The organism is Mycobacterium sp. (assembly GCF_965277065.1).
Classification (GTDB): Bacteria; Actinomycetota; Actinomycetes; order Mycobacteriales; family Mycobacteriaceae; genus Mycobacterium.
The window spans coordinates 56280-170670 of record NZ_CBDIBT010000014.1; the positions used below are offsets into that span (position 1 = coordinate 56280).

Annotated in this window: 107 protein-coding genes and 2 pseudogenes (2 of these 109 only partly in view); 62 read left to right on the top strand and 47 right to left on the bottom strand. The window is 63.6% G+C overall.

Going from position 1 to position 114391, the window contains the following annotated elements:
- From ACQY5A_RS03015 to ACQY5A_RS03035, 5 genes are all read right to left on the bottom strand, one after another.
- Positions 1–734, bottom strand: partial view of an alpha/beta fold hydrolase gene (locus ACQY5A_RS03015; protein ID WP_428338897.1) — the 5' portion only. 37 nt of this gene lie to the left of the window's left edge; the window shows 734 of its 771 coding nt (coding positions 1–734); it begins with the start codon at positions 732–734; its stop codon lies off the left edge, out of view.
- On the bottom strand, positions 731–886 hold the full coding sequence (locus ACQY5A_RS03020; RefSeq protein ID WP_428338898.1) for a hypothetical protein: 156 nt from the start codon (positions 884–886) through the stop codon (positions 731–733). Before ACQY5A_RS03020 ends, ACQY5A_RS03015 begins: the two co-directional genes overlap by 4 nt.
- Before the next feature lie 101 nt (positions 887–987).
- Positions 988–2571, bottom strand: a complete 1584-nt coding sequence (locus ACQY5A_RS03025) for a class I adenylate-forming enzyme family protein (RefSeq protein WP_428338899.1) — start codon at positions 2569–2571, stop codon at positions 988–990.
- A 10-nt stretch (positions 2572–2581) separates the two neighbouring features.
- The gene (locus ACQY5A_RS03030; RefSeq protein ID WP_428338900.1) at positions 2582–3061 is read right to left on the bottom strand and encodes a 2,4'-dihydroxyacetophenone dioxygenase family protein; all 480 of its coding nucleotides are present in this window, start codon (positions 3059–3061) and stop codon (positions 2582–2584) included.
- An 85-nt stretch (positions 3062–3146) separates the two neighbouring features.
- Positions 3147–4430: a CaiB/BaiF CoA transferase family protein gene (locus ACQY5A_RS03035; protein ID WP_428338901.1), complete on the bottom strand. Its 1284-nt coding sequence runs from the start codon at positions 4428–4430 to the stop codon at positions 3147–3149.
- Between the two features lie 56 nt (positions 4431–4486).
- On the opposite strand from ACQY5A_RS03035, the gene ACQY5A_RS03040 reads away from it, so the two are divergent.
- Positions 4487–5668 carry a hypothetical protein gene (locus tag ACQY5A_RS03040; protein ID WP_428338902.1) on the top strand — a complete coding sequence of 394 codons (1182 nt, stop codon included), beginning with the start codon at positions 4487–4489 and terminating at the stop codon, positions 5666–5668.
- A 24-nt stretch (positions 5669–5692) separates the two neighbouring features.
- Here the strand turns inward: ACQY5A_RS03040 and ACQY5A_RS03045 are convergent, their stop codons facing one another.
- Positions 5693–6832, bottom strand: a complete 1140-nt coding sequence (locus ACQY5A_RS03045; protein WP_428338903.1) for an acyl-CoA dehydrogenase family protein — start codon at positions 6830–6832, stop codon at positions 5693–5695.
- Positions 6833–6975: 143 nt separating this feature from the next.
- Here ACQY5A_RS03045 and ACQY5A_RS03050 point away from each other — a divergent pair, with 143 nt between their 5' ends.
- Genes ACQY5A_RS03050 through ACQY5A_RS03060 form a run of 3 tightly spaced genes read left to right on the top strand, consistent with a single transcriptional unit; the run spans position 6976 to position 10608 of the window.
- The gene (locus ACQY5A_RS03050; protein WP_428338904.1) at positions 6976–7812 is read left to right on the top strand and encodes a mycofactocin-coupled SDR family oxidoreductase; all 837 of its coding nucleotides are present in this window, start codon (positions 6976–6978) and stop codon (positions 7810–7812) included.
- A gap of 9 nt (positions 7813–7821) precedes the next feature.
- The gene (locus ACQY5A_RS03055; protein WP_428338905.1) at positions 7822–9282 is read left to right on the top strand and encodes an aldehyde dehydrogenase family protein; all 1461 of its coding nucleotides are present in this window, start codon (positions 7822–7824) and stop codon (positions 9280–9282) included.
- A 12-nt stretch (positions 9283–9294) separates the two neighbouring features.
- Complete coding sequence (locus ACQY5A_RS03060; protein ID WP_428338906.1) at positions 9295–10608, top strand: cytochrome P450; 1314 nt, start codon at positions 9295–9297, stop codon at positions 10606–10608.
- Positions 10609–10894: 286 nt separating this feature from the next.
- Here the strand turns inward: ACQY5A_RS03060 and ACQY5A_RS03065 are convergent, their stop codons facing one another.
- The 5 genes and pseudogenes from ACQY5A_RS03065 to ACQY5A_RS03085 form a co-directional block, all read right to left on the bottom strand.
- Positions 10895–11539 carry a TetR/AcrR family transcriptional regulator gene (locus tag ACQY5A_RS03065; RefSeq protein WP_428338907.1) on the bottom strand — a complete coding sequence of 215 codons (645 nt, stop codon included), beginning with the start codon at positions 11537–11539 and terminating at the stop codon, positions 10895–10897.
- Positions 11540–11554: 15 nt separating this feature from the next.
- A complete protein-coding gene (locus tag ACQY5A_RS03070; protein WP_428339124.1) occupies positions 11555–11878 on the bottom strand; it encodes a hypothetical protein in 324 nt (107 codons plus the stop codon).
- 35 nt (positions 11879–11913) lie between these two features.
- Positions 11914–12303, bottom strand: a pseudogene (locus ACQY5A_RS03075) (spirocyclase AveC family protein); the annotation flags it as partial.
- 43 nt (positions 12304–12346) lie between these two features.
- Positions 12347–13468: an amidohydrolase family protein gene (locus ACQY5A_RS03080; RefSeq protein WP_428338908.1), complete on the bottom strand. Its 1122-nt coding sequence runs from the start codon at positions 13466–13468 to the stop codon at positions 12347–12349.
- 10 nt (positions 13469–13478) lie between these two features.
- Positions 13479–13751: a hypothetical protein gene (locus tag ACQY5A_RS03085; RefSeq protein ID WP_428338909.1), complete on the bottom strand. Its 273-nt coding sequence runs from the start codon at positions 13749–13751 to the stop codon at positions 13479–13481.
- A 108-nt stretch (positions 13752–13859) separates the two neighbouring features.
- Here ACQY5A_RS03085 and ACQY5A_RS03090 point away from each other — a divergent pair, with 108 nt between their 5' ends.
- The 6 genes from ACQY5A_RS03090 to ACQY5A_RS03115 all read left to right on the top strand — a co-directional run bounded on the left by ACQY5A_RS03090 (position 13860) and on the right by ACQY5A_RS03115 (position 22348).
- Positions 13860–15044, top strand: coding sequence for an ABC transporter substrate-binding protein (locus tag ACQY5A_RS03090; protein WP_428338910.1), 1185 nt, complete (start codon positions 13860–13862; stop codon positions 15042–15044).
- 16 nt (positions 15045–15060) lie between these two features.
- Positions 15061–17463 (top strand): CaiB/BaiF CoA transferase family protein, encoded by a 2403-nt coding sequence (locus tag ACQY5A_RS03095; protein WP_428338911.1) that lies wholly within the window; start codon positions 15061–15063, stop codon positions 17461–17463.
- Positions 17460–19025 carry a class I adenylate-forming enzyme family protein gene (locus ACQY5A_RS03100; protein WP_428338912.1) on the top strand — a complete coding sequence of 522 codons (1566 nt, stop codon included), beginning with the start codon at positions 17460–17462 and terminating at the stop codon, positions 19023–19025. Before ACQY5A_RS03095 ends, ACQY5A_RS03100 begins: the two co-directional genes overlap by 4 nt.
- On the top strand, positions 19022–20173 hold the full coding sequence (locus ACQY5A_RS03105) for a serine hydrolase domain-containing protein (protein ID WP_428338913.1): 1152 nt from the start codon (positions 19022–19024) through the stop codon (positions 20171–20173). Before ACQY5A_RS03100 ends, ACQY5A_RS03105 begins: the two co-directional genes overlap by 4 nt.
- A gap of 9 nt (positions 20174–20182) precedes the next feature.
- Complete coding sequence (locus tag ACQY5A_RS03110; RefSeq protein WP_428338914.1) at positions 20183–21268, top strand: NAD(P)H-dependent amine dehydrogenase family protein; 1086 nt, start codon at positions 20183–20185, stop codon at positions 21266–21268.
- 171 nt (positions 21269–21439) lie between these two features.
- Positions 21440–22348 carry an SDR family NAD(P)-dependent oxidoreductase gene (locus tag ACQY5A_RS03115; protein ID WP_428338915.1) on the top strand — a complete coding sequence of 303 codons (909 nt, stop codon included), beginning with the start codon at positions 21440–21442 and terminating at the stop codon, positions 22346–22348.
- On the opposite strand, the gene ACQY5A_RS03120 is transcribed toward ACQY5A_RS03115, so the two are convergent.
- Positions 22304–23323 carry a spirocyclase AveC family protein gene (locus ACQY5A_RS03120; RefSeq protein WP_428338916.1) on the bottom strand — a complete coding sequence of 340 codons (1020 nt, stop codon included), beginning with the start codon at positions 23321–23323 and terminating at the stop codon, positions 22304–22306. The genes ACQY5A_RS03115 and ACQY5A_RS03120 overlap by 45 nt on opposite strands.
- Before the next feature lie 578 nt (positions 23324–23901).
- On the opposite strand from ACQY5A_RS03120, the gene ACQY5A_RS03125 reads away from it, so the two are divergent.
- From ACQY5A_RS03125 to ACQY5A_RS03145, 5 genes are all read left to right on the top strand, one after another.
- Complete coding sequence (locus ACQY5A_RS03125) at positions 23902–24351, top strand: SRPBCC family protein (RefSeq protein ID WP_428338917.1); 450 nt, start codon at positions 23902–23904, stop codon at positions 24349–24351.
- Between the two features lie 144 nt (positions 24352–24495).
- Positions 24496–24903, top strand: coding sequence for an OB-fold domain-containing protein (locus ACQY5A_RS03130; RefSeq protein WP_428338918.1), 408 nt, complete (start codon positions 24496–24498; stop codon positions 24901–24903).
- Between the two features lie 11 nt (positions 24904–24914).
- On the top strand, positions 24915–26063 hold the full coding sequence (locus ACQY5A_RS03135) for a thiolase family protein (protein WP_428338919.1): 1149 nt from the start codon (positions 24915–24917) through the stop codon (positions 26061–26063).
- Complete coding sequence (locus ACQY5A_RS03140; RefSeq protein WP_428338920.1) at positions 26060–26875, top strand: PaaI family thioesterase; 816 nt, start codon at positions 26060–26062, stop codon at positions 26873–26875. The genes ACQY5A_RS03135 and ACQY5A_RS03140 overlap by 4 nt, the downstream gene beginning before the upstream one ends.
- Positions 26876–26902: 27 nt before the next feature.
- Positions 26903–28339, top strand: a complete 1437-nt coding sequence (locus tag ACQY5A_RS03145; RefSeq protein ID WP_428338921.1) for a WS/DGAT/MGAT family O-acyltransferase — start codon at positions 26903–26905, stop codon at positions 28337–28339.
- A 7-nt stretch (positions 28340–28346) separates the two neighbouring features.
- On the opposite strand, the gene fadD12 is transcribed toward ACQY5A_RS03145, so the two are convergent.
- Positions 28347–29963, bottom strand: coding sequence for an acyl-CoA ligase FadD12 (fadD12, locus tag ACQY5A_RS03150; protein ID WP_428338922.1), 1617 nt, complete (start codon positions 29961–29963; stop codon positions 28347–28349).
- 23 nt (positions 29964–29986) lie between these two features.
- Positions 29987–30829, bottom strand: a complete 843-nt coding sequence (locus ACQY5A_RS03155) for a lysophospholipid acyltransferase family protein (RefSeq protein ID WP_428338923.1) — start codon at positions 30827–30829, stop codon at positions 29987–29989.
- Positions 30830–31058: 229 nt separating this feature from the next.
- Here ACQY5A_RS03155 and ACQY5A_RS03160 point away from each other — a divergent pair, with 229 nt between their 5' ends.
- The 6 genes from ACQY5A_RS03160 to ACQY5A_RS03185 all read left to right on the top strand — a co-directional run bounded on the left by ACQY5A_RS03160 (position 31059) and on the right by ACQY5A_RS03185 (position 36212).
- Positions 31059–31850 (top strand): hypothetical protein, encoded by a 792-nt coding sequence (locus ACQY5A_RS03160; RefSeq protein WP_428338924.1) that lies wholly within the window; start codon positions 31059–31061, stop codon positions 31848–31850.
- A 10-nt stretch (positions 31851–31860) separates the two neighbouring features.
- A complete protein-coding gene (locus ACQY5A_RS03165) occupies positions 31861–32499 on the top strand; it encodes a cytochrome c oxidase subunit 3 (RefSeq protein WP_428338925.1) in 639 nt (212 codons plus the stop codon).
- 2 nt (positions 32500–32501) lie between these two features.
- Positions 32502–32786, top strand: coding sequence for a cytochrome C oxidase subunit IV family protein (locus ACQY5A_RS03170; protein WP_428338926.1), 285 nt, complete (start codon positions 32502–32504; stop codon positions 32784–32786).
- A gap of 203 nt (positions 32787–32989) precedes the next feature.
- On the top strand, positions 32990–34243 hold the full coding sequence (locus ACQY5A_RS03175; protein WP_428338927.1) for an OB-fold domain-containing protein: 1254 nt from the start codon (positions 32990–32992) through the stop codon (positions 34241–34243).
- On the top strand, positions 34240–35400 hold the full coding sequence (locus ACQY5A_RS03180) for a thiolase C-terminal domain-containing protein (RefSeq protein ID WP_428338928.1): 1161 nt from the start codon (positions 34240–34242) through the stop codon (positions 35398–35400). Before ACQY5A_RS03175 ends, ACQY5A_RS03180 begins: the two co-directional genes overlap by 4 nt.
- A 2-nt stretch (positions 35401–35402) precedes the next feature.
- Positions 35403–36212, top strand: a complete 810-nt coding sequence (locus ACQY5A_RS03185; protein ID WP_428338929.1) for an enoyl-CoA hydratase/isomerase family protein — start codon at positions 35403–35405, stop codon at positions 36210–36212.
- A 4-nt stretch (positions 36213–36216) separates the two neighbouring features.
- On the opposite strand, the gene ACQY5A_RS03190 is transcribed toward ACQY5A_RS03185, so the two are convergent.
- The 9 genes from ACQY5A_RS03190 to ACQY5A_RS03230 all read right to left on the bottom strand — a co-directional run bounded on the left by ACQY5A_RS03190 (position 36217) and on the right by ACQY5A_RS03230 (position 46259).
- On the bottom strand, positions 36217–36957 hold the full coding sequence (locus ACQY5A_RS03190) for a FadR/GntR family transcriptional regulator (RefSeq protein ID WP_428338930.1): 741 nt from the start codon (positions 36955–36957) through the stop codon (positions 36217–36219).
- 116 nt (positions 36958–37073) lie between these two features.
- The gene (locus tag ACQY5A_RS03195; protein ID WP_428338931.1) at positions 37074–38216 is read right to left on the bottom strand and encodes an acyl-CoA dehydrogenase family protein; all 1143 of its coding nucleotides are present in this window, start codon (positions 38214–38216) and stop codon (positions 37074–37076) included.
- 35 nt (positions 38217–38251) lie between these two features.
- On the bottom strand, positions 38252–39265 hold the full coding sequence (locus ACQY5A_RS03200; protein ID WP_428338932.1) for an acyl-CoA dehydrogenase family protein: 1014 nt from the start codon (positions 39263–39265) through the stop codon (positions 38252–38254).
- Positions 39262–40470 carry an acyl-CoA dehydrogenase family protein gene (locus tag ACQY5A_RS03205; protein ID WP_428338933.1) on the bottom strand — a complete coding sequence of 403 codons (1209 nt, stop codon included), beginning with the start codon at positions 40468–40470 and terminating at the stop codon, positions 39262–39264. Before ACQY5A_RS03205 ends, ACQY5A_RS03200 begins: the two co-directional genes overlap by 4 nt.
- Before the next feature lie 87 nt (positions 40471–40557).
- Positions 40558–41466, bottom strand: a complete 909-nt coding sequence (locus ACQY5A_RS03210) for an SDR family NAD(P)-dependent oxidoreductase (RefSeq protein WP_428338934.1) — start codon at positions 41464–41466, stop codon at positions 40558–40560.
- A complete protein-coding gene (locus tag ACQY5A_RS03215) occupies positions 41463–42608 on the bottom strand; it encodes an acetyl-CoA hydrolase/transferase C-terminal domain-containing protein (protein WP_428339112.1) in 1146 nt (381 codons plus the stop codon). Before ACQY5A_RS03215 ends, ACQY5A_RS03210 begins: the two co-directional genes overlap by 4 nt.
- A gap of 53 nt (positions 42609–42661) precedes the next feature.
- Positions 42662–43819, bottom strand: coding sequence for an acyl-CoA dehydrogenase family protein (locus ACQY5A_RS03220; protein WP_428338935.1), 1158 nt, complete (start codon positions 43817–43819; stop codon positions 42662–42664).
- Between the two features lie 11 nt (positions 43820–43830).
- Entirely contained in the window at positions 43831–44967 is a 1137-nt protein-coding gene (locus tag ACQY5A_RS03225) for an acyl-CoA dehydrogenase family protein (protein WP_428338936.1), read from the bottom strand.
- Positions 44968–45065: 98 nt separating this feature from the next.
- Complete coding sequence (locus ACQY5A_RS03230; RefSeq protein WP_428338937.1) at positions 45066–46259, bottom strand: thiolase family protein; 1194 nt, start codon at positions 46257–46259, stop codon at positions 45066–45068.
- A 90-nt stretch (positions 46260–46349) separates the two neighbouring features.
- On the opposite strand from ACQY5A_RS03230, the gene ACQY5A_RS03235 reads away from it, so the two are divergent.
- The 7 genes from ACQY5A_RS03235 to ACQY5A_RS03265 all read left to right on the top strand — a co-directional run bounded on the left by ACQY5A_RS03235 (position 46350) and on the right by ACQY5A_RS03265 (position 52685).
- Entirely contained in the window at positions 46350–46805 is a 456-nt protein-coding gene (locus tag ACQY5A_RS03235; protein ID WP_428338938.1) for a MaoC family dehydratase, read from the top strand.
- Between the two features lie 25 nt (positions 46806–46830).
- Complete coding sequence (locus ACQY5A_RS03240) at positions 46831–47433, top strand: TetR/AcrR family transcriptional regulator (protein ID WP_428338939.1); 603 nt, start codon at positions 46831–46833, stop codon at positions 47431–47433.
- A gap of 48 nt (positions 47434–47481) precedes the next feature.
- A complete protein-coding gene (locus ACQY5A_RS03245) occupies positions 47482–48309 on the top strand; it encodes a CbbQ/NirQ/NorQ/GpvN family protein (RefSeq protein ID WP_428338940.1) in 828 nt (275 codons plus the stop codon).
- A 9-nt stretch (positions 48310–48318) separates the two neighbouring features.
- Entirely contained in the window at positions 48319–50019 is a 1701-nt protein-coding gene (locus ACQY5A_RS03250; RefSeq protein ID WP_428338941.1) for a nitric oxide reductase activation protein NorD, read from the top strand.
- Positions 50016–50726, top strand: coding sequence for an LLM class flavin-dependent oxidoreductase (locus tag ACQY5A_RS03255; protein WP_428338942.1), 711 nt, complete (start codon positions 50016–50018; stop codon positions 50724–50726). The genes ACQY5A_RS03250 and ACQY5A_RS03255 overlap by 4 nt, the downstream gene beginning before the upstream one ends.
- A 23-nt stretch (positions 50727–50749) precedes the next feature.
- Positions 50750–51163: a hypothetical protein gene (locus ACQY5A_RS03260; protein WP_428338943.1), complete on the top strand. Its 414-nt coding sequence runs from the start codon at positions 50750–50752 to the stop codon at positions 51161–51163.
- A gap of 127 nt (positions 51164–51290) precedes the next feature.
- Positions 51291–52685, top strand: a complete 1395-nt coding sequence (locus ACQY5A_RS03265) for an acyl-CoA reductase (RefSeq protein WP_428338944.1) — start codon at positions 51291–51293, stop codon at positions 52683–52685.
- Between the two features lie 105 nt (positions 52686–52790).
- Here ACQY5A_RS03265 and ACQY5A_RS03270 read toward each other — a convergent pair whose 3' ends face one another.
- Positions 52791–54176, bottom strand: a complete 1386-nt coding sequence (locus tag ACQY5A_RS03270) for a hypothetical protein (RefSeq protein ID WP_428338945.1) — start codon at positions 54174–54176, stop codon at positions 52791–52793.
- Between the two features lie 103 nt (positions 54177–54279).
- Here ACQY5A_RS03270 and ACQY5A_RS03275 point away from each other — a divergent pair, with 103 nt between their 5' ends.
- Positions 54280–55131 carry an SDR family NAD(P)-dependent oxidoreductase gene (locus ACQY5A_RS03275; protein ID WP_428338946.1) on the top strand — a complete coding sequence of 284 codons (852 nt, stop codon included), beginning with the start codon at positions 54280–54282 and terminating at the stop codon, positions 55129–55131.
- Positions 55132–55200: 69 nt separating this feature from the next.
- Here the strand turns inward: ACQY5A_RS03275 and ACQY5A_RS03280 are convergent, their stop codons facing one another.
- Together ACQY5A_RS03280 and ACQY5A_RS03285 are read right to left on the bottom strand one after the other, a co-directional pair.
- Complete coding sequence (locus ACQY5A_RS03280; protein ID WP_428338947.1) at positions 55201–56322, bottom strand: hypothetical protein; 1122 nt, start codon at positions 56320–56322, stop codon at positions 55201–55203.
- A 4-nt stretch (positions 56323–56326) separates the two neighbouring features.
- Entirely contained in the window at positions 56327–57427 is a 1101-nt protein-coding gene (locus ACQY5A_RS03285) for an NAD(P)H-dependent amine dehydrogenase family protein (RefSeq protein ID WP_428338948.1), read from the bottom strand.
- A gap of 143 nt (positions 57428–57570) precedes the next feature.
- On the opposite strand from ACQY5A_RS03285, the gene ACQY5A_RS03290 reads away from it, so the two are divergent.
- From ACQY5A_RS03290 to ACQY5A_RS03300, 3 genes are read left to right on the top strand one after another with little or no spacing between them, the layout of a single operon-like run.
- Complete coding sequence (locus ACQY5A_RS03290) at positions 57571–58194, top strand: TetR/AcrR family transcriptional regulator (RefSeq protein ID WP_428338949.1); 624 nt, start codon at positions 57571–57573, stop codon at positions 58192–58194.
- A gap of 18 nt (positions 58195–58212) precedes the next feature.
- A complete protein-coding gene (locus ACQY5A_RS03295; protein ID WP_428338950.1) occupies positions 58213–59418 on the top strand; it encodes an amidohydrolase family protein in 1206 nt (401 codons plus the stop codon).
- Positions 59419–59422: 4 nt separating this feature from the next.
- Positions 59423–59896: a nuclear transport factor 2 family protein gene (locus ACQY5A_RS03300; RefSeq protein WP_428338951.1), complete on the top strand. Its 474-nt coding sequence runs from the start codon at positions 59423–59425 to the stop codon at positions 59894–59896.
- Positions 59897–60096: 200 nt separating this feature from the next.
- On the opposite strand, the gene ACQY5A_RS03305 is transcribed toward ACQY5A_RS03300, so the two are convergent.
- Complete coding sequence (locus tag ACQY5A_RS03305; protein ID WP_428339113.1) at positions 60097–61179, bottom strand: acyl-CoA dehydrogenase family protein; 1083 nt, start codon at positions 61177–61179, stop codon at positions 60097–60099.
- A gap of 37 nt (positions 61180–61216) precedes the next feature.
- Positions 61217–62368, bottom strand: coding sequence for an acyl-CoA dehydrogenase family protein (locus ACQY5A_RS03310; protein ID WP_428338952.1), 1152 nt, complete (start codon positions 62366–62368; stop codon positions 61217–61219).
- A gap of 167 nt (positions 62369–62535) precedes the next feature.
- Between ACQY5A_RS03310 and ACQY5A_RS03315 the strand changes: the two genes are divergently transcribed.
- The 12 genes from ACQY5A_RS03315 (at position 62536) to ACQY5A_RS03370 (ending at position 76205) form a co-directional block, all read left to right on the top strand.
- Positions 62536–63840, top strand: a complete 1305-nt coding sequence (locus tag ACQY5A_RS03315) for a 4Fe-4S dicluster domain-containing protein (protein ID WP_428338953.1) — start codon at positions 62536–62538, stop codon at positions 63838–63840.
- 203 nt (positions 63841–64043) lie between these two features.
- Entirely contained in the window at positions 64044–64514 is a 471-nt protein-coding gene (locus tag ACQY5A_RS03320; protein WP_428338954.1) for a CAP domain-containing protein, read from the top strand.
- A 941-nt stretch (positions 64515–65455) separates the two neighbouring features.
- The gene (locus ACQY5A_RS03325) at positions 65456–66193 is read left to right on the top strand and encodes an MlaE family ABC transporter permease (protein ID WP_428339114.1); all 738 of its coding nucleotides are present in this window, start codon (positions 65456–65458) and stop codon (positions 66191–66193) included.
- 16 nt (positions 66194–66209) lie between these two features.
- Positions 66210–67070: an ABC transporter permease gene (locus tag ACQY5A_RS03330; RefSeq protein ID WP_428338955.1), complete on the top strand. Its 861-nt coding sequence runs from the start codon at positions 66210–66212 to the stop codon at positions 67068–67070.
- 4 nt (positions 67071–67074) lie between these two features.
- Positions 67075–68544 (top strand): MCE family protein, encoded by a 1470-nt coding sequence (locus ACQY5A_RS03335; protein WP_428338956.1) that lies wholly within the window; start codon positions 67075–67077, stop codon positions 68542–68544.
- Between the two features lie 30 nt (positions 68545–68574).
- A complete protein-coding gene (locus ACQY5A_RS03340; protein ID WP_428338957.1) occupies positions 68575–69603 on the top strand; it encodes an MCE family protein in 1029 nt (342 codons plus the stop codon).
- Positions 69600–70910 (top strand): MCE family protein, encoded by a 1311-nt coding sequence (locus ACQY5A_RS03345; protein ID WP_428338958.1) that lies wholly within the window; start codon positions 69600–69602, stop codon positions 70908–70910. The genes ACQY5A_RS03340 and ACQY5A_RS03345 overlap by 4 nt, the downstream gene beginning before the upstream one ends.
- Entirely contained in the window at positions 70907–72325 is a 1419-nt protein-coding gene (locus ACQY5A_RS03350; RefSeq protein WP_428338959.1) for an MCE family protein, read from the top strand. The genes ACQY5A_RS03345 and ACQY5A_RS03350 overlap by 4 nt, the downstream gene beginning before the upstream one ends.
- The gene (locus tag ACQY5A_RS03355) at positions 72322–73461 is read left to right on the top strand and encodes a virulence factor Mce family protein (protein WP_428338960.1); all 1140 of its coding nucleotides are present in this window, start codon (positions 72322–72324) and stop codon (positions 73459–73461) included. The genes ACQY5A_RS03350 and ACQY5A_RS03355 overlap by 4 nt, the downstream gene beginning before the upstream one ends.
- A 1-nt stretch (position 73462) precedes the next feature.
- Positions 73463–74920: an MCE family protein gene (locus tag ACQY5A_RS03360; protein WP_428338961.1), complete on the top strand. Its 1458-nt coding sequence runs from the start codon at positions 73463–73465 to the stop codon at positions 74918–74920.
- A 17-nt stretch (positions 74921–74937) separates the two neighbouring features.
- A complete protein-coding gene (locus tag ACQY5A_RS03365; protein WP_428338962.1) occupies positions 74938–75513 on the top strand; it encodes an Mce protein in 576 nt (191 codons plus the stop codon).
- On the top strand, positions 75441–76205 hold the full coding sequence (locus ACQY5A_RS03370) for a hypothetical protein (protein ID WP_428338963.1): 765 nt from the start codon (positions 75441–75443) through the stop codon (positions 76203–76205). Before ACQY5A_RS03365 ends, ACQY5A_RS03370 begins: the two co-directional genes overlap by 73 nt.
- A gap of 23 nt (positions 76206–76228) precedes the next feature.
- Here ACQY5A_RS03370 and ACQY5A_RS03375 read toward each other — a convergent pair whose 3' ends face one another.
- A complete protein-coding gene (locus ACQY5A_RS03375) occupies positions 76229–76669 on the bottom strand; it encodes a lipoprotein LpqH (RefSeq protein ID WP_428338964.1) in 441 nt (146 codons plus the stop codon).
- A 142-nt stretch (positions 76670–76811) separates the two neighbouring features.
- Here ACQY5A_RS03375 and ACQY5A_RS03380 point away from each other — a divergent pair, with 142 nt between their 5' ends.
- On the top strand, positions 76812–77375 hold the full coding sequence (locus tag ACQY5A_RS03380; RefSeq protein ID WP_428339115.1) for a DUF305 domain-containing protein: 564 nt from the start codon (positions 76812–76814) through the stop codon (positions 77373–77375).
- A 167-nt stretch (positions 77376–77542) separates the two neighbouring features.
- On the opposite strand, the pseudogene ACQY5A_RS03385 reads toward ACQY5A_RS03380, so the two are convergent.
- A pseudogene (locus ACQY5A_RS03385) lies at positions 77543–77680 on the bottom strand (hypothetical protein); the annotation flags it as partial.
- Positions 77681–78009: 329 nt separating this feature from the next.
- Here ACQY5A_RS03385 and ACQY5A_RS03390 point away from each other — a divergent pair.
- Positions 78010–79509, top strand: a complete 1500-nt coding sequence (locus ACQY5A_RS03390) for a class I adenylate-forming enzyme family protein (protein WP_428338965.1) — start codon at positions 78010–78012, stop codon at positions 79507–79509.
- A gap of 330 nt (positions 79510–79839) precedes the next feature.
- Here the strand turns inward: ACQY5A_RS03390 and ACQY5A_RS03395 are convergent, their stop codons facing one another.
- Entirely contained in the window at positions 79840–81267 is a 1428-nt protein-coding gene (locus ACQY5A_RS03395) for a class I adenylate-forming enzyme family protein (protein ID WP_428339116.1), read from the bottom strand.
- 235 nt (positions 81268–81502) lie between these two features.
- Between ACQY5A_RS03395 and ACQY5A_RS03400 the strand changes: the two genes are divergently transcribed.
- Entirely contained in the window at positions 81503–82294 is a 792-nt protein-coding gene (locus tag ACQY5A_RS03400) for an enoyl-CoA hydratase/isomerase family protein (protein WP_428338967.1), read from the top strand.
- A gap of 111 nt (positions 82295–82405) precedes the next feature.
- On the top strand, positions 82406–83221 hold the full coding sequence (locus ACQY5A_RS03405; RefSeq protein ID WP_428338968.1) for an SDR family NAD(P)-dependent oxidoreductase: 816 nt from the start codon (positions 82406–82408) through the stop codon (positions 83219–83221).
- Between the two features lie 167 nt (positions 83222–83388).
- Here the strand turns inward: ACQY5A_RS03405 and fadD4 are convergent, their stop codons facing one another.
- Positions 83389–84957, bottom strand: a complete 1569-nt coding sequence (fadD4, locus tag ACQY5A_RS03410) for a fatty-acid--CoA ligase FadD4 (protein ID WP_428338969.1) — start codon at positions 84955–84957, stop codon at positions 83389–83391.
- A gap of 168 nt (positions 84958–85125) precedes the next feature.
- Here fadD4 and ACQY5A_RS03415 point away from each other — a divergent pair, with 168 nt between their 5' ends.
- Both ACQY5A_RS03415 and ACQY5A_RS03420 read left to right on the top strand, forming a co-directional pair.
- Positions 85126–85509: a DUF732 domain-containing protein gene (locus ACQY5A_RS03415; protein ID WP_428338970.1), complete on the top strand. Its 384-nt coding sequence runs from the start codon at positions 85126–85128 to the stop codon at positions 85507–85509.
- Between the two features lie 271 nt (positions 85510–85780).
- Positions 85781–86011 (top strand): hypothetical protein, encoded by a 231-nt coding sequence (locus tag ACQY5A_RS03420; RefSeq protein ID WP_428338971.1) that lies wholly within the window; start codon positions 85781–85783, stop codon positions 86009–86011.
- Between the two features lie 2076 nt (positions 86012–88087).
- On the opposite strand, the gene ACQY5A_RS03425 is transcribed toward ACQY5A_RS03420, so the two are convergent.
- Both ACQY5A_RS03425 and ACQY5A_RS03430 read right to left on the bottom strand, forming a co-directional pair.
- The gene (locus ACQY5A_RS03425; RefSeq protein WP_428339117.1) at positions 88088–89242 is read right to left on the bottom strand and encodes a nucleotidyltransferase domain-containing protein; all 1155 of its coding nucleotides are present in this window, start codon (positions 89240–89242) and stop codon (positions 88088–88090) included.
- An 11-nt stretch (positions 89243–89253) separates the two neighbouring features.
- Entirely contained in the window at positions 89254–90228 is a 975-nt protein-coding gene (locus tag ACQY5A_RS03430) for a CBASS cGAMP-activated phospholipase (RefSeq protein WP_428338972.1), read from the bottom strand.
- A gap of 156 nt (positions 90229–90384) precedes the next feature.
- Between ACQY5A_RS03430 and ACQY5A_RS03435 the strand changes: the two genes are divergently transcribed.
- Positions 90385–91413, top strand: a complete 1029-nt coding sequence (locus ACQY5A_RS03435; RefSeq protein ID WP_428338973.1) for a helix-turn-helix domain-containing protein — start codon at positions 90385–90387, stop codon at positions 91411–91413.
- 354 nt (positions 91414–91767) lie between these two features.
- On the opposite strand, the gene ACQY5A_RS03440 is transcribed toward ACQY5A_RS03435, so the two are convergent.
- The 9 genes from ACQY5A_RS03440 to ACQY5A_RS03480 form a co-directional block, all read right to left on the bottom strand.
- Entirely contained in the window at positions 91768–92379 is a 612-nt protein-coding gene (locus ACQY5A_RS03440; RefSeq protein WP_428339118.1) for a TetR/AcrR family transcriptional regulator, read from the bottom strand.
- A gap of 81 nt (positions 92380–92460) precedes the next feature.
- Positions 92461–93450, bottom strand: a complete 990-nt coding sequence (locus ACQY5A_RS03445) for a 2-hydroxyacid dehydrogenase (protein ID WP_428338974.1) — start codon at positions 93448–93450, stop codon at positions 92461–92463.
- A complete protein-coding gene (locus ACQY5A_RS03450; RefSeq protein WP_428338975.1) occupies positions 93447–95117 on the bottom strand; it encodes an alpha-keto acid decarboxylase family protein in 1671 nt (556 codons plus the stop codon). The genes ACQY5A_RS03445 and ACQY5A_RS03450 overlap by 4 nt, the downstream gene beginning before the upstream one ends.
- A gap of 339 nt (positions 95118–95456) precedes the next feature.
- On the bottom strand, positions 95457–96116 hold the full coding sequence (locus ACQY5A_RS03455) for a TetR/AcrR family transcriptional regulator (RefSeq protein WP_428338976.1): 660 nt from the start codon (positions 96114–96116) through the stop codon (positions 95457–95459).
- Entirely contained in the window at positions 96113–96475 is a 363-nt protein-coding gene (locus ACQY5A_RS03460) for a non-heme iron oxygenase ferredoxin subunit (RefSeq protein WP_428338977.1), read from the bottom strand. The genes ACQY5A_RS03455 and ACQY5A_RS03460 overlap by 4 nt, the downstream gene beginning before the upstream one ends.
- A gap of 56 nt (positions 96476–96531) precedes the next feature.
- Entirely contained in the window at positions 96532–97284 is a 753-nt protein-coding gene (locus tag ACQY5A_RS03465; RefSeq protein ID WP_428338978.1) for an SDR family NAD(P)-dependent oxidoreductase, read from the bottom strand.
- A gap of 39 nt (positions 97285–97323) precedes the next feature.
- Positions 97324–97824: an aromatic-ring-hydroxylating dioxygenase subunit beta gene (locus tag ACQY5A_RS03470; RefSeq protein WP_428338979.1), complete on the bottom strand. Its 501-nt coding sequence runs from the start codon at positions 97822–97824 to the stop codon at positions 97324–97326.
- Positions 97821–99155: an aromatic ring-hydroxylating oxygenase subunit alpha gene (locus ACQY5A_RS03475; protein WP_428338980.1), complete on the bottom strand. Its 1335-nt coding sequence runs from the start codon at positions 99153–99155 to the stop codon at positions 97821–97823. Before ACQY5A_RS03475 ends, ACQY5A_RS03470 begins: the two co-directional genes overlap by 4 nt.
- Positions 99156–99199: 44 nt before the next feature.
- The gene (locus tag ACQY5A_RS03480) at positions 99200–100165 is read right to left on the bottom strand and encodes a VOC family protein (RefSeq protein ID WP_428338981.1); all 966 of its coding nucleotides are present in this window, start codon (positions 100163–100165) and stop codon (positions 99200–99202) included.
- A gap of 359 nt (positions 100166–100524) precedes the next feature.
- Between ACQY5A_RS03480 and ACQY5A_RS03485 the strand changes: the two genes are divergently transcribed.
- From ACQY5A_RS03485 to ACQY5A_RS03515, 7 genes are all read left to right on the top strand, one after another.
- On the top strand, positions 100525–101310 hold the full coding sequence (locus tag ACQY5A_RS03485; protein ID WP_428338982.1) for an IclR family transcriptional regulator: 786 nt from the start codon (positions 100525–100527) through the stop codon (positions 101308–101310).
- 106 nt (positions 101311–101416) lie between these two features.
- Positions 101417–102607, top strand: a complete 1191-nt coding sequence (locus ACQY5A_RS03490; RefSeq protein WP_428338983.1) for an NAD(P)/FAD-dependent oxidoreductase — start codon at positions 101417–101419, stop codon at positions 102605–102607.
- A complete protein-coding gene (locus tag ACQY5A_RS03495) occupies positions 102604–103371 on the top strand; it encodes a CoA transferase subunit A (protein WP_428338984.1) in 768 nt (255 codons plus the stop codon). Before ACQY5A_RS03490 ends, ACQY5A_RS03495 begins: the two co-directional genes overlap by 4 nt.
- Positions 103368–104009 (top strand): 3-oxoacid CoA-transferase subunit B, encoded by a 642-nt coding sequence (locus tag ACQY5A_RS03500; protein WP_428338985.1) that lies wholly within the window; start codon positions 103368–103370, stop codon positions 104007–104009. Before ACQY5A_RS03495 ends, ACQY5A_RS03500 begins: the two co-directional genes overlap by 4 nt.
- A gap of 211 nt (positions 104010–104220) precedes the next feature.
- On the top strand, positions 104221–105123 hold the full coding sequence (locus ACQY5A_RS03505) for an alpha/beta hydrolase (protein WP_428338986.1): 903 nt from the start codon (positions 104221–104223) through the stop codon (positions 105121–105123).
- 470 nt (positions 105124–105593) lie between these two features.
- Positions 105594–106649, top strand: coding sequence for an alpha/beta fold hydrolase (locus ACQY5A_RS03510; protein ID WP_428338987.1), 1056 nt, complete (start codon positions 105594–105596; stop codon positions 106647–106649).
- Positions 106650–106690: 41 nt separating this feature from the next.
- A complete protein-coding gene (locus tag ACQY5A_RS03515) occupies positions 106691–106957 on the top strand; it encodes a hypothetical protein (RefSeq protein WP_428338988.1) in 267 nt (88 codons plus the stop codon).
- Positions 106958–107029: 72 nt separating this feature from the next.
- Here ACQY5A_RS03515 and ACQY5A_RS03520 read toward each other — a convergent pair whose 3' ends face one another.
- Together ACQY5A_RS03520 and ACQY5A_RS03525 are read right to left on the bottom strand one after the other, a co-directional pair.
- Entirely contained in the window at positions 107030–108556 is a 1527-nt protein-coding gene (locus ACQY5A_RS03520; protein ID WP_428338989.1) for a class I adenylate-forming enzyme family protein, read from the bottom strand.
- Positions 108557–108624: 68 nt separating this feature from the next.
- Positions 108625–109389, bottom strand: coding sequence for an SDR family NAD(P)-dependent oxidoreductase (locus ACQY5A_RS03525; protein ID WP_428338990.1), 765 nt, complete (start codon positions 109387–109389; stop codon positions 108625–108627).
- Between the two features lie 311 nt (positions 109390–109700).
- Between ACQY5A_RS03525 and ACQY5A_RS03530 the strand changes: the two genes are divergently transcribed.
- The 3 genes from ACQY5A_RS03530 (at position 109701) to ACQY5A_RS03540 (ending at position 112871) form a co-directional block, all read left to right on the top strand.
- Positions 109701–110885, top strand: a complete 1185-nt coding sequence (locus ACQY5A_RS03530) for a cytochrome P450 (RefSeq protein ID WP_428338991.1) — start codon at positions 109701–109703, stop codon at positions 110883–110885.
- 81 nt (positions 110886–110966) lie between these two features.
- Entirely contained in the window at positions 110967–111818 is an 852-nt protein-coding gene (locus ACQY5A_RS03535; protein WP_428338992.1) for an SDR family oxidoreductase, read from the top strand.
- Positions 111819–111866: 48 nt separating this feature from the next.
- A complete protein-coding gene (locus tag ACQY5A_RS03540; protein ID WP_428338993.1) occupies positions 111867–112871 on the top strand; it encodes an amidohydrolase family protein in 1005 nt (334 codons plus the stop codon).
- 108 nt (positions 112872–112979) lie between these two features.
- On the opposite strand, the gene ACQY5A_RS03545 is transcribed toward ACQY5A_RS03540, so the two are convergent.
- Together ACQY5A_RS03545 and ACQY5A_RS03550 are read right to left on the bottom strand one after the other, a co-directional pair.
- On the bottom strand, positions 112980–113546 hold the full coding sequence (locus tag ACQY5A_RS03545) for a cytochrome P450 (RefSeq protein ID WP_428338994.1): 567 nt from the start codon (positions 113544–113546) through the stop codon (positions 112980–112982).
- Positions 113483–114019 (bottom strand): hypothetical protein, encoded by a 537-nt coding sequence (locus ACQY5A_RS03550; RefSeq protein ID WP_428338995.1) that lies wholly within the window; start codon positions 114017–114019, stop codon positions 113483–113485. Before ACQY5A_RS03550 ends, ACQY5A_RS03545 begins: the two co-directional genes overlap by 64 nt.
- Positions 114020–114260: 241 nt before the next feature.
- Here ACQY5A_RS03550 and ACQY5A_RS03555 point away from each other — a divergent pair, with 241 nt between their 5' ends.
- On the top strand, positions 114261–114391 hold the start of the coding sequence (locus ACQY5A_RS03555) for a cytochrome P450 (protein ID WP_428338996.1). Its footprint extends 1102 nt past the window's final position; the window shows 131 of its 1233 coding nt (coding positions 1–131); the start codon lies at positions 114261–114263; its stop codon lies off the right edge, out of view.

The following is a 114391-nucleotide window of genomic DNA, read 5'->3' on the forward strand; positions in this document are numbered from 1 at the left end:
GCGAGCCAACGTGGTTCGGAGATCATAACGTCGTGACCACTATCGACGGAGAGCACAGTGCACTCGCCGCCGAGTGCCGCGATGCTCCTGCGCTGTGACCGCGGAGTCATCGCGCGGTCCCGCGTGGTGAGAATCCAGGCCCTCGGAATATCGTCGGGCAGATCGCAGCGGTCGGCGGGCTCCAAGAATATCGACGTGGACTCCGGGCGACACCGAGCCAGGGTGAAGGCCTGTTGCGCCGCAGTCATGCCGTTGCAAAACAGGTAGCGCGCGAACCAGTCCGGCGCCTTCAACGGCTTCCCGCGGCGACCGACCCACACTCCGTACCGGCGAAGTGGCCCCACTAGTGTGTCCACCATTGCGCGACCCTGGTCTGGCACGGTGCACGCAATGAAGATCATTCCGCGCACCCTGGCTCGGCCCAGCTTGGCGGCCATTCTGGGAACGCTGAGTCCGGCTAACGAATGCCCAACGAGGACCACGTCGCGAAGGCCGGCGCCATCGATCTGTGTAAGCGCCGAGTCGACCCATTCTGCGAAGGTTGCCGTCATCAGATCGCCCGGCACACCTTGCCGACCCGGCAAATTCACCGCCAAGACCTCCAGATCCGGTGCAAACCGTCGCAGTTCGGCAACGGTAAGATCCCAACAGTCGCCGGCATGTGCGCCCCCATGCACTAGTACCAACCCGGGCAGGTCATGGTCTGGGTGCCGGTCACGGGTGCGATCGGTCATCGCACCGAGATGTTCTGCAGCGCGGGCATATTGAGTTGTGACTTGGTGTCGAGCGGCCAGCGGTAGCCCTCGAGCTCGTGAGTGTTCTTCACGAGGACCCGGCCGGTGGCCACCCACTCATCCACCACCGCCGCCACCGCGTAAGGCTGCATCGCACAAACCTTTAAGATGCAGCCGGAATTCTGAATTATCAACGGCAATCGCGGCAGCCACGGGACTCGAACGCCAAATGCTTCGCGCCGTGGAAATTTCATCATGGTCCTCCTGCTGTTGTCTGGCCGACCCAGGTACGCAGCTGCTTCTTGTCGACCTTGCCAGTGGCCAGCACCGGCAAGTCATCGACGAAGACGACGCGGCGCGGAACCTTGTACCGGGCCAGCCGCTGACGCGCGAACCCTCGCAGCTCGTCAAGGGTGGGGCGGACTCCCGGCCGTGCGACGATCACTGCGCAGATGGCCTCACCCCAGTGGCGGTCGGCGACACCAACCACGGAACACGCGGCGACACTAGGCATCTGCGCGAGTACATCTTCGATTTCGGGGGAGTAGACGTTTTCGCCGCCGGAGACGATGACGTCCTTCTTGCGGTCGACCAGGAACAGCAGCCCCCGCTCGTCAAGACGGCCGATGTCGCCGGTGTGACACCACCCGTCCCGCAGCGTGGCGATAGTCGCAGCGTCATCATCCCAATAGCCCCGGAACTGCGAGTCGGAGGAGACGACGATCTCTCCAGCGCTACCGTGGGGCACCTCGCGACCATCTTCGTCGACGATGCGCAGGCGCACCCCGGGCATCGGAAATCCGACCGACGCCAGCCGATGGGCCGCATCGCTGTCCATCCCATGCAGCTCTCGGGGCAAACCCGAGATCATGCCTTCGGTCTGCCCGTAGAGATTGACGAAACCGACACCAGGAAAGGCTTTTAGCGCCTGACGCAGCGACGCCATGGCCATCGGCGCGGCCGAATACATCACGCTGTGGACGCTTTTCAGTGCGTCGGAGACGCCGTGCTGGTCGAGCAGGCGCTGCAGCATCGTAGGGGCGAGGTGCAGACTCGTCACGCGCTGTTCGGCGATCAGATGCAGCGCCTGGGCGGGATCGAACGTCGACTGCAGCACCGCCGTGCCACCGCGGGCATGTAGGCCTGCGACGATTGCGATCGCCCCGAAGTGAAACATCGGCATGTTGATCAGGCCCGCGTCGTCAGATCCCGCCCGCAGTTCCGTATTCATGGCGAACGCGACCCGGTGCAGCTCCCGCTGCCCGATAATGCAACATTTCGACGAGCCGGTCGTTCCGCTGGTGAACAGCAAACACGCTATGTCGTCCGGGCGGGCGACAAGCTCACAATCGGCCGAACTGCCCTGAGCGACGAAGTCCTCGAAGGCCGTCATGCCGGCGGGTCGGCCCGGGCCAATCGACACCCAGTCCCAGACGTCCGACACGTCGGATGAGCATCTCGACACCAGCGGGGCGAACTCGTCGTCGCAGAAGACCACCCTCGGGGTGACGCGCTTCAGCGCGTCGCTGACTTCCGATTGCGACCAGCGCACGTTGATGCCCGCCAACGCGACACCGCTGAGGTATGTCGCCGCCAACAGCTCGCCGAATTCGATGCCGTTGCGAGCCATCACCGCGACGCGGTCCTGACGCTTGACCCCGGCGGACGCCAACGCTGACACTAATTGCGTTGCGCGGCTGCGTAGTTGACTGTGCGTGACCGCGCGTGTGTTCGAGCGATAGGCGTAGACGTCGGGGAATCGTTCGGCATTGTCGTTGACAATATCGCCCATGGTGGCCAAGTGGTCGCCACCGCGGCAACGGGCCGAAACGCTCATCGTCGAGGCGTCAGTCGATCCAGATGTTCTCTGGCAGATCGATGCCGTTCGTCGCAAGCAGCATCTGATAGCCGGCGATGGCGGTGTGCGCGTCCTGGTAGTTGAGGGTTTCACCGTTGGGGCCGATGTCCACCTGGCCGCCGTGGACGATGAACAGCGCTTCGGTGTCCTCGTCGACGACCAGGCTGTGTTCGGTTTCCGGCCACTCCATCACGTAGGAACCCGCCGTGGCGAACCAGTCGTACTCGCGGTAATGCCAACGACCCCGGTAGGTGAATGCGTGCACCGGACCGAAGTGCCGATGCTTGGGCACCTGAATTCCGGCCGCCCATCGCAGCATGACGGTGTAGCAGTTCTCGCGCAGTGATGCGCGCAAGATCTTGAACTCCGATCGCCCCCACTCCGACTCGAGCACAACCCATGGCACCGATTCGAGGTCGATCGGCGGACGAACGCCCAGATCGGTAGCGCCCGGCGCAGTCGCGGTCATTATGGAGGCCTCCTTCGCTGTCTTTTCAGACAGATAATTAACTAGTTATACAGTTTATGAGACGGACAGCGAACAGTCCAGGCCGCTATTGGGACGCCGCCGACGACGCGTCGATAACGGCCGGATCCAACCCGATCTCCTCGAGCACTTCGCGCGTATGCTCGCCGGGCGCCGGAGCCGGGCGGCGCAGCCGATAAGGGCTGTCGTCCACGCGCGCTGCGCTGCCCACGTAGCAGAAGTTCCCGGCGATCGGGTGGCGATCTTCGATGAAGAACTGGCGGGCCCGCATCTGCGGGTCGTCGACGACGTCGGTCAGCGACTGATGGGCCGGAGAAATGGGAAGTCCCGCCTCGGCGCCTAGCTGCACCCAATCAGCGAGCGAGCGTTGATGAAATACCTCCTGCAGGTGGCGGCGAAGCTGGGGATCCTCACCCCAGCCGACGTCCTCGGTGGCGTTCTCGTTGCCCTGTTCGACTAGGTCGGGCCGGTCGATGCGCTCGCAGAAAGCCGCCCAGAACCGGTGTTCTATGCAGGCGAACAGAAGTATTTTGCGGTCCTTGGTCTCATAGAACTGGTACCGCGATCCCCAAAGCTCGCCTTCGGCGCGCAGCGCCATGCCGCTACGGTCAGTGATCCTGGCGTCGTTGAGTTGCTGGACAACGGGGAGCCACGCGTTCATCAGCGTTGCATCGCTGGCAGCCACGTCGATGTAGGCACCCTTGCCGGTCCGATTCGCGCGGACCAGCGCCGCGCAGGCGTGCATGGCGGCATGCACGCCGCCCGCAGCGGTGGCTTCGCCACCCATTTCGGGTCCATCGACGCTGACTGGTCGCGGATGCACGAAGCCGTCGTCGGTCATCTGCTGGGGGTGGGCGCCGGCGAGCGAGCCCATCATCATCCCGTGCGGCGGGATGTCGGCATACGGTCCGGCCGCCCCGAAACCGGTGTGCTGGACGTAGACGATGTGCGGGACCCGCGCAGATTGGGCCTGATAGCCGATCCCCAGCCGGTCGCACACACCCGGCCGGTTGCCGTCGACAAAGACGTCGGCGGTGGCCAGCAGTCGCCAGAACACGTCGAGGCCGACGCCGGACTTCAGGTCGACGAATACGCTGCGCTTGTTCTTATTCACTTGCAGGTGGGGCACGCTGCAGCCGGGTGTGATCTGACCGAGAAAGTATCGAAGGTAGTCCCCCTGGGCCGGCGACTCGATCTTGATGACGTCGGCACCCATGTCAGCGAGGTACATCCCCACAGTGTCGCCGTTGAGCAGCACCGCGGACTCGATCACGCGCACGCCCTCGAGCAGGGACGGATGCGCTCGTTCCATCCGTGCACCGCCTTTGGACTCGTCGGGGTTTGAACCCATTGTGACCAACTTGACTTACATGTCAAGTAGAGTTGCACCCGACCGAAGGAGATCCGATGTCTGACGCCAAGGCTGGAAACGCCAGTAATTGGGTGGCCGGGAAGCTGCCCGGGGCCACGGTGCCCAAACCGACCTACAACGGCGCCGAGTCGACGCCGAAGATCCGTGTCGCCCATGTGGGCACGGGGCGGGCCGGCGCCGAGGTGCTCAAGGCGATCCTCGCCTGTCCCGAGCTCGAATTGGTCGCTCTGTGGGCGACGTCGGACCTCGACGTCGGCCGTGATGCTGGCGAACTCATTGGCCTCGACCCCGTCGGTGTGGCCGCGGTGAACTCATTGGAGGCGGCGCTGGCCGCCGGTCCCGACGTGCTGTGTCATTGCGAGCACGGGCTGGGCCGCGAGGAGGAGGTGGTCCACGATTCCTACTTCGCCCTTGAACGCGGCGTGAACGTCATCACCACCTCCCTTTTCCCGATGATTGTCCCGGCAGCCGCGCCCAGGGCGCTACGTCGGCCGCTCAAGGACGCCGCGATCGTCGGGCAGGTCAGCTTCGTGGCGACCGGACTGAATCCCGGTTTTGCCACCGATCTGCTGCCTAGTGCGCTGCTGGCGGTGTCAAACACGGTTGAGCACATCGAGATTCGTGAGATCGGCCACTACGACCGCTATGAGGCCGAATCGGTGATCCGCGGCGTGATGGGTTTCGGTCAACTTCCGGACCAAGCGGCTCCCGTTTTCGATGGGCCATTTGCCGCCTACAGCGGTGACTTGGTCCGTCACGTCGCTGATCGACTCGGTCTCGATGTTGACGAGGTCATCGTCAGCACGGAAGCCGCAACCCACGACACCGACCTGCAAACGTCCGTGGGCACGATGAGAGCCGGGACGGTGGTCGCCCGACGGTTGTCCTGCGAAGGCCGCTCCGGCGGTCGCGCCGTCATCAACACCGACCACGTCACGCGGGTCAGTCGCAACGTCGCGCCGATGTGGCCGCAGTTCGACGGCGCCGGTGAGGTCAGCTATCGGGTCACCGTCGTCGGCGACCCGAGCGTCCGTGCCGAGTTTGCTTTTGGGAAGGAGAGCGATGCGCCCGGCCCCCCGGTGGTCACCGCGCTGCGGATCGTCGACCTCATCCCGGCGCTGGTGGAGGCCGGCCCTGGCGTCGTGTCCGGCTTGGACCTGACACCGCGTCCGCGGCGACGTTCGCTCGCGCCGCAGCCGACGCCGGTCCGGGCGTGACTCGGGCCCGGTCCGGGCTGGAGATCACAAGCCGAGGCTGCGTCCGATGAGGTCCTTCATGACCTCGGTGGTGCCGCCGTAGAGCCGCTGCACGCGAGCGTCCTTCCACAGCAGCGCGATCTCGTACTCGTTGATGTAGCCGTAGCCGCCGTGTAACTGCATGCAACGGTCCATGATCTCCCACTGCACCTCGGTGGCCCACCACTTCGCGGCGGCGGCCTCCTCGCTGGTGAGGTCCCCGTCCACGGCGCCCTGGATGCAGCGGTCCACATACCCGCGGGTGACCTTGAATTTGGTGTCGATCTCGGCCAAGGAGAACCGGTTGGCCTGCATGGTGCCCACCTTTTGACCGAAGATCTCTCGGGTCTTGGCGTAGTCGAGGGTGATCTCGTAGGCGCGCTCGGCGCTGGCGACCGCGTTGACCGCGATCCCCAGGCGCTCCTTGGCCAGGTTGTGCATCAAGTAGTAGAAGCCCCTGCCCTGTTCGCCCAGCAGGTTCTCCGCCGGCACCCGGGCATCGTTGAAGAACAACTCGGCGGTGTCAGATCCGCGGTTGCCGATCTTGTCGAGTTTGTTGCCTTTGGTGAAGCCGGGAGCGTCGGCCTCCACCACGATCAGTGAGAAACCTTTGTGGCCGGCGTCAGGATCGGTGCGGCACACGACGATAACCAAGTCGGCGAGGATGCCGCTGGTGATAAACGTCTTGGATCCGTTGAGCACCCAAGAATCGCCGTCGCGGCGGGCAGTGGTCGCGATGTTCTTCAGATCGGATCCCGCTACCGGTTCGCTCATCCCGATCGCGGTGATGGTCTCTCCGGTCACCAGACCCGGAAGCCAGCGCTTCTTCTGTTCAGCCGTGGCCAGGCTGTTCAGATACGGGGCGGCGACGTCGTTCTGCAGGACCAGGCCCAGCCCGGTCGCCGAGCGTGCTGCTTCTTCGGCCACGACGGCGTTGAATCGCCAGTCGTCGACGCCGGGGCCGCCATACTCCTCGGCTACGTCGAATGCCAGCAGCCCCAATTCGCCGGCGCGTAACCACGCAGAGCGGTCCGCGTGACCTTGCTCCGCCCACTTGCCGCGCTGCGGAATGCACTCCTTCTCAAAGAAATTGCGCGCGGTGCTCCGAAGCGCCTCGTGCTCCTCATCGAAAACCGTCCGTTGCATGGGCCACCTCCAAGAGAGATTAATGTATAACTGTATCCCAACGCAGACCTAAGCCCCCCAATAAACTTGACAGATCAGTCAACTTGTTTTTAGCATCGAGTGACGCTCACCACAGCGACGACAAATCCGAGTAAGGATGCGCAATGGGAAAGCTGGACGGCAAGGTTGCCTTCATCACGGGCGCGGCTCGAGGACAAGGCAGGTCACACGCGGTTCGGCTGGCCGAAGAAGGTGCCGACATCATCGCGGTGGACATCTGCCACGACATTCCGACGTTGCCGTACTCGCTGGCAACGCCGGAAGACCTCGACGAGACGGCCAAGCTGGTGCTCGACACCGGGCGGCGGATAGTGACCCGACAGGCCGATGTGCGTGACATCGCCGCGCTGCGTTGGGCTTTCGAGGAGGGCGTGGCTGAACTCGGACGGATCGACATCGTGATCGCCAACGCCGGGGTGATGTTCTTCGGAGACTTCGATCCTTATGGAGACCTCGAAGCCGACGACGCGGCCTGGGAGATCGCCACACGCGTGATGCTCGACGGTGTCCGCAACACCATCAAGGTGAGCCGCAAGGCGCTCGTCGACGCCGGAAACGGCGGTTCGATCGTGCTGATCAGCTCGACCGGCGGCCTGAAAGGCAGCTCCGACGGCACCGGCGGGGGAGACGGCTACATCGCCGCCAAACACGGCATCATCGGGCTGATGCGCACCTACGCGAACCTGCTCGGGCCCGCCGGGGTCCGGGTCAACACCATCCACCCGACCGGTGTGATGACCCCGATGATCATGAACGAGACATTCGGGACCTGGGTCGCAGCCCACCCGGAGATCGCGGACAGAATGCAAAACCTGCTCCCCGTGCCCGCGCTGGAGCCAATCGACGTCAGCAATGCCATCGCATGGCTGGTCTCCGACGAGGGGCGCTACGTCACCGGCGTGACTCTGCCCGTCGACGCTGGCTTCACCGCGAGAATCTGAGGAGTCCAGATGCCTGTACAAGCGCCCGATCTCGACATTCTGCCGAAGACCAGCCTGCTGATCGGCGACGAGCGCTTGGCCGACAGCAGTGGCGGCCAGTTCCAGCATTTCTACGCCGCAACCGGGACGCCGACGATGCCGGTGGCACTGGCCGGCGCCGCCGAGATCGATCAGGCCGTGCAGGCGGCTCGACAAGCGTTTCCCGGGTGGCGTGCGCTGCCGGTGGACCAGCGTCGAGAGGCACTGCTGCGGTATGCGCAGTTGCTGCGAGAACATGCGGACGAGCTCACCCGCATCTCGATGGTCGACAACTCGTTGCCGTATCTCATGGCATCGCCGTTGGCGCCGTTGGCCGCCGATGCATTCGCCTACAACGCCGGTTGGGCCGACAAAATTGGCGGCGACGTCATCCCCACCTGGAACGGACCCTCATTCGACTACACCCTTGAAGAGCCCTACGGTGTCGTCGGCATCATCATCCCGTGGAATGGTCCGGTCTTCGCGCTCGGCATGACTCTCGGCCCGGCGCTCGCAGCGGGCAACTGCGCGGTGCTCAAACCGCCGGAGCTGGCGCCGTTTGCAGCGATGCGATTGGGCGAGCTGTTCTTGGAGGCTGGATTTCCGCCGGGCGTCGTCAACGTCGTGACGGCAGGTCCGGCGGGTGGTGAAGCACTGGTCCGCCATCCCGGGGTCGACAAGGTCCACTTCACTGGCAGTGGCACGACCGCCCAGAAGGTGCTGACGGCCGCGCAGGAGACGCTCAAACCGGTCGCGCTGGAACTCGGGGGCAAATCAGCAAATCTCATCTTCGCCGACGCCGATCTGTCCTCAGCCGCACTGCAAGGCGTGCTCGGTATGCAGGGCAGTGGCCAGGGCTGCATCAACGGTACCCGCGTCCTGGTTGAACGGCCGGTCTATGAAGAGGTGCTGCAGTTGATGGCGGGGATTTTGCAGACGCTGGAAGTCGGCGACCCGTCCGTGCCGTCGACATTTTTCGGCCCGGTGATCAGCGACGCCGCAGCGAGCCGGATCATGGGGGTCATCGACGCCGCCAAGAATCACGGCACTCGGCTAGTGGCCGGCGGCGAGCGGCTCGGTGGCGACCTGGCCAACGGATACTTCATTTCCCCGACCGTCTTCGCCGACGTGGACAATTCCGTATCCATCGCGCGCGACGAGATTTTTGGTCCGGTCGTCGCTGTCTTGCCGTTCGACGACGAAGACGAAGCGGTCCACATCGCCAACGACAACCCGTTCGGACTGGCCGGTTACATCCAAACGAATGACCTCAAGCGCGCGCACCGAGTCGCCAGTGCACTCGAGGTCGGCAACATCTGGGTCAACGGGTTCCTGGGCATCCCCACCTCGGTCCCGTTCGGCGGCGTCAAGCAAAGCGGTTGGGGCCGGCTTGGCGGTCGCGACGGCATTCGTGAATTCACCCGTCCGAAAAACGTGCACATATCGCTGTGAGGGGAGTGGCAGATGACTGAACAGGATTACGTCAAGGCGCCTGAAAAGGCGGTGATAGACTTCGACCACCACTCAGAGGCGTTCGCCGACGGTTGGCGAGAGATTACCGCGGATCTGCGCAAGCGGTGCCCGGTAGCCTGGACTGAGTCCAACGAGGGATATTGGGCCGTCACCGGGTACGAGGAAGTCCGCGCGGCAGCCCTCGACGACGCGACCTTCTCCTCCGATAACGACCTGAACAGCGAGCGGGGTGGCGGCAAAGGCGTGGCGCTTCCGCAGTCACCCTTCCGCCAGATTCCGATCGAAGTCGACCCGCCGATGTTCAATGCCTACCGGTCGCTGTTGAATCCGAAGTTCTCGCCAGCGGCCGCGGAAGCATGGCGGCCGTTTCTGCAACAGGTCACCAACGCGCTAATCGACGAGGTTTGCGAGACGGGCGAGCTCGACGTCGTCGACAACATTGCCAGCCCGGTGCCGGCGATGGTGACGATGCGCCTGCTCGGCTTACCGCTCCAGAATTGGGAGCGAGTGGCGACCCCCTTTCACCAGATTTCGCAGGCGGCGTGCGGATCGGACTTGTACAACGTCGCTGTCGAAGGGTTGCTGAAAGTACTGACCGAGCTGGGGGAGGAACTCGCCAAGCGGCGCGACCACCCGCGGGAAGACCTGTTGACCTTCTTGGCCACCGCCACCATCGAGCCCGAGGGTGAGAAGGCCCGATCGCTCACCGACGAGGAGTGCATCCAGATCTGCTTCCTGCAGCTCATTGGCGGCGTTGATACCACCACCGGGCTGCTCTCGCAGACGTTCGGATGGCTATCCGACCATCCCGAGGAGATCGAGCCGCTGCTGAACGACGCCGCCTACCTCAAGACTGCCACCGAAGAGTTCTTGCGCTGGGTCTCGCCCGCGCCGGCGCTCGCCCGCACCGTCACCACCGAGACACACCTGGGCGATCAGACCCTGCGCCCCGGCGACCGGGTGCTGCTGTGTTGGGCGTCGGCCAACCAGGACGAAACCGCGTTCGACGGTCCCGAAGAGTTGAAGCTGGACCGCTGGCCCAACCGGCATCAGGCGTTCGGTCTGGGCGTACACCGCTGCCTGGGATCCAACATTGCACGGGTCGTATTCCAGGAGGTACTCACTATTACGCTGCGCCGCCTGCCGAACTTCAAGGTTGACCTCTCCCGGGCGCAGCGCTATCCATCGCTTGGTCAGGTGAATGGCTATAACATTTTGCCGGCGACGTTTACGCCCACCTCGCGTTTGGGCAGCAACCTGCCTAAAGAGGGTCCGCCGCCGTCCCTGAAGAAGCGGCGGACATAGCCTCAACGCGCGTCAGTTTCCACCTCGCAGAGCTGTTCGAATCGTGGTCGATGCGAAGCCATGAGGTTGGCGGTAGTCCGCTGCTAATACGTATAAGCCATTTACTTTTACGGCCAAGAAGCGCCTGCCCTCCATCGGAGTGCCGGGCCTGATCGCGGTCGCCGTAGCCACGGGCGCTTTGCTAGACCTGGCCTACGAGGTCATCATGATTCGATGAGCCCGGGTGAAGTCACGCAGCCCAACCCGGGCAGCACCGGTTAATCCACGTGGAGCCGGACGTGAACGACTAACCCTGGGTACTGCCCCACACTAGCTGGGCCAGGCTGCGCGCGACCGCGTCCTCGTCGAGCTCGAGTCCGGCGACGCGCCACTGATACCAGAACCGTTCGAACATCGACAGCACGGCGAGGCCCTGCACGACCGGGTCGATCCCGCGCTGCCCGGGTTCGGCCCGTACGTGTGAGAGACCGTCGCCAAGGGCTTTGGCGCCCACGAGTTCGGTGTCTAATACCCATTGCCGCAGCTCGGGATCCGATTCCGCAGCCTGGTACGCGGTGTGTATGAAGGCTCCGTAGGTATCCAGGAACGCCAAATGCTTGCGCACCCACTCGGTGACCTCATCTAGCGACGCGCCGACGGGAAGCTCCTCGAATTGGCGGGCAACCTCGAGACCTTCGGGCTCAATGTTCTCGCCGAGTGAGCGCAGCACGTCCTGCTTGGAGGCGAAGTAAGTCCAGAACGAGGCGCGGGACACCCCTGCCGACGAGGTGATGTCCTCGATGGAGGTGGCGTGATAGCCGCGGTCGAGGAACAACCGGCGAGCATTCTCCAGGATCGCCTGCACAGTCCGGCGCGCCCGCGGGCCAAGTTCCACGGCGGGACTGCGTCGGGACGGCGCCGGGAGGTCGGCCCACCATTGGCTGGCTGGCATACAGCAATCCTAATGTCAGGGGTTGTACGCGCTGGGTGGCAGGAACAATGTCCGTCCCAGGATCAGGATGGCCGGCTGGAAGAAGAACAGCAACACATTCATCGTCAGCACCCAGCACAGTAGCCGCAGCGACTCGCGCCGCACGCCCACGGCGACCTTTGGTGCGCCGATCCACACCTCGTTGGGGTAGAACCCGCGGTCGTTGCGGCGGTCGATGAGTAACGCCAGACAGACCGCGAACCCGACGAACGGGATGGCCGGCCATACCAACGACAGCGCTCCGCGCGGGCTGATCCAGGCCGGCCCGACAGGTTCGGCGTAGGAATACCAGCCCAGCATGGTCTGTGTTTTTCCACGCCGATGTCGAAGGCGTAGAACAGCATTGCCGACGCGACAACGACGACGAATGTGCCGTTGATCGTCGGCAGTCGCCGTTTGATGGCGGGGATCAGCTTCGTCAGGACCACCGACGCGCCACCGAAGAACACGCCGTAGCCGAACACCACGGCAATAGGCTTCCACCGGGTCTGGTACCAGGTCGACGTCCAGTGCCCGAACGGTGGAAAGTTTCGGTTGTACACCAGGTATGCACCCCAGTCGGCGGGCCACTCGATCCAGAACATGCTGGTGCCGGCCAGAAACAGCAGCGACATCAGCGAAAATCGTCGTGTCCGGGCGGTGTGCACCCCCACGGCTGCGAGCGCGATCAGCCAAATGACCAAATAGACGGTGGTGAAGATCCACCCGGCGACGGGCGGTCCCATGTTCGGCGGGTAGAGCGGATCCGCCGTCCAGGACGCGCCCACGTCAACTGACCGGGAAGCGGAACAGCTTCTCGGCGTTCTGATGAGTGATCTTGGCGACGTGGTCGTCGGGCATCTCGCCGAAGATCTTGGAGGCAGCCGACTGACTGGCGGGCCAGGTGGTCTCCGAGTGCGGGTAGTCGCATTCCCAGAGGATGTTGTCGACGCCGATGATCTTGCGTGCCTCCTCGATCAGGCCGAACGTCTCGTTGACCGCGCACACGTAGAATTGGCGATGGAACACGTCCGACGGCCGCTCGTCGTTGAACGGTGCCCAGAAGCGGTGCTTTTCCCAGACGAAGTCGCAACGTTCCAGCAGATAGGGCACGTAGCCGATGCCGCCTTCGGTGATTGCGAACTTCACGTTCGGATACTTGGCCGGGATCTTGGAGAAGATCAGGTCGGCGATGGTCTCGATGCCCACCTGGCCGGGGGACGCGCAGATGGCCACGGAAAAGTGTGAGTCCGGGGTCGGGACCGGGATGCGCCCGCTCGAGCCCAGGTGCATGCAGCAGACCACCCCGGTCTCTTCGATGGCCTCGAAGACCGGCCGCCAATGGTCTTGGTGCAGCGACGGCAGGTCGAGATACACGGTGTTCTCCGGGAACGACAGTGCCCGCGCGCCCTTGGCGGCGCACCGACGGATCTCCTTCGCCGCGGCGACGGGGTCCCACAGTTTGGTGATGACGGTGGGCACATAGATGTCCGGCGCCGCGGCGCACCACTCGTCGATGACGAAGTCGTTGTAGGCCTCGACACACAACGACGCCAGCTCCTTATCCTTGAACTGGTGCAGGACGCGGCCCCCGAAGCCCGGCAGTGAGGGGAACAGCACGCTCCCGACGATGCCGTCGGCGCGCAGGTCGTCGGCGCGGGCCGCCGGGTCGTAGCAGCCCGGGATCAGGTCGTCGTACCGCACCGGTTCGGTGCCCCACTCGGTGGGATCCTTCCCGGCCACGGCGTTGAGGCCCATGGTGGCCGAGCGCTGGTCCTCATACACCCAGAACTGCCGGCCCTGGGACTCGATGACGCGAGGGCAGTCTTCCTGATATTTCTCCGGGAGCCGCTTGGTCCAGACGTCTCGCGGTTCAACGATGTGGTCATCGACGCTGAAGAGTTTGTACATTGCGTGCCTCCTAGCTCGGCGGGGTGGGGGTTCGGTCACTGGAGGTTGCAGGGCGTTGAGAACGCAATCTGTCTGCGACGCGTCCCATGGCCTCGAGACGGTTGGTCATGGCCGTCAATTGGGACTCAGTCTCGTCATCGGGGTCAGCCGACTGCTTTTCGGTGAGCTTCGCGATCTGGTCCTTGAGGGTTACCGATTCGTCGTACAGACGCGCAGCTGCTTCTTGCCACGTGATCAGATCCATCTCTTCCGAGAGTGGATCGTGAGCCGGACGTTCCTCCATGCCTATAACCATGCCATACTTGACACCTCAGTCAAGTCTTTCGTAGAGTCGGGCTCGTTGATCTGGTAGCGCGGGTCAGGTCGCCTGAATCGATGGAGGTCAGACCTTATGGCGGAGTACCCGCAGGGCATCTCCCGCACACTGGGCGACGCGGTTTCCGGCGAGCGAGAACCGCACCGTGTGGCGATCATTCAGGACTGGGGAATCGGCGTCGAGCCGCTCTACGATCAGTACGACGCCACCCAGCTCGCGTTTGAGGACGCTCTGGAAAGCGGCCTGCTGGACCGTCCTGTCGAGCTGAAAGTCGTTGAAATAGAAGGCCTTCCGTTTCGGCGGGCCTCGACGATTCTGAATGCTGTCGAAGAGGTGGTACGCGACTTCGACCCGATCGCGATCATCGGCCCGCACACCTCGGAGAACGCGCCCGTGGTCAAGCCATGGGCCGAGAGCATAAAAATTCCGTTCATCGCGATGTCGGGTGCGATGGACATGGGCGGCCCATGGACCTTCCTGACGCCGAACGGCACGTTCAGCGACGAGGGCATCATCATGGTCGACCACGCGGTCGACATCCATGGTGCGACGAAACTCGGCCTCATCCGCGAAGACAACGCACTCGGCGACGAGTACGCCGCGTGGATCAAACAGCGGATTAAGAAGCGCGACGCGAGCCTCGTCGCCGACGTCGCGCTTGGCTCGTTCTTTGCCGACGATGAAGGGCGCCGAGCCGTTGAGCAGATGCGGGAGGCCGGTGCACAGGCTTACCTCTACGTCGGGTTCGGGGCAACCGCGGCGGCGGTGCTGACCGCCTCGCAAGAACTTTTCGCCGACGGCTACGACGCGGCCAGAATCACCATGTCTATTTTCATGGGTACCATCCCCGGCCTGGCCAAGATGGACGGCACTCAATACGGCGGACTGCTCAACAATTACGAGGGGTGGATCGGCGTAGACCAGTACGACGAACGTAACGAGCAGTTCATGGCCATGCTTGACCGGTTCGAAAAGCGGTTCGACGGGCGCCGTCCAATGCACTGCTACACCGCCCAGGGCTACGACATGGCCAACGTGGTGGCGCATGGACTCGCGAATGCCAGGCCGTGCTCTCGCGACGGGCTGCGGCGCGGATTAGAGATGGTGCGACGTGTGCCCGCGACAGCCGGGGGGCCGGGCAACATGCTCTCGTTCGGGCCTTACGACCACCGCGGGTACAAAGGCGACTACATAACGTTGCGCCAGATTAGGGGCGGCAAAAATGTACTCGCCCCCACCGAACCCACCAACTCGCTCTGACACGGTTCTGCTGAACATGACCGAGACAGCACAGACACCACTTGACGGCATCGTCGTCGCGGACCTGTCGTCAGGTATCGCGGGCGGCTACTGCACCCGACTGTTGCGCGACGGCGGCGCCACGGTGATCAAGCTCGAGTCGCCCGCAGGCGATCCGTTGCGCAAATGGTCGGCTTCGGGTCGCAAGCTGGGTGGCGACGACGGCGCGTTGTTCAAGTTTCTAGCGGGCGGCAAGCGCAGCGTTCTTGCGGACCCCGGCGGCGCGGCGGCGGTGCTGGCCAGCGCCGACATCATCGTGTGGTCGCCCGGGTCGGAATTGGCCGACGACGCTGCGCTTTCGCCATCGGCGCTACGGAAGCTGGCGCCGCACGCCGTCGTCGTGGCGCTGACCCCGTTTGGGTTGGACGGGCCCTGGGCAGACAAACCTTCCACCGAGTTCACCTTGCAGGCTTGGTCGGGCGGCATGTGGCACCGAGGTGATCCCGCCCGCGCGCCGGTGGCCGCCGGTGGGCGCACAGGCGACTGGCTGATTGGCATGATCGGCGCGGTCTCGGCGCTGTCGGCGCGCTGGCGCGCGCTGCACACCGGCCGCGGCGAACTCGTCGACGTCTCTGAGCTTGAGTCGCTGATCCTGACGCACAGCGTGTATCCGGTGACCTACGCGAGCATCACCGGCATGCCAGTATTCCCCTCGCGATTCAAGAGCTTCCCCGGCATCGAGCAGGCCAGTGACGGGCTCGTCGGCTTCATGGTCGTCACCGGTCAGCAGTGGCTAGATTTCTGCGTGATGGTCGACAAGGCCGAATGGCTCGAAGATGAGTCGCTGATCTCGCTGGTGACGCGCCTGAATCGGCGGGATGAACTGGGCAAGGACGTCGACGCCTGGATGGGCCAGCACACCGTTGACGAGATCATCGAGCTCGCCACCGCGTTCCGCATTCCGGTGGCCCCGGTCGGCGACGGACGCACGGTTACCGAGTTCGAGCATTTCCGCGACGGCGGATACCTCGCTGAACACCCTGGTCGCGGCTTTCTTCAACCGACCCCGCCCTACCGCCTGCACGACACGCCGGCCGGGCCGGCGAGCGCGGCTGTGGCGCCGGCGCTGGGGGAGCACACCGACACCGAGCTGCCTGTCCGTGTTGCGCCCGCCGCCAGGGGCGACACCGAGCCGCGGCTGCCGTTCGAGGGCTTGCGGGTCGCTGACTTCACTGCATTCTGGGCTGGGCCCATCGTGGGCCATCTGCTGGCCATCCTAGGTGCCGATGTCATTCACGTGGAATCGGTGCAGCGCATCGACGGCATGCGTTACCGCGCTGCACGCCCATTCGACCAGCCGCATTGGTGGGAGACAGGGCCCGGCTATCAGGGCGGCAATACCAACAAGCGTGGCCTCACCCTGGACATGAACTCCGAGACCGGCCGCGAACTGGCGCTGGATCTGGTCAAGCAGTGCGATGTGGTGATCGAGAACTACACGCCCAGGGTGACCGAGTCATGGGGACTCACCTACGGCAAGCTCAAAGAGGTCAAACCCGACGTCATCATGGTCCGGATGCCCGGATTCGGTCTGGACGGCCCGTGGCGGGACCGCTCTGCGTATGCCCAAACCATGGAAGCGGTGTCCGGGCTGGCCTGGCTGGCCGGCTACGCCGACGAGGAGCCGCAGTTCCTCAACGGCCCTGGAGATCCGGTCGCCGGATCACACGCGACCATCGCCCTGCTGCTCGCGCTGGAACACCAGCGGCGCACCGGGCAGGGGATGCTGATTGAGGCACCGATGATCGGCGCTGCGCTGTGCATCGCCGCCGAGCAGGTGATCGAGTACACGGCTTACGGCAACCTCCTCACCCGCGACGGCAACCGTGGTCCCACCGCAGCCCCGCAGAACCTCTACCTGTGCGCCGACACCGACGCAGATGGCGAGCACGATCAGTGGGTTGCCGTCGCCGTTGAAACCGACCAACAGTGGCGCGGCCTCGCCGCGGCGCTGGACCGGGACGACTGGTTACGGGACGCCGCTCTAGCCCACGCCGCGGGCCGTCGCGTCGCGCAGGACGTGCTGGACGCGGCGATCAGCGCCTGGACCGCGACCAGGCAAAGCGCCGAGGTGGTATCGACGTTGTGGGCGGTCGGAGTGCCGGTCGGCGTCGTCATTCCCGCCGAACGGCAGGTCGACAACGAGCAGCTGCAAGCGCGTGGGTTTTTCGAAGAGGTCGACCATCCCATCCTCGGCACCGTCACGCACTGCGGCTACCCCGCGCGCTTCTCGGCCGGCCCCGGCCGCGTCAACCGTTCGCACGCCCCGCTGCTGGGCCAGCACAACCACGACATCCTGCGCGAGCTGTGCGGCCGCAGCGATGAGCAGATCGCCGAGTACGAGCGACTCGGCGTGATCGGCACCGAGGTACAAATGTGAATGCTGCCCCGCCGGCATACTGGCCGGCGGACACCAGCGTCCCGCTGTGTGACGACACCGTCGGCACGGTGCTGCGCCACAACGCGGTACAAGCGCCGGATCGTGCCGCGGTGATCGAATGGCTGGCCGCGGACGGCCGGTACCGGTTTATGTCCTACTCCGAGCTGGCCCGGGCCGCCGGCGCGGGCGCCGCCATTCTGCTGGCTGTCGCCGAACCCGGCGAACGCGTCGCGGTCTGGTCGCCCAACAGCACCGAGTGGGTGGTCGTGGAGTACGCGGCCGCACTTGCCGGGCTTGTGTTGGTTCCACTGAATCCCTCGCTCACCGACGCCGAGGTGTGCGACCTGCTGTCGCGGTCGGGCTGCGTCGCAATCCTTTCCGTCGCCGAGTTCCGCGGTCAGCGCCTGCTCGACCGGGCCGCCGCGCTAGCGATTCCGCAGCTGCGGCGGATCTTCGATCTGGCCGCCTGGCGCGCCGGCGATATTCCCGCGCGCGGCCTGCCGCACGTATCGCCAGAAGCCGCCTTCCTCGTCCAGTACACCTCTGGAACCACCGGCGCGCCGAAGGGCGCTGTACTGAGTCACCGGGTCGCGATGAACGTCGGCACGCTATCGGTTCCGCTGCTCGGCCTCCCGGAGGGCGCCATCTGGTGTCATCCCCTTCCGCTGCATCATGTCGGCGGGTCGGTCTGTGTGCTTCTCACCGTGCTGGCCCAGACAGGCACCATCGTGCTGATGCCGGGCTTCGAGGCCGCTGCGGTTCTCGACGCGTTGGTCGCGACGCGCGCGACCGCGGTCGGCGTGGTCCCCACGGTGCTGCTCGCACTGCTGGAACACGCCGACGCGGCCGACACTGACCTATCGGCGTTGCAGCTGATGACGATCGGCGGTGCCGCGGTGGCTCCTTCGCTGATCCGGCGGGCCGAGCGGACATTTGGTGCCCGCGTCGTCAACACCTACGGACAGTCCGAGGCACCGTGGATCGCGCAGACCCGGCTCGACGATCCCGACGAGGTCAAGGCGCTGACCATCGGCCGGGCCGGCCTGCATCGCGAAGTGCGCATCGTCGCGTCCGGCACCGCCGAGACCGTCGGATGCGGCGTCGTCGGAGAGCTCGCCGTTAGATCGCCCGTGATGATGACCGGGTATCTCGACGACCCTGAGCAGACGGCTGCCGCCTTCGACGGCGACGGATTTCTGCACACCGGTGACCTGTGTTCCATGGCCGATGGCGTGATCAGCTTCCATGGCCGATGCCGCGAGGTCATCATCAGGGGCGGCGAGAACGTGTACCCGACCGAAGTCGAGAAGGTGCTGGTGTCGCACCCCGCGGTCGGCGACGCGGCAGTACTCGGGGTCCCTGACGAGCGCTGGGGCGAGCAGGTCGCGGCGGCCGTCCGGTTCCGCGACCAAGACCCGCCCAACTGGGGCGAGCTGGAGGCGTGGGCGCGGGAATCGTTGGCGGGCTACAAGGTGCCAAGGGTGTGGCGGGCGGTGGAAGAGTTTCCGACTACCGCCTCGGGCAAGGTGCAGAAATACATTCTGCGCGAGGCGTTCCGATGATCGACGCGATGTCCCGCGATCTCGTCGACCCGGCGACCGTGGGCGTCAATGCGGCCCGGCTCGACGCACTTATCCGCCGCGTGCGCACCGAGGTCGATATCGGCCGGCTGCCGTCGGCCCAACTGGCGCTGGCGCGCCGCGGACGTCTGGTCGCGTTCGAGACCGTCGGCGACGCCGGTGTGAGCGTCGCCGAACCTCGTTATCTGCTGCAATCGGCTGGGCGGCCCTATGTCGCCAGCGCGGCCTGGAAGCTGATCGGCGACGGCCGGCTCGACGTCTCCGAGCCGGTCGCTGACATCATCGACGAGTTCGCCACCCACGGTAAGGATTCGATCACCGTCGAGCACGTGATGACTCACACAGCGGGAATTCCGTTCGCCCCGTTGGGCTATCCGAAGATGGCCGACCGCGGCCGTAGGCTAGAAGCCTTCGCCAAATGGCGCCTCGACGAGCCGCCCGGACAGACCTTCCAGTTCCACCTGACGTCGGCGGGCTGGGTGATCGCCGAGATCGTCGAACGCCGCAGCGGGATGCCGCTGCCGGAGTTTCTGCGCCGCGAGATCGCCGAGCCGCTGGGCCTAGGTGCCGCGTTGGGTGTGTCGCGCGACGATCAGAAGGCCGGCGTCGCGCCCATGCGGTGCACCGACGGGGACGGTAGCGACGTCGACCCATGGGGACCGTGGTACCTGAACAATCCCGACATCGTGGCCGCGGGCGAGCCGTCGCACGCGGTGGTGGCATCGGCCGCCGATATCGGATTGCACTACCAGGCGCTGCTCGCGGCCTTGGCGGGCGACGACCGGCTGTGGTCGCCCGAGGTCATCGCGGACGCCGTGCGGGCCCGGGTGACCGCGGTGCCCGTCGGCGAACAGATCTACGGGGGCTCGCAGCTGCGCACCAGCATGGGCCTCTTCGTCACTGTTCGCGGGCCCGACGCAGGCAGCTGGATGCCGCCCAACGCCTCGCCCGAGGCATTCGGGAATGGCGGTGCGGCCTACCAGCTGGCATTCGCCGACCCGGCCACCGGTCTTTCGTTCGCATTGCTGTCCAACGGATATCCGCAGTCAGGCTACGACTACACCCCCGGTGGCGTCGCGCTCTTGCGGGACGTGGGAAACCTGGCCGCCGGCTGTTCGCTACCCGACTAAGGAATTACGATGGTGCTCAAAGTCATTCAGGTCGCGACCGGCCAGGTGGGTCGCTACGCGCTGCGCTCGATCATCGAACATCCCGACCTCGAGCTGGTCGGCCTGCTGGTGCACAGCCCCGGCAAGGCCGGACGGGATGCGGGGGAATTGTGCGGCCTGCCCGATGTCGGGGTGCGGGCCACTACCGACCTGGATCAGGTCCTCGCGCTGGAGGCCGACTGCGTCGCGCACTACGAGTGGTGGGACGGCGGCAATCGGCTGCCCGACATCGTCAACCAGGTGGAGAAGTTCTTGCGTTCGGGCAAGAACGTGGTGTCCGCGTCGCTGCTGCCCTTCGTCTGCCCCCGAACCACGACGGTGGATCCGCAATTCGGGCAGCGGCTGCAGGCCGCGTGCCGGGCGGGCGGGGTGTCGTTGCTGAACACCGGCATCAACCCGGGCTGGGCGGCTGACATTTTGCCGTTGGTGGTGACCGGGCTGGGTCAGCGTATCGATCACGTACGCCTGACGGAGATCATGGACTTCTCCACCTACGACCACCCCGAAGAGCTGCTCGGCGGGTTCGGCTTCGGCGAGCCGGTCGAGATGATTCCGCCGTTTTACACGCGGGGCAGTAGGACGATGGCATGGCGTGAAGCGACGCTGGAGTCACTGGCAGAGTCGCTGGGCGTGACGCTGGACGACGTTCAGGTCGAGGTGCAGCGCGCGCCAGCGGTAGCCGCGATCGAGTACCCGTTCGGCAAGATCGAGGCGGGCGCCGCGGCCGCGGCGTTTTTGAAGATCCACGGCATCGTCGGCGGCAAGGTTGTGCTTTCGGTCGAGCAGGTCACCCGGATGCATCCGCACGTAGCGCCCGACTGGCCCCAACCGCTCGGCGTGGGCGGCTACCGGGTGCTCGTCGAGGGCGACCCGAGGTTGGAGCTGTATCTGACCATGAACGACGCCGCCAAGCCGGCTGACCCGCAGGCCGGGCCGCTGTTCTGCACGGCCACACCGACGGTGAACTCGATCCCCGCAATTTGCGCGGCCGTTCCCGGCGTGTACTCCGGCCCCGAGCTAGGCCTGCTGACGGGCAAGGGTCTGATCCGGATCTGATTCTCGGACGCCGCCTCGCGATTGGTGATCCAAGCGGAAACCACGCCGCCGATCGGTAACTTGTTGCGGTTCTCTCGGGGTGTCGATCGGTCGGCTGGACATCCGGTAGTGAAATCACAACGAGTCGTGCGGTTAGGAAATTCCGCTATCTTGACGATAAAGTCAAGTCTTATGAACGATACGGAGCCGCTAGAGGGGAAGGCGGCTCTGGTCACCGGCTCGACGTCGGGGATCGGGCGCGCCATCGCGCAGATGTTCGCCGCGCGAGGGGCATCGGTCGTGGTTACCGGACGCGATGCCGAGCGTGGCGCCGATGTCGTGGCGACCATCCGCTCCGCCGGCGGAATCGGTCACTTCGTCGCCGCCGACCTGCGCAATGAGGACGAGGTCTGCCGCCTCGTCGAAGCGGCAGCGCAGCAGTTGGGCCATCTCGACGTCCTGGTGAATAACGCGGCGCCGACGGGCACCGGTGCCGACGACTACGTCACCGAGCTGCGCACTGAGGATCTCGAGCTGGCGATTCGTATCGGGCTGTACGCACCGCTGTGGTGCGCGAAATACGCAGTGCCGCACATGCTTCGGGCGGGGCGTGGCTCGATCGTCAGCATCTCGTCCACCGCGGCCATCCGGGGATTTCACCGACGGCCGGCTTATTCCGCGGCCAAGGCCGGCCTCGACGCACTCACTCGGGTGCTAGCCGTCGACTATGGACGGCGCGGAATCCGGGCAAACTCGATAACCGTTGGCTGGGTTCGCAGCAGCGCCATCGTCAAGCAAGCTCTGAGCGATCCCGCGATCGGGGCGGCGGTGCACCGCCTTTTGCTCACACCACAGATCGGCGAGGTCGATGACATCGCCAATGTGGCGTTGTTCCTCGCGTCCGACGCTTCGCGTTATGTCAATGGTTCTTGTATTGCCGCCGAAGGGGGCACCACTTCCTGGCTGGACTTCGGGGGGGACACGCTGGAAGCGTCGGTGGACGGTCTTACCGAACGGCGCGCCGCGCGCATCGGCGAACAAGGTGCGCGCAGTCGGTCAGCGCCGGTGCCGCGTGGCGTCGCGTTCGAAGCCGGTCCATGAGCCGACCATGAACGGGCCGGGCTCCCCGTGGTCGCGGTAGAAACCCTGCGGGTCAAAGACTTTGGTTTCTGGGTACGGCCACGGTTGCGCAGGTGTGTCTTGAACACCGGCGACTCTCGCCAATCCGAATCCAATCAAGTAGGTCAGAAATAGCGGGCCCATGACTGACATGGTGACGAGGTAGGTGCCGAGATTCGGTGTCCGCCTGCACGCGCGCAGCTTGGCCGCGGTCCGCTCCGGAAAGGTCAGGCCGGTGTCGTCGCGGTGCATCATCGACGCCGCCATGAAGATCGACAACGCCATGAAGCCGGAGTTCATCACGATGGGGTACTGCCAGCGCTGACCGGCCCACAGTGAGATCGGGGCGATCACCTGGGTGTAGGCGATCAGGCCGGTGCGGACCAGGAAGGTTTCGATCATCAGGTCCCACAGGAAGCACGACGGGTACGCCACAATCGCCAGCGAGACCATCGGGTGGCGGACGACCCAGGACTGTGAATTGACGCTCGCCCGGCCGACGACTTTCTTGTAGAGCCAGAGCAGTGCCCATGCAGGCACCAGCCAGTAGTAGATGTAGCCCAGCCAGCTCACGATCGGCTCGACGGTCGGCGCCAGCCGCACCCACGGCCACGTCTCGGGCAGGTGCAGCAGCCGCGGGTTGTACGACGCGTAGGGCGACCAGTTCATGACCGGGTCGAGCAGTGACAACGTCAGCGCGGCAGCCAGCATCGTCAGGATCGGTGCCCAGCGGCCCCGCCGAAAGGTCAGCATCGTCCCGACGGCGATCAGCGCCACAAACGAAATCAGCGACATGATTTCGAAGTACTGCGGCCAGTACTGAAAACCGAGCATTGCTGGGTGCGGTCGCGGCACGCCCTGCTCGGAGTAGGAGCCGGCAGGATCCGGATTGGCGATCGATGCTCCGGCCCCACGGTGGCAGAACGCCGCGAAGATCGCCGTGACAATGACCGCCATGACGACGAACCCGACGGCCGACCGCCTCGATCGGCGCGCCAGGTCTTCACGTGGGTCGCCAGCGCGGGTTGACAATTCCTCCGGCTCTCCTGCGGAATCAAGCGTCTGCGCTGACATTTCGATCCTCCTGGATTTCACTGCAGTGCTGATGTCGACAGCGACGACGAGACACTGGCTAGCCGCTGTGGCGGGCGCCAGGATGGTTGGAGTTCGTCTTCCGGGCCCCTGTGGCCCCCGTGGTCGCCGGGGCTGATGACGTGGTCGGCTCCGCAAGGCCGCAGCCCATTGCGCGGATGGCGCACATGAACGTTGATAACAGCATGCGGTGGCGTCCACAGTCCATAGCGTGCATGCTTCGGCGGGGCGCCGGGCTGCCCCGCCGAAGTAGGCGATGTCCCCGGCGCCCGCGGCCCGCACTCGAGTGTGTCCGGAGCTGTCCGCGTCGCGTCGTCGACGTCGATCAGCGGTTTGGGTGTCACAACCCCAATCGGTGACCAGGCCCACCGGTACGGCTTCCGCGTCAACGCTGGTCTCGTCAAATTGCGGCGTGGACCTGAGCCCCGCAGTACATTCGTGCTGTGGCGATTCAAGCGTCACGCGAGATTGTCATCGAGGCCCCTGTGGGCGTGGTGATGAATGCGCTTGCCAACATTTCCGATGTTCCCAAGTGGTCGCCGGTGCACAAGAGAGCAGAAGTGCTCGACACGTACGAGGACGGCCGACCCCACCACGTCAAGGTCGCCATCCAAGTGTTCAAAGTCCCTGATGAGGAGATTCTTGAATTCCATTGGGGGCCAGACTGGTTGGTGTGGGACGCCGAAGCGACGGCACTGCAGACATTCCAACACGTCGAGTACAACTTGAAGCGGGTTGGTTTGGACGCCACTCGGGTGCGCTTCGAAGTCACCGTCGAACCGGCTAATCCGATTTCTGTACTGACGTCTCGGCGTGGGATAACGGCGGTGCTGCAAGCAGCAACCGAGGGCCTCCGCAGTGCGATCAGGGGCGAAAAGCCACCTTTCGGCTGAGCATGTGCCGCCTGCTGGTGTCCACATCCTCCGAGCGCGCAGGCATGAACGGCGCCGGATCGTCTCCGGCGGCAGCGCTTGTGGACGGCGGTCACGGAGGTCATTATATAGCTAAATGAATATCTATTTGATACCATCGTGACCATGCCGAATCAAGTTCCCGTCGCCGACGGCCTGTTTACCTGGCCGTCGGATGAGCCACGATTGATTGCCTCGGAGCGCGACGGGGCGCTGTCCTTCCCGGCGCGCGCCGGCGAAACCGAACACCTGTTGGCGACGCGGGGGACGTTGTGGGCGTTCACCACTCAGCAATTCCGGCCGCCGTCGCCGCCATACGATGGCAACGACACCGCTGGGACTTTCGTTGCGTTTTCGCTGGGCTACGTCGAGTTGCCGGGCGAGCTACTGATCCAGGCGCGATTCACCGAGCCCGACCCGGCCAAGTTGACCGTGGGTCAGGACATGGAACTGCGAATCGTGCCTTATACGACCCGCGCGGACGGCACCGAGGTGCTGACATACGCGTTCACTCCCGTTGAGACCGAGCATTAAGGACTGACAGCATGGCAAATGAGGTCGCGATCATCGGGGTCGGTCTGCACCCGTTCGGGCGGCACGGCGACAAGCTTTGCCTCGAGATGGGCGCTGACGCGTCGAAGGATGCGCTGGCCGACGCGAGTGTCCAGTGGTCCGACGTGCAGACCGCATTCATCGGCAGCTACGAGGTGTCCAACCCGGACGCCATCGTCAGCTGGTTGGGTCTGACCGGGATCCCGGTCCGCGGGGTCTTCAACGGCTGCGCGACCGGCGGCACGTCGCTGCAAATGGCTGCCGCGGCGATCCGCAATGGCGAGGCCGACATCGCGATGGCGATCGGCATGGACAAGCATCCGCGCGGTGCATTCGCGGCCGACCCGTCGGTGGTCGGGCTGCCGGCGTGGTACGGCCAGACCGGGATGTTCCTGACCACCCACTTCTTCGGAACAAAGATCAACCGCTACATGGGCCTGCACGGCATCACTCTCAAGACGCTGGCCAAGGTGGCGGCTAAGAACCTTTACAACGGGTCGATCACTCCGCACGCGTGGCGGCGCAAGGCCCTGGCGGTCGAGGAGATCCTCGACGATGCGGTGGTCAACTACCCGCTGACCCGCACCATGTACTGCAATCCAGACGAAGGTGCCGCGGCCTTGGTGCTCTGCCGCGGCGATCTGGCCCGCAACTACACTGACGCGCCGGTGTTCGTGCGGGCGGCCGAACTGCGTAGCCGGCGCCTTGGCGCCTTCGAGTTGCAGAGCCCGTCGCTACCGTTGGACACTGCGCCCAGCCCGAGCGTCGAGGCATCCGTTGTCGCCTACGAGACGGCGGGTATCGGACCCGAGGACGTGCACGTCGCCCAACTGCAGGACACTGACGCCGGATCGGAGGTGATCCACATGGCCGAGAACGGTTTTTGCGCCGACGGCGAGCAGGAGAAGTGGATCGCCGAGGGCATGACCGAGATCGGCGGCAGACTTCCGGTCAACACCGACGGCGGGCTGATCGCCAACGGCGAACCGATCGGCGCGTCCGGGCTGCGACAGATCCGCGAGATCGTGCTTCAGCTGCAGGGCCGCGCCGGCGATCGCCAGGTCGACGGGAACCCCCGCGTCGGCTACACCCACCTGTATGGCGCCCCGGGCGCCTCAGCCGTCACGATCCTGTCGCGATGAGTACTAGTGGCCAGGTCGACAAGACCCCGCACGGGATCTGGGCCGCCACCCTCGAACAACTCGTCACCTACTCCTATCTCGGGTGCCACTCGGTGCTGGGAGAAGGCTATAACGCGGTCGGGGAGATGGTGCTGCGCAGCGACATGCGCCATGGTGGCGGTCTGACCGGCGCGCCAGCGGCCATCGCGATGCTCGACGCTGCCGGAAACGCGATCGACCGGCACTGGCAGCTGGCGCTTACGCACATCGACGTACACCTCGGACGGCCCGCGTCCGACGTGCGTCGGCTGGGCATTATCGGTTCGATGACCCACTCGGCGCGAAGCCAGAAATTCACCGAATGCATGTTCACCGACGCCGACAATCCGGACTCGGTGGTCGGGCTCGGGACGGCTGACTGGACGGTGATGTCGGACACGCTGCCCGGTTTCGTGTATGTCGATCCCGGGCCGGGCGTCGAGGATACCGGCGATCTGCCGCCGCTGAGCAGTGCCTACGGCGCGGTGCCGCGAGACGGGGGCGGCTTCGTCATACCGGAAATGACTCTCGCCCTTGGGTATAAGGCCCTTCATCACGGCCCGATCCTGGTGAACCTGGAGGCTGCCGCCCTGCAGGTCGCCGGACCCAACTGCCGTGTCGAGACATTTAGCGCGCGAATCGTCAAGGGCGGCAAGCAGGGTCCGTTCACGGCGACCGCGACCGTGCTGAGCGACGTCGACGACGTGATAATGGTCCGAGCGGACCTCGCCGACGACGGCGCCGGACACCTGGTCGCCACCGCGGTCGAACGATTGCGTCGATTCTCGGGCTGAACGTCCGCCGGCTGGAAAGAACGGTCAATGAAGCGGATCGGTGGGATCGATGCCCTGCTCCTATACAGCGAGACGCCGAATGTGCATGCCCATACCCTCAAGGTCTCGGTGTTCGACATCGGCAGTGTCGCAGGAGATTTCGGGTATGACAGCGTTCGTCGCGCATTGCGGCGACGGCTGCACCTGCTCGAACCGCTGCGCTATCGACTCATCGACATTCCGCTGAACATGCATCACGCCATGTGGCTGGAGGACTGCGAGGTCGAGCTGGACTACCATGTGCGACGGGCCGCGATCGCCTCACCGGGAGGGCGCCGCGAGCTCGACGACCTGATCGGCGAGATCGCCAGCACGCCATTGGATCGCAGCCGGCCGCTCTGGGAGTTCCACGTCGTCGAGGGCATGGCAGACCATCGTGTCGCGGTCGTGTGCAAGGTCCACCACGCCTTGGCCGACGGTGTCGCCGCCGGCAACATGATGGCGGTTGCCATCGACTGGGATACTTCGCTGGCCGACGAGCAGGACGGCTACGCGCCGTCGGCGCCGCTGTCGAAGCCCATCCTGGTACAAAAGGCACTCGCCGACCACCTGCGTCAGGTGCGCCAGCTGCCCCGACTGCTCAAGCACACCGCCGACGGCGTCTCCCAGGTGAAACGAAGGTCACGGGAGCGCGACGTTCATCCGCACCTGGCGCGTAGTTTCCGGCTGCCAGCGACATTCCTCAACCACCGACTGTCTCCCGCGCGCACTTTTGCGAGCGCGACGCTGGCGCTGGCCGACGTCAAGGAAACCAGCAAGCAGCTGGGCGTCACGATCAACGACCTGATCCTGGCCATGTCGTCCGGTGCTTTGCGTGAGTTGTTGTTGCACTACGACGGGCATGCCGACGACCCTCTGATCGCCATGGTTCCGGCCAGCCTGGACACCTCGCCGCACCGGGTCGCCGGCAACGAGCTGGGCGGCATGTTGGTGTCGCTGCCGGTGCAGTTGGGCGACGCCCTCGAGAGGGTCCGGCTGACGCATCTGTCGACCGCGATCGCCAAGGAGAACTTCCACCTGCTGGGTCCGGCGCTGTTCAGCCGGTGGGCGGCGTATTTCCCGCCGGTGGTGTCGCCTATCGCGTTCCGGTGGCTGTCGCGCCGCGACGCCCACAACAAGCTGTTGAACGTGACAATCTCCAACGTTCCCGGGCCGCGCACCCGCGGCCACGTGGGCGGTGTTTCGATGAGCGAGATCTACTCGGTCGGTCCGTTGCAAGCGGGCTCGGGATTGAACATCACCGTGTGGAGCTATGTCGACCAGCTGAACATCTCGGTCATCTCCGACGACCGCACGTTCGAGGACACCCACGAGGTAACGGATGCCATGCTGCGCGCGTTCGTCGACATCCGCGACGCGGCCGGACTTCCCACCGGATTAACGCATGTCGAGACCGCGATGGCGCCCACTGGCAGGGTTGTCTAGTACCAGCTCACTCCGTCGCGTCGAGGGCGAGTTCGTTCAGTTTTCTTCGCACGATCTTGCCGGTGGCTGTGCGGGGGAGTTCAGGCACCACGTGGATGGCCCGCGGCACCTTGTAGTTAGCCAGGTGGTTGCGGACGTGTTGTTTGAGCGCGTCGGCGTCGGCGCTCAGCCCCGGCTTGGCCACCACGAACGCGACCAGACGCTGGCCGAACCGGCTGTCGTCGACGCCGATCACGGCGGCTTCCGCCACATCAGGGTGCGTCATCAGGCTCTTCTCGACTTCGATGGGGTAAATGTTCTCTCCGCCGGACACGATCATGTCGTCGTCTCGGCCGACGACGTAGAGCCGGCCCGCGTCATCGAAGCGGCCGAGGTCGCCGGAGGCCATGAACCCCTCGTGGAAGTGCTTGGTCTGCCCACTGGTGTAGCCGCCGAACTGGGTGGAATTGCGCACGTAGATCTGGCCGACTTCGCCCGGCGGCACCGCGTGATGAGCGTGATCGAGGATGCGGAGTTCGGTGCCGACTGCAGGGCGCCCGGCGGTATCGGGCGCGGCGCGCAGATCGGCGGGCGTGGCGGTGGCGATCAGCCCGGCCTCGGTGGCGTTGTAGTTGTTGTAGATAACGTCGCCGAAGCGGTCCATAAAGGCGATGACCACGTCGGATCGCATCCGCGAGCCTGATGCCGACGCGAAGCGCAGCGAGCGCGCACTGTAGCGGTTGAGCAAGGCGGTCGGCAGGTCCATGATGCGGTCGAACATCACCGGCACCACCGACAGGCCGGTGGCGTGGTGCTGGTCGACCAGCGCCAGGGTGGCTTCGGGGTCGAAGTGGCGTCGCGTCACCACGGTGCAGGCCATCAGGCTGGACACCATCAGCTGCATGAAACCCCAGGCGTGGAACATGGGAGCGGCGATGACGGTAGCTTCTTCGGCCCGCCAGGGCACGCGGCCCAGGATGGAGATCAATTGAGTCGGGCCGCCGCCGGATTGCTTGGCGCCTTTGGGGGTGCCGGTTGTGCCGGAGGTGAGCAGGATGATCTTGCTCAGCCGTGCCGGAGCCGGCGGCCGTGCTCCGTGGTGTCTGGTCAACAGCGCTTCAGTGGTGGGCTGCCCGGCGGCGGGCCCGTCAAGCCAGGCCAGGATGCGGCGAGCGGGGTCGAGGGCGGCTGCGCCGGCGACGACCGAGGCCGCGAACTCCTGGTCGTAGACGACCGTGTCCACGCTCTCGCGTTCGATCACCTCGGCGAGCGCGGGACCGGCAAACGAGGTGTTGAGCAACACCACGTCCGCCCCGATCACGCATGCCGCCGCAATGGCGTCAACGAAGCCGCGGTGGTTGCGGCACAGCACACCGACCGTGCTCGGCGGGGTGCCCGGCAGCTGCAGCAGCCCCGCCGCGAGCGCCTGGGCGCGCTCGTCTAGCTGCTTCCACGTCAGCGCTCCGATCTCATCAACCAGGCCGGTTCGTTCCGGACACCGGATCGCCGCCAAGCTGATCCCGATCGTCGGGGACATGCCCTGACTTCGGAAGGCTGCCACGAAGCGCGCGTACTTGTCCGGCCGCAACGGCGCCAGAAACCGCGATCTGGTCAACACCGCCAACAGATCGCGGACGTTCGTCATGCGTTGATGCGCTTTCGTGAGCATCAGCCCAGCACCGGGAACCGGCGGTGGGCTGCCATGTCATCGAGTGCGGTCTGCATGACTCGGCGCACGTGGATGTCAACCTCGGCCGGGTCGGGGTCGGCCCCGAATTCTGCGGTGATGTCGATGGGTTCGAGCACTCGTGTGGTGATCTTGCTCGGCAGCGGCAGGTTGATCGGTAACAGCACGCTTGCACCGAACGGCACACCGACGGTGATCGGCAATATGTCGAAGCGCGCCTTGCTTAAACCGAGCCGACGCGCCAACCCGCTTCCGCGTGTCAAAAACAGTTGGGTCTCCTGGCCGCCGATCGACACCACTGGAACGATCGGCACGCCGGCCTCCAACGCGGTCCGCACGTAACCGGTGCGGCGTTTGAAATCGACGGTGTTGGCGTGCGCGGACGACCGGTAGGCATCGTAGCTGCCACCGGGAAACACCTGGACAACCCCGCCCGAGCGCAGCGCGTCCGCCGCGTTGTCTCGCGTGGCGGGCAGCAGTCCGATGCGCCGCAAGTAGTCGGCCTGCGGACCCTGGAACAACACATCGTGCCCGAGGGAGAACAACGGCCTGTCGTAGCCGAATTTCTCGTAGAAACCGATCGCGAAAATGGGGATGTCCATGGCCAGCACGCCTCCGGAGTGGTTACCCACCACCAGCGCCGCGCCGAGAGGAAAAGTACTGAATCCGCTGATCTCGGAACGGAACCACCGCTTGATCACTGGGCGGATGAACCCCATCGCGCGTTCGGTCGACGCCGGGTCCCATTTCTCCGTGTCTGTGGGGATACTCCTGCTAGGCGTTTCTGGTGCGACGGTGAGTCGTCGGTGTCTGCTACGCGTCATCTCAAACTGTCCTCACCCGCTTGGCATCATTCTAAAATAAGATAACTATATACCTTATTCAAGGCGCCGACGTCCATCCGAGCTTCGTGGTGAATGGAGGTCGGCCCCGAATCTTCGGGTGCAGGCCCCATTGACTCTGCGCTACATAATGGTTAGTGTGTAGCGAACATGCGAGGCAAAGCTAGCACGTGCTCGCAGTCGTCTGCCGATGAGCGCCAAAGGAGTCGCTATGAACGACGCGAAGAGCCTGCTGGACCGGCGTCTGGAGATCCTGGGCACGTGGTCGGGCTTGGTGTACATGGTCTTTTGCGGCGGCGGATTCGTGGTGGCCCGATATATTCCGCCGCGATCGCCGTCCATGGACCCGCGAGCGCTGGCGACGTTCGTCCACGACCACAAGTACCAAGTTCTGATCGGCATGCTGATGGTGCTGGTCTTCGGATACACCCTGCTGACGACGTGGTCGCTCACCTTTGCCTACCAGGTCCGCAAATACGCCAACGACTCGCCGCTGGCCTTCTACCTGATGGTGATCGTGGGGATCAACGGTGGCGTGCTCGGCATGCTGTGCGGCCTCATCGGATCGGCGATGGCCTACCGGGTGGACTCGCTGGACCCCGCCACGGTGCAGCTCATGTGGGACTTCGTCTACTGGCTCTTCCTGCTGCCCTGGCCACTCTTCGTGATCTGGCCGCTGATCGCGGGTTTCGCGATTCTCAGCAAGAGCAACGACGAGCGGTATTTCCCACGCTGGGCGGGCTACTTCAGCTTCTGGTGTGGTGCACTGGAGATCTTCTCCGCGTTGAGCGTCTTCTACTACAGCGGACCGTTCAGCTATAACGGCGCGATTGCGTTCTGGGTTCCGGGCGTCTCGTTCTTCCTCTGGGTGGGCGTGATCGCCGTTGTGCAGATCAGGTCGTGGTCGCTAGTGAGAGATGAGCGTGACGGCACGACGTCGCCGACACTCCTGTCCGACGACGAAGACCTTGTTGTTCAGGTGCCAGACGCGAGCAAGGTCTAGAGGCGGAACGATGACGCTTGACAACGACGTCGCGACGGTGCGGGACGCGAAAGAAGCCGCTGTGAGCGCCCGGCTGCGAAAGGTGCCCGGCGAGTCGGGGATCTGGGTGTTTCTGATGGGCGACATGCTTGTGTTCGCCGCGATGTTCTTCATTTACGGTCTCACCCGCGCGGAAAACCGCAACATGTTCGACACCTCGCAGCGGATGATCAACCCCGTCTACGGACTTGTCTATACGCTTCTGCTGCTCGCCAGTTCTTGGGCCGTGGTCATGGCGGTGACAGCCGCGCGGAAGGGTCTGATCGACCTGGCATCGCGGCTGGTGGTCTGGGGCTTCGCCGGCGGAGCGGCGTTCGTCGCAATCAAGTTCGTCGAGTACGGCGGCAAACTTGCCGCCGGCATCACGCCGGAGACCAATCAGTTTTTCACGCTGTACTTCGTACTCACCTTCGTGCACTTGCTGCACGCGTCGCTCGGCTTGGGCGTTCTGATGTATGTCCGCAGCCAAGTGAAGGCGCTCGGGTCGAATGCATTCGACGATGCCGACCGCCGAGACCGCTTCCGGATGATCGAGGTCGGCGGGGTGTATTGGCACATGGTCGACCTGCTGTGGATCATGCTCTTCGCGTTGTTCTACCTGAGGGGTTAGTAATGAGGGAACTGGTCAGGCAACGGGCGAGCGCCGTCTTCGCGGCGATGGTCTTGGTGACGTGTTTCTCCTTCTGGTTGACCGTCGGTCACGGCGCCTCGGCATTTCACGAGGCAGCCAAGGCCGTCTGGGCGACGGTGATCGTCCTCGCCTGCATCAAAATGAGGTGGATCATGCTGGACTTCATGGAATTACGGACGGCCCCGCTGAAGCTGAGGTTGTTGTTCGAATTCTGGACGGTTTGCGTCGGCGCGGCATTGATCATCACCAACGTTGTCGTCGGCTGACCTCGGGCGGATAGCAGCGCGCCGCACTGCCGCGTGCCGATCGGCGTGGTGGCACGGGCTTGCCCGCGGAGTAAGAGTGAGCCGAGTATGCGTGCCCTAATCCTAACAGTGTCGGTTGCGTCGAATGCGATAACTATATACCTTATTCAAGGAAGGGCACACGCTGCGGGCGACGCAGCGGACACGCGAGCAAGGTAGGCACAGTGACTACTGAGGTAACCCATATCCGCTCCATAGGCACGTATCTGCCGCCGTGGTGCACGGGCAGTCGCCGGGTCAAGGGGCCCGACGAGGACGCCGTGACGATGGCTGTCGCTGCTGGCCGCGCCGCCGACCCGCGGGCGACCGCGCGGCGAGTTGTCGTCGTATCGAGAGATTTTCCGCTCATCGAGGGTGGCAACGGCGCGGTGTTGCTGGCCGGGCTGTCGTTGCCTGCAGACCTCCCGGTCGCCGAAGTTCTCGGCGGCCCACCCGCCGCGCTGGACCAGATCTTGTCCGCGCGGGAGGGCACCTTGGTGGTGACCGCCGACGACAACGCCGGGGCGGTCGGCGCGGGCGCGGTGCTGGTGGGCGCTGATGGCGCCGAGCTTTCGCCGGTCGCCCGGCAAACTCGCAGCCTCCCGGTGGTCGCCCGCGGCCAGGACGGGGCACGGCGCTCCTACGGCGACCCCAGGCTGCAGCGAGAGGTGGGCATCAAGGCGACCGTTGCCCGGCTGAACCTGACCGGCACGCCGACGATGGCCGTGGTCGCTGGCAGTAAAGCTGCTCAGCTCGGCGTCGACGTCGACGCGGGTGCGGCGGTCGAGGACCCGTCAGGGTCAGCCTCCGGCCTGATCGCCGCCCTGGCCTCCGCCATTGAGAAAGGCACCGAGGGCGTGGTGCTTGCCCTGGAGCAATCCAGCGCTACCGCCGCGCGGCTGGTGCTCGGGCTAGAGCAGCCGGCCGTCACCCGCGACGAAGCCGAAGCCCGAGAGCTGCCCAACACCACGATCGTCGAGGGCGTCGGGATCCCGATCTCGCTGGCGGCCTACGCTCGGGCGTTCGAACCCAAGCTGCGATGGGAGGCCAAGGTCTACGACGAAAGCCTCGACATGGAAGCGGGCCCGGTTTTCCCGCCGCGCACCCGCGTCGAGACCGCCGGCAAGCTCGCCACCGACTACTGTTTCGAACCGCTGCCGCGCACCGGCACGGTCCATACCTTGACGACCATCCGCATTCTGGTGCCCGATCTGCCAAGCCCATATTCGCTGGCCATCGTGCAGCTCGACGACAGCCCGGTGCGGGTGTTGCTCAAGATCACCGGGGTCCCGGCCGGAGAACTGGCGATCGGCGATGCCGGCTCGGTGGTGCTGCGCAAGATCGCCGATCGCGCGGGCATTCCCGACTATGGCTACGAATTCTGGCCCGGCCGAACGGTTCCCGGAACGACAACGACATCACGAGGAGCACAGGCATGAGAAGAGTAGCCATCGTGGGCGCGGGAATGACCGCGTTCGGAGAGCATTTCGGACTCGGGCTCAAAGACCTTCTGCCGATGGCGTATTCGGAGGCCGTGGCCCATGTCGACAAAGGCATCACCAAGTCCGAGATCCAGGCGGCCTGGATCGGTGCGCAGTCATGCACCGACGGTTTTCCGTCCGGCATCCTCGCTGACGCACTCGACCTCACCGAGATACCAGTCAGCCGGGTCGAAAATGCCTGTGCCACAGGTAATGACGCTATCCGGATAGGAACCATGGCCGTCGCTTCCGGCTTGCACGACGTGGTTCTCATCGTCGGTGCCGAGAAGATCCGCGATACGTCGTCCAATGCGACGTTCTGGGAGTGGGGCGCGATGACGCGCGACAGTGCCTGGGACTACCCGCTGGGACTGGTCGCTCCGGCCAACTTCGCGTTGCACATCAGTCGCTATCTGTACGAATCACCGGCCACCAAGGAGCACATGGCGATGGTCGCCGTGAAGAACCACTTCCATGCGGTGAAGAACCCGAAGGCGCAGCTGCGCTATGAGATCACCGTCGAGCAGGCGCTGGCCGCGCCGATGGTGGTGGACCCGTTCGGGCTCTACGACTGCACACCGCAAAGCGACGGCGCCGCTGCGGTGATCCTGGCGTCCGAGGACGTCGTCGACCGCTACACAGACCGGCCGGTGTGGGTGCGCGGCGTGGGGCTCGGGATGGATCGGGTGATGCATCAACACAAGACCGACATGACCACCTTTCCTCCCACCGTGCGAGCGGCCAAGGCAGCGATGGCGATGGCCGGTGTCACCCCGCGCGACATCGACGTCGCCGAAGTCCATGACTGCTTCACCGGTGTGGAGCTGATCAGCTACGAGGACCTCGGTTTCGCAAGCCGGTTCGAGGCCTACAAGCTGGTGGAGGCCCACGAGCACTACGTCGGCGGATCCATCCCCATCAACCCCAGCGGCGGGTTGAAGGCCAAGGGCCACCCACCGGGCGCCACCGGCGTTGCACAGTGCTACGAGCTGTTTAATCAGCTGCGGGGCGAGGCGGAAAACCAGGTCGAGGGTGCGCGAATCGGTTTGGCGCACAACATCGGCGGACCGACCGCGGTGTCCGCGGTGAGTATCCTGTCCAACGAGAAGGGATGAGCATGACCACGTCGGAAATCGCGACCCTGCCGGGCTATGAGGAATTCGCGCCCTCGTTGCTGGTTGAAAAGATTGGCAGCGTCCATGTCGTGAGCATCAACCGTCCTGACGCGTACAACGCGGTCACCGAAGAGGTGCATCACGCGTTCGCGACCATCTGGCGCAGGCTGACCGACGACCAGGATGTCCGCGCGGTGGTGATCACCGGTGTCGGCAAAGCGTTCTCGGCCGGCGGCGACATGGTGATGTTCGGCCGATTGATTGAGGATCCGGTGGCACGCCAGGGCCAGATCACCGAGGCGCGCACGGTGTTCCTCGAAATCATCAACTTCTCAAAGCCGTTGGTGTCGGCGGTCAACGGCCCCGCGGTCGGGTTGGGCTGCTCAATCGCCCTGCTGAGCGACTTCGTCATCATGGCCAAAAGCAGCTACCTGTCCGATCCGCACGTGGCCGTCGGTCTGGTGGCCGGTGATGGCGGCGCGGCCATGCTGCCGCTGCTGATCGGGTTGATGAAGGCCAAGGAGTACGTCCTCCTCGGCGAGCGGATGAGCGCTGCGGACGCCAAGAACCTCAACCTCGTCACGAAGGTGGTAGCCGATGGCGAGGCGCTCAACGAAGCGCTGACAGTCGGCGAGCGCCTCGCTGCGTTGCCTGCGCAGGCGTTGCGCGCCACCAAGATCGCGATGAACATGCACCTATCGCGCGCCGCGCTGGGTGTTCTCGAATACGCCCTCGCTGAGGAATACACGTCGTTTTCCACCGTCGAGTTTCAGGAGCGGGTGGCCGCGTTCCGGGCCCGCTCGAAGAAGTAGGCGGCTACTCCAAGAGGTCGACGACCGTCGACAGCTCCGCGCCAGCGAGCACGTATTCTTCAGCGCGCTGCAGGTGCTTGGTCCACAGCGCCATGACTTCAGCGGTTTTGTGGTTCTTGATCAGATCAACAACCTGCTGATGGGTTGCCGTGGAACGGCGACGGGCCGATTCGGCTCGCGGACCCTCAATGGGCTGCACCGACTTATTCGCTTTCGCGATGATGAAGTAAAGCATGTCGCTGATCACGTGCAGCGTCTTATTACCCGACAGCTCGGCGATAGTCGCGTGGAAGTCGGTTTGGCGATCCGTGAGCTCGTCGCTGGATCGCGCCTCCTCGGCGCGTGCCAGCGCTGCTTCCAATTTAGCGATCGCCGCGGCGTCCGGCTTGACCGCGACTTGTGCAAGCATGTGCGTCTCCAGCGCGGTGCGGGCGTCGTAGACGTCCTTGAGCGTCACCCCTTCGTACTCGAGGATGAGCCCGGCGTAGCGAGCCAGGGTTTCGCGGGTCGGCCTGGTCACTCGCGCGCCGCCGCGAACTCCGCGCTGGACCTCGATCAGCGACTCGGACTCCAGCACCCGGAACGCCTCGCGCAGAGTCGGCCGGGATACACCGAATCGCTCTATCAACTCGGATTCGGGCGGCAAGATGGTGCCGAAGGGAATTTCTCCGCGGATGCACATTCTTCGGATCACGGTGGCCACGCGATCGGCCATCTTGGGCTCGCGAAGACTGTTGACCTCCATATGTCCCTCCAGATCCAGCCTGCTGGCGAACAGAGGCGAATGAACTAACTGTTTAAAGGTTAATACGTAGACGACGTCATCGCACGCCGTAATGCGACGTGCCAACCCGCGTTCCGTTAGAAGCCCATGGATCGGCCCATGAGGTCCTTCATGATCTCAGTGGTGCCTGCATACAGCCGCTGCACCCGGGAGTCGCGCCATAGTCGGGCGACTTCGTACTCGTTGATGTAGCCGTAGCCGCCATGCATCTGCAGACAGCGGTCGATGATCTCCCACTGCACCTCGGAAGTCCACCACTTCAACCCGGCGGCGTCGGCGTCGCTGAGAGCGCCGTCGTTGAGCGCGAGCACGCACTGGTCGAGGTAGGTCTGCGCCGCGTCGAGCTTGGTCTGCATTTCAGCCAGAAAATGCCGATTCACCTGGAACTTACCGATCGGTTGGCCGAATGCGGTGCGCTCGGACGCATACGCCTTCGTCAGGTCCAACGCGCGGCGCGCCGCCGGGAGGGCGTAGCAGGCCACCCCCACCCGCTCGCTTGGCAAATGTGACACCAGATGATAGAACCCGCGGTTGAGTTCACCGACCAGGTTTTCCTTCGGGACCCGCACGTCTTCATAAAAGAGTTCGGCCGTATCGGCGGAAAACTGGCCGATCTTGTCCAGCTTCCGGCCGCGGGTGAAGCCTTCCATTCCGTCCTCGATCATCAGCAGGCTGACCCCCTTGTGCCGGGCCGACGGGTCGGTCTTGACGGCGGTGAGCACCAGTTTGGACAACAGGCCATTGCTGATAAACGTCTTCTGCCCGTTGACCACCCAGTGATCGCCCTCATCGCGTGCGGTGGTCTTGATGCCGGCCAGGTCGGAGCCCGCCGCGGGCTCGGACATTGCGATCGAACCGATGTATTCGCCGCTGATGAACTTCGGCAGCCAGCGTTCCTTCTGCTCCTCGGTGGTCAGCTCGTTGAGGTAGGGCGTCAGAATGTCGTTCTGCACGCCGAGGCCAAGCCCGACCGAGCCGCTCAAGAACATCTCTTCGGAGATGATCTGGTTAAACCGGAAGTCCCGAACGCCGAGACCACCGTATTTCTCGTCGAATTCCCACCCGATTAGCCCGTGCTCGCCGGCGGCCCGCCAGGCCTCCCGGCTGACCTTGCCGTCGCGTTCCCACTTTTCGACGTTGGGGACGCATTCGCGTTCGAAAAACGCCCGGGCCGTCGCGCGGAAGTCGTCCTGTACCTCGTCGAAAATGTTGCGGCGCATCGGGTTCCTCGATGTGTGTCGGTGGGGCGCGAACCTCAGTCCCAGGACAGGATCCCGGGCAGGGCGCGGCCCGGCGCGTAAGTGTCGAACAGACGGTCGGCCAACAGCGCCTCGAGCTGTGTATAGCTGCCGCACAGCGCATCGAGCTGAAAGCCGCGCCGAACGTAGCGATGCAACGGATGCTCGGCGGTCAGCCCGATCGCGCCGCACGCCTGCAGGGTGGCGTCGCTCACCCCGCGGTGGGCCCGCCCGGCCGCGACCTTCGCCGTGACCGCGGATAGCCGTCCGCCATAAAGCCAGGACTGTTGGAGCACCGCGCGAGCTGCTTCGACACCAGCGGCGGCGTCGGCCAGCGCGTGCCGCGGCGCTTGGAACGAGCCGATAGCGGAGCCGAACTGTTGGCGCACGCTGACATGCTCGATCGTTATCCGCATCGCTTCGTCAGCCAACGCGATCAGTTCGGTCGCAAGTGCGCGGTGCGCCACGCCCAGTGCGCGAGCCCATTCAGTGGACGCGTCGATCAGCGGGCTCTCCAGCGGCCCACGGACCTGGGTCCAGTGCACCGACGAATCGAAGGTGTCCAGCCGCTGGCCGGTGAGGCCGTCGTGGTCGGCCAAGCCAATGGAGACTGTGCCCATCGGGCCGCGGACCGGCACCACCAACCGGCCGCTCGCACCGCGCGCGAGCGGCCCCAGCACCAGGCCTGTCACCTGGTGCTGCCCAGACGCCGGCGTCGGGCCGTCGGCGCTGATGGGCAGCACCACGCCATCGACGGGGCCGTCAAGCAGGGCTGCGAGTTCGGCCAGCATCACCGTGACGAGGCAGTCGGTGGTGGCCAGCGTGCGCCCCTGCGCGCGAAACAGAAGCTGGCAGGCTTCGATTGGATACTCCGTTTCGATGTCTGCCCAACCCAACTCGGCCAGCTGCGGGCCGATGGCGACATGCTCGCCCGAGTTCGCTGCGTCGTCGAAGAGGCGAAACACCGCCTCCTCGATCATCGGCCAGGATTCGTCGGCGGCCCGGCTGTCGGCGGCTGTCGCAGCTGTCATTTCCGTGCCTCCCGTGGCAATCCGAGGAGATGATCGGCGACGATTCCACGCTGGATCTGGGCCGTGCCGCCCATGATCGTGGCTGCCCGTGAGTACCACCATTCCGCACGGGCGGTATCGAGGTGCTCGCGGCTCGCGGGTCCGATACCAGCGACCATCCATGGCCGCCGCACGTCGAAGATGAGGTCGTTGACCTCTCTTTCGGCCTGCGCGAACAACAGTTTGTCGATGCTGCTGTCTGGGCCCACGCTGTGGCCGGCGGCCAGTTTGCGGACGGTGATCGCGACCCGAGCTTGCGCCGCGATCACGTCGACGTAGACCTTCGCGAATCGCTGCCGGTCCGCAGCTGACGCGCCGTGACGCACCATCTCCTCGCGCAGTTCGCCGAGCATGGTCAGCATCTTGGTCGTCACGGCATAGCCATAGACGCCGCGCTCGAACTGCATGAGATACATCGACACAGCCCACCCGGCGCCGACCTCGCCGACCAGCCGGTCACGGGGCACTCGTACGTCGTCGTAGAAGACCTCGGCGAGTTCACGCCGTCCACTGGCCAGTGCGATGGGGCGCACCGTGATGCCGGGAGTGTCGGCGTCGACCAGGAACATACTCAGCCCGCGGTGGCGACTCTCCAGAATGCCGGTGCGGGCCAGCAGCAGGAACCTGGTCGCGGTCGGTCCGGCGCTAGTCCAGATCTTCTGCCCGCTGACGACGAATCCGTCGGCGTCTTCGACCGCTTTGCAGCGCAGTGACGCCAGATCGCTGCCCGATTCCGGCTCGGAAAAGCACTGTCCCCACCACTCCTTGCCGGTTAGATATCCGGGCAGGAACTGCGCCGCGAGGTCGGGCGCGTACTCGATGATCGCCGGGCCGACCACCTCCAGTGAGGAGTGCTGAGCCGGAGCCGGCAACATCGCGTTGGCCAACTCCTCGTAGTAGACGGCGCGGTGGATCGCGTCTCCGCCGAGCCCGCCCACCTCTCTAGGCCAGCCGTATCGGCTCCAGTCGGCCCGGGCCAACCGGGCAAGTACCTGCGCGTCGTGTGTCATGAGATCTTCGGCACTGGTGAACGCTGCGGTTCGCCAGTCGTCGGCCCAGTCCAGCTCGCGCAGGTAGCGGCGCAGGCCCTGGCGGTACTGCGCCACATCGGCCTGATAGTCATGGGGCGCGTCCGCAGGTGTTGTGGCAGCGACGGAGACCGACACGGATACCTCTTTCCCTGGCGCGTTGTTGCCAGCCATAGTAGCGCTTAATCAGATAAATAGTTAGTTATATACTCAACCATAAGAGCTTCAGGTGGTCGGCAGCGGCCCGATCAGCCCACGCGGCAACGTGTCCCAGAGCCAGCTGACCGCTTGGCCGATCTCGGAGAATTGAAGTGAGTCGCCGTCTTTCGCGTGGTAGTGACTCGGCGCCTCGGTGAAGCCGATGATCCGGCTCAGCTTGTGACCGTCGACGCGCAAAATTTGCCCGGTCAGCCACGACGAATCCGCCGACTGCAACCAAGCAACGACCGGAGAACTACGGGCCGGATCCAGAGCCGGATCAGCAGCCCGCTCACCGCTGAAGAATTCACCGCTGATGCGGGTCACCGCCAGTGGCGAGATCGCATTGACGACAACACCGTAGCGACGTGCCTCCGTCGCAGTGACAACGGTCAGATTGGCGATCGCCGCCTTGGCCGCGCCGTACGCACTCTGACCGACGTTGCCCCACAGGCCGGCTCCGGAGACGGTGTTGACGATGTGCGCGTCAATCGGGTTCCCGGCCTTGAACTGCGCGCGCCAGTACGCACACGCATGGCGGGTGACCGCGAACGTCCCTTTGAGGTGAACGGCGATGACGGCGTCCCAATCCGCCTCGCTGACATTGGCGACCGTGGCGTCACGAACGATGCCGGCGTTGTTCACCACGCCGGTCAGCGCGCCAAAGGTCTGCACCGCGGTGTCTACCATGTCGGCGACGTCGTCCCATGACGACACCGACCCGGTGTGTGCGATCGCCTTGCCGCCGGCTTGCTCGATCTCGGCGACCACGTCAGCAGCTGGGCCGCTCTCACCACCGCTACCGTCTTTGCCCACACCGGGATCGTTGACGATGACAGCGGCGCCCTCGGCGGCCAACGCGAGGCAATGTGCCCGGCCGATTCCCCGGCCGCCCCCGGTCACCAGGACGACCTTGTCGCTTAGCGCTCCGGTCACGAGTGGCCTCCTTCGCCATTGAACAGTTGGGTGATCAGGCGTCTGCGTTGCGACCAGCTGGCCCCGCGCAAGTCGGCGTGGCCGGACTCAGTGACGATCACGTCGACGTCGTAGGCCGGTGTCGACGCCGGCCTGCTGAGCCGCTCCACCAGCGGGCAACGCCCGTCGACGCGAGATTGCATCGCGATGATGGACGCGCCACCAGGACTCATCGCGGCTGCGGCGCAGTAATCGGGATGGCCGCCGATCCCACCGAAGACCTTGTCGCCGACGCCCTCGACATTGACCTGACCATAAGCGTCGACCTCAATGGCGGTGTTGACCGCGAAGAAGGGCTCGTCGCGAGCCAGGCGGGTGAGATCGTGGGTGTAGTCGATCCCGCGCAGAATCGGCCGGCCGGCCGACCAGGCATACAACTCCTCGCTGCCGGACAGGTATGTGGCGCTTGGCTCGCCGATCAGCAGGCCCCGCGCATCGAGGTCAACCACGGAGTCGGTCAGCAGCCCGGTCTCCAGCCGTAGTGGCACCTTGGCCCGCCGCAGCACTGCCGCGCCGAGCTGGCCGACTCCGGTTTGGATGCGCGCACCTTCGGGGATGAACCCCAGCACCCGGTCGGCAACTTCATCGTGCTCGGGCAGCGGCGGCCGGTCGGGCAAGCTGACCGGACCGTCGTCGCAGTAGCCGGCGATATGAAGCTGCTCTGAATTCACCGGCGGCTCGGCGCTGGCGGACGCGGCGACGGTGTCCACGACCGCCAGCACACCGACTCCGCTGTCGATCAGCGCACGCTGCCAGGACACTTCGCTGCCGAAGTGCAGCCGGCCCTCGCTTTCCACCAGGCGGGTGATCAACACATCGGGCCGCAGCGTGCCTGCCAGAAGTGCGCCGATACCGGACAGCCTGGTTGGTACGAAACGCGCTGTCGCAGTGCGCAAAACGGCACGCATGCCGCCGTTGGGCATCAGGGCGACCACCTCGCCGAAGGCGTCCGGCTGCAGACCTGCGATCGGGGCCGCGTGCCACCCCAGCACCAGGCGGATCGACCCGACCTCGCCGGCCACTGCCGACAGCACTGCCGCGGCATCGGTCCCATCCGACAGCGCGCGCAACGCGCCCAGTCCATCGCCGAGGGCGACCGTCATGCCGGCACGCAGCACTGACCGCAGTGTCGCCTCGAAGTTTGGCGGGTGGGTGGTCACCGCGGCTCCTTGGGCAGGCCGAGAACCCGCTCTCCCAGGATATTGCGCTGAATCTCGCTGGTGCCGCCGAGAATGGTTTGCGCCCGCCCGACGAGCATGGCGCGCACCACGTCGACCGGCCCTTCGGAGGTGGTGGGGTCCAGACACGCATCGGTGCCGAGCACCTCAGTGGCCATGTCGCCCAGGTCGCGGTCGGTTTCCGAGGTCATCAGCTTGAGCACCGAAAACGCCGGCGAGGCGACATCGCCGTCTTCGATGGCACGCTCCCAGGTGAAGCGCAGCAGCCACATGCGTGCCCACAGTTTGGTCAACGTGCGCGCCAACACCGGGTCGAGCAAGTCGCGGTCGCGCGCCGCCTGGACCATCTGCTCGTGCAGCTGGAACATCGACACCGCCTGTGAGCCCAGCGTCAGCCGCTCGCGCCCGAGCGTCAGCATCGCCACGGCCCAGCCCTGGCCGACCTCGCCGACCACCGCGTCTTCGGGCAGCTCGACGCCGTCGAGGAACACCTCGTTGAATTTGGTTTCGCCGTCGATCTGCTGTAAGGGCCGCACGGTCACACCGGGAGTGGCCATGTCGACGATGAACATCGTCAGGCCGCGATGGGACTCGGTGCCGGTGCGGGCCAGTAGCAGACCGTGGTCGGCATAGCCGGCCGCCGAGCTCCAGACCTTCTGGCCGTCGACGCGCCAACCGGTGTCGATGCGCTGTGCACGTGTCCGCACCCCCGCCAGGTCCGACCCGGCTTCGGGCTCGGAGAACAGCTGGGTCCAGACCTCGTCGCTGCGCCGGATCGGCTCCAGGTAGCGCGCCTTCTGCGTGTTGGTGCCGTAACTGATCAGCACCGGTCCGACCAGGTCGAGGCCGACGATATGAAACTGGCGCGGCACCCCGGCGCGCGCGCACTCCTCGGCGAAGATGGCCTGCCGGGCGACCGAAGCGTCCACGCCACCGTGTTCGACGGGCCAGTTCAGGCAAGCCCAGCCGTGCTCGAGAAGGTAACGGTGCCACGCACGACCTGGCTCCACATCAGCGGCGGCAGGGGTTGGTCCGTAGTTGCGCAATCCTGCCGGTTTCGGGGCGTCGTTGAGGAACTGCCGGATCTGCGCACGCAACGTCGCAATATCGTCAGTGGTGTCCGTCGTCGTCGACACGTCGCGTCCTCTCAGATCAGCTTGGCTTCGGCGGCCAGTCGGTTCCAGTGCAGGCCGGGCCCGCCGAACAGCACCTCGTCGGTGCGGGCTCGTTTCAGGTAAAGATGGGCCGAGTCCTCCCAGGTGAATCCGATCCCGCCGTGGATCTGCACATTGGCCGCTGCGGCGTTGCGCAGCGATTCCGAGCACACGGCTTTCGCCATGGCTGCGCGCCAGCCGATCTCGCCGTCCTCGTCGTCGAGCGACTGCAGGGCTGCCTGCGATGCCGATCGGGACCATTCGAGTTCAACCAGCATGTCGGCACAGCGGTGTTTGATGGCTTGGAAGCTGCCGATCGCCCGGCCGAACTGATGGCGTGTGCACGCGTAGTCGGTGGCAATCTCGAGGACGCGCTCATGGGCTCCGACCTGCTCAGCGGAGAGCACCGCCATCCCGAGCTGGACATTATGAGCGATGACCTCGTCGACCGGGCCGCCATCGCCGAGTCGCAGGGCGGCTGCTCCGCGAAGGTCGACGGTGGCCATCGGTCGGGTTGCGTCCAGCACCCGCTCAGCGGTGATGGTGACGCCGTCGGCAGCCGCGTCGAGTAGAAAGATCGCTGGTCGACCGTCGACCAACGCGACAACCACCAGATCGTCGGCGGCTGCTCCGTTGAGCACGTGGCGGATCGATCCGTCCAGCATGAATCCTTCGCCATCAGTTGACGCGCTGAGGCTGACCGCGTTGCGCTCCCAGATACCGCCGTCTGCGCTCACTGCTGCGGCGGCGGTGCGCTCGCCCTGTGCGAACGACGCGACTTTGTCGGCGACCTCCGGCTGCCCCGCCGAACCGGAGTCCAGTACAAGGCCCGTGGCCAACACCGCCGACGCCAAGAACGGGACGGGCGCCAGCGCTCGCCCGAGCTCATGGGCAACGACACCGAGCGCGGCAGCCCCGTATCCCGCGCCGCCCAGGTCCTCAGGCAGCGCGATCGCGGCGACGCCGACTTGGCCGCACAGCGCTTGCCACAGTTCGGTGTCGAACCCGCGAAACTTGCCGTCGACGCCGAACGCCACCTTGCGGACCCGCTCTTCGGTCGCCAGGCGGTCGCATGCCGCTCGTACGGATGCCGCAAGCTCGCGCGCTTCGTCCCGGGACAGTTTGCTCATGCTGATCTCTCACGTTCTGCTTTCACGCGGATGTCGACGGCATTATCTAAACATTTAACCAATTTTCGGGCCCGCACACCACTCTTCGAATAGCCGATTCAGTCGACCTCGATGACCATAGCGGCGCCCATGCCGCCGCCGGCGCACATCGACAGCACACCGATGCCACCGCCACGGCGTCGAAGCTCGTGAATCGTGGAGGTGAGCATGCGCGCTCCGGTCGCCGCAATCGGGTGTCCAAGGCTGATGCCCGAGCCGTAAACGTTGACGATGTCCTCGTCTAGCTGAAGTTCCCGCGCACAGGCCACCGCCTGGGCGGCGAAAGCCTCGTTGATCTCGAACAACGTGACGTCAGCGAGCTTTCGACCGGCCAAGTCGAGCGCTTTGGGAATTGCGACGATCGGCCCACTACCAGTTTGGGCAGGCGGCACGCCGGCTTGGGCCCATGACAGGATTCGTGCCAACGGGGCGGCCTGAGTCGCTTTCGGCGATAACAGCGCTACCACCGCGGCCGCGTCGTTCATGCCCGAGGAGTTGCCCGCGGTCACCGTGAAGCCCTCGATCTCGGGGTGCAACACCTCAAGCGCTGCCAGGGCCTGCATGGAGGCGCTGCGACGGGGATGTTCGTCGGTGGCAAAGACTTTCGTCGAGCCGTCCGCCTGCGCCACGGAAATCGGAACGATCTCATTCACGAACGATCCCGCGTCAATCGCATCGATTGCCCGTTGATGCGACCGCAGCGCCCAATCGTCCTGCGCCACACGGCTGATGCCGTACTGCACGGCACAGTTGTGCGCGACCGTGATCGACATGTCCAGCGCCGGCGCCAACGCCGTCGGCGGATGAGACAACGAGAACCACGGATCCTCGTAGTGGTCGGCTGCCTTGCCGCTCGTGAATGGCCTTCGTTTGCGCAATGCCGGTGTGGTGGATAGTGATTCGGTGCCGCCCGCCAGGACGGCGCGGCTCATGCCGGCGGCGATCTGGCCAGCGCCGACCGCAATGGCCGACAGGCTCGAGGCGCACTGTCGATTGACCGCTATTCCGGGTATCCCGTCTAGACCGAGGTCGACCGCGACGTAGCGGGCAAGATCGCCACCGCCCTGCCAGACTTCTGCCAACACCAGATCGTCGAAGTCGTCAGCGGCCAGACCGGACCGTTCGATCGCGGCTCGCACCACCGGTTTGGCCAGCTCCGCGGCGGGCACGTTGGCCAGGGTGCCTTTGCGGGCCGTCCCGATGGCAGTACGTGCGGCGGCGACCACCATGGCGGCCGGTTCGCTGTTACGCATCAAAGTCTCCTTCCGTACGCAGTACGTACAATATAGTTATACAGATAACGGTATGGAGTCAGGGTATGCGCGTACGAGGCGGAGGAACAGATGCACGTGATCACATCGATCGACCAAGCGCTGGGTTTGGTCGGTCATGAACTGGGTGTCAGTGAGTGGAAAGACATCGACCAGAACCGGATTGACGCTTTCGCCGAGTGCACCGACGACCATCAATGGATACACGTCGACGTCGAGCGGGCCGAGGCGGAAAGCCAGTACGGCGGCACCATCGCGCACGGCTTTCTTACGCTGTCCCTCATCCCCGCGATGAGTAAGGGCAATTACCGGGTCGACGGTAAGATGGGAATCAACTACGGGCTCAACAGAGTTCGTTTTTTAGCTGCGGTCCGGGCGACCAGTCGAATCCGGGTGCGCTCGGAGTTGCTCGATGCCACCAAGGTCGCCGAGGACACCCTTAACCTCACCGTGCGGCACACGGTTGAGATCGACGGCGACGACAAACCGGCCGCAGTGGCGGACCTGATCTCGCGATACATTTTCTGACCGGGTGATGTGATGTGATGGACGGGTGTCGTCGACCGATTCCGCGACAGACGCCGCACAATCGGCGCTGCAGGCCAGGGAGAAACTGATCATCGCTGCTGGCGAATGCGTCGACCGCGGCGGCATCGACCGCGCCACCGTCGGCGCGATCGCCGAAGCCGCCGGCGTGCACCGGGTGACGTTCTACCGGCATTTCGCCGACAAGGAAGCGATCCTCGTCGAGGTCCTCAAGCGCCGCATGGCGCCGGTTCTCCGACGCGCCGCGCGCAAACTCCGACCGGGCGCTCCCTTCCCTGACGCGCTGATCGACGCGATGGCCGACGCGATCCGCGAGGTGCGCGCAGCCCCGGAACTGATGGCCATCATCGGATTACCCCAAACCGGTGAGCCGCGGCGCTCCCCGGGAACATCCGAACCGTTTCTGCGAAGCGCCGTCGGCGTCGCCGGGCCATACCTTCGTCGGGCGCAAGACGTCGGCTTGGTCCGAGGGGACATCTCCGTCGACGAGCTGATGGACTGGTTGGTGCATATCTGCACTGCCGAACTGCTAATGGAACCCGACCTGTCCGACATGCAGACACGCCGGCGGCTGCAGCTGTTTGTCTTGCCGGCGGTCCGCTCTGCATAGCTAGGGCTACATCCTAGCCAAAATGTAGCATCCGAGTTAACCTGCCATATGACCACTGCACTGCGCACCGGAGCCGCGACCAATATGGAGCCCGTCAACGACGCGCCGCCCTTCTATCTGCCCGCCGGTAATGAAGTCGAGCTGTTCATCGCGGCGCACCAGCAGCGCCTGCCTGTCATGCTCAAAGGACCCACCGGTGTCGGCAAGACGCGGTTTATCGAGGCGATGGCCAGCAAGCTTGGGCGCCAGCTGATCACGGTGGCGTGTCACGAAGACCTGAGCGCCGCGGATCTGGTCGGACGGTTCCTGCTCGAAGGGGACGCCACCGCATGGGTCGACGGGCCGCTGACCAAGGCCGTCCGCGAGGGCGCGATCTGCTACCTCGACGAGGTTGTCGAAGCGCGTCAGGACACCACCGTGGTCTTGCATGCGCTTACCGATCACCGCCGGATGCTGCCGGTGGAGCGACTGAACATCACTCTTCCGGCACCGCCCGAGTTCCAACTGGTGGTGTCCTACAACCCCGGATATCAAAGCCTGCTCAAGGACCTCAAAGATTCCACGCGCCAGCGGATGGTGGGCATTGAGCTGACGTTCCCTTCCCCGGAGGTGGAGCTGCAGGTGCCGATTCACGAATCGGGTCTCGACGCGGATCGCGCGCTAGAACTGGTTCGCCTGGCGGCGGCGATCCGCAGAGTTGAATCGGGCGGCCTCCGCGAGGTCGCGTCGCCGCGCACCCTTATCACGGCCGGCCAGCTCATGGCGTCCGGAGTGGACGCGCGATCGGCGGTCTGGGCCGCGTTGGCAGTCCCGCTGACCGACGATCGCCAGGTCGCCGAAGGATTGCGCGCGATGATCGATAACTACATCGCTTAGCGTGCCGCGGTGGACTCCCAGCCTCGCGCGCTGAGCGCCTACTCGATGGTGGCAAGTGCGATCGCCGGTCGGTCCCTGACCGTGCGCGCCGCAGCGGCGGGATCAGCGGCCTACACCGACGGCGAGTCGGTGTACGTCCCCGAGGACGCCTCGCCGGCGTTGCGCTTCCCGATTATCGCGTTACATGCCAGCCTGCTCGGCGCTGGCAGCGACGCGCCCCGGCTGCTACGTCAGCTCAAGGGCCAAAGTCGCACGGCCAGACGTTATTTGGCGTTGGAAGCGGCTCGCGCGCGCAGGTGTCTGGCGGCGTATGTGCCGGCAACGACCGTGCACCCCGCGGGCGGTGCGGTGGACACCCGCACGCCCGAGGAATCCCTGGCCGTCGCGCGCAGCGCACGCGCAATCGACGAGCTGGAACCCGAGTGGGGTGAGCTGCGACCCAGGGCGCTTCTCAAGCCGGCCCCGGCCCCGGCGCCCGACACCCGGGACACGCTCGCCGCTCAGCTGCGCGAGGGACTCGAGCCGGAGGCCGATGACGACGACGACGAACAGGCCGAGCGGTCCAAGATTCTCGAGCTGTTCTCCGCTCCGATGGGTGGGAGCAGCTGGCTGACCAAGAAGTTTCTGTCGCTCGCCGGGGCGGATCGGAAATCCTCGACCGGATCAGGTTCGCCGACCGATCGGGTGTCCAAGCACCGGCGTGGGCGCGGGTTCCACGAACCAAGGCGACAAGGGATCAGCGTTTCCGGCGTCGCGGCGGCTTTCACCACGGCGAGTCCGCACCACGACGACGACGGCATGAAATATCCCGAATGGGACGTCCATCGGCGCGCATTCCGGGAGAATTGGTGCACGGTGTTCGAGCGCACTCTCCCCGGCAACCGCGGCCAGCTGGCAGCTCCGGATCTGCTGCGCTATCCGCTGGGCCGCACCCACCTCGATCTGCGCCGATCCCGCCGCGAACGTCTGGGTGACGAACTTGATGTCGACGCTCTCATCATGGCGCGAAGCGACGCCCGGACCGGACACACTCCGGATGACCGGATCTACTCCGCCCTACGCCGGCTGGGCCGCGACCTGGGCGTGCTGATCCTGGTGGACATCTCGGGGTCGACGGCCGATGCCGGCCGGGCCGCGGGCACCGTGCTCGAAACACAGATCACCGCAGCCGGTCAACTCGCACATACTCTCGAGGCTCGCGGCGACCGGGTGGCCATCTATGGTTTCAACTCGCGCGGACGCTCACGGGTCTACCTCTACAGGGTCAAGGAGTTTCGTCAGGCCGCGGAGTCGGGTTGGCAGGCGCGGTTGGGACATCTGGAGCCGGGTGGGTTCACCCGGACGGGGGCCGCAGTCCGACACGCCGTGGCGATCCTCACCGAGCAGTCCGGCGCCAAACGAGAGATCCTGCTGGTGCTGTCGGACGGCATCGCCTACGACGAGGGCTATGAGGCCCGCTATGCAACGGCCGACACGCGCAAAGCGCTCGACGACGCGCGGGACTCCGGCGTGGGATGTCTGTGCCTGTCGCTGGGTGGCGAGCAAACCACCGCAGAGCTCGAGTCCGTGTTCGGCACCAGCGCGTTCGCTCACGCCGAGCGGATCGCCGATCTGGGCGCCGAGCTCAAGACACTGTTCAACCACGCGCTGCTGGCCGCCGAACGCGCACACCGGCGCCGTCACCTGAACGGTGGCCGGGAGGCGTCGTGACCGCGCGCGTCCGGGTCGGTTGCTATGTGGACCCGATCACCCCGCTGTGGGCAATGCGGGCCAACATGAGGACGGCGCGGATGCTCGGCGCCGACGACATATGGATCGGCGATCACACCAAATCCCATTTTCCCTCCTCGGCGTGGACGACGGCGCTGTCCCCGATGGCCCGGTTCATCCCGTCGCTCGACGCCTACCTGGACCCGACGGTGGTCATCGGACGCTGCGCCGGTCGCCCCGGTCTGACAATGGGCACCGCGGTCACCGACTCGCTGCGTCGTGCGCCCGCCGACCTGGCGCGGGTCTGGATGTCGCTTCATCACCTGACGCACGGCCACGCCATCATGGGCATCGGCTCGGGTGAGTACGAAAACACCGTGCCGTATGGGCTGACGCTGGAACCGCGGGTCGGACGCCTCGAGGACACGCTGCTGGCGATCCGGGCCGCGTGGGCCGCCGACCGCGCACCGATTTCGCATCATGGCAGGTTCCACGACTGGGATGACGCCACCTTCGCGTTGCCGAGGCTGCGGGGCAGCGCACCGCCGATGTTGGTCGCTGCCCAGGGGCCACGGGCGTGCCGGCTCGCCGGACGCCTGGGCGACGGCTGGATCTTCATCCTCAGCGGGGCTTTCGACGCTTGGAATTCGGCCGCCGACAAGGTTGCGGCCGCGGCGATCGACGCCGGCGGGACCCCGAGACACTAACTCGAAGCATCTTCTTCGCGCCCTTGCTGGCCCGCGATACCCAGGCCTTCAGCGAACTGGCACGCCAGCCAATGGTCCACGCCCATGCGCTCACATTGCCCGGCGCGGCATGGGCGGCGGCGGGCGCGACGCACCCGCTGGGCACCGATTTTGCCGGCTACTCCGCGTTGGACCCGGCTGACCTGGAGTCAGACCGACTGCACGAATACGGCAGCCGCATCACCGCCGAGTTACTCGGGGAGCTGATGCCATTCGGCACCGCCACCGATGTTCTCCAGCGCATCCGCCCCTACGTCGAAGCCGGCGCTAACCACGCCATCATCTACAGCGTGGCCGGTTCGTTGAAGCCATCGCTGGCGGCGGGCGCCGTGGTCGAGCAGCGCCGGCTGATGAGCGGCTTGAAGCGTCTGCAGCGGGGCCGGCTGACCCGACGCTAGCTCGCTTACCCCGACCAGACTGCACGGAGCGCAAACCCCCGAGTCTAGGCATTGCCAGAGCGGAAGCCGCCAAGATATAGTTAAAGAGTTATCTTTTTTTGATATACCACGCTGAGAAGGAAGACCGATGGAGGCGACGAACACAATTGCGCCGGTAGCGATTCCGCACGTCGTGAAAGGCGAGGCGCTGACCAAGTGCACCGTCATTCACACGGCAGGGGATGGCACTACCTTCGCAACCCCGAAACTCGTCCTCGATGATCTGGTGTGGAATCGCTCCCACGGACTACCCGCCGTCGACGTCCCGGTCGCCGAGATCATCGACATCCTGGTGTCGCTTGGCGAAGAACTTCGGAAAGATCCCGACGGTCTGCTCGCCGACGCGCTCGAGGCGCTCGCGGCTACCAGCCCGTACGAACGCCGCATCGTGGAGAATTCCTATGCGGACATTTGGCAGATGTTCAATGGCGATTTGCTGCGAGCGCAGCTCGACAACGAACTCGGTGGCGCTGACGTCGTGGATGGCTGGCGTCCGGCGACGGGGGCCACCGCAGGACTGGGGTCCTACCGTGCTTTCCCCACCCGCATCGTGCACGTGCTCGCTGGCAATGCTCCGGGCGTCGCCGCGATGACGGTGGCGCGTGGCGCGCTGATGAAAGGAGTGCATTTGCTGAAAATGCCGTCGAACGACCTGCTCAGCGCCACGGCAATCCTGCGCGCGCTGCGTGCCGTAGCGCCGGATCACCCGACGACGACGTCGTTTTCGGCTGTCTACTGGCGCGGCGGCGATGCGGAGGTCGAGGGCACGCTTTTTCGACCGCAGTTCTTCGACAAACTTGTCGCTTGGGGCGGAGACTCGGCTATCCGCAACGCCGTCGCCTACCTGGGCCCGGGATTCGAGCTGGTGGCCTTCGATCCCAAAAACTCCATCTCGATGATCGGTCGTGAGGCATTCGACTCCGATCAGACAGTTGCCGAGGTGGCAGCCAAGACGGCTGTCGACAGCACCCCCTACAACCAGGAAGCGTGCACCTCGAGCCGCATCCATTACGTCGAGGGATCGACCGCGGAGCTGGACCGCTACTGCGCGGCGTTGCTGACCGAGCTGCGCAAGGAACGCAGGTTCACCGCGGCGAAGGTCGCCCCGCTGCCCGCCGACACCCGTGAGGAGATCGCGGCGCTACGGGCAATGGAACCGATGTACCGCGTTTTCGGCGACGACGACGGCACTGGCCTGGTCATTCGATCGGAGGATCCAGTCGACTTCCTTCCGTCCTCGAAGACCGTCAACGTCGTGGGGGTGCCGACTCTGGAAGACGCCATCGGCTATGTGAATGTGGCCACTCAGACCGTCAGTGTGTACCCGCCCGCACGCAAAGACGAACTGCGGGACAGGCTGGCGTCCGCCGGGGCGCAGCGGGTCGTCAAGATCGGCGGTTCGACTGCGGTGACTCCCGGGCTCGCGCACGACGGCTTCTTCCCGCTGCACCGATTCGTCCGCTGGGTAAACGACGAGAATTAGTGTCGTCAGCCGCATTTGACATCGATAACGCGGCCGTGCGCGAGCTCAAAATACGCGCCGGCAACGGCATTCGTGAACCGCATCAACCCTGCGGTCGACCCGCTACTACGTCTGCGCGACCGGTTCGATGCCGCGGATGTACTGCTCGATAGACCCACCGCACGTGAGCTTGTCGTCGCCGCCGGCTGACAGCTCGCTGTACCGCACCACCGAGTCTTCGATGGTGGGTCCGATGCGGCCGCATGGACATGGGGTGTAGTTGGCGGTTGCCTTATCGCCCGAGATGATGCCTCCCCAGCGGCCCGACCAGATGGGGTCGTACGCTCCGACGCGTCCGGTCACTCGCCCGTCGGCACCGATTTCCTCGAGGTGCTCGCCGGTCTCGTCGAGAATGAACAGCTCTACTGCCTTGGGCCAGTGGTAGACGCCCTGCTCGCACATCACTGCTGCGACTGTCTGCTCGGAGAAGGTGTAGATCATCTGGCGGTGCACGGGCCCGAGGAAGCGGTCGATCTGATCGGCGTAATCCTCCGGCAGGTCAAGACCTTTGAGCCCGCCTGCGATGTTCACCGCGCTCTCCGGGTGCAGCACGTTTTCGCTGAGTCCGGCGGCATGACCGGCTTCGAGCAAACGCCAGGCCATCGCCCACGGGCCGATGATTACCTGGGGCTCGTCACGATAACTGAGCACGGTGGCGATCAGTTTCTCCACGTTTTGTCTCATCTGCTCGGAACGAACCTTCTGATCGGCTTGGTAGGCGGCGATCTCGCTGGGCGTGGCGGTACCGTCGGACATCGCCCGGCGAATATTGACCTGGATCAGCGTGTCGGACACCAGCATTGGTTCATCGGTTAGCGAGTGGACCGCCCCGGGCCGTCCATAGGCCGCGGCGTTCGCCTGGTGGCCGTACTTGTACCGCATCCGGGCGTTGCTCGGCCCCAGAATGATTACCGGTCGATCCTGCTTGTGCGGGATGCGATGGGGATACCCGACCATATTGGCTCCGGTTGTGGCGAGCACCTCGAGATCGGTGTCATTCATCGGCAGAAACGAGTTCTTGCCGGATGTGCCGCTGCTGACGATCACGTGGAACCCGTTCTGGTCCAGGCGTTCCAGCCAGTCGTCGACGTCGGTGCAGTCGCTGACGTCGATCTCGCTGACATCGCCGGTCGTCACCGAGTCCAGCCATGCCGACAGCTGCTTCCAGCGGCCTGTGGCGACAAAGGACTCCGGGTAGCTCTTGTAGACAGAATGCGCGAAGAGCAGGGGTATCAGATCGGCCCGGTCGGTGAACTTCTCGATGCCGAGGTCCTTGGCGCGCAGGTCCAGCGCGCGCACCTGGGATCGTTGTTCGGCCAACCGCTCGTTAGCGGCCGCGAGGCGCAGCTCGTCGTGGTCGTCGCGACCGTCAGCAACGTAGGGGTCGTCGACCATCATCATCGCGGTCAAATCGGCTACGGCACTGCCGGAGGACGTGTTGGTACCTGTCATTGCTTTGCCTTCGCTAAACTATATATAGTTAAACAGTTGCCTCTTTTAATATCATAGCGGGCAAGGGAAGGGAAGCGCGTCTCGTGAATGGCACACCACGCACATGAGCTCCGTTTCGCATGCGGTGCTCGTCACCGGCTGCTCCACAGGGATCGGCCGCGCGACCGCCGTATTGCTGGCACAGTCCGGCAAGACCGTCTACGCGACCGCCCGGCGCGAAGAAGCGATCGCCGACCTGCGCGACGTCGGGTGTAAGACGCTGCTGCTGGACGTCACCGAGGAATCATCCATGCGGTCGGCCGTCGACCACATCGTCGCGGCCGAGGGTGCGGTGGGGGTGCTGGTCAACAACGCCGGCTACTCGCAATCCGGTGCGGTCGAGAGCGTGTCTCCCGGGGAGTTGCGCCGCCAGTTCGAGACCAACGTGTTCGGCCTGACGCGGATGATCCAGCTGGTGCTGCCGGGGATGCGCGAACAAAGGTGGGGCCACATCGTCAACCTCAGTTCCGCGGCCGCCAACTTCAGCTTCCCGGGTGCCGGTGTATACAGCGCGACGAAGTATGCGGTCGAAGCATTATCTGATTCACTGCGTTTCGAGGTCGGGGGGTTCAACATCGGGGTCACCCTGATCCAGCCCGGTATGGTCCGCAGCAGCTTCGGCGCGACCGCGGCGGCCGATACTCCGCAAACCCAGGACGGACCGTATGCGGCGCTCAATGCGAGTGTGGCCAAAATGTCGACGGAGTTTTATGAAACTGGCCCGGTTGCGCGGCTTGTCGTCGGCCCGGAGGCGGTGGCCAAAGCCATCGTCGCCGCCCTCGATGCCCGCTCGCCCAAAATTCGCGTACGTGTCGGGCCCTCGGCACACCTGTTCATCGGACTGCGGAAACTGGTGACTGATCGGCTTTGGGATCGGTTCCTCGCGTTGCAGTTCACCCAGCCGGGAAAGACCTGAGCAGTACCCGGCCCGCAGGAAGATGCACCGATGCGAACGCGCGATGAGGAAACGCCAAGAGGGGCCGCATCACCGGGCAGCTGATCGTAGATCGATCGCCGGTCCGGAGCGGCGATGGTGCGGTACGCCAAAAATGGGTGGCAGCAGCACTCCGGGGGGAGCGTCGATGACCCCGGGTATCGCATTGACCAACGCCGCCACGGAGGTCCACGACTGCGAGTCGAGCCAGCTTGCGCCGTCGGGATCGGTGCTGGCCCCGCCGCGCCGGATTCCATCGGCGAAAGACAAGCCTCGGGCGTAAGTGAGCCGCAACGACGGTGTGCCTTCGATCGTGATGACCCAGTCGTTGTCGGCCTCCCAGCCTGGTAAGGCGAGGTCACACACCCAGCGGCAGGTGATGGTCACGAACGGCGTGTCATCGATGAGCCCCGTCCAGGAAAACTCGGTGCCGGCGACCGTGCCCGCCGCGACCGGGGCGGTGGTGTTGTCCAGCGTGTGGTCGGTAATCGCGAACCGGGCGTCAACCTCGACGCGGTCGAGCCGCTGGCCGAGTTGCGCGGCGACGGCGTGCGGTGTCTGGCAATACATGTGGTCGAACATGGCAATGATCTGCTCGCGCGGAAAGTCATCGGGTCGCCCGCCGAAACCGAGTAGCCCGTAAATGTGAGGTGCGAGGTCGGTGCAATCCATTCTTTCCAGCACGCTGACATGGGCCACCTCGAGAGTGTGACCTGCCAGCGTGGTGGCCAGCCGCTCGGCGACGAAGCCGGGAGACGATCCAACGGCCACCACCGACGACTGGCCCCGGGCACAGGCTTCGGCGATGTCAGCGGCGTACTCGGCACTGATCGCGCCGGGATAGAAGTAGTCATGCGCCAGCACCACGTTCTTGCCGGACGCCAACAGCATCAACGCGTCGGCATGGCTCGTCGAGGGTCCCAGCCCCACTAACGGCGTGTAGATCACCACATCGGCGTCGAGCGACAGGATGGTTTTTCGGTCGCCGGTGATCGCGACGCCGTGACGAGCCAGCCCGGCATATTCGCCGATGTCGCGGCCCTGTTTGGATTCCGAGAAAGCGAATACGCCGAGGACGTCGAATTCCTCGGGCCGTTGCAGCAAAACACGCAACACGAAACCGCCCAGACGCCCGGGGCCCCACACGACGACTTTGTGCCGAGTGTTCGTCATCAGCTCATGACCCGGTCTCGCAGAGCACGCGGCGTCCAGGGACCAGCGGGAAGTCGAGAGCGGAATGCAGACCGGGTGGGGCGGCAACTAGCGCCGGGATGAGGTTGACCACACGCATCGCCGTCGCCTTGACCGAACCCCACACGCCCGCGCTTTTCCCGAGGTCCAGGTCGCAACGAATATTGGGGTTGCCGGTGATCACGACCCGGTAATTGGATTCGCCAACACCGTCGAAGGTAGGCCAGTGCGGTGCAACGTGGGATTTCATGCGCGTTACGTGCTCAGCGGTGATTGTTGGCTTACCGCCCACCAGGCCGTGGCAGGCCACGCGCCGCGCAACCACGGTGCCGCGCGCCATCAAACCGACCGAGGTCTGCAGGTCCGCGTCGTGGACCGCGTAATCGGAGGTGCCGACGATCTCGTCGAGCGCCAACTCCATCCGGTCAGCCAGCTGCTGAACCAGACCGCGCCACTGCCGAACAAAATCTCCTCCGGTGGCGATGGGTGCGTCGTAGTCCGGAGACTGACCGAAGCCCATGATGCCGCGCAGCACCGGTTCGACGTCGTAGTGGTCATACACACCGATTTCCTGGATGTGGACGTGTTCGATCGTGTCGGCCATGGTGAGCAGCGCGAGGGGAAGCACATCGCTGGAAAACCCAGGATCAAGCCCCGTCGAAACAGAGCTGGCCGCGCCGGCAAGCGCCGCTTGGTGGAGCGGTCGGGTGTGTTGGACCGGAGCGGCGGCCGGATACAGCATGCCCAGCAACGAGATCGTAGCGACATTGACGCCGCGATCAAGGGCGACGGTAAGTTCCTGCACCACCTCCTCGATCCGACCGAGGCCGTTTCCGCAGTAGCTCAGCACGTCGGGGTGGTGTGCCAGGGCGGCTTCGAGGCTGCCGACGGCGGATATGCCGACCGGATCTCGCCCGACCAGCTCGCCGGCGTCACGGCCCGTTTTCTCCGGCGTGGTCGTCCACAGTGTCACCAACTCGAGATCAGGATGATCCAGTATCGCCTTGAGTGCCTCGCTGCCCGTGGCTCCGGTGCCGACGTGCGCGACGCGAATTTTCCCAGGGTGAAAGGGGTTTGGCTGCAACATCGTCACGTCCTTCGGGCCAAGCGACTTGACTTCTAAGTCAAGTCAGACCATAAGGTACCACCTTCAATTGGATGGTTCGAGCTGTCTGCAACGTTGCCGAAGCAGGTATTGCAAGACTCTCTCAAAATGATAGAGTCTCTCAGATGACCGCCGAACCGGACGATGCGCAAGTGTTGCCGCTTCGCGAACGCAATAAGGCCAGAACGCGCAACGACATCGCGGTCGCAGCGTTGGCGCTGATGGAGGCGCAGGGCTACGAGTCGACCACCGTAGAACAGATCGCCCGCCGAGCCGGCGTGTCAAGCGCGACGTTCTTCCGCAACTTCCCCTCGAAAGAAGATGTGCTTTTCGTAGGGGAGCAGCCCGCCGAACAGATAACGACCGAGCTGGTCGCAGGCCGCAAAGACCGGTCCCAGACGCTGATGGCGTTGGCCGAACCAGTGGCGGCAATGGCTGCCGCCGTTTCTGACGTGACCGGACAGGACAGCCATCAGCTCACCCGGCTCGTGATGACGACGAAGTCGTTGGAGGGCCGCAGCATGCGGATGCGGCTGCGCTGGGAGCGCGCCATCGCACGGCAGCTGGCTCACGAGCACGGCCTTGACGAACCCGCGGCAGAGCAAGTCCTGCTCGGCAACCTCGCGATCGCCTGCCTGGCCGCCGCCCTGTGGTGCTGGAACCGGCACGACACTTCGCTCGTCAGCGACGAAACCATGGCGGCCTTTCGCAGCGCCGCGCAATTGTGCGCCGGCACCTCAGGCGCGTGACAGGAAAGGAACTGAACGATGGCGGTTATCCAGGACACGGTCGGGGAGCTGCCCTATCAGCTGCTCGATTTCGACCAGCACTCCTACGAACCACTGGACTGCTTCACCCGGCACATGCCGAAAGCCAAGCTCGACACCGCGATCCAACCGGTCAAGCTGGTCAGCGGGAAGCAAATCCTGCTAGCCAACGACCGGGTGATGACGGCCATCGAGAACGACGTGGATAAGGCGTACGTACCCGGGTCGCTCGCGGAGATGCTCAAGCAGCGGGCGTCGGGCAATCCGTCGGACGCCGAGCGGTTCTTCGAGCCGATGCAGCAGGAGTACCTCGACAAGGACGCGCGGTTGATCCAGCTCACCGAACAGCAGATCGAGCGTTCCATCATGTATCCCGGTGGCTGGGCGCTGATGGCTGAGGCCTACTTGAAGGGCACCGAACCGCTCTACGACAATATCGAATCGTTCAATCGATGGATCGATGAGGATTGGGGCTTTTCGTATCAGGACCGCATCTACGCTCCCGCTCTGATGTCGATGCGCGACTTGGAGCGCTCCTGCGCCGAATTAGACCGAATCATCGCCACGGGCGCTAAATTCATCACGTTGCCGGCCGGTCCCGCGTACGGTCGCAGCCCCGGTGACCCCTACTTCGATCCGTTCTGGGCGCGAATCAACGAGGCGGGTGTAGTGGTCGCCTACCATATCGCCGAGTTCAATTACCAAGAAGCCGTTGCCTCGCAATGGGGTTGGGAGCTGGGACCGCCGTTCGAGTTCTCGGCGTGGCAATGGGAGAACAGCTACGGGCAGCGGCCGATCGCCGACACCCTCTCGGCGTTGATCTTCGACAACATATTTGGTCGGTATCCCAACATCAAGGTGCTGGTTAGCGAGTTCGGGGCGGCCTGGGTGCCGCACCTGTTGCGGCACATGGACAAGAGCCGTGGCATGGCCCGGCTCGGCAAATGGTTGGGCGGCCCACTGAGCGAGCGGCCAAGCACGATCTTCAAGCAGCACATCCGGGTGGTGCCCTACCCAGAGGACGACACCATCGGCATGGTCGACGAGCTCGACGGGGTGGATTGCCTGATTATGGGTTCGGACTGGCCGCACGCAGAAGGCCTGCGCGAACCCGCCGAGTTCTACCCGCGGACCGAAAAGTTGGGCGAGACGCGCCAGCGGCAATTCCTGCGCGAGAACGGCCTAGAGCTCCTCGGGGCAGGCTGACATGATGCTTCGTGAACCGCGCGATGCCCAAGAGGCCTGCGACGTCATCGCCATCAATCATCTCGCAGCGGCGTACGCCGAGGCGGTGAACCGCGGAGACATCGCCGAAGCCTGTTTGACCTATGCGGATTTCGGCGAACTCCATTCGCCGACGACCGAGCCCGCGGTCGGCCGCGACGCAGTCACGAAAACCGTTGCGAGTACTACCGCTTCCCTGGAATTCGTGTACCAGACTGTTCATCAGGGGCTGGTCGAAGTCAACGGTGACACTGCGCGCGCTCGGTTTCCGATCACGGAATGGGCCCGGCGCCAGTCTGATGCGCGTCCCATGCAATTTCTCGGCCTGTACGACGACCTATGTGTACGCACTCCCGAAGGATGGCGATTTGCGCGCCGCAATCTAACGCCCCGAACGCTGGGCAAGCCGGACGGACTGACCGGGCGACTCCTGCCGTTCGACGACCTCGCCGATTGGTAGCGGTTATCGGGCCGCGTGGCGCTGCGCTCCGTTGAGGCGCAGCACCTCTCCGTCGACATCACCGTTAGAGCAGAAATGCTGCGGCGTGGGCGAATTCAGCGCGTGTGCCTAGGCTTTTTGGAAACGTACGCTGGCCGCGATGGACGCGGTTGCAGCAGTCAGCACCAGCGCTGCCCGCTCGCCGGACGCCCCGCGGCTCTTCAGCAGCCGCCGAAGCCGTTTCCGATCAGCGCGTCCCACGGATCTGTGGCGGCGAGTACGAGCTGGCCCAGCCGCCGGGCGTACCAGCCGGTGCTGCCGAACTCGTCGACCCAGCTGCGTGCACGCATGGTCGCCAGCCAGAGCGGGTGCTCGATGGTGACGCCGATCGCTCCGTGCAGTTGATGCGCCAGCGTTACGACGGTGTGGACCGCCTGGCCTACCACCACCTTGGCCACTGTGAGGGCGTAATCGGTTTCCGGCGTATCAAAGCCATGATCAGCGGCGGCGGCCACCGCCAGTGTGGTTGCTGCGCGAGCTCTTTCAATCTCACCTGCCATTTCGGCGAGGGAGTGTTGCACCGCCTGGAATTTGCTCAGTGGACGGCCGAATTGCATACGCTGCCTGGTGTGGCTGACAGTCAGCTCGGCTGCGGCGTCCAGTGCACCGATGATTTGCACGCACCGTGCCCAGGCTCCCCGCCGGGTCAATTGCTCGGCCGTCGCGGTGTCCATCACTACGAACAGCTCGGCGGGCAGGGCAAACTCGAAGGAACTGCGCGGCTCGCCGGCCAGATTGTGACCGTCCGAGGTGTCGAGGTCGGCGGGGTCCAAAAGAACGACGTGCAGGTTGTTGCTGGTGCGCGCCGCTAGCAGCACCGCAGCGGCCGCGCCCAGCCAGGGCACGTCCTGCGCTGTCCCGACGACCCGGCCGTCCTGGGCGCTGGCGGCACATAGTGCGACGGTCAAGGGGCCGTCGGGCAGCTCGATACCCGCTTTGTCGCCCAGCCATGCGGCCAAAAGATCGGTCTCGGCCAGCGGTACCGCACCGGCATGACGGGCCAGGCCACGCAGCACGATCGCGAGTTCTGTTGGGCCAGCTCCCAACTCGTCCGCTCTGTTCAGTCGGTCGAGCCCCGTCTCGACAAGGTTGCGCCATAGCGCGTCGTCGAAATCCTGCGGCAGCCCGCGGTGACCGGACCGGGCGTCGACTGACCGCTGCCCAATGTCGTCCACGAGTGCCCGCAGCTCAGCATTCTCGTCCGTGCGACCGCCCTCGAACACTCCACCGTTGAGAGCCGAAATCGCGCTCATCGGTCTGTTCCCCTTGTGGTGTCAGCACTCATCGCAACCCCATTCCGCGGGCGACGACTCCCCGCAAGACCTCGTTGGTGCCACCTCGCAGGGTGAACAGAGGCGAGTGCAAGCGCGCGGTGTAGAGCAGGTACCGCACCTCAGGCATGGCCAACGCGTCGCCGGCATCCAAGACCTCTGCTATCAGTTCGATGGAGTCCTGTTCGAAGCGTGTGCCAAGGTCCTTGACCAGGGCCGCCTCGTTGGTCGCCGAGTCGCCCGCGCTCAATGCGCGCGCTACCGACACAGATAGCTGGCGCAGCGAGATGAGCCGCCCCAGCAACTCGCCCAGCCGCCCGGTCGTGGTGCCGTCGATCTCAACCGCAGCCAGCACCTGGACTGCGGCCAAAATCAGCGGAATCGTCGAGAGGATTCGTTCGGGTCCGCTGCGCTCATAAGAAAGTTCGGAGGTGACTTGCTGCCAGCCGTTGCCGATTTCGCCGAGAACGTTTTCCTCGGGAACGAACACATCAGTGAACGTCACCTCATTGAAGTGATGTTCACCGGACATCAGCACGATTGCGCTGATCATGACTCCGTCCGAATCGCAGGGCACGAGGAATTGACTGAACCCGACGTGTCGCCGCTCGGGATCGGCTGCACTGGTGCGGGCCAGGATAACAACCTGATGAGCATGATGGGCACCGCTGGTCCAGATTTTCTTTCCGCTGAGCAGCCAGCCACCGTCCGCCTTCGTTGCTTTGGCCTGTGCGGCGGCCAAATCCGAGCCCGCAACGTCTTCGCTCATTCCGATGGACGAATACAACTGCCCGGCAGCAATCTCCGGCAACAGACGCGTGCGCTGCTCGTCACTGCCGTAGGTCAGCAGGGCCGGTGCGACCTGCCGATCGGCGACCCAATGCGCGGCAACCGGCGCACCCTGGGCCAGTAGCTCCTCGGTGACCACGTAACGATGAAGGTGGGTCAATCCATGCCCGCCGTACTGCCTCGGGATGGTCAACCCAAGAAATCCGGCGGCGCCAAGCCGTGCGCTGAAGCCCTCGTCCCAGCTAGCCAGCCACGAGTCCACCGCGGTATGCCAGCCGAATTCGGCGCGGTCGGCGACCAGAAACTCTCGGATAGCAGAGCGGAACTTGCTGAGCTCAGGCTCGTTGGCGCACAGCGTCTCGAAGTCGTTCACGGTGCTCCCTTCTCGTCCGCGGTGACAGCAGGGGTCGTGCTGGGGTACTTGCAAAGGTGATGATCATGGCGGGTTGTGCAGTAGTCCTGGAAATAGTAAAACAGATAGATAGATCGACCCGCCACCGCGATCCGGTGGCGGAGGCAGCCGAAGGACAGAATCAAGCGATGGCCCGTAACGCGCCCCGCCTGCCGTATCGCCGCGGCCCGATACGACGGCGTTTACACCTGGTGGGACATCGTATCGCCGAGCACGTCGCCAAATACGTCGGCCCGGTGGCGGTGTCGAATATGGGTGTGGTGTCCAACCGGCCCGCAGCGTTGTTCCCGCACCGGGCTACCAGATTCATCTCCAGATTGCGCTCACCCGCTCTGGCGTGGACCACGCCGATCGCGCCGCCGCCGGAGGAGTTGCGGACGGTGCCCGGTATCCGGCGCGATTCCGTCGCTGAGCAGCAGGTCTATGCCCGCGCTCCGCTGCACGACTTTTTCGTGCTCCATCGCGATGCGCTGACCACGCTAGGCCCGGTGGCCTCGATGGTTCTGCCCGGAATCGCAGTGGCCCCGCGACTTGCTGCAGCGACTCGCCGGCTGCAGAAACACCAGAACGATCCGCCGGCGGCAGCGCCACGTCCTGCTGAACCGGCCCGCCTGACCCGTGAATTGAAAACTTACGCAGCTGGGCTTGGCATCAGCGCCGTCGGGGTCACCGCGTTCGATCCGAAATTCACATTCGCCGAGCATGTCGGCAAAGCCGTCGGCGAACACGTCGTGGTCTGTGTTCTCGAGCAGAACTATGACGCCACTCAGCGGATTCCCGCTGTGCGGTCTGAACAGGCAGCGTTGTCGACCTACGGGGAGCTCGAGGATCGGATGCTGGCGCTCGCGCAGTGGCTCCGCGGACACGGGTGGAAAGCGCGACCGGAGGATTTCATGGGGGAGTCCATGTTTATCCCCTACGCAGTCGCAGCAGGTCTCGGACAGCTTGGTCTCAACGGGCAATTGTTGACTCCGCAGGCCGGCTCGAGGTGTCGGATCAATTTGATGACTACCGATGCGCCGCTCGTTCACGATGAACCGGTTGACTTCGGAGTAGAGGGGGTGTGCGACCGTTGTCAGATCTGCGTCCGACGCTGCCCGGTTGGGGCGATTCCGAGCATTCGCAAGGAACACCGTGGTGTTGTCAAGGCGAAAATCAATACGAAGCGTTGCCTTCCGTTGATGTGGCAAAGCTCGGGCTGTTCAATCTGCATGAAGGTCTGTCCGGTGCAACGCCACGGGCTATCCGCGGTAATCGAGTACTACCAGCAGACCGGCCGCATTCTCGGCAAGGACTCCGATGACCTCGAGGGATACGACTGGCCGCTGGATGGGCGTCACTACGGACCGGGCGCCACCCCGCACGTACCGCATCACCTGGTGTCGCCGCGCGGATTCAATTTCGACCCGACGCGCACCGAACCCTTTGACTGAGCATTTCGGCAGACACGAGAGTCTGCGAATCTCCTGCGGACATCAGCGCAGGCCGCCAGTGTGCTCCTGGCTGCCCGGATAGACGGACCGCGCAGCGCGCGGGAATTCCATAATATAGTTATTTATTTACAGCTAGCGAAGTATGATCTGGACGATCGGAGGTGGGAGGATCGATGCGGCTAAGCTGCTCGTTTGGCAGGCGAATGACTGTCGTCGCCGCATGTGCGACCGTCGCGGCAGTAGAGCTCGTCGCGCCGTCAACTGCGGCTGCTGACAACGCGCGGCTGAACAACGGCGTCTTCGGCAATATTTTTACTGCGCAGAAGCGCAATGGATGCCAGACAGACCCTCATAAGGACGGGCGCCTCGCGGAGGCTGCCCGCGTCCACACCCTGGACGTCCGCGACCACCGCGAGGTTGACGGAGACATCGGCTCGGACGGATCGACGCCCCAAACTCGGGCTGAAGCGGCCGGCTTCGTCGGTAAAGTGTCCGAAACTATCGCGATCAACCCGGCATTGGCTATCAGCGGAATAGAGATACTGAATCACTGGTGGTATGACCCGGTTTCGCGGGCGACGATGCAGGACTGCCGGAATACTGCGATTGGCGTGTGGTCGGAGAACAGTCTGGATCGTACTGCCGTGGTGGCGGTTTACGGACAGCCAGCCTGACAAGTCAGCGACATGACCGCACCGCAAAGCCAAACGGCCGTGAGGCACTACGCCGCCGTCCTTGCTGCAACCTTGCTGTATGTGATCGCGACCTCGACTGTCCGCGCCGACGCACGCGCTGACCCGACATGCTCTTTTGATCTCTCTGCCCCGCAGTGGACCACCGCGGCCGGCGGTGTCCGTCAGATCACCGCCACAGTGAAGCCGATAGCGTGCGAGGGTACTGCCTTCCCGATGCGGTCGACTGTGTGCGTGTCAGTTGCGGACTCGGCCAGCAAGTGCGCCTCAACATGGGCGTGGAACACTGCGCAGGTATTCGTCGACCCGGGCTCGTCCAGTTACGCCAGTAGCGGCAACGGCTGTGTGACATATGGCAATCCGTCGTCAGTGACGTGTAATGCCCTTGGCCCCAAGCGGTCATAGGCTTCAGGTGAGAGACAGTGAAGCTGGCCTCGATGTCGATGCGGGCGGAGTAAGGCTTTCGTTGGCGCAACGTCGGTGAGCTGCGTCAGGCAGGCGTTGGTTAAAGCGGCAAGTGCTGGCGTCTAGTGGTTGGGGCAGCAATCTTTTGTACGTGTGACGTTGCCGCTCAACATCTCTGGTCTCTCGCATCCTCGGCGCGACGTTGATGCCAGGACGAGTAACGAGATGCGTGATACATTTCGCCACATGGTTATTGTCAAAGCCTATATATAGTTATACAGTTTACAGCTGAGGAAGGGCGGGTCGGGCGGCGTTGTCTAGCAATGTCGTCGAGTTTCCAGCCGATGTGTCGCTGTGGGCGGTCGATCGTCACATGGTTTCAATATCGGGATTCCCTGCCGTCGCGACGGCCAGCCTTCGATCGAGGAGCCTCCTTCATCCGGACGGGTGAAGGAGTCCCCAGCAATCACGCTAACGAGCGAGCGAAGGGTCAAAAGGTGACTTGGCAGTCAACGGCAATGAAGCCGCTCAACAGCCTCGGCGGCTTCTTTGCGATGTCACTGGACGCCTTCGTGTTGATACCGCGTCGCCCGTTCGCTCTTCGAGAGTTTCTGTTGCAGTGCTGGTTCATCGCACGTGTTTCGTTGGTTCCCGCGCTCTTGCTGGCTATGCCGTTCACGGTGCTGTTCGCGTTCAACATCAATGTCTTGCTGACCGATTTCGGGGCAGGCGACTTCGCCGGCACCGGCGCCGGTCTCGCCTTGGCGCAACTGGGTCCGATTGTCACCGTGCTCGTGGTCGCGGGTGCAGCGTCGACCGCGATTTGCGCAGATCTCGGAGCGCGCACCATCCGCGAAGAAATCGACGCACTGCGGGTTCTAGGTGTCAATCCCGTGCAATCGTTGGTCGTGCCGCGGGTGCTGGCGGCGTGTGTCGTCGCCGTGTTGCTGTCGTGTCTAGTCTCGTTGGCGACGTTGGTCGGGTCATTCGTCTTCTCTGTATTCATTCAGCATGTGACACCCGGCGCTTACGTCGGCGGGCTGACACTGCTGACCGGCACTACGGCGATCTTCGTTTCTGTCTTGAAGGCGGGTTTGTTCGGATTAGCGGCCAGTCTTATTGGCTGTTACAAGGGCCTTTCGGTGGGCGGCGGGCCGACGGGAGTTGGTACCGCCGTCAACGAGACCGTGGTCTATTCCTTCGTGGCCCTATTCGTGATCAATGTCATCGTGACCGCCGGGCAGTTCTCGAAGTGACCTTCAGGAGCCGACGATGAGCCATGCTACGAGCGCGCCCAGCGGACTTCACCCGCGGTGGCGCAGTACATTCCGCGGTTGGGCCGCGGGCTGGAATCGCATTGGGCGGCAAACGCAGTTTTACGTCCACACCCTTCGGTCGATCAGCGACGCGCTTGTGCATTACAAGGGAGAAATTGTTCGTCTCACCGCCGAAATGAGCTTGGGTACCGGTGCATTGGCGCTGATCGGGGGCACTGTCGTCGTCGTCGGATTTCTTACCCTGTCGGCCGCCTCCATCGTCGCGGTACAGGGTTACAACCAGCTTTCCGGCATCGGGGTGGAGGCCCTGACCGGATTCTTATCGGCTTACATCAACGTTCGGCTGGTCGCGCCGGTGACGGCAGGTGTTGCCTTGGCCGCAACTATCGGTGCCGGCGCGACCGCGCAGCTGGGCGCCATGCGCATTGCAGAGGAGATTGACGCGTTGGAGGTGATGGGTATCAGGTCGGTCGCGTACCTGGCGTCGACGCGAGTGATTGCCGGCCTTCTCGTGGTGATACCCCTCTACTGCGTCGCGGCCATCATGGCGTTTTTGGCTGCACGGCTCGGCACCACGTTCGTATATGGGCAGTCCAGCGGCGTCTATGACCATTACTTCAACACATTTCTCATACCGGGAGACCTGCTGTGGTCGTTCGTCCAGACCATCGCTATGGCCATCGTGGTGATGCTCGTCCATACGTACTACGGCTACAACGCGGCAGGAGGGCCGGCCGGGGTGGGCGAGGCTGTTGGGCGCGCAGTCCGTACGTCGCTGGTCGTGGCAGTGTTTATGTGCTTGTTCGTTTCGCTGGCTATCTACGGTCAGTCCGGTAGCTTCCACCTCGCGTCTTGAGACCATGGCCAGACGAAGGGACGACAGCCGCTTGCACCCAGCGTGGTGGACGCTGGTGCTGGTAGTCATGATTATTGGGGCAATCGTGTTGACCGGCGTCTTGTACACGGGGGCGCTGAAATCCTATGTTCCAGTGATCGTGACCTCGGACCGGGCCGGTTTGGTGATGGAGTCCGGCGGCAAAGTGATGATGAACGGAGTGCAAGTCGGCCACATCACCGGCGTCAACGGTCGCAACGATTCCGCCAGCATCACATTGGCTCTTTTCCCGGATCAAGCCAAGCACATACCAGCTAACGTCGGCGTACAGATCCGCGCTACGACCACGTTCGGGGCCAAGTACGTTGACTTGATTTATCCCGACATCCCAAGTCGACGGCGGCTTTCCGCCGGCGCTGTGCTGCAGTCACGCAACGTCAGTACAGAGGTCAACACGGTGTTCGAGAACCTCGTCGGCGTCGTCGACCGAATCGATCCCGCGAAGCTAAACGCCGTTCTGGGTGCGCTCGCCGAAGGCGTGCGTGGTCAAGGTGAGCGCATCGGTCAGTCCATCACCGACGTCAATCAAGTGTTGCTGGCGGTCAATCCGCGCAGCGAAACCATCCGCAAAGACTGGCAGGCGGTGAAGGGCTTCAGCGACGCGTACTCCGGCGCGGCCCGCGACATCGTATCGGTGCTCGACGCTGTCAGCACCACCAGCGTAACCGTCACCGACCACGCGCAAGCATTGGATGCGTTGTTGCTCAACGCTATTGGCTTAGCGAGCTCGGGGACACAGTTACTTGCGCCCAACCGGAGGAATCTGATTGACGCCATCAATGACCTCGAACCAACCACCGCGTTACTTCTGAAGTACAACCCCGAGATCACGTGCACGCTGATCGGCGCGAAACTGACGAACGACAACGCGTACGAATTCACCGGCGGCAACGGGCGCAGTTTGATCACCGACACCACGATCTTGTTCAGCAACGACAAGTACAACTACCCCGACAATCTGCCGATTGTTGCCGCTAAGGGCGGTCCCGGCGGCAAGCCGGGCTGCGGTTCGCTACCTGATGTGGCCAAGATGTTCCCGGTGCGTCAGCTCGTCACCAACACTGGATGGGGCACCGGGCTCGACATCCGGCCAAACCCCGGCATCGCCGCGGAGACCTGTTACGCAAACTTCTTGCCGGTGACCAAGGCGGTACCGCAGCCACCGAACATTCGAGATTGCTTGCCCGGACCGGCTGTTGGTCCGGTAACCGCACCCGGTATGCCGCCGTACGGCGCCTCGCTCTACGGACCGGGCGGCGTTCCACTGTGGCCAGGGATCCCGCCGGCGGGAACACCGCCGCCAGTACCCGTGCCAGGGACACCTGTTGCGCCAGGAAAGATCCCGCCGCCGGCTCCTGCTGTCTTCGGAGAGCAACCACCGCTGCCGACAATTTCGCCGCCGGATGCTCCAGACACACCAGCGCCCACGCCCTGACCGACTCGGCTTTAGAAAGGACATGACCCAGTGAGAGACAATCTTCCAGGTGCGGTCTGGCGTTTCGCGATCTTTGCCGTCGTCTGCGTACTGGCGCTGTTCGTATTGCTGTTGGTTTTCGCGCGATTGCGATTTCAGCAGGAGACGGTATTCAGAGCGCAATTCAGCAATGTCAGCGGCCTCAAGCAAGACCAGTTCGTCCGCGTCGCCGGTGTAGAAGTCGGCAAGGTCAAGAGGATATCTTTGCAGCCCGACGCTACCGTACTTGTCGAATTTGCTATCGACCCATCGGTGATACTCACCAAAGGCAGCGATGCGGTGATCCGATACGACAACCTCATCGGTGACCGCTATCTGGCACTGGAGCAAGGTGCCGGCGCGACCGACAAACTGGCGCCAGGCGCGACGATCCCGCTCGCGCGCACTGCGCCGGCGCTCGACCTTGATGCTCTCATCGGCGGATTCCGTCCGCTGTTTCGTGCGCTCGACCCGGACCAAGTCAACGCTCTCACGGGACAATTGATCGCGGCCTTCCAGGGACAGGGCGCGACGATCAGTTCGTTCTTGGCGAAGACAGCCAGTTTCACGAACACGCTCGCCGACCGTGATCAGCTGATCGGTGAGGTGGTCAACAACCTCAACGTCGTGCTCGGATCACTCGGAGACCAGAGTAAACAGTTTGAGAAAGCAGTGACCTCGCTGTCCGACTTGGTCAAGGGACTGGCGGCCCGCAAGGCAGACATCGGTACCGGACTGGCCTATGTCAACGAAGGCGCACGGTCCGTCGCTGACCTGTTGTCACAGGCTCGGTCCCCGTTGCACGAGGTGGTCGCCCAAACCGATCGAGCCGCAGGCACTGTGGTGGCAGACCACAACTATGTCGACACCATTCTGAATACCCTCCCGGACAAGTACAAGCTGTTGAGCCGCCAAGGTCTGTATGGCGACTTCTTTTCCTTCTACCTATGCGACGCATATCTGAAGGTCAACGGGAAGGGTGGTCAACCGGTGTACATCAAAGTGGCCGGGCAAGACACCGGACGGTGCGCACCTCGATGAAATCCTTTTCCGAACGCAACCCCCTCCTCATCGGTGCGATAGGTGTTGCCCTGACCAGCACCGCGGTTCTCATTGGACTGAATTACAAACATCTGCCGTTCGTTGAGACAAACACGGAATACTCTGCGTTCTTCGCCGACGCAGGCGGCCTGATGGTCGGTGCCGACGTACAAGTGTCGGGCTACACAATCGGCAACGTCTCTAGCGTCGAACTCGACGGGCCCCAAGTGTTGGTGAAGTTTGACGTGGCCAACAACGTTCACCTGGGTGATCGCACGGAGGCGGCGATCAAGACCAAAAGCCTTCTCGGCACGAAGCTCATTCAGGTATTTCCCTTTGGGCAATCCCAGCTTTCGCAACCCATTCCGCTCAATCGCACGACGCCGGCGTATCAATTGCCCGACGCGCTGGGGGATTTGGCCAACACTGTCGAGGGGCTGAACACCGATCAACTCTCACAGTCGCTGAAGACCTTGACGCAGACTTTCGCCCACACTGCACCCGATCTCCAATTGGCGGTTCAAGGACTCGGGCGCTTCTCGCAGTCGCTCGCTTCTAGGGACGGCCAACTCCGCAATCTGCTTGCCAACGCAAATAAGGCAACCGCGGTGCTGGCGGATCGAAGCGATCAGGTCGTAAGCCTGATCAGAGACACCAATGCGCTGCTTGCGCAATTGCGCACCGAGAGCAATGCCGTGGACCAAATTTCAGGTAGCCTTTCCGGCCTATCCCGACAGCTCTCAGGGTTCGTGTCCGAGAATCGCCAGCAGTTGCGTCCAGCGCTGGACAAGCTCAATGGTGTGTTGACGATTCTTGCCAACCGCAAAGACCGCATACAAGAATCGATTAAACGACTCAACAACTACGCGATTTCACTTGGCGAATCTGTCTCCTCAGGACCGTGGTTCAACGCATACATCGCCAACCTGTTGCCTGGTCAGTTTCTGCAACCGTTTGTCGACGCGGCATTCTCGGATCTGGGCCTGGATCCCCATACCTTGTCACCGTCCAAGCTTGCGGATCCCCAGACCGGCCAGCCGGCCACCCCGCCACTTCCGCCGCCGTTCCCCCGGACCGGGCAGGGCGGAGAACCGCGCCGAAACTTGCCCGACGCCATCACCGGCAAGCCGGGTGATCCGCGCTATCCCTATCGGGAGCCGCCGCCGGCGCCCCCGCCGGGAGGGCCGCCCCCGGGACCGCCGGCGATAACGCCGCCAGAGCCCGGTTCAACACCGCAGCCCGGGCCGGCGCCGAAATATGTACCTGCTCCAGGCGAGGTGCCTGCACCGCGACAGGCCGGCTCGTGACCGCGGCCCGTGGCCTGCGGATTGGCCTGGCGGCGGTTCAGCTGGCTGTTCTTGTCGCGGCGGTTGTCTTTGTCGTCACGACTGCCCCAACGGGACCGCGTACCCTAGTCACCGCATATTTTGAGAACAGCAACGGCATCTACCCGGGTGATGAAGTTCGTGTTCTCGGCGTCCCCGTCGGCAAGATCGAATCGATTGAGCCGCAGCCGCAACGGGCGAAGATTACCTTCTGGTTCAGAAAAAAGTACAGCGTCCCCGCCGACGTCAAGGCGGCCATCCTCTCGCCCGCTCTGGTGACGGCACGCTTCATCCAGCTGACACCCGTTTACACCGGGGGACCGCGCTTACGCGACGATGCGGTCATTCCACAGGAACGCACCGCGGTTCCCGTGGAATACGACGATCTTCGCGTCCAGCTTGAGAAATTGACCAAAACGCTGCAGCCGACGCAGCCGGGCGGAGTATCCACGCTCGGCGGTTTCATCAACACAGCGGCTGACAATCTGCGCGGACAAGGCGCCAGTATCCGCGAGACAGTGATCAATTTGTCTCAAGCACTGTCCGTTCTCGGTGACCAGTCCGCAAATGTCTTCGGCACTTTGAAGCATTTGGCAGTCCTGGTGTCGGCACTGCGTGACAGCACGGATCTGATGAGACAGCTCAATCAGAACCTGGCCGCGGTCACTGCGTTGCTGGCCAACGACCCCAACGAGGTCGGCGCGGCGGTCGCCGACCTCAACACCGCGGTTGGGGACGTCCGCGACTTCCTCGCGGACAACCAGGACGCCCTCGGCACGACTTCCGATAAGGCAGGGGAAGTACTCAAGGCGCTCGGCGACAGCCTCGACGACGTCAAGCAGGCTCTGCATGTCTTTCCCTCGACGCTGCAGAACTACGTCAACATCTACGAGCCGGCTCACGGGTCGGTCACCGGCTATCTGGCCCCCGCGAACTTCGCCAATCCGATCAGTTTCCTCTGTGGGGCCATTCAGGCCGCCTCACGACTGAACGCCGAACAATCGGCCAAGTTGTGTGTTCAGTACTTAGCGCCCATCCTCAAGAACCGCCAGTACAACTTCCCTCCATTCGGGGTCAACGGTTCCCTGTTTCCCATTCCATTCCCTCCGTTCGCGCTACTGCCTGTTGGCGCGCAGGCCCGCCCCAATGAGGTCACTTTCAGCGAGAATTGGTTACGGCCCGATTACGTGCCACCGGCGGGACCGGCTGGTCCCGGTTCGCCAGGTTCGGCGAAAGCCGCGCCGATACCACCCGCGACGGGGGCCGGCCCAGTTTCCTTGGCCCCGCTGGCCGCAGAGGCGCCGCCACCGGACGCGTCCGCAGCCCCGCCGCCGAAACCGACTGATCCTGCCGCAGGGTTACACGGGATGATGGTAGCGCCGGGAGGTGGGTCGTGACCGGCGCAGTGCAGCGGTATCTTGCAGCAGGGCTGGCAGTGCTCGTGATTGTGGCCGGGTCGGCCGGCTGTGGTTACCGGGGTCTGAATTCACTGCCGCTGCCCGGCACGAAGGGTGGCGGCCCCGGCTCCTTCGTGGTCCAGGCGCAGATGCCGGACGTCGAAAATATCGAACCGAATTCACGGGTGCGGGTCGCGGACGTGACCGTCGGAAACGTTATGAAAATTGAGCGGCAAGGCTGGCATGCGCTGCTAACCCTGCGACTGTCCGGGGACGTGAACCTACCAGCCAATGCGACGGCGAAGATCGGCCAGACCAGCCTGCTCGGAACACTGCACATCGAGTTGGCGCCACCAGCCGACGAACCGCCGCGCGGCAAGCTGCACAGCGGTTCGTTGATCCCACTGAAGAACGGCGCCGCATATCCGAGCACCGAACAGACCCTGGCCGCTGTTTCGCTTCTGCTCAACACGGGCGGCATCGGGCGGGTTCAGGAGATCGTACAAACGCTGAGCACGGCATTCCGCGGCCGGGAGCAGGATTTGCGTAGCCTACTCGGACAGCTTGACAAATTCGTGGCCTATGTCGACGACCAGACGGGCGACATCGTCGCTGCCGCTGAGAGCCTGAACCAGTTGGTCGGCACCTTCGCGGAGCAAAAGCCGGTTCTGGATCGCGCTCTCAAGACGGTCCCAGATGCACTGGGCGTGCTGAAGAACGAACGGCAGAACCTGGCTGACGCGCTCGATCAGCTCGGCAAGTTCAGCGCTCTGACCGCCGACGCGGTGCACCAGACTAAAGAGAACTTCGTCAAGGAACTCAAAGCTCTTGCGCCTGTGGTGCGCTCATTGGCCGACGCAGGACCGGCGCTGACCCGATCCCTGAGCGGCCTGCTGACCTACCCGTTCCCCAACGAGACGCTGGAGAACTGGTTCCGTGGCGACTACGCGAACCTCAGCGCCATCATCGACCTGACGTTGAGCCGCCTCGACTCGGCGTGGTTTACCGGTACCCGGTTTGAAGGAGACCTCACCGCGCTGGAAATGCAGTGGGGCCGCACCCTCGGCCAGATGCCCAGCCCATACACCGCCGGAAATCCGCTGGTGGCGCCGTACCATTTGGACGAGGGTCCGTGACATGCGGCTGAATCGACGCACCTTGATCCAGCTGGCAATCTTCTCGGTGATCGCGCTCGCCGGAGTGGGGATCATGGCTTTCGGCTACATCAGGTTGCCAGCGATGTTCGGCATAGGGCAGTACAAGGTCACCATCGAACTGCCGCGATCCGGCGGGCTGTATCCGCGAGGCAACGTCACATATCGCGGCACGCAGGTCGGCAAGGTGGAGTCGGTGGACCTGGCCGACGACGGCAAGGTCGAGGCTGTGCTGTCCTTGAATTCCGGAATCGACATCCCGTCGAATCTCAGCGCCGAAGTGCACAGCCAGACCGCCATCGGCGAGCAGTACGTCGCACTCCTTCCCCGGGACGCCACCTCCCCGCCTTTGAAGAACGGCGATGTCGTTCCGATGACACACACGTCGGTGCCCCCTGACATCGACAAACTTCTCGACGCGGCGAACCGGGGACTGCAGGCCATACCGCGGGACAACCTGAAAACCGCTGTCGACGAAGCATACGTGGCGTTCGGGGGGCTGGGCCCTGAGCTGTCGCGGCTAATCAGAGGCGCGACCACGCTAGGCATCGATGCGCGGGCCAACCTGGACTCGTTGACGACTCTGATCGACCAGTCAGCGCCGGTGCTCAACACCCAGACCGACACCGCCGACTCGATTCAGGCGTGGGCGTCGAATCTTGCGACGGTCACCAACGAGTTGCGCGGCAACGACACCGCCCTTGCCGGACTCATCGAGAAGGGTGCCCCCGCCGCCGACCAAGCACGTCAACTCCTCGAGCGTCTGCAGCCGAGCCTGCCCGTCGTGTTGGCCAACCTGGTCAGCATCGACAAGGTCGCGATCGCCTACCAGCCCGGCCTCGAGCAGTTGTTGGTGCTGGTGCCCCAAGGCATCGCCAATGTGCAGGCCGGAACCGTCGCCAGCCGCGACACCACGCTTCCGTTTCGGGCGCAGTTCCTCGACTTCAATCTGGGTCTGAACCTGCCGCCGCCCTGTCAAACAGGATTCCTTCCCGCCAGTCAGCGACGGACGCCGTCGCAGGTGGACACGCCAGAGCGGGTGGCGGGCGACGTGTACTGCCGCATACCCCAGGATTCGCCATTCGACGTTCGCGGGGCGCGCAACATTCCGTGTGAGACAGTGCCCGGCAAGCGTGCTCCGACGGTGAAGATGTGCGAAAGCAACGAGCAGTACGTGCCGCTCAACGACGGGTTTTTCTGGAAGGGCGATCCCAACGCCACGTATTCGGGTCAAGCCGTCCCGCAGCTGCCGCCGGGTTCGCCGCCGACCCAGGGCGTGCCAGCAGCACCACCGCCTCCACTTGCCGTAGCCGAGTACGACCCGGCCTCTGGGTCCTACATCGGGCCAGACGGGAAGGTCTACACGCAAACCGATCTATCCGCGAACGCGCCGAAGGAGAAGTCATGGCAGGACATGCTGATGCCGCCGAAGCAGAACTGATCGATGTCGAGCGGACTGTGAGCGCCGATTTCGTCGACGGGTCAGATGAACTCGAGAACGCTGAGAGGGAAGAGGAGGACCTCGACGCTGCGCCAGCAGCCGAGAAGCGAAACCGCTCACCGGTTCGGGTTGCGCTCGCTTTTGGTTTATTGACCGTGACCGCGCTGGCCGGAGTGTTGGGCTGGCTGTCGTTTCAGGCGTACGAGGCGCATCGGGCCGAGCAGCAGCGACAGCTGTTTCTTCAGGTCGGGCGCCAGGGAGCTATTAACCTCACGACCGTCAACTACCAGCACGCCGACGCGGACATAACCCGCATTCTCGAATCCTCCACAGGAACGCTGTACGAAAACTTCCAGAAGCGCGCACAGCCTTTCATGCAACTGATCCAACAAATCAAGGCCACAACGGTCGGCAACGTATCGGAAGCCGGATTGGAGTCGGCAAACGACAAGGAGGCGCAGGTGCTGGTGATCGTCAAGGTTCAGCGAACGATCGGGGGCAATCAGCAGGATCCGGTGGGTTGGCGGATGCGGCTCAATGTTCAAAAAGTGGGCAACGAAGCCAAAGTGTCCAACGTGGAGTTCGTGTCGTGAAGAGACGTCAACGCCGCGTCGACGTGACGCTGCAAGACCGAGAATCAGCAGCTGCTGACTTGGGCGATACCCTCGTCGCCTCCGACGAGGAAGCACCTTCCTTTGACGAGACCAAGTCCGGTTCGGAGCTTCCAGTCGACGGTGCGGCTGCCGACGAGGCGATCGATGCGCGTGCGCCGGTAGTTTCGCGATGGCGCATCACGGGGGGCACCTCATGGACCCGATTTCTCGTTTTCGCCGTTCTGCCCGGCTGCGCGATCGTGCTGACGATCGCCATGGCGTGGATGAAGTGGCAAGATTCTTCTCTACGGGCGGCGCAGCCTACCGGGTCGCAGGCGGTGCAAGCGGCAAGAGAGGGCACGGTTGCGTTGTTGTCGTACAACCCTGGTTCGGTCGACCGAGAACTGGGCGCGGCGCAGGATCGGTTGACCGGCAGTTTTCGTAACTCCTACACGCAACTGACCCAGGCAGTCGTCATTCCGGGCGCCAAGCAAAAGCAGATTTCGACCGTAGCAAACGTGCCGGCAGCCGCCTTGGTGTCAATCAACGGTCACCACGCCCAAGTGCTGTTATGTGTGAATCAAACGATGACCATTGGCAACGGGGCACCGACCAGCACAGCGTCGAGTGTGCGGGTGAGTTTGGACAAGGTCAACGATCGCTGGCTGATTGCGGCGTTCGAGCCGATCTGACGGCCACCAACTTGCCGGTGCATTCAGCAGGCCGCTTTGATGGTGAAGGATTGACTCCTCCTCGCACCGGGCTTGTCGGAAGTAAAGCCCTCGGCGGTACCGGTGACGGTGAAGGTCTGGTCGATCATGCTGACGTCGGCAGAGCCCTGTGCGTCGTGCTGGTAGCTTCCGGTAAAACCGCCGATGTCGTTGAAGGTCACCGACCTGGCGACCAGTCCGTCGGCTTTGTCGACGATAACAGTGGCGCGTTGTGCGGCCTTGACAATGGTGATGCTGGTGAATGATTCATCTGTTTGGCACCGGACGTCATTGAACGTGTCGTTGTCCGCGCCGTTGACTGTCATGCGCGCCGTGCCGCCCGGCAAAGCTCCGGCAGGATAGTTTGGCGCGGGCGGCGGTTCTGACGAACAACTAACAAGCCCCGCGGCCAAAAATGCCACTGCCGCAGCCAATTTCGCCCTCATCCGCGCACCCCATTAATGACGTACTGTCAGCCAGGAATGTTTTAACCAAAAATAAGATCGTGTAGTGTCAAATGACTAAATCTGTTGCGCAGGGGAGGGTTACGGAATGTTGCACGTCCCCACTCGCTGCGTGACGGCGTTTATGGTGCTGTGTGTCGCCACTGCCGTGGCGTCGTGTCGGGAGTCGACGGAGCGGGATGGCAGCCCACAAGCCGCGCAGGCCAGCGCGAGCTCGGCCGAGGAGCAAGGCGGAGCCCACAATGCCGACGACGTCAACGTTGCTCGCACCATGCTGGCAATCGACAGGCAGACGATTCAGCTGTCGTCGATGGCGCCGACCCGCACCACCCGTTCAGAGTTGATTTCGCTGGCCGCACAGATTAGCACCGAGCAGCAGGCCCGAAATCAGGCTTTCAGCGCATGGCTGTTGCAGTGGGGAGAAGACCCGCACGCCGGGGGCGGTCCGTTGTACACCGGCAGGGGCTCGATCGATCAGGCAACGGTCGGCACGCTCCAAAATGTGCACGGCGCAGCATTCGACATGCCTTGGTTGCAGTCGATGATTTCGCTCGACAAAGCTGCGGTCGAGGTTGGGCGAACCCAGATCGAACACGGACGTAATCCCGATCAGACCACACTGGTGAAGACGATAACTACTGGTAATCGAACGGAAATCGTCGCCATGACGCGCATGCTCGAAGAATGACCAGCTGGCAACTCGCAGTTGCATCCTTCGGAGAGCCATCCGCCGGAACGCCCGGGTGTGGTGTCGCCCCGGCTGTTCTGAGCGCTTACTCGCTTGTGCGCGAGGGACAATGGCCGCCTACGCCCGGCTTGACGATGTCGCCACTTGTGCAGGACCTGGCCCGCGACCTAGGACCCCGGCCCCAAGTCCGGTGCATAAGAAGGCGGCGGGTAAACACCCCTCAACAGCCAGGCGAAGGCGGCAATGCCGTATTCCACCTCGTCACTGGCATCGTAATCTGGACTCGGATTCAAAGGGATCACTTCTAACTCGTGCTCACGCCTGAACTGTGGCTGTGCTAGATAGTAAACCATTTAAATATATTCGAGCACGGTCTGGTCGACAATCGGAAGCTGTCGAGTAGTCGCGCCACCATCCGGGTTCGTCGTGGACTTCCACGTGCACCAGCGCACAGATGCTTGACAGATCAGTACTCGGCTTGCCCCGCGTTGCTCACAGCCCGAGGCCCCCGTCGCGCAGGGCACCATGCGTGGTACGTGCCTCCGATACATCTTGACGCGGAGCCAGAAATAGATAACTATATATCTTATTATCGTGCTGGTAGGCACGCCATGGGTTACTTGGTGAGGTTTGTGTGAGCATTTCACTTCTTCTCGAGATGGCCGTGTCAAGCAATCCCCAACGGGTCGCGGTGGTTGCGGGGCACCGTCGGCTCACCACCCAGGACCTTGGCGAGCTGGTCGACGGGGGGTCGGGCGTTATGGCGGCGTCGGGCGCCGAGCACGTCGCGTACGTCGGCGCGGGCGGCATCATGCAGCCATTACTGATCTTCGCTGCGGCGCGCGCCGGCTTGGCTTACACGCCGATCAACTATCGTCTCAGTGCCGATGGTATTCAGGAGCTGATCTCTCGGTTGACCAACGCGCTGGTGATCGTCGACACGCGCTACCGCGACGCGGTCGGGAACGCCGGCAAGTTACTGATGGAGTCTAGCGAGTTCGTGAACGCGGCGGGCACGGAGCAAGCCGCCGACAGGCTAGTCGACCCTGACGCTCCTGCGGTCGTGTTGTTCACCTCCGGAACCACGTCGAGGCCCAAGGCAGTTGAGTTGTCGCACAACAACTTGACCAGCTACATCACGAGCACAGTCGAGTTCGGCTCGGCCTCGGAGGAGGACGCCGCACTGATTTGTGTGCCGCCGTATCACATCGCCGGCGTCAACGCGGCAATGTCGAACCTCTACGCCGGACGAAAAAGCGTGTATTTAGCCAATTTCGACGCGAAGGAATGGGTGCGACTCTGCAGCGAAGAAGCCGTCACGACCGCGACGGTTGTGCCGACGATGCTCGACAGGGTTGTGACCGAGCTGGAGAAAGAGCCGACCGCGCTGCCGGCGCTGCGCAATCTCGCCTACGGGGGGTCGAAGGTCGGATTACCCCTAGTTCGCAGAGCGCTCGATTTGATGCCGGACGTCGGCTTCGTAAACGCGTACGGTCTGACCGAGACCAGTTCGACGATTGCTGTGCTGACGCCTGAGGACCATCGGAAGGCCCGCGCTTCGACCGATCCTACTGTGGCCAGAAGACTCGGTTCGGTGGGTCGGCCGGTCCCGGGGGTCGAGCTGCAGATCCGTGACGAGGACGGCGTGATAGTGGGCCCCGGGGAAACGGGTGAGCTATTCGTGCGGGGCGAGCAGGTTTCCGGCAAGTACTCCGGTACCGGCTCGGTGCTTGACGAAAGTGGCTGGTTCCCAACGAGAGACATCGCCACTCTCGACGACGCCGGCTATCTGTTTATCGCCGGACGTGCAGACGACACCATCATCCGCGGCGGCGAGAATATCGCGCCCGCAGAACTCGAGGACGTGCTCATCGAGCATCCAGACGTGCGCGATGTCGCGATAGTAGGCGTAGAAGATCCGCAGTGGGGTCAGGCCATCGTCGCGGTGGTGGTTCCGCAAGCGGACGTTGCGCCCGACGCTGACGAGCTGCGCGAGTACGTCCGCCGGCATCTGAGAGGTTCGCGGACGCCGGACCGAGTTGTGTTTCGCGACGAGTTGCCAACCAACGCCGTGGGAAAGGTTTTACGTCGGGAAATCGTCGACAGTTTGAGCGACGCGTCGACTGCCTTTTGAGGTTGTTGCTCAGTCGAGCACCCACCGACCGGCCCCGCGAATATGGTCAACCGTTTGCTGGCATGGCTCGAAACCCTGCTACGAGATGCCGATCGTCCTGATGGCCAACAGGGGATCTCCTCGGCAGCCAAGGACATTAACCTGTCGGCCGGCGTCAAGGGGATCACTCAGTTCAGTTGGGCGTCCACTGGATTGCGCTTCCCGCGCTGCTCGGCACGCTGCTGACCAGGCCGGACGGCCGGAACCTCCGTGTCGTCGGCGGCAGCGCTTCCACATGGTGGCACAAGAACTTTCGACGGTCGTTGCCTTACGCCGGCGCTAAAGAAGACTTCACTCGCGCGCGGCGTGCATTTCTTTTAAGACGCGACGCAAGACTTTGCCCGCGTGGCTACGCGGCAGCACGTCGACCGTGTGCCAATACGCAGGCACCTTGAACCCGGCCATCCGTTGCCGGGCGAAGGAGCGCAGCTCGTTAAGGCCGGGTGGGTGATCTGGGTCAATGGGCACGATGAAAGCTGACAGGGTTTCGCCAAGGCGCGGGTCGGGAACTCCGACGACGACCACTGCCGCGACACCCGGATGTCCTGCCAACACGGCCTCCACCTCGTCCGGATACACGTTCTCCCCGCCGCGCACCACCTTGTCGTTTTGTCGGCCGACGAGGCGGAGATAGCCTTCGGCGTCGAGCTGGCCGAGGTCGCCGGTGTGCAGCCATCCGTCGGCGGTGGGTGCTGCCAGGTGTGCCGCGGCCGCGTGCACTTCGCCCTCGCCGGCGGCGTCGGGCTGCGAGATTCGCAAATCGAGATCGGGGACTGCCCTTCCGACCGTGCCCAGCAGCTCCGGTTTTGCCGCCGCGCGGCGGTGGTCTTCGGGTCCCAGGCAGGTGATCGGACTGCCCTCAGTTTGACCAAAGAGGTGGATCAATCGCGCCTCTGGCAGCAGTCGCAGAACGCGCGCCAGGGTGTCAGGTGCGATCGGTGCCGCACCGTAGATCAGGGTCCGCAGACTTGCCACGTCGAGAAGATCTGCGGCGAGCAGCATCTCGATCATCGTCGGCACGAGATTGCAGTGCGTTGCTCCGAGTTCCTGTGCGCCACGCCACCATTGCAGGCTGAAATGGTCAGTTGGAATGACAGCCGCCCCGAACGCCACGGCGGCTAGCAGGTTGCCCAGGCCGCCGAGGTGATGGAAGGGCGACCCCGTCGCGAACCGGTCGTCCGGCTTGTAGCCAACCAGCCCGCCCAGGACCTCCGTACGCGCGGTCAGGACCTGCTGCGTGTAGGGGACGATTTTTGGGACTCCGGTCGTGCCGGCGGTGTGCAGGAAGAACGCCACGCCGACCGCGGGTCCTGCCAGCGCTGCCGTCGACATCGGCAGCGGAGGCACGATTACCACCCGCGCAGCAGCTAAAGCGGCGACGCGGTGTGCGATATCGGCGAAACGCTTTTCGCTCAACAGAATCCGGCTACCGCAACCGCGCACCATCGCGGCGAGTTCAACAGCGGATAATCGCGGCCCCAACGGAGCTAGCGGCTTGTTCACGGAAGTACCGCCGAAGAGCAGCGCAAGCGCGTCGGCGTTCGTCGTCAGAAGCGCCGGAACCGGTACGCCGTCAAGGGTATCGAGGGCGGCGAGGAGTTCCGCAGCACTAGCGGCCTTCCCCACGAGTTCCGCACCGGTCACGAGACCAGACGGCTCGGCGACGGCAAGCCGGTCGCTCCGACCATGTACTGCCCAGATCCGCTCAAGCCACGGCATCAGCAGTGATAGCGCGTGGAGAACCGGACCGGCCAGACGCTGCGAGACCAACACCGCACCAAGCGACGCTGACGAGCTGCCGCCGCATGCCAGAAGTCCTTCGGTACGGTCACCGGATCTGTGTCCAGCACACTCGCCTCCTTCCCCATGCTAATAAAGCGCATCGGTATCACGAGTATATAGTTAACTAGTTAGCGAATAGTAGACAGCTCTAGGGGTGCTCAAGGAGGCTCAGATGAGCGATCTGGTCTGGTCGGTCGACGATGGTGTCGGCACCATCATGTTGAATCGACCGCAGAAGCGAAACGCTCTCACGATCATGATGATTCGTGAATGGGAGCACGTGCTGCGTGCGGCTAAGAATGACGATGAGGTGCGGGTGATCGTGCTCACCGGCGCTGGTGACCAGGCATTCTGCGCTGGCGTCGACTTGGCATCGTTGACGACTGCTAACCCCGATCGAACCCCGTTAGAACGCAAACTTGAGTTGCACGATGAGATTCAGCGTGTCGCCGTGGCGGTTGAGGATTTCGACAAACCCATCGTCGCGTCCATTAACGGCGTAGCGGTGGGCGCGGGGCTCGACATGGCGCTGATGTGCGATATGCGGGTGATGTCAACCAACGCAAGGGTTTCGGAGGGATACGTCAAACTGGGTTTAGCTCCAGGCGACGGCGGTGCCTACTATTTACCCCGGCTGGTCGGCATGTCGAAGGCCCTCGAACTTCTGTTGACCGGGGACTTCATCGAGGCCGAGGAGGCGCTCCGTATCGGTCTGGTCAATCGCATTGCGCGGTCTGAACAATTGGCTGCCGAGACCACCCGCCTGGCGCGGTCGATCGCCGCGAACCCGCCCATGAGCGTACGAATGATCAAACGTGCGACGCGGCAATCCGCCACCACGGACCTGCGCACCGCGTTGGACCTAGTTTCCTCTCATGTCGCGATCTTGGCATCCACCCAGGACGCCGCCGAGGCGCTCGCAGCGTTCCGCGAGAAGCGCTCGCCGCAATACCACGGCAGGTAGTGCCCGGCGGCACCGGAAACGACTCAAGTTGAATCGGGGTTCGCGAAATCAATCCGAGCTCGTCGAAATCCACTGCACCGCAGGCGTAGAGCTCTAGTCTAGGAGAGGCGAATGGACAAGGTATGGTTCATCACTGGCGCATCCAAGGGATTCGGTCGTGAATTCGCCACCGCCGCCTTGGAGCGGGGTGATCGCGTTGCCGGAACCGCGCGCGACGTTACAGCGCTTGAAGACCTAGCGCGGCGATTCGGGCGGCGGCTGCTTGCGTTGCCACTCGACATTAGAGATCGCGCAGCAGATTTCGACGCCGTCACCCGCGCCCATCGAGAATTCGGACAGCTCGATGTGATTGTCAACAATGCCGGCTATGGACACTTCGGCGCGTTCGAAGAACTTACAGAAGCCGATCTGCGCGATCAGTTCGAGACCAATCTGTTCGGATCAGTTTGGATAACGCAGGCTGCGCTACCGATCATGCGAACTCAGGGCAGCGGTCACATTGTGCAAATGTCCAGTATGGCCGGAATCCTCGCATTCCCGAACCTATCGGCCTACGAGGGTTCGAAGTGGGCGCTTGAAGCGATGTCGGAAGGGCTTGCCGCGGAGGTCGCCCGGTTCGGCATCCGTGTGACGATCGTCGAGCCGGGACCGTTCGGAACCGACTGGAACGATCGATCGGCGCGTAAGTCGGACAAGATGGCTGAGTATGACCCAATGCGGAGTGCAGACGAGGAGAAGCGCGAGGGGGCCAGTTGGGGCGACCCGAAGGCCGCCGCCCATGCGCTGCTGAAGCTTGTCGACGCTGCAAAGCCCCCGCTGCGACAGCTTTTCGGTGCTGACACGCTTGGCTACATCTCCTTCATGTACGAGAAGCGCCTTCAGGGTTGGAAGGACGGGAACCACCTTGCACAGCTCGCGCAAGGCTGAAGCCAGCGTTGACCACCACCACTGTCTGGCGCACTTACGATCTCCGCACATACACGTCGACCTGGCCGCAAACCGTGTGCATCGCGCCGATCGAGTTGTGGATTGCTGACCGCCAACGCAGTCATCCGCATCGGGGGCAAAGCGATGGATTCGGCGCACGGCGCGCTTCAGACACCGGAGTACTTCTTCACGAGTTCTTGTTTGTAGAGCTTGCCCGCATCGGTGCGGGGTAACTGCGCCTCGAACGAGATAGATTGGGGGCATTTGTAATGTGTCAGGCGCCCCCTCAGCCAAGATTGCAGCTCGTCGGCGAAGACATCGGTTGCATCAGCTGGGTCCACGGTCTGAACGACAGCTTTGACGCATTGGCCCATCTCGTCATGGGGAATCCCAAACACCGCTGCATCCATAACCTTTGGATGGGTGACCAACATATTTTCTGCCTCTTGCGGGTAGATGTTGACGCCTCCGGAGATGATCATGTGGTGGCGCCTGTCGGTTAGAAACAGATAGCCCTCCTCGTCGAGATAACCGATGTCTCCGACGGTCACCCAGCCGTGTGCATTCTTCGACGCGCTGGTCTTCGTCTGGTCCTTGAGGTACTCGAAGGTATGTCCACCTTCGAAATAGATCTCGCCAGCCTGCCCCGCGACCAGTTCATCGCCGTCTTCGCCGATGATATGCGCTGTCCCCAGCATCGGCCTGCCAACGGACCCAGGTCGTGCTAGCCAATCGTCGGCAGTGATGTATGTAATGCCTGCGCCTTCCGAGGAGGCATAGAACTCGTCGACGATCGCGCCCCACCAATCGATCATCTGCTTTTTGATCTGGACCGGGCAGGGCGCGGCGGCATGAACTACTCGGACGAGAGTGGATACGTCGTAGGTGTCACGCACGGATTGCGAAAGCTTCAGCATCCGAACGAACATCGCTGGAACGAACTGGCCGTGAGTGACGCGGTATTGTTGGATCGCGTGCAAGCAGCCTTCGGCCTCGAACTTCTCCATCACCACAACCGTCCCTCCGACCGCCTGCACGCACATCGACCACATCGATGGGGCAGTGTGGTACAGCGGAGCGGAACCCAAGTAGACAGTGGTGCGATCAATTCCCATTGCCGACAACAACGGGCTGAGTAAGTTGGGGGCGTCGGCGGGCACCAGGCCAGTCAGCTCCCGTTTGATGCCTTTCGGCTGGCCGGTGGTGCCCGACGAGTACTGCAGCAGCTCACCTTCGTGCTCGGCGTCGATTGGCGTAGTAGGTTGGTCAGCAACACATTCGGGATAGCGCAGCCAGCCGTCCATATCGTCGTCGGCGATCAGCAGCACGTTCGGCAGCCCTCGGGGCAGATGGTTAGCGAGGTCCTTCAACGTTCCACGCAGCGCCGCCGAGCCGATGACTGCCACCGCGCTGCTGTTGTCGACGATGTACGCGGCTTCGGCGGCGGTCAAGTGAGTATTGATCGGCACGTAGTAGAGACCGCTACGCCTTGCGGCCCACATGATCGCATGAATGTGCTCGTTGTTCTCCATCAGGATGGCGATCGCATCACCTTCGCGTAAGCCGGACCTGCGGAAGTAGTGCGCGAGCCGATTGGCCCGCGCTTCGAGTGCACCGAAGGTCACTACCTCTGCCGACGGATAGAGGATGATTGCGGGCCTGTTCGGTTCAAGAGCCGCATGGATTCGAACTTGCACGGACCCTCCGAAGCCGTCGAATGTGACCGAAGCCGGCATCAGGCCATCCAACGAGCTCGGGCACGCCACACGCCAGTATGGCTGTCTAGCCTGGATCTTATCCGTTATATAGTTTAATGTCTTGGATCATGGCGACGGTAAGCAGGCCGAACGTTTGTTGCGACGACTCAGTTGCGATCACGCTGGCCGGTCATTAGGACGCCGGCAATGAAGCGTCGGTCGTCGGTCGCTGCGATGGTCACCGCCGTCACCGTCGGCGGGGTCCCGCAAACACTTGCGGCGCGGGCGGATGCCGCGCCGGCCCCCGAGGTCGAGTATGTCTATGACGTGGTGGTGCGCCGGCATTACGGCTTTCCCAATACTGACGCACTTAGCTATGGTCACGGCATCTGCGACAAGGTCGGCCGAGGCGAAGGTTATGCGCAAGTCATGGGTGACGTGAAGAGTGACGTCACCCCCAGCGACGAGTTCGCAGCCAATTACCTGGTTTCGTATGCGGTCAATTTGCTGTGCCCTGAGCTGGTATGGCAGTTGCGGAACTCGGCCGCTGGCTACCAATCGCCAAGCGGAGTAACGGCGCCCGGTAATTGACGCTTTCTTCTGGTACTCACGCATCCCAAAATTCATGCAGACGTCATGCGGGGCCGCGCCCGTTCTTTGCACCAACCCATCCAACTGAGCGAGCGCTACCCTGTTGGCCCGGCATCACAGCGGATTGGAGTGTCATTGGCCCGAATGAATGTCACAGCTTAGGGCCCTCTGGCAGGGCTTCGTCGTCAAACAGCTGATTGCACGCGTTTGACCGGCTACCCGACGGGTATTTCAGAAGCAATCACGAGCGGCTCATCCAGTGGAGGTTCGCGTGTCTGATAACGAGCGGCTCAAGCAAGAGCTAGCGGAGGGTATGAAAGACCTCAAGGGAGCTGCAAAAGAAACCTTGGGAAAGGTGTTGGCGCGCGAAGACTTGATCGAAGAAGGTAAAGAGGCGCAGCGGCAGTCAAGCACACCCCGAAACGACGATCACCCAGGGCCGTCCCATGAGCGGCTTGGCGGCGGCACGGTCTCTGGTGAAAAGTCTGGGCGGGAGTGGTGAGGCAAACCAGAATGTTGCACGGATGCCAGATCTTAAACTCATGTGTCGCAAGGCAATAGCCAGAGCAACCGCCCCGTGGAGCAGCCGCGCGGTCGATCGGTCCATTGCCGCCCCATCACCCTCGCAAGACTGAGTGCTCGGCAGACTGAACCGAAGAGAAACGTCCATCCTGGTCGAAATTCACTAAGTGACGCGCTAATTGAGGGTTGAAGTCGCATCAGAATGCTGCGCGTCCGTCTTGAGGATGCTCGCGATCTTTCGAGCGCTGTCTGGGCGTCGACGGGCGGGTCGAAGAAGACGGTGAGGTTGATCTTCAAACTATTCGTCACGACTCGGCGCGCGAAATCCGCACGGCGGCAAAGCAAGCCGCGGCCGCTGGGCTATCCGCGGCGAAGTCGTTAGTATCCGACCGGCAGTTTGACTCGTAGACGACGGACTGCCAGCCGCCGAATCTCGGCTAGGGGCACAAACGACGACCGCAGCACGCCCTTCGCGGTCAACTTGGCCAGCCAGACAGAGTCGAGTTTGTCCGTCTTCGGCCGGCGCGCACATTCTTCACTCCTGGGTATTGACCAGCTGCACCGACAGGCCCGGGGCCTCCGGCAGGAATATTAGATCCGCCGATAACCCGTCGACTCGACGGTGACCTTCTTTACCTCGACTTCGACTGACTGCTCACCCAGCTCGGTAATGGCGCCGGTGCGCGCGGGCACGTCCCACACCCGGCTAAACCGGGGCCCAGACTTGCCAGGCAATCGCACTCACACCTTTCCCGCCGCCGTGGCCACATCGACCGCGGCTACTCGTTCGATCATCGACTCGTGCCCGGCGTCAGGAATCACCTCCGCTGCGGTCCTATCCGCCGGCACCGGCTTATGTTCCGTCCACCGCCCATTTCGCTTGCTTCTCAACCGAATCCGTACCAATCCATCGGGTGGGTAGCATGGGGGCCTCGGTCAAGGGAATCGAAATTCTGACCGGCGTGCTCGAAGCAACAGTCCATGACCCTTCCAGGTCGGGCCCCGGCACCAAGCAGACTAACGGGCACCAGAGCCCAAGGTAGCCATGTTCCGATCGATTTCCCGAGGAATCCGTGGATGAAAACAATTAGTCGTCGGACGTGACCGTCAAAGTGTGAACCGTAAAGAACCCACCGACGCGGGTCGGGCAAGTCGACCCGCGAATGCGAATTCTTAGACACGAGGGTCGAGACAGGCAGGGCGGTTGAGGTCATGGGTCATATCCTGCCCGCACCGAACCCGGCTGACAGCGAAGTCGATGTTGATTCGGGTGTGTCCGTAGCGAACGTTGGGCCATGCCCGCAAGGGCGGCCCAGCCGCAATCCTGAAAATCGCCAATGCGCTTCAGAGTGCTCAGGGCACGTTTCGGCCATCGCTTCTTTACGGCTTCGCGCCAAGCGTCGAGCATCAAGATGCAATCTGCTCTACATCCCCGCGTTGATCGCTGATGGCGAAGCTGCCGCTCGCCGCAGGCTCTTCGGCTTCATCGCTGCATGGCTCGGACTGCCTTACTGAATTCCGCCCCGAACGCAGCGCGGCAGACCCGTCACTTGAGAGCCGTTGGCCGATAGCTCCACTGACCAGGGTTCGATTCAGTTTGAGCTGATCGCGGCCTGAGCTTTCAGAAAGCGGGTGGGGCGGTATCACGGGCCGGGTCCGCGACCGGCGTGCTTTGCGTGATCGCGCAGGATGGCGGCCGCCACCGGTCCATTCGCCTGTGGCAAGCCAGATTTCGTAGTGGAGAAGCCACTCGGCGGTCCAAGGAACAATAGTTACGGCAAGAAACCTATCGTGCTGCCACTCACCTGGATAGAAAAGGCAGAGTTCGTTGCCGGGGTAGGTGTGGGGCAGATGGTCCGCATCGTCTCGCAGCATCAATGTCGGCTCCAGAATATGGACGTGCGGTGGTTCGCTATGCCGATACCGTATTCGTGCGCTGTATGTTTCGCTGGTGATGCAGGGCTGGATTGGCACAACGCAGTCGAGTAGGCCGCGTTCAATTTTGCCGTGGGCCGCGGGGATGGCCGACTGTATCGCGACGAAGTGCCGCGCCAGGTTAATCGCTCGAAAAGGGATGCTGGCCATAGAAATTGTGGCGTGGGACGGCGATACCTGTGGCACTGGGGGAGAGTAGTCCGCTCCGACTCAGGCGGAGTGAACCACTTCCAGTGTGTTCGCGCATCCGCTCGCCGTACTTGAGCGTTGATTGTCGAATGGGTTCGGCACCGAAGCTCGCAGCGAGTCGGGATGCGACGGAGTGTAATCCTTTGCCCCGCAGGCTCAGAGCCTCATCGAGGGTTTCTGATAGATCGCGGTGCCAGGCGTGGTAGGCCTTGCGGCGCTCAGGATATTCCTTCCACTTGTCGACGAAGTTCTCCCCCTCGTGGGCAGGGTTGGCAACCCAGTCAACGCCTCTACGGTTTTCGATGTGGCGATTCATGCCGGCGAGCACGTGGCGCGTGGCGGTGAACAGGTCGGTCTCGCCACGGTAGGCCTTGGCGGCCAGCGTTGTTACGAGGATTGAGGGAGGGCGGTTGTCGCGGTCTTCGGCGAAGTGGAGCATGGAGTGCCATTTCAGGATCTGCACCGCGCGCTGCAAGGTGGTGCGGAACTCCCAGATTGGTACGTCCTCGATGTCGACACCGCGCTGAGCGGCAGCGGTGAGCATCTTGTTCTGTAACTCTTGTGAGCGCCTGCGGAACCAGGTCGCGTAGCCGATCGGGTCGCTGTGCTGCCAGTGGAAAAGCTCTTTGTCGGTCAGAAGGATGCCGGTGGGTGTGTACTCGAGGTCGGGGATCGCGGGCAGGACATCGAGGTGGAACCCGTTGACGGGGTCAGCGAGGGTCCAGCAGCGTCGGCGCGGTTCGCAAGAGTTCAATGCGGCGGCGCTGCCGCTGTGTTCCTTCGAGTCCAGGTAACGCCGGAGGAGGTCGCCAACGTCCTGCTTGAGGCGTGCCTGGGTGGTGGCTTCCTTCGTGATGAACATGAGGAAGACCAGGTCGATGTCGAAGTCACCCGTGAGGGTTTGCGGGCGAACGACTGTGCCAAGACGAAAGGAGCCTTGGGGGTATACGCGGCAGCGGTATTCGCCGTGCTGGGCGAGCCAGTTTCCAACTTCTTGATAAGTGTTAATTGCGAGGGCTTGCAGATGCGGCGGTATGTCGAGGGTCTCGACCGCGCCGTCAAGCAGCATCGACAGCATCTGTTCCATGGTGTCCACGTCTAGTTCTCCTTTGGGGAATGACACGGGATATACAGGGGTGCAGTGTGATCGGCGAACATCCGGCTGAATTCCGGCGAAGTGATGCGGCTTTCGTGACCGGCTCGGCCAATGAGGCTATCGGTGTCGACCGAATCGAGCTTGACGAATCCGGTGGGCAGCGTCGAGTTCACTCGCAGCACACGATCGCAGCCCAGAAAGTGGCGGATCTGCTTAGTCGCGCTATCGCTTTGAGCGCGCATCAGTACATCGACCGCGTCGAGGGCCCAGGGGATCTGACCGCCACGGTCAAGTCGCTTGCTCCGGTGGCGCAGGTCGGTTGTCGTTCCCACAGTCAAGATGCGGACTGCATCAAGCGGGACGCCGAGCGGACCCACGGCTTCGGTCAGGGCCACCATTGCGGGGTTATTTGCCCAGATACCGCCATCGATCAGGCGAGAACCGTCGAGTGCCTTGCCGGGGAAGTAGGTGGGAGCGGCGGTGGTGGCCATGGCAACATCGACTGCCTTGACGCGCCAGTCCCGAGTCAGCTTGTCCAGGTGTGGGGTGCGGAATAGGTGAACGTCATCGACGCCGATGTCGTAGGACGTGATCAGTAGCCGCTTCGTGCTGTGCCCGAACAACCTCTCGCCGAGGACATCTTGGAGAGCCGACTGCAGGGGCGCAGCGGAGTACTTGGTGCGCAATAGGCGCCGCATTGACCGCAACCCGGTGCGGTCTCGGAAGATCCGAGGCCCGTGCGCAACATAGAACTCTAAGATCTCGCGCGGTGCCATGCCGAGACCCAAACCGAGGGCAATGATCCCGCCGGTTGAGGTGCCGGCGATCAAGTCGAAGTGGTCGATGATGCGGATGCCGAGGTCTTCCTCGAGGCGTGCCAGGACCGCAGCCGAATACATGCCGCGCAGACCACCGCCGTCAAAAGAAAGAATCTGGAATCGAGTAGCGGCCGATGTGGAGCCGGGCGTTGGCAACACGGCCCTCCCTGGTAGCGGTGATGGTCTGACTTAAGTTTAACACACTAATTTCAGTAGAAGTTTCTGAGCGAATCTCCATCGATTCGTGCAAAAGTGCAGGTAGCCTCGGCCTAAGCGAGGCTCGGTAGCCTTCACTGGAGCGAAAGTGGAGGACTGATGAGTGCAGCAGCATTCGAACCGGACCGACTCCGTGTCGGTCGTGAGCTTGTCGGACTGAGTCAGAGCCAGTTGGCAAGCAGGGCCGATCTCTCTCCCGCGGCGATCAGCCAGTTCGAAAGCGGAGCGACCAGACCTAGTCCAGAGACGATCACTGAGTTGAGCGCAGCTCTCCAGATGCCACGCAATTTCTTCTCTCGGCCCCTCGCCGAAACTCATGACGGTTTTTTCCGAGCATTACGGCGCACCAACGTCACCGATCGACGCAGGGCGCGCGCCGTCGCTCACATCGCGCATGACCTCGCGAACGCAGCCGCAGCCGCAGGCAAATTTCCTGACCTGGATATTCCGACACTTCGTGTCACTGACCTCAACGCCACGCGCGCGTCCATCGAGTCTGTCGCACAGGAGGTTCGGGGTTACTGGGGCCTGCCACGCGGGCCACTAAGCGATATTGTGCAGCTTCTGGAATCACGCGGTGTTGTGGTCATTCGACTCCCACTCGACAGCGCAGATGTAGATGCCTTCTCTCTTCCGTTTCCCGACCACCCCGTGGTCGTCTTAGGCAGCGATAAGGCGGATCGGGCGCGTTCTCGCTTCGATGGCGCGCACGAGCTTGGTCACCTGGTAATGCACGGTGAACAAATATGGGGAATGAAGGAAGTAGAAACCCAGGCGCATCAGTTTGCCGCGGCGTTTCTAATGCCTGCGAACGACATTCGCGAGCAACTGCCGACAACAGTCGACTGGCAGCAACTCTTTGCTCTTAAACAACAGTGGCAAGTGTCACTGGCAGCGCTGTTGATGAGAGCCCGTGTACTAGGGCGTATGAATGAGCGCACGTATCTGACTGCCGTGAAAACGATTTCGGCGCGCGGCTGGCGTCGTCAGGAACCGGTACCGCTCGGCGACCCAGAGCAACCAGAGTTCCTGGCACGGTTTCTCGCGACTGCCAGGAGCCGCGAGGTTCGCAGTTACCTACCCGCCAAAGTGGTCGACAGCATCTCCGCCGCGAATGGCATCGCTTAGCCCAAATGCCGCGCGAGGCGGGCGTAGCAGAAATCCGCAGAGTGCATGCCGCGACCTCAGTTGGTGGTTGAGGCGGGCGGGTCCGGTCCCATCCGATGTCGCTTGAGCAGGTGTTTTGCAGCGAAGATTAGCAGCCCCTCGCGACACGCAGAAGTTTTGTCAAAGTAGCCAGGCGTGTCTTGTCAATCTTCGTTGCATCTCGACAGCGGCGGCGGCGGGGTCGAGCTAGCGGCCAGAGCACCACCTCTTAAATTGGCTGTTCAGACCTAGGTCCAACCTTCATGAAGTTGCTCCGTAGTCGCCTGACGATAGGCGAGCCCCGCATGGATTGCTGGGACCCGTGCGAGGGGCCGCTCAGGTCGGCGGATCGTCCGAAGGTGAGTGGGGTGGGGTGTGTTGGGTCAGTGCGGTGGTGATGGAGGTTTCGGCGAGTCGCGCGGCGGCGTGGGGATCAGCGGCCAGGTCGGTGAGCACCGTGATGGTGAATAGCGGACTGAGGTGCGCGGCGACAACATCGCCGAACTCTGGTGGTAGGGGACCGGCCCCGCCGGCGGCTTCCCACAGGGTGTGGGCGATGCTTCGGTGTCGCTTGACACGGTTGTCTCTCAATTCGGTTGCAGCAGTGGACAGTTGCGGTGACAGGTCGCGTCGGGCGGTGAGGTCCCAGATTCCGTGGGCGGTTTCGGCGGCGCGGATGTGAATGACCGTGCAGATGTCGTGCAGCCAGGGTCGCCAGTCACCCCCGGTGAGGGGTGGCAGCCGGTCTTCCAGATCGCGCGCGCCGTGTCGCACCGCGGCGGCGAGGAGCTCTTCACGGGTGGAGAAGTAACGGAAGACGGTGCTGCGATTGACCCCCGCGCAGGCGGCGACCGCGTCGACTGTGACGTCGAGTCCGTGAGTGATCATGCTGTCTTGAGCCGCCCGGATCAGCACCTCGACGATGGCCCGGCGTTTGGCTTCTTGCATGCTCGTCAACTCGGGCCTCCTAGTGTCCGATGTCTGATGCTGCCCGGTTGAGCCGGGCCGCGGAAGCAAACCCGGTGATGATCATGTCCTCACCGGTAGGACGGGGGTGATCAGCTCGCCGGTGGTGAGGTAGCTGCGCAGGTTGGCCATCAGGCAGCTGCTCATGGCGACGGCGGTGCGGTCGGTGCCGCCACCAATGTGCGGAGTGAGCGCGACGTTGTCCAGGGCCGCCAGCGCGGCGGACAGTTTGGGCTCTCCGGAGAACACGTCCAGGCCTGCCCCGGCCAACGCACCCGAGCCACACAACTCGATCAGCGCGTCCTGGTCGATCACATCGCCGCGGGCGACGTTGACCACATATCCGTTGGAGCCCAGCGCGCTCAAGACGTCGCGGTCGACCAGTTGACGGGTGTGCGGGCCACCGGTAGTGGCCACGATGAGCACATCTACGCTGCTGGCCAGGGCGGTGGGGGTGTCGGCATAGCGGTAGGGACTGGCCGGGAGGCGGCGGCGGTTGTGATACGCCAGCTGGCAGTCGAACGCGCCGAGGCGGCGCGCGATACGCATGCCGATGCGGCCCAACCCGAGAATTCCGACGCGCGCGCCGGTCAGATCCCGGGTTTGCATGAACGAGTTGGTGTACTGGTAGCCACGCTGAGCCCGCAGGTAGCGTTCGGCGGCGCTGAATCGGCGCAGCGCGTTGAGCGTCAGGGCGACGGCGGTGTCGGCGACGCTGGCACACAACTCATCGGGGGCAGTGTTACTGACCCCGATGCCGCGCTGTTGTGCGGCGTCCAGGTCGATCGCGTCGCAGCCGTCGCCCAAGCTGACGATGGCCTCCAGCTCGGGCAACATCGAGATTAGCGCGGCGTCAACGCCGGGAGGCCCGGCGGTCACCAGCGCCCGCGCGGTCCCGGCGTGCTCGCCGATGCGGGCCGCTCGCTCCCGGCCATCGGTTAAGTACACCGCGCCGAACTCGGCGCGCAACGCATCGACTATGGCGTCGGGCAGTGCGCCCTGGGACAGCACTATTACCGGGTTGCCCAAACGCTCTCGTGCAGCGGCGTTCACGACCCAGATCCCAACAGCGCACCGAAGGTTCGGGTCAGGACAGAGGGGACGTCGTCGGGAGACAGCATGACTTCAATCAGCGTGCATCGGCCTTGGTCATGGTGTTTCGCTGCGTCGTGTAGGGCGCCGTCGAGCTCGCCCTCGGTGTGAACCTTGATCCCGACAGCGTTACCGGTGGGGTCAAACACCGAGACCAACCGGTGGTAGTCCCAGGAGTGCAGGTGGTTGTAAGCGTTGTCTTGCGGCTCGGCGAAGCCGACGACATTCTCGATGACGTAGCGGCCGTTGTTCAGCACGAAGATGATGGGGGCGAATCCGTGCCGCAGTACGGTGGCGATCGACTGGGCTGTCATCTGGAGGGCTCCATCGCCAGTGATCATGACGTGGCGCCGGTCAGGCGCGGCGACCTGTGTGCCGACCAGCGCGGGCGGAGCGAATCCGATTGCGCCCCAGCTGAACTGGGTGATTGTGTCGACACCCGCCGGTTTCGGAACGCCCGTGGCGGAGTTGCAGGTGCCCTGATCGACGACGAACACGTCGTCCTCGCGCAGAAATGTAGCGAGCCTGGCGTAGAGCCGGTCCTGGGTGATGGCGGCCTGCGCGTCGAGGCTGAACGAGTCTCTCGGCGCAAGAGCCGGCAGGGCGTCGTAATCTCCGAGTTCGCCGACCTGTGCCGTCAGGGCGCGCATCACGCCGTCCAGGCCCACACCCGAATACGTGGTGTCTGCTACGCGGGCGGTGTCGATGCCCAGATCGATCACGGTGTCGTCATGCCAGGTGAGGTCGGCAGCGCCCTGATTCGTCTCTCCGACCCGAAGGCCCAGCCGCAGGAGCAGGTCAGCGCCAGCGACTCGCTCGGTGATCTGGTCACCCGGCACACCAAGGTAGGTTCCCAAAAATTCCGGGCGGGTCTCATCGAAAGAGGCCGAGATTCCGCTGAATACCGTCGCCACCGGGATACCTGTTTGCGCGGCGAAGTCCTGCACGACAGACGTGAGGCCGTAACGGCCCACCGCGGCGTCGGCCAGAATGACGGGCCGGCCGGCGGCTTGCAGACGCCCCAGCAGCACAGAGAGAAACGCGTCCAGCCGGGCTGGATCGCCCTGCGGGGTGGACAACGCCAACTTCGTCGATGGCCGATCGGCGGGCTGGTCTCCTACATCTTGGGGGACCGCCAGGTACACCGGCAGCTTCTGCGCCCAGCACGCCGTGAGCACTCGGTCGACCTCGGCCGTAGCGTTCTGCGTGGTCAGCACGGCGTGATCACACGTCATCTCCGCGGCGATGCGGGCAAACCCGTCGAAGTCATTGCGCAACCCGTGATGTGTTTGCTGACGGCCCTTGGGCGCCTCGGTCGGTGGGTGCCCAACGATGGCGACTATGGGCACTCCTTCACTGAAGGCCCCCGCCAGCCCGCACGACGCGCTGAGCTCGCCCACTCCGCAGGTCACCATATAGGCCCCCACCCCGTGGATACGGGCGTAGCCGTCGGCGGCATACGCGCCGCTGAGCTCGTTGCACTCCCCGACCCACGCCAGGTCGGGGTCGGCCTCCAGCGCCGCGAAAAGCGGGAACGCATAGTCGCCCGGCACCCCAAACACGTGTCCGATACCCATCTCCTTGAGCCGGTCCAACAAGTACTGGCCGACCGTGTAGTGCTCGCTCATGACCCATCCTTCCGGTGGTGCGACTAATAAGTCGCATATTTAGAACTTGTGAGTCGTGTATACCCGACTAATCCGTCTTAGTAAACGTCATGGCGGTGGACAGTCGCGCACCGACCCATTTTGGCCCAGGTCACCGAGGCGCAGTAACGACACGGCGTTGTTCTTCGGCGCGCCTCGCGCCATCGTTTGGAGAGATGCTCGGCTAAATCGGAGTGTTGACGGAACGAAGTCCATGTTCAACACGCCGACGTCATCCCCGTCTTTTCGACAGTCAGGCGGCAGCGACGACGAGTGCACAGCGGTCTCGGCATGACGGCTGAGTTATCAGACTTTCGCCGCTCACGCGGGTGTGGTTTCCGCCAGACCGTCGAGCAGGATTGTGGCAAATAACGCTGCCACGCTCGCTACCGTTTGCTCATCGCTTGGATTCAGCCATCGGTGCATCCAGTTGAGTGACCCTTGGATGACTAGCGCGGTGGCGTGGGGGCTGCCGAGATCACGGAACTCGCAGGCTCCAACGCCTTCTTGAACGATGTCCTCCAGCGTCGACATGTACAGGTCGGCCAGTTCGGCTAGTCGGCGAAATTCGGCGTCAGCGCGCGCATCGTCGCGACTCCGAACTCGGCGCATGTCCTCCTGAACGAAGATGTGCAGCGACGGGTAGTGGCGATCGAACGACAATACGATGTGCGTGATGAGGGCCGTGAGGCGCTCTCGCGCGGTGCCCGGTCCGGTTCTGATCGCCCGAGCGTGGGCGACCACTTCTTCAGTCGACTCCAGGATCACCGCGCGAAACAGCTGCTCTTTGCTGCCGAAGTAGTAGTACAAGCTGGCTCGGTCGACACCGATGGCTTCGCTGACATCGTGCAAACTGGTGCCCGAAAGGCCTTTGATGCGAAAGACTTCCGCAGCAGCCCTGATAAGTGCCCTTCGCCGGGTGGTGTAGTTACGGCTGGGCGCCTGGCCGGCCCGTTGGCGTTTGCGCGACAGTTCACTCATCCCGACCGGTTTCCGTTGGCGGCCGTGTTATCAGTCGGTGCAACACCGTGACCGTCCACGTCCACCAGCACGCGCCCGTCGATAACGCTGACCGGATATGTCGTTAGTGCTTTCAATGCCGGAAGGCACAGGGCACGTCCGTCCCGGACGTCGAAACGCGCCATGTGCAGTGAACAGACCACTTCATGCCCCTCCAATTCGCCGTCGTCGCCGAGCGACCATTCCTCGTGACTGCACGAATCCTGTGTGGCATAGAAGTCGTCACCCACGCGATACACCGCTACGTGCGGGGCGGCGGGCATCGGGCGCGCCTCACCGTCGGCGAGGTCGTTGACGGTGAAAGCGAAGGTCAAAGACATGGTCTCCTCCGGTCTGGAAAAGGCTGTGGTCACGTCGGCGTGGCCACGGTGTGAAATCACAACATCGAGCTGCCGCCGTTGACGCTCAAGATTTGTCCGGTCACGAATCCCGCGTCGTCCGATGCCAGATAGGCTGTCGCGGCTGCAATTTCATCGACGGTGCCGCCGCGGCCAGCCGGAATGGAGCCACGAATTTGCTCAAGGAATCGCTCGTGTTCGCGCCGGTCGCGTTCGGGCATCCGCTCCATTAACGCCGCGTGCTCGGGCGTGATCACCATCGCTGGCGCGACCACGTTGAAAGTGATGTGGTACTGCGCGAACTCGCGTGCCAGGCCGGGTGTCACGCCATGGACGGCGCCCTTGGCGGCGCTGTAGATGGCGTGCTGCCACAGCCCGTTACGAACGGATTCCGCACCGATGCTCACCACTCGGCCGTAGTTGCGTTCGATCATGTGCGGAATCATCTCGATGGTGGTGTAGAGCATCGTCCACACATTGCGGTCGAACGTTTCGCGAAGCGTGGCGTCGGAGTGTGTCAGCGTCGGCCGGATGACCCCTCCACCGGCATTGTTGACGAGAATGTCGACATGCCCGAACGCATCAATTGCGGCATTGACGAGTCTCTTCGCGCCTGCGCGTTGGCTGAGATCGACGACCACCCCGATGGCGCCTTCGGTGCCGACGGCCGGTATCGATGGAAGCGCCTTTTTCAGACTTTCTTCGTTCAGGTCGGCCAGGCACACCCTGACTCCCAGGGACGCCAGATGGCGTGCGATGCCGAGACCGAGGCCGCTGGCTGCGCCGGTCACGACCGCTATCCTTCCGCTGATGTTCACTGTCGGCCTGACTCAGAGGACGATGCTGATCTTGCCGTGTGGGTCGAGGACATCGTGGTCCAAGATCGCCTTGCGGCGAGCGATCTTCCATCCGTCCGCCTCGAGCGCGAGGTCGTATTCGTAGCGCCCCACATAGGTGACGTCAATGCCGTTTCGCACTCGGTATACCGCGAAGTTTGCGCCCACCCGGATCTGACCGATGTCGGCGGAGATGATCCGCACGTTGGTGATAAGCCGGCGTGTTCTGGAGTGCGGGAATTCAGCATGCGCGGTCGGTTTTTTCAACCGGATCACGCGCTGCTCAAGCATGGGTCGACGGTCGTGGATGAGCGCGAAGGTCTCGGCCGGATCATCTTCGGGCCGGTCCGGCGCGGGTACCTCGTAAACGCAGTCGATGGTGAAGAGGTCCAACCACTCTTCGAGCCGCCACTCGTCCAGTAGCGCGGCTTCGTAGAAGAGGAAGTCTTCCACATCCGCACGGGTCAACGTCGCGGCGGACACGACGCCAGTCATCGCGTCGTCCCGCTGCTAAAGGTCTCGAGTACCGGCTTTGCGGAGGATTGCTCGAGATAAGACGTGTCGTAAGGGGATCCTTCCGGAATGGTGCTTTCGCCAGTGATCGATGCGTTCCACTGGCGCCAGAAGCAGCGCATTTGAAGCTCGTCCACGGCGGTCGGCTGTTGTGACCCCATTCCACGGGAGATGTCGGACCACTCAATCTCTTGCATCGACGAGAAGCCCCGCTGACACTGCTCAAGCCCCTCAACGTCATCGGGTGTCGCGAGACCGGCCGGCCCCCAGAAGGTCAAGGCGTTGTCGATTCGGTAGAGCTTCAGTGCCTCCGACACATCCCTGGGCATGAGTTGCCAGCCGGTGATCTCGGTGCGGTCGGGAGCGAGCGGATACATCGTCCGGACCTGAATCCCGAAGTTGAGGTCGATGATCGCCATGTTCGGAAACACGATGAGGTTACGGGTGGTGTTCAGCATCTGTTTTGTGCGGGCCTCGCCAACGCGGTTCACCATTTCCGAGCGCCGCAACACGGTCGCCGCCAGAATCTCTTCCGACATCAAAGGCATACCGAGTTCCGGACTCTCCACCACGGCGTGACCATTGCCAAGATCCCATCCGGCGCCCCGGCCCTGCTCAGCAATCAGGCCCGGGGTGACCCCGAGGTTCAGCATCATCTCGAAGTAAGTTTGGTGAACCGTGAAGGCGTGATACCCGTCGCAGCTGTTCTCCATCAACAGCTTCCAATTCGCGCGCATGGAGTAGTTGTGGGTGCCGTGCACGATGTACATGCCAGTCGAAGATTGGTCGGCAACCAGGTCGATCAGGTGCTTGGCGTCCGCCAGATAGGTTTGCAGGTCGGGCGCATCGTTGCTGAAGGTGAGATACGTGAAACCGCGGTAGGTCTCGGCCCGGGGCTTGAAGAGGCCGTGTTCGCCGCGGTCGAACGCTTCGCTGTACCGATCACCGTCAGGCACGCTCACTAGCGTGCCCGCGTTGTTGTAGGCCCAGCCGTGGTAGAAGCAGGTGAAGATTTTGCGGTTGCCTCGGCGTTCGCGGCACACCTCGGCCCCGCGGTGGCGGCAGCTGTTGAGCATGACGTTAACCTGGCCCTGCTTGTCTCTTGTGTAGATCACGGTGCGCCCGCCGACCCGCCTGGTCTGGAAGTCGTTCGGGTTGGGGATCTCTGACTCATGGCCGACGTAAAGCCAGCTCTGGCCGAAAATCTCTTTCTGCTCTTTGCTGAAGATCTCCTCAGATGTGAAGGCAGACCGGTGGATTCGGAACAGCCCCTTCTCCCTGTCGTCGACGACCAACTTGCCTGGAGTGGTCACAAATATGTCGCCTCTCGCCTCGGGTGCGCTGCTGGGAAACGTGGTCACGCGTCGCCGACCGGTAACGCGCCGACTGCTAGCGGTTCGACGGCCTTTCCGCCGTCGTTGTCGATCGGTGTGCGAACGCCGGGGGGGAGCATCGCCCGCGACGACGGTTCGACCGGCATATCCGGTAACGGCGACAGCCAGATGTCGGCGGTCTCGGGAGCCATGGGCAGAATTCTCGCCTTATGCGTCGCATCGTCCACCTGCGGATGACCCGTGCAGAATTCGACGGCAAAGCCTCGCGCTTCATCCTGCATGTAGACGCCGATGGAGCCCGATGGCGCGTGGCGGAGCAGGTCATCGCGCAATCTGACTCCGTGACGTAACGCATTGTTGCGGAAGCGCATCACGTCGTCGATCGACTCGACCTGGACACAGAAGTGGTTGAACGCCGAGCGGTGGCCCCTGAGCAACACGAGCGAGTGGTGATATCTGTCGCCGGCCCGTAAGAATGCGACTTTGTCAGCGATCCAATCGGACGGCTTGAAGCTGAGGACGTCTTGGTAGAAACGGGTCGTGATATCGAACTGCGCAGTCTCCCAGCCACCATGCAAAAACTTCTCCATTTTTACACCGGTGTTGACCGGTGCGACGCCACGCTCGTACATTCCCGAATACAGTTCAATGTCCGTGCCGCCGGGGTCGGTAAATCGGAGCCAGCGAGATACGCGGTCGGCCGCAGGGTTGCCGCCCTCTTCGAACGTGATCTTCCGGCTTTTCAACTCCTCGCGGACGTGCCCGAAGCTTTCTTCACCGGTGACCTCGTACCCGATTCGCTTGACCCCCTGTCCGTTTCCTTCTTCCAACCGCACCCAATGGTGTTCTCGCCCGCCGGTCATGAACGCAGTCGATCCGACAACCTCGGTGAGGTCGAGCCGGCCGAATCGGGTATAAAACTCGGTAGCTTCGACGAGATCGCTCACGCCGATCGCGAGGTAACCGAACTTGTGGACGATGTCTTGCATGCACATTCCCGTCTTGAACTGCGAGCCGTCGGTCGCAAGTTGGTCGGTGAGTGACTAGCGCGTCCGAGCCTGGAAGCCTGTTCCTTTGTGTACTAGCGGTTTATGGCACGCAGGCTGCGCTGCCAAGGTTCGCGTTCCGCATTGCGGGACCGGATGAAGTGCCGCCACCTGATGTCCAATGGCGACCGCGGACCGAGCAGCTTTCAACACACATGTTGACTAGGCTGTCTGGGTTCCGTAACGTTGCGCCCGTTAGACCGCTCCACATGGCATTTGCCGGTCTGGGCAGACCCGCATTTGTGTGACCACAAGGAGGCAAGATGACTCCAGCAGCACCGCCTCGGTCATGCGCAGGATCATTGATCTCGACCTTCACGCAGACGCCAAACGTTCGCGAGGGCGGATCTGCGCTGGGCACCAGCGTAGGGAAGGCGCTGGCGGTGCTTGACTCTTTCCGCGGCGGTGGTTCGCTGCTTGGGGTCTCGCAGATCGCCGGTCGTGCCTGCATTCCCAAGAGCACCGCGCATCGTCTGCTGGGAGTGCTGGTAGCTCAGGGGTACGTCGAACGGGTCGACACGCGGTATCGGCTGGGTCGTGCTGCTTTCGAGCTCGGGAACATGGTCGCCGAATGCCGGCCGCGCAGTTTGCGTTCGATTGCCATCCCGTACATGTCCGATTTATACCGGAAATACGGTGCAACAGTGCATCTGGCGGTGCTCGACGGAATAGATGTGCTTTACGTCGAGAAGATCTACGGACACGATGGTGTAGACGTGCCCAGCCAAATTGGTGGCAGGATTCCGGCCCTGTGCACTGCGCTGGGAAAGGCAATGTTGGCATTTTCTGCCGAGGCCACGCGAGAGCGTGCCCTGTCGGCTCCCGTTCCGCGGCTGACGGTCAAGACCATGACCAACACTGCAATTCTGCGCGCGTCGTTGAGGGAGGCGCGCAAAACCGGAGTCGCCCGAGATAACGAGGGGTCATCGCTGGGAGCACATTGCATCGCAGCTCCTATCTTGCGTCGCTCCTCAGCCGAGGTTCTCGGTGCGATGTCCATGAGCCTCCTGCTGACGGAAAAGGTGACTCCAGAGTTAGAACGAGGACTTAGTCAGGCGGCCGCGTCAATCGGCGCAAAGTGCTCATAGTCGCGGTGCCGGTTCTGCGCCGTTCAGTTGCGCGGCAGGGTTGCGTGAGGGCTTCATTCCGCAGGACGGCACGGCCCTGGCGTAGCGCGCGGCGGGATCGCGCCGCATGAAATATTTGGGTGTAGTAATCGTCGGCGCGTCGCTGGCCGGCCTGCGAACGGCCGAAGCGCTGCGTGCCCGGAGCTACTGCGAGCCCATCACTCTGGTGGGCGCGGAACCGGGGTTGCCATACGATCGCCCACCGCTGTCCAAGGACTATCTGTCATCGGATCACTCGGGGGAGGTGCCTCTGCTCCGCAACGACGCGGCCTTGGCCGAACTCGACTTGGAAATCCGAGCTGAGACCCGCGCCATAAGGCTGGATGGGGATCGTCGACGGGTTTGCCTGTCGAATGGCGACGAAATGCCCTACGACGATGCGGTGATTGCGACGGGTGCCGATGCTCGCCGACTGCCGCTCAGCGAAGGGGTGGACGGCTTCCGGACGTTACGCACTTTGGCTGACGCCGAGCTCCTTCGCGCTGATTTCGATCGGCGCCCCAAGGTAGTCATCGTCGGCGGCGGGTTCATCGGCGCGGAAGTCGCCGCATCCGCCCGTGCGCGTGATCTCGACGTGGACCTCGTCGAACTCCTGCCTGCGCCGATGTCGGGTGCGCTGGGGCCAACGGTCGCAGCGCTGTTGGCAGACCTGCATACCGACCACGGCGTGCGGCTGCATTGCGGGGTAACGGTCGCCCGAGTGTTTGGAGCGCCACGAGTGGAGAAGGTCGAATTGTCCAACGGTACGGTTTTGGATGCCGACGTGGTAGTGATGGGTCTCGGCGTCGTCCCGGCAACAGCGTGGCTACGTGACAGCGGTCTGGATGTGCACAACGGGGTCAAGTGCGACGACCAGCTGCAAGCCATCGGCCGGACCGGCGTTTACGCTGTCGGAGATGTCGCCCGTTGGACGCATCCGATCTTCGGCGAGTCAATACGCGTCGAACATTGGACCAACGCCAACGAGCACGCAGACGTCGTCGCTTCGGTGATCATGGGAGAGCCGCGCGTCGCCGGAGCCGTGCCCTACGTCTGGTCGGATCAATATCACCGCAAGATTCAGATCGTCGGACGACCCGCCGCAGGCGACGACATCACGCTGATGGACGACCCCGCAGATGGCCGACACGTCGCGGTGTACGAGCGTCGGGGCAAAGTGGCTGGCGTGCTCACCGTCGATGCTCCAAGGACGATGCTGCGCGGCCGGCGCGCGATTGAGGCCGGCACATCCGCCGCGGAATTGGTGGCCAGCCTGTGAGCAGCAAGGTGGTGGACGCGGCCGCCGATGCGGTGGCCGACATCGGTCACTCGGCAACTTTGGCCGTGGGCGGATTCGGGCTGTGCGGCATCCCCGATGTACTGATCGGCGCAATCGTCGCGACGGGCAGTTCAGACCTCGAGATCATCTCCAACAACTGTGGCGTCGACGAATGGGGACTGGGTCTTCTGTTGTCGGCCGGCCGGATTCGCCGCATCGTCGCCTCATACGTGGGGGAGAACAAGGAGTTTGCCCGACGGTATCTGCACGGCGAGTTGGAAGTTGAACTGACGCCGCAGGGCACCCTCGCCGAACGGCTGAGGGCTGGGGGCGCGGGGATTCCCGCGTTCTTCACCCCGGCCGGCGCCGGCAGTTTGGTGAGCGACGGCGGGCTGCCGCTACGGTACAACGCCGACGGCTCCGTCGCGCTGGCCTCGGAGCCCAAGGAGACCCGTATGTTCGGCGGCCGCCCTTACGTGCTGGAAACCGCGCTGCGGGCAGATTTCGCATTGGTACACGCAGCTCTCGGCGACGCCGACGGCAACCTCGTCTTCAACAAGACCGCAATGAATTTCAATCCACTCGTCGCAATGGCAGGCCGGGTCACCATTGCTCAGGTTGAGCACCTCGTCGAGCCCGGTGAGATCGAGCCCGGCCAGGTTCACCTTCCCGGTGTTTTCGTGCAGCGCATCGTGTGTACCGGAGCCCAGGCGAAACGCATCGAGAAGCGGACGGTCCAGCCTGCCACGGCGGGTACCTCGTGACCGCACCGGGATGGACGCGCGATCAGATCGCGGCCCGGGCCGCGGCCGAGCTTCGAGACGGCGAATACGTCAATCTGGGGATCGGGCTACCCACCTTGATCCCCGGCTTCTTACCGCCCGGCGTCAAGGTGGTCCTGCATTCAGAGAACGGGATATTGGGTACAGGTCCGTACCCCGCCGACGACCGTGTCGACGCCGATCTCATCAACGCCGGCAAGGAAACGGTGACGGTCAACGCCGGGTCGTCGTTCTTCGACTCGGCCCTATCGTTCGCGATGATTCGTGGCGGACATATCGATACCGCGGTGCTCGGTGCGATGCAGGTATCTCGCGGAGGTGACCTCGCCAATTGGATGGTCCCGGGAAAGATGGTCAAGGGCATGGGCGGTGCGATGGATCTCGTGCACGGCGCCGGCCGCGTGATCGTGGTTATGGAACATACCGACCGTGAGGGCAATCCGAAGATCGTCGATCGCTGTTCGCTTCCATTGACCGGCCGACGTGTGGTGGATCGAATCATCACCAACCTTGCCGTCATCGACCGCGTAGACACCGAGCTTCATCTGCGCGAATGCGCGCCTGGGGTGAGCGTCGAGCACGTTTGCCAGAGCACCGCGACCGAGCTCATCGCCGAGTGAAACTCCCTGCTGGTTACCCGGCCGGGCATGTCCGCCCCGTCAACCACATGTGCCTGACGAACGTCGTCGTCATCAACAGCCGCGAGGCGATCGTCGCTGCGATGTCGTGCCGGGGGCCCACCCCGGCAATCGAGCGCGTCAGCACGTGCCCCGATGAACTCGAGGCGGCGGTGCTGAGTCACATCCCAACTTCGCCGAGAAAGGGCAGTAGATGAACTCACCCTCACGCAAGGCCCGCGCGATGGGATTCGCCATGCGCCACACCTCGCTGCTCAATCTGTGGCTGTGGGGTGGCGACCTCAGGCGGAAGAACTGGCGGCTACGACGCCGACTGTTGTGCAGGGCGCCACGTTCGGCTATGCGTAAAGGCCTCTCGGTGCGTGCGGAGATGTTCCGTGGTCGCACGGTGTGGCACATCGGCCCCCTGGAATCACGATCCTCGGTTCGCGTCCTCTACTGGCACGGTGGGGGTTTCGTCTTCGGGCCGATGTCTATCCACTGGAAGTTCATCAGCCGACTCGTGCGGGACTTCGGCATCTCCTTCATCGTCCCGCTTTATCCGCTGGCACCCGATGCGCAGGCGCCCGAGATCACCGACTTCGGCGTGGCGCTCTATCGCTCACTGGTGGCCACAACCGGGGCCGACGACCTCGTCATGGCGGGCGACTCCGCAGGCGGAATGCTCACGGCCGTCGTCGCACTGCTGGCTCAGGACGAAGGGATCGACCTGCCGAGGGGACTGGTGCTGATCTCGCCCGGACTTGAAGCGGTTCGGCGAGACGATCCGGACTATCCGCAGATCCGCCAGCGCGACAGCGTATTGAGCGATCGAACGATCGACGAGTTGCGTGCGCTGTACGCGGGCAACCTGTCCGCCGATGACCCCAGGATCAGCCCCATCGTGGGTGACTTCACGAACTTCCCGCCCATCTTGATGTTTGCCGGAACGGACGACGTGCTGGTATTGGAGTCGCGCGCATTCAAACGAAAGTGGCCTCAGGTGGAATACATTGAAGGGTCTGGCCTCTTCCACTGCTGGCCCATCATGCCGGTGCCCGAGGCAATTGCCGCCCAGAATCGGATCGCGCAGTTCGCTCGATCGGTGCTCGCCTAGCGACGGGGCACTGAAACTCTCATTCAGCAAACCCTAAGTTGGCGACCGCGAAGCCGACCCGCAAGCTCACTGTGTGCTAACGGTGGATAGCGGCCGGGTCGGCCGCTGCATACCCGCACCGTTGAGATAGACATTTCGACCCGAGCACGCCGCACCCCACACGAGTCGGGCTTCGTATTCTTCCATCGATCCTCCGGTGCCTCGCCGCACGCCAGCCGGGTTTGAACCCCGCCGATTCGTGGCCGAACGTTGCGTCATGCACGCGACGTTGTGCGCAAATCGCTGATTTGTACGCACCGCTGACCTTGGTCGGGACGTCATAAAGCATTGGCGATCCGCAACACCCCGTCGTGCCGCTACCTAGAACACCTTCCGGGGCGCCACCCACCGGCTGGCTTCGCGCCGCGGATCACACTCACCGCGCTGCGTCGCAGACGAGTTCCATTCAGCGAAATGGCAACCTTGCCAGCGTGCACGATCCCGACAATCATCCGCGTGAGAACCAGTCGATGCCAAGTTATGGGATGTATTGCACGCGAAAGGATCCGGTAGACGTGGCCTTAACCGATGAGGGAATCATCGAGGTACCGGGCATGATGAGCTGTTGGATCCGTCTCGCCAATGGCGAACGGGCACATTACATGACCGCTGGCGAGAGCGGCCCTCCAGTAGTGCTGTTGCACGGCGGAATCCCTGGATCGTCGGGGTTGGCCGGATGGCGCATGCTGGCGCCGCTTTTGGCGCAGGCAGGCTTTCGGATCTACTGCCCGGATCAGCCCGGCTTCGGACTCTCCGACCCGAGCCCGCAGTACTGGCCGGTCTACGGGCCCTATTCGCACATCAATTTTCTGGAACGATTCGTTGAGGCTTTGTGCCTTGACGAATTCTTTCTGTCGGGGAATTCGATGGGCTGTATCAACACCTCCCACTACGTCGTGCGCTATCCGCATCGGGTTAAAAAGTTCATCCTCATCGCGGGGCCCGTCGGCGACCTTATTTCGTTCGGGACAACCGATCTCAAGGCCGACGTCGGATGGGACGGCACCCGCGAGACGATGAAAAAGATGATGAGCTCCATCATCCACCGCCCGGAAGCGATCACCGATGATCTCCTCGAGATGCGGATGCGTTCGGCTGACACCCACAAAGACTCCTGGATCGCCTGGCAAAAGGCCACATTGCATGGCGAGATTCCGCCGGACATTGCGACCGCCATGTCAACAAAGAATCGGCTTGACCGCCTCGAGATTCCGGCCCTGTGCCTATACGGGAAGAACGACCTCATCCTTCCCGTTCAGGAGCTCGGCCACCGCGTCGAGGACGCGCTGCCCAGAGTGCAGTTCTTCTATCCCGACGACTGCGGGCATCAAGGGCAGACCGACCAACCGGAACTGTTCGCCCAGGTCTTTACGGAGTTTTTCCGCTACGGTCGGGTCAGCCGGGACACCGCCGACCGTGCGGGAGTTTCAGATCGCCGTGCCGAGATACCGGAGCTGGTTGAACAGCGCCAAACGGCTAAGGTCTAGGCCCTTTCGAAGCGATCGGTGGGCCTGCGTCGGGACGACGGGTGAAGATCATCACGCACCACGCTGGGGGTGCCGACAAGCTGTTGCGTATCGAGGCAGCGGGATGCGCGGTGCACATCACGGTCGGGTTGCACGACGCGGACGGACAAGAGTTCACGGCCATCGAAATCGAGCCGCTACAGCCCGCCGACAATTCCGACATATGGGTCGTCCGAGGGCAGGCCACCACCGTCGTCGTTAATCACGGCCCGCAGGTGATGGCCGGGGATCAGCATGGCGTCGGCGCCGACCGCGACCGGCCCGCTTGACGCGGGACGGCGGCCAGCGATAAGCCTTGCGGGGAGCCACCTCTGGTCGCCGGTGGTGCGTGCGTCCACCCATCAGGAACCTGCGACGCGGACACTCCGATCCGCCCAGAACGGCTCCCGAATTACTTTGCGTTGGATTTTGCCCACCGGGCTGCGTGGCAACGGGTTGTCCTGGAACACCACCTGGGTCGGCTTCTTGTATGAGCCCAACCTGGTGCTGCAGGCATCGATGATCTCCTGCTGTTCGAGCGTGGCGGCGGGATCAGCGAACACCACGGCTAGTGGCGCCTCTCCCCATTTCTCGTGTGGCACACCGACGACGGCGACTTCACGCACTCCCGGCAGTGCGGCGATGACCTGTTCGAGTTCGGCAGGCCAAATGTTGAAACCGCCCGAGACGATCATGTCGTCGACGCGGTCGATCACATAGAGGTAGCCGTGTTCGTCTAGCCTGCCGACGTCGCCGGTCAACACCCAGCCGTCCTTCAGTCGGCGCTCAGTCATCTCGTCGTCGTTCCACAACCCGGTCATCTGACCGTCACATCGGATGGCGATCTCACCGGGTTCGCCAAGCGCAACCGGGCAATTCGTTTCGTCGCGGATTTCCAATTCGGCGAAAGGCATGATCCGTCCGGCCGCCCGCAAGGGATCCGAGCCCGGTGACGGGCCGAACCATTCTCGCGGCCCCATCATCGCCACGGGTACCGCCTCGGTTTGGCCGTAGAGCTGATACATGTTGTCGCCCAACACCTCTCGTCCGGCCATCGCGGTGGGTTCACTGATCGGCGCGCCGGACACCACGACGGATTTGAGGTGCGGCAGATGCTGACGCCGTCCCCCTACCCTCGCGACGATGTCGGCGATCATCGTCGGAACGGCGAACAGGTAGGCAATCTCCTGGTCGGCCACGGTGGACAGGAACGTCTCCGAGTCGAACTTGGGGGCCAGCACGTTGCGTCCGCCGCCCAGCCAGACCGGCAGGAACATGTAGCCCGAACCGTGCGAGATAGGCCCCACGTGCAGACACCCGTCGCCGCGGTTGACCGGCGGAAGCATGTAGAACCAGTCGCGGGTGGCGCTCATCCAGGCGCGATGGGTGTACGCGATGCCCTTGGCCTTGCCCGTCGTGCCGGCCGAGTGCCGGATGATGAACACGTCGTCAAGCGACACGTCGGGATTCGGGTCAGTGTCATCTTGGGCGTCGAGCCAGTCTTCGTATTCTCCGTCCCGGACCACAACGTGCACGTCGTCGATTCCGCTGAGCTCTTCGGCGTATTCCTCTGCGGCGACAACGATATTGGTGCCGGTGTGCCCGATCATGTGCTGATGGGCGGCGGGCGAATTACGGCGGTAGAGCGGAACACGGACGAGGTTCGCTACCGCGGTGGCTAGGTAGAAGTCGCACGCCGCGATGCAGTTGTCTTCGAGTACGGCGACACGGTCTCCAGGTTTTGCGCCCAGCGCGATAAGAGCATTGGCGAGACGCACGCCGCGATCCCACGCCTGGCCGAATGTCAATGTCCGCCCGGAACTTTCGACCGCAATCAGATCGCGGTGAAAGCTCGCCGAGCGTCGCATGGCGCTTCTCACATCGAGCACGACGTCCTCCACCTCGGTTGTACTGCGCTGTAACGTGTTCGGCCGCAGGTCGGCCGCCAGCAACGTGGCTACAGAATTCTGGAGCGCCGCGCCATGAAGACCGGGGAGAAAGCTCGCCCCAGCACCTTCGCCGCCGTGCCCTTGCTGCCCACCGTCACCATCGGTTTGCCTTGAACGAGGGCACGGTATCCGGCCTGCGCGACCGCCGCGGCATCCAGCTTCTCGGTGGCATAAATCCTCTTCGTCAACGAGTTGCCGCTGAACCCGGCGACGTCTGCGGTCGCCGCGAAGTTGGACTGGAAGGATCCGGGCGCCACACACGTGAGCGTGACGCCGCTTTGCTCGAGCTCCGCGCCCAGCGCCAGACTGAACGTGTTCGTGTACGCCTTCGATGCTCCATAGGCCGCGAGCCTTACCGTGGGCGAGAATCCGGCGGACGATCCCATCACCAATATCCGGCCGGACCGGCGTTCCTTCATTCGGCGACCGAAAATCATCGACAGCTTTGTCGAGGTGATCACGTTGAGCATCAACATGCGCTCAAGCTTGGTCAGGTCGATATCGGTCGGCATCCCGTACGCGGCGAAGCCCGCGTTGTTGACCAGAGTGTCGACCTGATAGGCGTGTTCGTCGCACCAGGCCAGCAACTTCTCCGCGCAGTCAGGCTCGCAGAGGTCGGCTTGTTTGAGCACGAGGCGGCCGTCGCCGGGATCATGATCGCGCTTCAACATTGCAAGTTCATCGTCGAGGAGACTGACGGCGAGGACTCGGAAGTTGTCCGCTAGCAATAGCCGCACGTATTCACGGCCAGTACCTGCGCCGGCGCCGGTCACCAGAGCGGTGGGTGTCGACGATGAGGTATTCACGAGGTCCCTTTCCCGAACTGTCAGGTCTTCATCCGTGCGACCGCCCGTCCGTATTCGGGCGACTCGGCAGCAGGGCCACGTCCGGATTCATCGTCGTTCACCGGCGCCACTCGAAGGCGATCGCCGTTCTGAGGGTCGGAACTGGACTCGACCGGAGTGTTCACGTCCGCCGTGGTCCAGCGCCTGCATATGCGTTGTGGCGACCCAGAGTCGATCGGGTTCTGTCACGCGGAACCGCTGAATGTGCATACCTCCGCACTGCACAGAGAATTTCGACCATGACTCGAGCAGAGGAACGCCACAGCGACTGGAGCCCGCTGGCACCTGATATCGATGGGACGTATGCGCAGACCTTCGCCGACCTTCGCAAGGGTTGCCCCGTCGCCTGGACCGAGGATTTCGGCGGATTCTGGGCCCTGCTGAAACACGCCGACATCGCGTCGGCGTGCAAGAACCCAGGCACATTCTCGTCGGGCCCGCAGTTCAGCGTCCCGCACTTGGACCTGGGCTTCCCCTGGATTCCGCTACAGAGCGATCCGCCCGACCACACCAGCTACCGGTCGCCGCTGCTGCCCTTTCTCTCCAAAAGTAGGGTCGCCGAGCTGGCGCCTGAGCTTCGGAAGATCGCACGTAGCCTGCTGGAGCCGTTGCGGGGCCGGGGCCGCTTTGATGCCTCGACCGAATTCGCGCAGCCGTTCGCCGGCGAGGCGCTATGCCTCGCGTTGCGGGTGCCCGAGTCCATGTGGGCTGAGTTTCGCGGTTGGACGTCTAATATGGTCCAGGCCTTATCCGACGGCAATCTAGAGCTTCTCCTCGACATGTCCAACGCAATATCGAAGTACGTCACGCGCGAGGCCGAGAAGCGGGCCAAAAATCCCGGCGACGATCTGATGAGCGCGTTGCTCGAGGTCAGGGTGGATGGTCGCCCGCTCACGCAGAAAGAACTGCACGGCTACTACATGTTGCTGACGTCGGCCGGTCACGACACCTCGGCGAACTCTTTGGGACACGCGTTGATCCATCTCGGTACGCATCCCGAGCATCGGGCCCGGCTCATCGCCGATCCGGACCTCACCGCGGGTGCGGTGGATGAGATCATCCGCTTTTATGGCCCGTTGATCGGATTGGGCCGACGCGCCGTGCAGGATGTCGAGGTCGGCGGCCGAACCATCAATGCCGGGGAGCAAGTTGCACTGGTCTGGGCGTCTGCCTCCCGCGATGAGGACCAGTTCGAGCATGCCAACGAATTCATCCTCGACCGGCCGCCCACGCGCAACGTCAGTTTTGGATTTGGCACCCACTATTGCGTCGGGGCCGATCTGGGGCGGACTCAGCTTCGCATCGCGATCGACGCGTTCCTCGACGTCTTTCCGGACTTCGACGTCGAGGGCGATGTCGGTAGGACCATCTGGCCGACGCAGGGAATCCGATCGGTCCCTGTTGTGGTGGCCACCGCAGGCTGACGCGGTCGCTAGCTGTGGCGGCGCACACCTGAGTGCTTGGCAATTCACCTCACCCGCAGCGGCTTACGAGAGGAGACACCGTTGTCCCGGCATCAAGGCAAGATCGTATTCATCACCGGCGCGGCCCGAGGGATCGGGCGTGCGACCGCCGAATTATTCGCGGCGGAGGAGGCCTCCCTGGTGGTATGCGACATCGCCGACACCGTCTCCGCGGCCCAGGCGACCACGGCGAATTCCACAGATCTCGAGGACACCCGGCTCGCGGTGATTGCTGCGGGCGCAGATTGTCTGTCCCAAATCGTCGACGTCCGAGATCAGAGTTCCATCGACGCGGCAGTCCAGGCCACCGTCGGCAAGTTCGGCCGCATCGACGTGGCCATCGCCAACGCGGGCATCATGCTCTCCAAGCCCTTTTGGGAGGTTGAGGAACACGAGTGGCAGGCTGTCCTCGACATCAACGTCTCCGGTGTCTGGCGAACCGCCAAAGCGGTTGCCCCGCAGATGATTCAACAGCTCTCCGGTGTCATCCTGGCGACCGCGTCGGTGCAGGCCCGAACTCCGCGCCGAGGACTCGGCGCTTACACGGCGTCCAAGCACGGGCTAGCTGGGCTGATGAAGTCGATTGCGTTGGAGCTGGGCGAGTTCGGTGTCCGCGCCAACACCGTGTTGCCGGGGGCGATTCATACCCCGATGATCGACAACGACGCGGCCGGTGCGCTCAATACCTCGTCCGACGAGGAGGAAAGCCGTCGGACTGCCTTCTTCCGGCGGATGTCGGCATTGCGCGGACGTTCGGTGCTGCCGGCATCCGCGGTCGCTAACGCGTTCTCCTGGCTCGCATCCGACGAGGCGGCTGAGGTGACCGGCGTCGAACTGCCCGTCGACGCTGGATCGCTGATACTCCCCGGTTACAACGGTGCGCCGGCGCGGTAGTGACCGCTCAGCACCGGTGGCGGCATTGCGTTTCAGGAGGACGGCACCATGGATGGCTCGGACGACACCGGCTGCCGTATCGACTTTCATGCCCATGTCGTCGTTGAGTTGCCCAATTTCGCCGAGCGCTTCGGTGACCTGCGCTGGCCCACGTTCAGCACCGCCGACGGCACGGGCCGATTGAGCCGCAACGGGCAGGTGGTGCGGACGATGTCGTCCTCGGCGTGGTCTACCGCTCGTCGGCTCGACGACATGGATGGCACCGGGCTCGACCGGCAGGTCTTATCCCCAGTCCCGCCGCTAATCTGCGACTGGGGCGACGCCAGACAGGCAACTGAATGGGCCGACCAGCTGAACGCCGGAATCGCGCAGGTGGTTGCCGACCATCCGGGCCGGTTCAGCGGGCTAGGTGCGGTGCCGCTGCACTATCCCGACAAGGCCGTCGACGTTCTTCAGCGCGCGCGCGATGCGGGGTTGTCGGGGGTCGAGATCGGTACCACTGCCGGCGACCGTGAACTCGACCATGCCGATCTTCAGGAGTTCTTCGACGCCGCAGAACAATTGGACATGATTGTTTTCGTCCATCCGCTTATTCTCGAGACCGGCGCTGGCTGGTCGCAGCGGATCACCGGGCTTGCCAACAGCTTCGGTCTCGGCATGACTACCGACACAGCGATCGCCGCGAGCCGACTGGTGTTCGGCGGCCATGTGGTGCGTTGCCCGCAATTGCGCATTTGTCTCGCCCACGGTGGCGGCACCTTCTTCTGGGCGTTGTCGCGAATCGCGCGTCTGTGGGATCAAGGCGACGGACCCCGCTCATCGGACCTGACCCGAAACGTATTCGTCGACAGCGTCGTCTACGACCAGGCGAACCTGCGATACCTATGTGATCGGATCGGTTCGGACCGCATCCTGTTCGGGACCGACTACCCGCTGCCGGCGCAAGACGACCTGGGCGGGTCTATCTTGGCTGATCTGCCGGCGGCCGATGCCGCAAAGATCGCGGGATTGAATGCCGCGGCGCTGCTCGGGGTGCCGACGACCAGCCACTGACGCCGGCGGTCATCCGGCTGCGGCGCCGCTAAGAGCAAGCCAGTTAAGGTGCATGCCTGCGAACCCGTCCGCGATCTTTTCTGTGAGAACAACCTCGACTTTGCGTACTCAGTTCAGCAGCGGCGTGCCGACGGTGGAGTGACCGCGGACCACCGCAGCTCTTGTTACGTCTTGAACATGCCGTGCTGAGCGAGCCGGGGGAAACTCGACCGGCAGGCTCTGCATCGAATCGACGAGGCCCAATCGTTCAATGTCGGTGTCGACGATAGTGGGGCGGTAGTCCGGCAGGCGCTCGAGAATTCGCGTAGAGGCCAAGCGTAGCTGCGTGCGGGCCAGCGTCGCACCCGCGCACAGGTGAATGCCGTGACCGAACGTGAGATGCTTCCATTCCGCTCGATCCGGATTGAACTGCTCCGGGTCCGCGAACCTCGCCGGGTCGCGGTTGGCGGCGGCGAAGGACACCAGGACAGCGTCTCCGGTCGTCAGCCGTTGGCCGGCGAGTTCAGTCTCGACGGCGACGGTGCGGCGAAAGAAATGAAACGGCGGCCGCAGCCGCAGCGACTCCTCGAAAGCGGTGACTGCACTTTGAGCAGCGGTTTTGGCCCGAGCGATCAGACCTGGATCGTCGACCAGCCGCCGTTTGAGAACCTCGTCCTGGCCGATGCGGTAAAGCAATCTCGTCTGCGATGCCCGGGTGGTGTCTGGCCGGCGATCAGGAATCCACTGAAATAGGCCATCGCCTTCTCGGCATCCAGTTCGCGCCCCGTGACTTCTACCTGGGCGAGTACCGTCAGTGTGTCGTCCTGCGGATTCCTCCTGCGCTCCTGCATGAGTTCCATTGCGAACGAAGAAAATTCGTCGACCGCCCCTGGCTCCGCGTTCGCCGGCTGGTCCAATGCCTGCAGCAGGTTGTGGGCGACCCGCTCCATCTCCGATAGCCGCTCGTCGGGCACGCCGATCTGCTCGGCGATCGTCTGGATCGTCAGTGGGCCGGCGAATTCGCTCTTGAGGTCCGCGGAGCCTCGCTCTATGAACGAGTCGATGGGCACACCGATCCGCCGCTCTGCGATTGCGAAATGGACTTCGCTCACGGGGTTCAAACAGTGGCTACGCCTACGTCCCTGGCCGAACACCGCGGTCTCGGTCACCTCATGGGGGCCTAGCAGACTGCTGAACACGAGGGTGTCGGGGGAGGTAAGTGGGTCCTGCAGGCCGGAACATTGCGTGTACGGATCGAGACTGGATTCGGTATGTTCTCAGCGCTGCTCGCTCGACGACGCGGCTCATGCGCTCGTCTTCGGACCGGAGCCCTGATCGCATTGTTTAACGGTGCGCGGCGTCAGACCGCGATTCGAAGGATTAGTTCGACGCACGTTGGAAGGGCTTCGTATGGTCGCTGAAGCCAAAGAACACTTGGCACACGTGGGTGCGCTGATCAGCGATCCGGCCACCTATCAGCGCGACGAATGGGAGCCGCTGTTCGCGCTGCTCCGGCGGGAAGACCCCGTTCATCGCGTCCA

Coding starts and splice junctions, on each gene's coding strand:
- ACQY5A_RS03160 (WP_428338924.1), top strand. CDS start 31,059: ATGAACGACGCGAAGAGCCTGCTGGACCGGCGTCTGGAGATCCTGGGC.
- ACQY5A_RS03195 (WP_428338931.1), bottom strand. CDS start 38,216: ATGCGCCGCAACATTTTCGACGAGGTACAGGACGACTTCCGCGCGACG.
- ACQY5A_RS03085 (WP_428338909.1), bottom strand. CDS start 13,751: ATGGAGGAACGTCCGGCTCACGATCCACTCTCGGAAGAGATGGATCTG.
- ACQY5A_RS03130 (WP_428338918.1), top strand. CDS start 24,496: ATGCCGAATCAAGTTCCCGTCGCCGACGGCCTGTTTACCTGGCCGTCG.
- ACQY5A_RS03325 (WP_428339114.1), top strand. CDS start 65,456: ATGAAGCCGCTCAACAGCCTCGGCGGCTTCTTTGCGATGTCACTGGAC.
- ACQY5A_RS03090 (WP_428338910.1), top strand. CDS start 13,860: ATGGCGGAGTACCCGCAGGGCATCTCCCGCACACTGGGCGACGCGGTT.
- ACQY5A_RS03300 (WP_428338951.1), top strand. CDS start 59,423: ATGCTTCGTGAACCGCGCGATGCCCAAGAGGCCTGCGACGTCATCGCC.
- ACQY5A_RS03360 (WP_428338961.1), top strand. CDS start 73,463: ATGCGGCTGAATCGACGCACCTTGATCCAGCTGGCAATCTTCTCGGTG.
- ACQY5A_RS03120 (WP_428338916.1), bottom strand. CDS start 23,323: ATGGCGGTCATTGTCACGGCGATCTTCGCGGCGTTCTGCCACCGTGGG.
- ACQY5A_RS03315 (WP_428338953.1), top strand. CDS start 62,536: ATGGCCCGTAACGCGCCCCGCCTGCCGTATCGCCGCGGCCCGATACGA.
- ACQY5A_RS03115 (WP_428338915.1), top strand. CDS start 21,440: ATGAACGATACGGAGCCGCTAGAGGGGAAGGCGGCTCTGGTCACCGGC.
- ACQY5A_RS03095 (WP_428338911.1), top strand. CDS start 15,061: ATGACCGAGACAGCACAGACACCACTTGACGGCATCGTCGTCGCGGAC.
- ACQY5A_RS03270 (WP_428338945.1), bottom strand. CDS start 54,176: ATGACAGGTACCAACACGTCCTCCGGCAGTGCCGTAGCCGATTTGACC.
- ACQY5A_RS03080 (WP_428338908.1), bottom strand. CDS start 13,468: ATGTACAAACTCTTCAGCGTCGATGACCACATCGTTGAACCGCGAGAC.
- ACQY5A_RS03215 (WP_428339112.1), bottom strand. CDS start 42,608: ATGACGGTCGCCCTCGGCGATGGACTGGGCGCGTTGCGCGCGCTGTCG.
- ACQY5A_RS03265 (WP_428338944.1), top strand. CDS start 51,291: ATGGAGGCGACGAACACAATTGCGCCGGTAGCGATTCCGCACGTCGTG.
- ACQY5A_RS03530 (WP_428338991.1), top strand. CDS start 109,701: ATGACTCGAGCAGAGGAACGCCACAGCGACTGGAGCCCGCTGGCACCT.
- ACQY5A_RS03050 (WP_428338904.1), top strand. CDS start 6,976: ATGGGAAAGCTGGACGGCAAGGTTGCCTTCATCACGGGCGCGGCTCGA.
- ACQY5A_RS03035 (WP_428338901.1), bottom strand. CDS start 4,430: ATGGGTTCAAACCCCGACGAGTCCAAAGGCGGTGCACGGATGGAACGA.
- ACQY5A_RS03330 (WP_428338955.1), top strand. CDS start 66,210: ATGAGCCATGCTACGAGCGCGCCCAGCGGACTTCACCCGCGGTGGCGC.
- ACQY5A_RS03290 (WP_428338949.1), top strand. CDS start 57,571: ATGACCGCCGAACCGGACGATGCGCAAGTGTTGCCGCTTCGCGAACGC.
- ACQY5A_RS03030 (WP_428338900.1), bottom strand. CDS start 3,061: ATGACCGCGACTGCGCCGGGCGCTACCGATCTGGGCGTTCGTCCGCCG.
- ACQY5A_RS03450 (WP_428338975.1), bottom strand. CDS start 95,117: ATGAGCGAGCACTACACGGTCGGCCAGTACTTGTTGGACCGGCTCAAG.
- ACQY5A_RS03460 (WP_428338977.1), bottom strand. CDS start 96,475: ATGTCTTTGACCTTCGCTTTCACCGTCAACGACCTCGCCGACGGTGAG.
- ACQY5A_RS03105 (WP_428338913.1), top strand. CDS start 19,022: ATGATCGACGCGATGTCCCGCGATCTCGTCGACCCGGCGACCGTGGGC.
- ACQY5A_RS03170 (WP_428338926.1), top strand. CDS start 32,502: ATGAGGGAACTGGTCAGGCAACGGGCGAGCGCCGTCTTCGCGGCGATG.
- ACQY5A_RS03065 (WP_428338907.1), bottom strand. CDS start 11,539: ATGCCAGCCAGCCAATGGTGGGCCGACCTCCCGGCGCCGTCCCGACGC.
- ACQY5A_RS03295 (WP_428338950.1), top strand. CDS start 58,213: ATGGCGGTTATCCAGGACACGGTCGGGGAGCTGCCCTATCAGCTGCTC.
- ACQY5A_RS03395 (WP_428339116.1), bottom strand. CDS start 81,267: ATGCCGTGGCTTGAGCGGATCTGGGCAGTACATGGTCGGAGCGACCGG.
- ACQY5A_RS03245 (WP_428338940.1), top strand. CDS start 47,482: ATGACCACTGCACTGCGCACCGGAGCCGCGACCAATATGGAGCCCGTC.
- ACQY5A_RS03480 (WP_428338981.1), bottom strand. CDS start 100,165: ATGCAAGACATCGTCCACAAGTTCGGTTACCTCGCGATCGGCGTGAGC.
- ACQY5A_RS03135 (WP_428338919.1), top strand. CDS start 24,915: ATGGCAAATGAGGTCGCGATCATCGGGGTCGGTCTGCACCCGTTCGGG.
- ACQY5A_RS03405 (WP_428338968.1), top strand. CDS start 82,406: ATGGACAAGGTATGGTTCATCACTGGCGCATCCAAGGGATTCGGTCGT.
- ACQY5A_RS03345 (WP_428338958.1), top strand. CDS start 69,600: ATGAAATCCTTTTCCGAACGCAACCCCCTCCTCATCGGTGCGATAGGT.
- ACQY5A_RS03440 (WP_428339118.1), bottom strand. CDS start 92,379: ATGCAAGAAGCCAAACGCCGGGCCATCGTCGAGGTGCTGATCCGGGCG.
- ACQY5A_RS03400 (WP_428338967.1), top strand. CDS start 81,503: ATGAGCGATCTGGTCTGGTCGGTCGACGATGGTGTCGGCACCATCATG.
- ACQY5A_RS03425 (WP_428339117.1), bottom strand. CDS start 89,242: ATGGAACAGATGCTGTCGATGCTGCTTGACGGCGCGGTCGAGACCCTC.
- ACQY5A_RS03110 (WP_428338914.1), top strand. CDS start 20,183: ATGGTGCTCAAAGTCATTCAGGTCGCGACCGGCCAGGTGGGTCGCTAC.
- ACQY5A_RS03540 (WP_428338993.1), top strand. CDS start 111,867: ATGGATGGCTCGGACGACACCGGCTGCCGTATCGACTTTCATGCCCAT.
- ACQY5A_RS03070 (WP_428339124.1), bottom strand. CDS start 11,878: ATGCTGGGCTGGTATTCCTACGCCGAACCTGTCGGGCCGGCCTGGATC.
- ACQY5A_RS03435 (WP_428338973.1), top strand. CDS start 90,385: ATGAGTGCAGCAGCATTCGAACCGGACCGACTCCGTGTCGGTCGTGAG.
- ACQY5A_RS03060 (WP_428338906.1), top strand. CDS start 9,295: ATGACTGAACAGGATTACGTCAAGGCGCCTGAAAAGGCGGTGATAGAC.
- ACQY5A_RS03025 (WP_428338899.1), bottom strand. CDS start 2,571: ATGAGCGTTTCGGCCCGTTGCCGCGGTGGCGACCACTTGGCCACCATG.
- ACQY5A_RS03470 (WP_428338979.1), bottom strand. CDS start 97,824: ATGACTGGCGTCGTGTCCGCCGCGACGTTGACCCGTGCGGATGTGGAA.
- ACQY5A_RS03155 (WP_428338923.1), bottom strand. CDS start 30,829: ATGACGCGTAGCAGACACCGACGACTCACCGTCGCACCAGAAACGCCT.
- ACQY5A_RS03145 (WP_428338921.1), top strand. CDS start 26,903: ATGAAGCGGATCGGTGGGATCGATGCCCTGCTCCTATACAGCGAGACG.
- ACQY5A_RS03020 (WP_428338898.1), bottom strand. CDS start 886: ATGCAGCCTTACGCGGTGGCGGCGGTGGTGGATGAGTGGGTGGCCACC.
- ACQY5A_RS03230 (WP_428338937.1), bottom strand. CDS start 46,259: ATGCGTAACAGCGAACCGGCCGCCATGGTGGTCGCCGCCGCACGTACT.
- ACQY5A_RS03200 (WP_428338932.1), bottom strand. CDS start 39,265: ATGACAGCTGCGACAGCCGCCGACAGCCGGGCCGCCGACGAATCCTGG.
- ACQY5A_RS03335 (WP_428338956.1), top strand. CDS start 67,075: ATGGCCAGACGAAGGGACGACAGCCGCTTGCACCCAGCGTGGTGGACG.
- ACQY5A_RS03180 (WP_428338928.1), top strand. CDS start 34,240: ATGAGAAGAGTAGCCATCGTGGGCGCGGGAATGACCGCGTTCGGAGAG.
- ACQY5A_RS03280 (WP_428338947.1), bottom strand. CDS start 56,322: ATGACGAACACTCGGCACAAAGTCGTCGTGTGGGGCCCCGGGCGTCTG.
- ACQY5A_RS03045 (WP_428338903.1), bottom strand. CDS start 6,832: ATGCAACGGACGGTTTTCGATGAGGAGCACGAGGCGCTTCGGAGCACC.
- ACQY5A_RS03055 (WP_428338905.1), top strand. CDS start 7,822: ATGCCTGTACAAGCGCCCGATCTCGACATTCTGCCGAAGACCAGCCTG.
- ACQY5A_RS03490 (WP_428338983.1), top strand. CDS start 101,417: ATGAAATATTTGGGTGTAGTAATCGTCGGCGCGTCGCTGGCCGGCCTG.
- ACQY5A_RS03375 (WP_428338964.1), bottom strand. CDS start 76,669: ATGAGGGCGAAATTGGCTGCGGCAGTGGCATTTTTGGCCGCGGGGCTT.
- fadD12 (WP_428338922.1), bottom strand. CDS start 29,963: ATGACGAACGTCCGCGATCTGTTGGCGGTGTTGACCAGATCGCGGTTT.
- ACQY5A_RS03415 (WP_428338970.1), top strand. CDS start 85,126: ATGAAGCGTCGGTCGTCGGTCGCTGCGATGGTCACCGCCGTCACCGTC.
- ACQY5A_RS03380 (WP_428339115.1), top strand. CDS start 76,812: ATGGTGCTGTGTGTCGCCACTGCCGTGGCGTCGTGTCGGGAGTCGACG.
- ACQY5A_RS03320 (WP_428338954.1), top strand. CDS start 64,044: ATGACTGTCGTCGCCGCATGTGCGACCGTCGCGGCAGTAGAGCTCGTC.
- ACQY5A_RS03235 (WP_428338938.1), top strand. CDS start 46,350: ATGCACGTGATCACATCGATCGACCAAGCGCTGGGTTTGGTCGGTCAT.
- ACQY5A_RS03140 (WP_428338920.1), top strand. CDS start 26,060: ATGAGTACTAGTGGCCAGGTCGACAAGACCCCGCACGGGATCTGGGCC.
- ACQY5A_RS03040 (WP_428338902.1), top strand. CDS start 4,487: ATGTCTGACGCCAAGGCTGGAAACGCCAGTAATTGGGTGGCCGGGAAG.
- ACQY5A_RS03455 (WP_428338976.1), bottom strand. CDS start 96,116: ATGAGTGAACTGTCGCGCAAACGCCAACGGGCCGGCCAGGCGCCCAGC.
- ACQY5A_RS03285 (WP_428338948.1), bottom strand. CDS start 57,427: ATGTTGCAGCCAAACCCCTTTCACCCTGGGAAAATTCGCGTCGCGCAC.
- ACQY5A_RS03185 (WP_428338929.1), top strand. CDS start 35,403: ATGACCACGTCGGAAATCGCGACCCTGCCGGGCTATGAGGAATTCGCG.
- fadD4 (WP_428338969.1), bottom strand. CDS start 84,957: ATGCCGGCTTCGGTCACATTCGACGGCTTCGGAGGGTCCGTGCAAGTT.
- ACQY5A_RS03505 (WP_428338986.1), top strand. CDS start 104,221: ATGAACTCACCCTCACGCAAGGCCCGCGCGATGGGATTCGCCATGCGC.
- ACQY5A_RS03225 (WP_428338936.1), bottom strand. CDS start 44,967: ATGAGCAAACTGTCCCGGGACGAAGCGCGCGAGCTTGCGGCATCCGTA.
- ACQY5A_RS03275 (WP_428338946.1), top strand. CDS start 54,280: ATGAGCTCCGTTTCGCATGCGGTGCTCGTCACCGGCTGCTCCACAGGG.
- ACQY5A_RS03190 (WP_428338930.1), bottom strand. CDS start 36,957: ATGGAGGTCAACAGTCTTCGCGAGCCCAAGATGGCCGATCGCGTGGCC.
- ACQY5A_RS03165 (WP_428338925.1), top strand. CDS start 31,861: ATGACGCTTGACAACGACGTCGCGACGGTGCGGGACGCGAAAGAAGCC.